The organism is Leptospira interrogans (assembly GCF_900156205.1).
GTDB classification, from domain to species: domain Bacteria; phylum Spirochaetota; class Leptospiria; order Leptospirales; family Leptospiraceae; genus Leptospira; species Leptospira interrogans.
Map to the genome: position 1 here is coordinate 1 of NZ_FTNA01000017.1, position 91,376 is coordinate 91,376.

Sequence of the window (91,376 nt, forward strand, 5' to 3'; positions counted from 1 at the left end):
CCTAAGGGTTTAGTTTTTCATTCGGATCGAGGATCCAATTATTGTTCGTACGAAACTCGAAGGTATCTGTTAAATAATAAACTCAGAAGGAGTAATAGTAGAAAGGGAAATTGTTGGGACAACGCAGTTGCTGAGTCCTTCTTTGGTTCTCTGAAAAGAGAAATGGAATATAATTACTTTTATAAAATTCAAGAAGCCGAAGAATTACTTTTTGATCATATAGAGGTTTATTATAATAGACACAGATCTCATTCGTCATTAGACTTTGTGAGTCCTGTGCAATTTGAAGTAAATGCTGCGTAAAAATGTGTCCAATAATTCGTCACTAGGTTAACCGCAATAACGAGCCGTTTGAAATAAATCACAACTTTCACGATCTCCCCAATAATTATGGTCGTTACTTTCTTTAATAATTATTCTTAATAATGAATTTAATTCATCATCAATTCCAATATTCATTTTTTACCAACTTACAATTATGATTTGGACCGTGAAAATGATACTATAATGAGTTTGTTTTAAAAGTTAAAATGTGGAATTTTTTCGAAAATAGAGATAGGTTTTTAATTATTAGAATTATTGAAAAATAAATTCTCTGTTTGTTTCTGTTCGATTGAAGTAGTTTTGTTAATCTTCACTATTGAATTTTATTGAGATTTTGAAATAAAGTCTAAACAAAACTCTATTCTTGAATATCTAGAAGAAGCCCTCTGATATCCGTCAGGGACTTTAAAAGTTTAAATGCGGAGTTTCCTTCATTCATAATCAGTTCCGCTAAGATCTGAATTTTTTCATCAATGATTTTAACAACGTGATAGATTTTTTTAGCTTCCCCTTTCATTTTTCTAGAAAGTGTTTCTACTCTCATATTCTGATCGATAACAGCCTTTGTAATTGCTTGGATGTGTTTTTGGTAGATTTCTAAATTTTCGATCGAAGCAAAATCTAAAAATCTTTTTTCTATGTCTGGAAGTTCTCTCCAAAGAGAATTCAGATCTTTTGTGGTTTCCGATTTTGAAGGAACAATTTCTTCTAAAATATCTAAAAAAGAAGAGGAAACGTTTTCAATTGCTTCAGGTTGGCTAAGAGAATTTAAGGAAGAAGTTCCTACTTTCTTATTTTTGGAAGCGCTTTTGGTTTCTGTTTCTTTTCGAGGGGGTTGATAAGTGAGTACTTTCAATGTGCAACTGGGTTGATCTTACAATTGCCTTCGAATTGTACTCCTTCTTCCATTACGATTCTAGGAGATACAATGTCTCCTTTCATTCTGCAGGAAGCAAGTAAAGTCACTCGTTCGCTCGCGTAAATATTCCCATTGATTTCACCGCCAGCGACTACAATTCGGGCTCTGATATCTGTATCGACGATTCCAGATTTGCCGATTAGGACTTTTCCTTCTGTTTTTATAGAGCCTCGAAAAATTCCGTCGATTCTTAAAAGCCCGGTGAGTTTAAATTCTCCGCTGAATTCTGCACCCTCACCTATGATACTGTTTACGATTAGATGTTCTTCTGTGGTTGCCATTAGTCCTGAATCTGATTGAGGAAAGCAAACGGATTGATCGCTCTTGTTCCAACATGAATTTCATAATGAAGCATATAATTCGGAGACGCTTCGGTTTTACCTACAAATCCGATTACTTCAGTTTTGGAAACTTGTTGTCCTTGTTTTACTTTCAGTCGGTCCATATTCGAATAGATTGTTTTCCATCCGTATTTGTGAGAAACTTTTACGAAATAACCTGTGTTTCTTGTATAACCGATTTCATATACAGTTCCGGGAGCGGTTGCAAAAACTTCAGAACCTGCAAATGAACCAATATCAACACCGTTATTGTATTCTCTTCTACCTGAAATCGGATTTAAGTAAGCGCCATATGGATAAAGGACATAACCTTTCACAGGCCAGATGGAAGGAGTTTGTTTAAGAATATTTTTTCTTTTTTTAAGAATAGAAATAATATCTTGCGTAAGTTCATTACTGATTTTTAAATTATGAACGTCTTCTTTCAATCTAAAAACTGCAGCACCTTCCGGAAGATCGTTTGTTTGAGGAGTTATCGACTTTGGTTCTATAATAGAAGGAGGTTGTGTAGAAAGTTGTTCCGCACCTCCAATTCCTTTAGAAACTTTTGCTGGATCTCCGCCGAGTCTTATATAAAGCCGAGCTAATCTTCCATAATAGTATTCAACATATTCATGAAGAGAATTGATTTCTTCCTTCATCTTAGCAGATTGCCGAATGAAGTCTTTGTTGGAAAGATTGAGTTCTGTAAGTTGATGAACGGAACCACTATGACTTAAGACATTGATCGAACTGATAATTAGAAGAATAAAAATCGTTCCAATAAAAATTGAAATCGCTCTATAAGAAATGTGAAAGTTGATCGTTTTTTGTTCTGAATGGGGAATTACCATTACAGTAAGTCTTTCTTTTCCCTTTCTATTTAGCTCTGAAAGTTTTAGGTCTAATTTGAGCTTATATTCTTGGTACTTATAACGAAGTCTATAATAGATGAGTGCAGAAGTTGCTTTAATATCCACGGTTTATGTCCCGAAACTTGGTTTTCAGCCGAGTCGTTTTACCTATCTGAAGAGATCTTAAAAAATCTCTTTTCAGTCAATCGAATTCACAAAAAGTGACTCACTAAAACCGGATTTCTAATGGTTTCTATAGTTGATACACATTGTCACCTTGATATTATACAATCTCAGGGTTTAGAAATTGCAGATTCTCTAAAAAATGCTGCGGAATCTGGAGTAAAAAAAATTGTTCAGATTGGAATTGATCTTGAGAGTTCCATAAGAGCTCGATCCATTGCGAATGAATATTCAAATGATTCTTTAGAAATTCGGTATTCGATTGGTTGTCATCCGACGGAAACACATGAATTTCCTAATAAGGAAGAAATCTTAAAATTCGTCTACGAGAACTTAGGTGATCCTAAACTTTCTGCAATCGGAGAAATCGGTTTAGATTATTATCATACCGCGGATACTAAAAAACAACAAAAGGATATTCTCGAATCATTTTTAGAATGTTCTTCTAAAAGTGGATTGCCTGTTGTAATTCATTCGAGGGATGCAAAAGAAGATACAATTTCCATTTTGAAAAATTTTCGTGATCAAGCTTTTGGTGTGATCCATTGTTTTACTTACGACTATCTTACTGCAAAAACGTTAGTCGATATAGGTTATTATATTTCTTTTTCTGGAATTGTGGCTTTTAAAAATGCGACAGAAATTCAAGAAGCAGCTCAAAAGCTTCCTTTAGAATGTATCTTAATTGAAACGGATGCTCCTTTTTTGGCCCCACCTCCTTTTCGAGGAAAAAGAAACGAACCTTCTTATATGAAATTTATTTTGGATAAAATGTTTTCTCTTAGAAAAGAATCTAACTCAGATGTGGAAAATAAACTTTTTGAAAACAGCATTAAATTTATGAATCGTAAGGCGTACCACTACAATGCTTGATTTGCGTTATATCACTGAAAATACAGAAGATCTCAAAAAAGTTTTAGAACTCAGAGGTTTTAAAGAAATTGGAATCATTGACGAACTCAAATCGATTATTCAAAGAAAACGTGAATTTCAAAAAGAAGCAGATATTCTTAGAGAGGAACGTAACAAAGCTAGTAAAGAAGTCGGGAAAATTAAACAGTCTGGCGGAGATATTACGAAAATTTCTGCTTCTGTGAAACTCGTTGGCGAAAAAATAAAAGAAATAGAATCCAAACTTGAACAAGAAGAAAACGCTCTTTTAAATATTAATTTAGGGCTTCCTAATATTCTGGATCCAAAGGTCCCGCCGGGAAAATCAGAACATGATAATATTGTTCAGTACGAAGTAGGAAAAATTCCTACTTTTCAGTTTGTTCCAAAAACTCATTTTGAAATCGGAGAGGCATTACACTGGATCGATTTTGAAAAAGGGGTAAAACTTTCCGGAGCAAGGGCTTATACTTATTGGAAAGACGGCGCGAGACTAGAAAGAGCTTTGATGAATTTTATGTTAGACGTTCATACTAAGGAACATGATTATACGGAAGTTTGGGTGCCTTCGATGGTTAACGACGAATCTATGATGGCGACCGGACAGTATCCTAAATTTAAGGATGAATTTTATAGAATCGATAAGGATGAACTCAATTTAATTCCTACCGCAGAAGTTCCCCTTACAAATTTGTATAGAGACGAGATCATCCCGGAAGATCAACTTCCGATTTCCGTAACGGCACATACGTCTTGTTTTAGAAGAGAAGCGGGATCTTACGGTAAAGATACGCGAGGACTGGTTCGGGTTCATCAGTTTCAGAAAGTTGAACTCGTAAAGTTTTGTAAACCTGAGGATTCAGAAGAAGAACATAAAAAAATGCTTTCTCATGCGGAGAATATTCTGAAAAAATTAGAACTTCCATATCGGGTTATTATTCTTTGTTCGGGAGATATTTCCGCAAATTCTTCGATCACTTATGATATTGAAGTCTGGATGCCCGGTTTGAATCGATATATGGAAATTTCGTCTGTATCCAATTTTCGTGATTTTCAGGCGAGAAGGGGAAAAATTCGTTATAAATCCAAAGATGGTAAGAATCAACTCGTACATACGATCAATGGTTCTGGTCTTGCACTGGGAAGAACTTACGCTGCGATTTTGGAAAATTTTCAAAATGAAGATGGAACACTTCGTATTCCAGAAGTTTTAAAATCTTATTTTTAATTTGATTCGGATTTCTGAAAAAATCTGTACTTATTAAACGATTTTATACATTTGTTTTAATGAGAAAGGCGGAGAAATTAATTTTTAAACAATTTTATTTGACTCTAAGCTTTAGAAAATAATAATATTTTTATGTATTTTAAACCAGTTTGTTTTTTATATAAGTTAAATTTTTTGCAGAAAAATAAAATGTAAAAACTACCACAAATCTAAATTTTACAATTAAACTTCAAAAAATATAGGAACTCTTACTTTGAGAAAATTTTTTTGTAATGACACTTATCAAATAGAGTACCATAAATTTTTATTACATACCCTGTTTTAGTTCAAAAACATCAGGTACTTTATTTACAGTTCTGAGTAACATATTAACAAATTTAAAATAACGTGAGTTTGGTCATGAGATTATTATCTTGTGTTTCATCGAACAGCCCAAAAGGTGATCCTAGAAAGCCATTTTGTTGCGTTTAAAAACAGAATTGAGTTTTTTATTCCCAAAAATTTTCTGCATAAATTCTCATTAAAATATAAAAGTCTGTCCTAAAATCTTAGAGCGAATTCTTTTTGAATCGTCAATCCAATGTAGCAGTTTCTACAGAAGTTATTGTATAATTTTTAGAAATTTGTTTGTTATTATAATTTTTGTATGAGTTCTCACAATTTTGTGAAACTCAATCTTACTTTCTAAAGTTCGTTGATAGGTTTTGGAAGAGATCTTAAATTTTAAACCAAAATTGTTTAAAAATCTAAAAAGAAAATATTTATAATTGTTTTGTAAACCTTCGTTGTAGATTAAATTTTCGTATGAGTTCCTACATTTTAATTTTTCTTACTTTTCAGACTCAGGTTTTTTTCAAAAAAGCGGATAATGACTAAGAGAGTTTGCTCTAAGACATTTCAATTTTTTTGATACGAACTTGTGAAAGATAAAAAGTTCTTTTTAAAGTAGTAGTTTTTATGCCGATTTGTTTTAAGAAAAAATTAAAATTTTGAAACAAGTTTTAAATATATTCTTCTGATAAAAGAATAGAACGGTAAGAAATTGAAGAATATAAATAGATTATAGTCTAACTTTATAATAAAATTTTCCGAAAGTATTATTATGAGCCTAAAAAATAAAAATTATGTTTTATCAAAAAAAACCATATTGATTCTATTTTTAGTATATTTTGTTTTTATAATTTCTTTTTTTTCTATTTACCCTCAGGATTTAAGTATAAATCAAAATCCTAAACCAGAAAAGTTAAAAGGTTCTATCAATACGAGTCTCAATGAGTTTGGAATCAGTCTTACTGATGACGGAAATATTTTATATTTCTATTCTAAAAGACAAAATTCAAATTATACAGACATTTATAAGTCAACTCGAACGAAAGATGAATGGACACAAGGAGAGGAAATTGAAGTTCTAAATTCAAACTTTGACGACCAAAGTCCTTTCATTTTAAACCGAGAAGAAGGAATTCTTTTTTCATCTAATAGAGATGGTGCGACTGAATTCCAATTTGCAAATGGAAAAATCGGAGTTTCTAGAGATATTTATTTTTCTAAAAAAATAAATTCTTCTTGGACAAAACCGGTTCTTCTTCCTAGAGCCGTGAATACGGAAGAAATCGAAGAAAATCCGTTTCTATTTAATAATAGATTGTATTTTACCCGTTATCCTTTTGGGCAAGTTTCAGAAGCGGACATTTTCGTTTCTGTTTATAAAAATAACACTTGGGAAAAAGCAATGAGCCTCCCTGATCCGATTAACACCGTTTATTCGGAAATTGCGGCTACAATTAGTAAAGATGGAAAGACGATTTATTTTTCTTCTAACCGTCCGGGGGGTTTTGGCGGTTATGATTTGTATAAGTCTACTTTACTTGAAAACGGAAATTATTCCGAACCGATTAATCTTGGACCCGAAATTAACACTACCGGAGATGAGGCTTTTTTTCTGGAAACAAACGATAGAAAGACATTCTATTTTTGTAGAAGGAAAGAACGCGATTATGATATTTATTCTATCGTTTCTAATCCGTTTCAAGAACTAGAAAAAGGAAAATCTATTTCTTTGGATAGTATCCATTTTTCTTTGGGCTCTTATGAAATTCTCGAAAATTCTTTTTCAATTTTAGATAATTTGAATTCTTATCTTAAGGAAAATTTAAATATAAAAATCAAAATCACCGGCCATACCGATCTTAATGGAGATTCCCAGGACAACCTTATTCTCAGCCGTAATCGTGCAAATGCAGTAAAGGATTATTTAGTTAAAAGGGGAATCGATTCTCAAAGAATTATCACGGATGGAAAAGGTAGTTCGGAGCCAATTGTTCCTATGAAAAATCCAGAGACGGATTATAAAAATAGAAGAACCGAATTTCAGATTATCAGTCGTTAGAAATTTATGATTCTAATTTAAAATGCTCTGGAAAAAAACAAGGATCGACCTATTCTTTGTTTCATGTTCGAGAAGAATTTTTTTTATCTACTTTTGATTTTTGTTTTTTCGAGCGGTTTATTTTCTCAGTCGGAATACTCCGGCTCCAGACTGGAAAAGATTCTTTCTAAAAAAGAACTTATAGTAGGAGTTAATAAACAATACGAACCGTTTTATATCGAAAATCCAAAAGATGGTTATCCAGGTATCGATGCGGAGTTAGCAAAACTCTATGCGGATTATCTCGGTGTTTCTTTAAAGCTAATTCCGATGAAAACGTTTAGGCAATTTTCGGAAGATATTCGAGTAGGCAAGATTGATCTTGCTTTGGCCGGGATTTCCACGGATTTAAATCGAGGTAAACAAGTTACTTTTTCGGATCCTTATCTTGTTACAACTCCGGCGGGACTCGTGAGTAAAAAAATTCTTCCTCCAGAGCCAGAAGGAAATATTGTTACTTCCAGAAGATTTATTAGTTTAAATGATCTTTTTACTCTAAGTGGATTGGTGAGTTTTTCTGTAAGATCTAATACTACGAATCACATTTATCTTCAAAAGAAATTTTCTAAACTTCCAATTTACAGTTATCTTTCGGATTCGATTGCGGTTGATAATCTTATCAGTAACAATGTAACTTGTTTTGTTGCGGATAGTTTTTTTATTCTTACTTTACTTCAAAAAAATCCGTCTTTGAGAGCAAATTATCTTCCTCTTTTAGGAACTGTTCAAGAGGAAAATATCAGCGCTGCTCTTCCACAGAACGATTTGATTTTTGCGGATAATTTAAATTTCTTTATTAAAGAATTGAAACGAACCGGTGTTTTAGACGATTTAAGAAACCGATATTTTAATCAGAACAACTGGGTAAAATGATCCGTGTCTGACAACCTTTTAAAAAAGGCTTATCTATTCTATTTCCTTGTGTTGATTTTATTTCCATCTTTGCTTTTTTCTCAAGAAATTGAGGAAAAAACAAAACTCGATTTTCAAGGAAATTACAGAGTGAGAGGATTTAATCTTGGAAGAGATATTTATACATCTCGTCAAACTGCGGCGACTCCTTATGATAAAAACACTTTTAAAACCGAAGAAGAACAAAGAAACCAAGCTGCCGTCGATACTGAGATTGCGGAAAGATTAAAAGGAAATCCAAGTACTTTATCTCCTCGCAAGGAAGACATTTCATATTTCGATACAAGAATGACGGTCAACATGAACTTTAATACTTCAAAATATTTTGAAGCTCTTTGGGGTGTTCAAGTTGGTGATATTACTTTCGGAGGAAAAGGTTTTGGTCAAAACTCTACAACTGGTCCGGGACAAGGAGGTGAAGCAGGTTTCACTTCTCCTGTAAATATACAAACTACATTTTTATATTTGAATTTTAAACTTCCGGAAGACGCTTTCAGTTTGAGGGTTGGTCAGCAACTTTTTTCTTCTCCGAGAGGAAGGGTTGTTTTTACTCCTGGAACGGGTGTTACAGTCAATAAGGACTTTCGTTTATGGAATACTACAATTGAAGCGGGTTGGTTTGTAGCGAGACAGAACGCTCAACTTGATTTAGATAAGAACACATACGCAGATAAAAATTATGTCGGCACTAATATTTATTTTTACGAAATCAAAACAAGTTTTTTAAACAATATAAAACACGAACTCTATTCTTATTTTTTAGATGATACGATCAAATCTATAGACAAGACGACTAACGTAAGGGGGGCTGTGATTGCTTTGGATAGTGAAGTTGGTCAATTGTTTTGGCATGGACTTATGAACGAAATTAATCTTTCTAATTTTGGATTTGTAATTCACGGGATTTACAATCATGGAACCGTGCAGACTTTGGATCCGTATCGAGATGGTATCGGAAATATTTTATATAATCGATACAACAAACATACTATATCCGGTGGAATGGTCGATCTTCAGTTTTCTTATCGTTATAGTGAAAATCTTACCTTTAACTTGGTGGGTGTAGGTAGTACAGGTCGTCCCGGTTTTGATAAAGACGGAAACAGAGCGAACCTAAAAGGTGGCGGTTATAAAACTTTAATGCCCGGTTATTCTATATCAAACATAGCAAACGACTTTACAGGTGGTTACGCGCTTTTTTCTGGAAAAGATTCAAGCGGTTTATATGAGTATGGAATCAACGGTGATTTTGTAGTTTATGGTCCGTTACTTTTGACTTTGGGTTATTATCGGTTGTATGGAACTAAGTCCCCTTTTATTGAAAACAATCGTTACTTCAATTATGAGAATGGATATAAAACGAGCGCTTTTTTCGGGCACGAAGTCAATGTAAACTTAAGATGGAATGCATTTCGAGATATGCAAATTTTAATGAGGTCCGGTTACTTTGTTGCCGGAGACGGTTTAAAGGCTTATTTAGATACAACTCAGGGAAAAATTCTCAGAGAATTTTTTGTAACCGCCGAACACAGATTTTAAATTTAATTGTTTGTTTTAAAGTTTTTAGTATATAATAAATTTAGAATATTTTTTATTAAATAACGTGAGTTCGGCGTAAGAAAAAATTCTAAAAATATAAGTCCCTACAATTTTATAATTTTTTCCTAAAATCGTGATTTGTGAGAATCCCACATTTAAATAATTGATCTGTAGAGTTCAGATTCTAACTTTCAAAATTGTGAATTCCTTACATCGAACTCACGTTAAATAAATGTTTCTAATTTATTTAAATTGAATCTTTATTACTCGTCCGTATAAAAATAGCATCAAAAATTAACGGCCGATTTTTACCAAAGATGTAAAAGTTTTCAAAAGTAAAAGCTCCTACATTTTTAAAATGAATGAGAAATTAAACTTTCAAATCCATTCTAAAGTTGAAGACGAGAACGAATTGCTCTTCCTAAAGTATATTGATCAGCAAGCTCGATCGAACCACCGACCGTAATCCCATAAGCGATTCTAGTTACATTAACCGAAATAGGTTTTAATTGATTTGCTAAATAATCGGCTGTTGCGTCTCCTTCTAAGGTCGGGTTAGTAGCGATCAAAACTTCTTTTACTTGTTCTGGTTCTATTCTTTCCAAAAGTTCTTTGATTCTAAGATCTCTGGGACCGATCCCTTCTAAGGGAGAAATGACTCCGTTTAACACGTGGTATTTGCCCTGAAATTCTCTTGTGTTTTCAATAAAAAAAATGTCTTCCGGTTGCTCTACTACGCAAAAAGTATGAGAATCTCTTTTTTCGGAAACACAGATCTCGCAAATTTCAGTTTCTGCATAAGAGCCGCAACGTTTGCAAAATTTGATTTTATTTTTTGTATCTGTAAGTTGATGAATGAATTGGTTAAAAAGACCTTGTTCTAATCTTAAAAGATGAAAACTAATTCTAAAAGCGCTTTTTCTTCCAATTCCTGGAAGAGAAGAAAGAGCTTCTATCATTTCATCAAGAAGATGATTAGCCAAATTTTCCGCCAAACATTTTGGAAATTTCTGAGAAATCCAAACCACCAGATGCTGATTGAAATTCGTATGCGGTAGCTTCTTTTGCTTTTTTGAGAGCGTCGTTTGTTGCAGCCATGACTAAATCTTCCAACATTTTATTATCATCAGCGTCAAAGAGCTGTTTGTTGATAAATACATTTGTGATTTGGCCTTCTCCGCTTGCCGTAACCGTTACCATTCCAGCGCCTGCGTCTCCAACAACTCGAATCGAAGCGATTCGTTTTTTTACTTCTTCCATTTTTTCACGGAAAGAGCCCATGTTGGATAGAATTTCTGAAAAATTTTTTATCTTATCAAACATAACATTAAGAATCCAATTTAGGAGTTTGGTTTGGGTCTACTTCTGTACCTAAAAACTTTTTTTTAATCTCAGTGCTTGTGTCAAACTTCCGAGAACTTAGTTCGGCAGGTTTTGTGTTTTCTAAATTAGAATCCTGTTGATTAGACTCAAACTGAGATTCTAAAATAACGTCTGAAGAAAGTTTATCTTTTTTTTTAGAAGTTTCCGGTTGCAACGTATCTTTAAGTGCAAAAGCGGTATTTTGATTCACATCTGATAAAACATTTTTAGAACCTTGAACCATAAGAATCAGGTGGTTGATTTTATCGATTAAACCCGCCAAACTTGGATAAGTAAGTTCTTCTACGAGTTTTTTGATTTGAATTTCAGTAAAAACTTTAATTTCAAAAGAGTTTCTCAAACGAATCGTTTTAATTCTTTCATAGATCTCAAAAAGTTTTCCGGAAAGAAAATTCAATTTGGAAGAATCTACATTCTCGAAATCCGATTTCATTTTTACGAGATCTTCTTTTGGAAAATTAACGGATTCGGGATCTGCAAGAGAATCTCGAATTAAATTGAGAGTGTGAGTAAATTCTATGGAATCCCATAAAAATTTATAGATGTCCTGGCCTTCTTGATAAAGAGATTCGATGATTTCCAGGGATTTAGAATGATTGTCTGGATCGACTAAACTTTTGATAAACGAAGTCAAAAATTCGATTCCATGATAACCTATCATTTTACGAATTGCAGCGCCTAACAGTTTTGAGTCGGTAAATACGATGGCCTGTTCCATAAATGAAAGCATGTCTCTTACGGAACCGTCTCCTTTTTTGGCGACCCAGAAAAGACCTTCCTGATCGTATTGAACATTTTCGATTTTACAAAGTTTTTCGGAATAATCTTGTAAAACGGACAAAGGGACTTTTTTAAAAATAAAGTCCTGACATCTAGAAAGAATTGTCTCTGGAATTTTATGAAACTCTGTAGTAGCTAAAACGAAAACAATATGAGCAGGAGGTTCTTCTAATGTTTTTAAAAGTGCGTTAAATGATTGGTCTGTAAGCATGTGGACTTCATCTATGATATAAACCTTATATTTCCCGCCCATCGGAGCGAACTTCACATTGTCTCTAAGTTCGCGGATGTTTTCAATTCCTCGGTTACTTGCTGCGTCTATTTCTAAAACGTCGCTGGAAATTCCTCGAGTAATTTCGCTGCAAGAATTGCATTCGTTACATGGCTCATTGTCGATAGGATTTTGACAGTTTAAACGTTTTGCGAGAATTCTTGCGATTGTGGTTTTACCAACTCCACGAGGGCCGAAGAATATATACGCATGACCAATCTTTCCAGATTTAAGAGCGTTTTGAAGAGCACCTATAGCAAGGTCTTGATGAATTACGTCCCGAAATTTTTGAGGACGATATTTTCGGGAAAGGACTTCGTGAGTTCCTGCCATAATATGAAATCGGAGAAGCCGGGATTCGAACCCGGGGTGCTTTTGGCACACATGCTTTCCAAGCATGCACAATAGACCACTCTGACACTTCTCCTGTAGCTTTCAGGAATTCCGTCGAAATGTTTTACGTCAATTGAATTTCTTTCTTCTGACTTTGAAAAACGATTTGAAAGCATTTTTAGAAATTTCAGTTGGAATACAAAATAGTTCCGGAAAAAAATTTCGGGAATAAATCATTTCGATACTCAGAGAAGAAATCCCTTCTCCTTGTTTTGCTGGTAAAAGATAAACCACTTTTGGAATTCTGGAAAGAAGAATAGTACCTGCACACATCAAACATGGTTCCAAAGATGTAATAAGCATACAATCTGCAAGATAACGAGTTTTTAATTTTTCTTTTGCGTTTCGAATACAAAGAATCTCGCTATGAAAAGATGAGTCTGATTTTTTTTCTACTTCGTTAAATGTCTCTGAAATTAATTTTTCTTTATGATAGATTCTAGTAAAACTTGGAATTTCTTCTCTGTATCGTGTTACTAAATTTTCCAACTTATTTAAGAAATCGGATAAAATCTTATTATCAGTTCTAATGACTGAATCTTCTTTTGTGGAAAGTTGGAAAGTTATAGAATCTGATTCTATGTTTTTACTAATCAAGAATTCAGTTTTGACTTTTTTTTGATCCGAATCTGATTTTTTTCCAGATAAATTCTGATCGCTTGGAGATTTGCTCATGTAATTCTAATTTTGTTATACGTGTAATTTATAGTAACTATTGTATTCTATTAAAAAATTTAAAATGATTTCTTTTAATATTTCGAGACAGATTTTTAAATAACGTAAGTTCAGCGTAATAAAATCTGCTGGCCTAAGCTTTCAGCTTTTATAACGAATAGAACTAAAAACAAAGTTCTTTTGATATTTTAATTTAGAACGCGATCTGTTGAGCGCCATAAACTTACCTACAAGTATTTGATCTCAATATAAATCTGTCGGAATTACACAAAAATTTAATAATATTAGAATTACTTGAAAGTTCGCAAATTACCAAATGCGACGGTTTTTGTAGGAACTATTGTGTTTTATTAAAAATTTCTAAAGAACTATCATGCAAATTCTTTAAGGTTTTGGGACAGGTTCTTAGTTTGTAGGATTTGGGTCTAAAAAGTTCCAAATCCTACTTGATTGCAACTTAATTTACTCCTTTAAAGATATAATTTTAGTATTTTATAAAATTATTAAGTATGGAGATTAGCTTTTAACTTCGTTCTCGGCTTCGATGACTGCTTCTTTAATTTCATCATAAAGTTCTGGTGGAATTGCAATTCCTTTTTGAGTAGGTTTTTTTTCTCCATCTTTATCCGTGTACCAAACTCTAAGATTAAGATATTTAGTTCCCTTATACTCAGATACTTCTACGCGAATTATTTCGCCTCGGCCTTTATCTACATCGCGAATCACACCCATTTATGTTTCTCCTATTTAGGTTTAAACCGTCTCAGAGTTTAAATTTTTCACTGAGAACAAACGGCACAATTTAAAAATTTAGACGTTAAGACAATTTTACTTAGAAATATTTAATAGGACATTTAAATTTTATATTTGAATAGTTTTACAGTAAAAATTTAAAACACTCTATTTGTAAGAATTAATAATAGGTTGTTGAAAAATGAATTCTCCATCTCTTTCTATTTTATGAAAACGGTCGATTGAAGCAGTTTTATTAATCGCCACTTTTAACAACTCTAATAACAATATAATTTTCATCTATTCGCTTTTTATGATGTTCTTTTGAAACTTTATTTTTGACCTCTAGAAAATTACATATCGTTAATTTTAATATAAATCTCTGGTTTTAAGTTCAGCGTTTTAAGCTATTCTTATAGTTTCAAGTAAACAATTTATAATAGAACTTCTGAACTTCTATATATAAATTTAGATTTTATTTCAAAGCTCATGTTGCTTTAGAATAAGTTTGTAGAGGAATCAATTTTTCCGTATTCACGTTAAAATAAAAAACCGAAGGTTATAAGTCTCCTTCGGTTTTTGGTGTATAAGGAAATTAATAAATTTCAATATGTTTCCACAAATAATTGATGGGCTCCTTCTAAATGATGTTTGAATTCTTCATAAGTTCCCGTGTTTCCTGAAATTTTTTGAATTTCTTCAATTACACCTTTCTCCATTCCCTTAGGTCCACCACAGATATAAAACCGTCCGCCTCCATTTAAAATCTTTTTTACTGCTTCGGCTTGTTCACGGACTCTGTGAGAAATGTACATTCTTCCGCCATCGAAAGAATTTTTTTCTTCTCTCGAGATTGCGGTTACTAATTTGAAATTTTTATGTTTAGATTCTAAACCTTTCAGATAGTCCATCATTACTAGTTCATCAGAATAAGGTGCTCCATAAACGAGAGTGATGTTCCCAGTAAATTTGATGAGTTTGTGTTCTAAAAGTTCTTCACTCATTCCGATAAAAGGAGCGATCCCAGTTCCAGTTGCAAGAAACATAATATCTCCACTGAAATCTGTATTAGGAAGAAGAAATTTTTTTCCAGAAGGCCCAGTCATGGTTACTTCATCACCTGGTTTCAGGTCGCACATATAATTGGAACAAACACCTTTGAATTGAATGTTTCCATTTTCATCATATATGTTGTCTCTTTTAATAATGAATTCTATATTGTCCTCTTTCATTCCGAAAGAATAACTTGGAGAAGCAATGGAATAAAGTCTTACGGTATATCCAACATCTGCTAAACCTTTTGCTTTTTTTTCGGGATCTTCTCCGGGAGGTATAACTCCTCCACTTTGTCCGATTACGTATGGATAAGCAGAGTGATCAATTGCAAGTACAATTCTATGAACGAGCGCTTCTCCTTCTTTTTTGGGTCTTTTTCCGGTTCCGGTTTCCGGAGTCAATAGAACATTGCTGATTACTTTTGCTTTGTAAGGGTTGGATTTTTTGAATAAATTGATTTGAGGTTCTCTAGTCGGTTTCATGAGCGAATGCAATTCCTAAAAATGAAAAATTTTCCAAATTTCCTACATAGTTTTCGAAGAGAGCATTTCGTCAAACGGGATATTTAGAGTGTATTTACGGTAAAGTTGTAGTTCTTATAACTTGATAACTTTTCAAAGAGATCATTATCTTTTTTTGAATGACGATCCAACTTGTTTGTTTCTCCGTGTATCCACAAAAATTAAACGAGGGAAATATGCCCCAAATTAAATTATCAGAGCTAGCAAAAAAAATTAATGAATCTAAAATTGTAAATACTCAAATTCCGGACGAGGTGGTAGTAAATAAAATTGCCACTCTGTCTCCGGGAGAGAAGAATTCTCTAAGTTTTCTTTCTCATAAGAAAATGTTAAGCGAAGCCAAAAAAACTCTTTCCAGTGTGATACTAACCACCGAAGAATTTGCAAAAGAATTATCCATCCCTTGTATAGTAGTTTCCAATCCGGAGCTCAGCCTTGCAGAAGTTTTAAATCTTCTTTATCCACCCTATGTTCCTGCGGGAAAAATATCTTCCTCAGCTATCATTCATCCTACTGCAAAGTTGGGCGTCGGAGTAACCATTGGAGAATTTGTAGTAGTTGGAGAAAATTCTGTAATTGGTTCAAATACTTATTTGGAAGACGGCGTTAAAATTTCTAGAAACGTAATCATCGGAGAAGATTCTCATATTGGTCCAAACTCTTCGATTCAACACGGAGTTATCATTGGAAAAAGGTTTATCTGTTCCGGAAATTGTTCGATTGGCGGAGACGGTTTTAAATTTGTTACCGAAAAAGGTAAACATCATAAGATTCCTCAAGTAGGTGGAGTAAGAATTGGAGACGATGTGGAAATCGGCTCCTTATGTACAATTGATCGTGGTGGTTTGGAAGATACGATCATTGGAGACGGTTGCAAATTTGATAATATGGTTCACGTTGCACACAACTGCATACTCGGAAAAAATATAATTATTGCAGGTCAAAGTGGTGTTGCAGGTAGTACTACCGTAGAAGACGATGTGATCATAGGCGGTGCATGTGCGGTTTCGGACCATCTTCATGTTCCTGCGGGAACAATTCTTGCCGGAGGAAGTTCCTTAAGAAATTCTCCTAAGAAAAAAGAAATTTTTGTAGGTTGGGATTACGGTTTAACATTTGCTGAATTTCAAAAGGTTCGTGTCAATATTCATAATTTAGTGAACTTTCAAAAGTGGGCCAAAAGAATCAAAGAATTGGAAAAACATGCTGGAATTAAAATTGAAGAAAAGGATTGAGCTTGACATTGCTTTAATTCGATAGACATTCTTTTCTTCACACACTTTTGGAGGATTCCCTTGTATTCCCGAGCAAACGAAGATAACCCGGAAAATAAACCGGATAAAATCTCCCGTAAGCCGGACTCTTCCCGAGATAAGAAAATAGGAAGGTTGTTGGAAACTCTCGCCGATAGCATTTTAGAAAACGAGTCTACCAATATTGTTTTCTTAAATGAGATTCAAAATAATCGATCGGAAAGTTCGATTCAAAAATAAAGTCCGATTCAAATCCATCTAAAATCGGTTCTGTTTTAAAGAACCGATTTTTTCTATCTCTTAAAGTTTGATGAATTGGAACTTATTGTTCAACGCATAGAATTCCAAAGTTTATTGTTACAGTAGTAGAAGTAAATGTATGGACATTATGCCAACAGGCATCAGTTGTATGGGAAATAGAGCGGCTTGTAATACTCTTTGCATTTCCAAGTCTTCCAGAATTACCATTACCTTCCCAACCGGATGTATCCGTTGTTAAGCCAAATCTGGGAACATCATGACACATTTCACCATAAGTAGCTACAGTTCTCCAATCACTATATAACCCTGTCCAAATGTATGCGTCGAATGATCCTTCAAATGAATTGGTTAGATTTCCTTTTGAAAAATCGAATAAACCTTTGGAATTGGTAGTCATTACTTTTGTAATCCCATCGGCTCTTCTATATTCCGTGTTTGGTTTAAAGACCCAATCGATTTGACCATCTCCTACATTCGGATTAGTTGTAGCTTGTCTTCTAGTAGGAGCTACTAACATCGCTTTGTAAGGTCCAGTTCCTGCAATGGATCTTGGAATATTTGCCTGACAATATGCGTCTGCGCCGCTAACTCCACCCCAGTCTCCGTTATGCGCCGTTGGAGTAACGAATAGGAATTTATAGTTTCTTTGCACTTTTTGACCTACGCATAGGATGCTTAAAGGAGCTGCAGGTCCTTGACTAGTAACTCCTGCGGTACTATCACAGGTGGCAAAATTGTCGAAGATCGCATGTGAGTTTATCATATTCGCAACTCCGAATGTACCTCCATAAACAATATTAGCGTCCTCACCAACACCCACATACCATCCGATACAATTTCCCTGGTCAGTTCTAACGTTAGCACCACGAGTAGTCCAGTCCGGATTGAGTCCTGTCCAAATATTAACAAAGGTGGAAGTAAATGAGTTTGTTAAATTTTCATTTGTAAAATCGAATAAACCAACCGAATTGGTAGTCATTACTTTTGTGACTCCATCTATTCTTCTATACTCTGTATTTGGTTTAAAAATCCAATCAACCTGTCCATCTCCTACATTTGGAGTAACGGTAGCTATTCTTTTATATAAATTCGTTCCTAAGTTATTTGCTAACAAGGCTTTATAAGGGGCACCTGCTGCTGCAAAAGAACCTGCAGGAATGTTTGCATTACAATATTTGTCTGCCGCACTGATTCCTTCGTAGGAAAATCCACCATTATGAAAACCAGGCGCTACAAATAAGGTTCCAAATTCTTCTAAAAGCGCAGAAGAACTGTGAGTATTAGGATTTAATAAGTTCAGAATTTCGTTTTTAGTTGAATCCGTCACAAAAGGCAGATTCGAATTTTCTGAATTACATTTTAAAAATGTATAAGAAAAAATTAAAATAAGATAAAATGAAACTTTTTTTAGTAAACTAGATATAAACTCTTGTTTCAAATTCAGAATTGAATTTTTATTTAGAGCGGTTTGATTGTACATGATTCTAACTCCTGTTTAGCGAAATTTTAATATTTGTTAGGATATAAAAAAGTATTACATAACTTTTGTAAAACTTAGATCTCTGGGTTTATTTTGCTAAGTTCTATATAAATGGTACCATGAATTTTAAAACAAATCCTCATTCTGAAGATAGACTTCTGTACTCTTTATTGTATAGTTTTAAGTAATAAAAAAAACCATTGCTGAAATTGATATTTATCAGCGTAGAGATTGCACTATTAGTTATTATAAAACGAATTCTAATATAAAAATACATAGATCGTATTTAAGAATGTCTAAATATTATTATATCAAAATCATCGCATTTAACTATAAATGTTTTATTTTTTACAAAAAATGACTTTATTTTTACAACCTTGCGACGAACTTATTTTTTGTGTATAAATCAACAATCATTAAATTAAGAATGTCATATGAGTTTTTTGAATTAAATATTTTATTTAACAGTTGTTAGGTTATATATTTATTACCTTTTAATATAAAAGTGAGCGATACTTGCCATAAATTTGTGAAGTAAATTGGAGAGGATAAAATACTTAATTTAACCTTTGTATGTTTGGTTTGTTTAGAAAGAAGATGAATGATAAAGTTATTGTACTTTTCTTATAAAAATGATTCAAAAAAACTATATTTAAAATTTATCATGTAATAAAAGGAAGTTTAAATCTTCTAAAGTGAGAGCTATTATTACTCGGACGCATGAAAATAATACCAAGTTATTAACGGCCTAATTTACGAAAAAATAGTGATACTTAAAAAATACTGCAAATTCGGGATTTACGGCATTTTAGAGAAAGGCCAAAATATTCAAATTTTTGAAACAATCTAACACAAGTATTCTATTCATGCGTCCGAGTAGTAAGTTTTCATTTTGGGATGAATTTTAAAAAATCAGTTTAAGTTTAGAATTTATCTTAAAAACTTAAAAGAAATCGATTCAATCATTTTAATAACTTCATTAGAATTGTTGAAAAATTAATTCTCTATCGGTTTTCGTTGTATGGAAATGGTCGATTGAAGCGTTTTGTTAATTGTTTCTATGAAATTTTTCAACAACTCTATTATAAAATGTAAGAGTTTGTACAGATGATGTCATAATGGCGATTTATGGACTTTCAAACAGTCTTGATTGTTCTTAAACAATTCCTACAATTTTGTGAATTTAGAGTTTTGTTTCTTACTCAGGACTGCATAATAAATAAAGTACACAATAGTTTATACTTCGATAATACGAATTCTGTGTAAGAAAATCTGGGTGAATCCGGTCTTGTTGGACCACGCTTTCAATTTCAGTCGATAAATTGCATGTAAGAAACGTTATACGATATTTCGTCTTTAGTTTCAACTTAGAACACGATCCATAGAAAGCCGTTCTGCTGAGTTGAGTATACGGAAACTCAACGAACACTTCTTTAAGAATCGGCATTCAGGAAGCGAGACGCTGAGTTTGAAAGAACATTCTACTCAGTTTTCCCTACGCTTCAATTGCTTTCGCATTGAATCACATCGAATTTATGTGAGATGGTATTTTGTGATAAATATTTAGATAATTAATTTTATAGGGATGAATAAGGGGCGCCATTTTGTCTAAGTAGTTCTTTCTTATTTAAGGTGAGTTCGACGTAAGGAATTTATGGCTTATTTTTCTAAAAAAATTGTGATCTCGATTCCTTGAATGTGGAAACTCCCGCAGATCACAATCTTACGAACAATTCTAAAATTATAAGAACTCATACTTTTAGAAAATTTTTTCTCGTTTTCTTATGCCGAACTTGCGTTCGGGTGGTAAATAGTAATTTTAAGGTTTTATTATATACGGAGGAGAATTTTGCGGGCAGAGGGACTCGCCCTCTCCGTAGTCTCGCATCCTTGCTCGACTAACTTCGAGGCACTTCGCTTTGTCCTCAGCACTTCGTGTGCTTCGGTCGCATTTGTGACGCTCCTATTGTCGCTACAAATGCTTTCCAAAGCTCCGCGTTCGAGTCATGGATCGTAATTTTAAGGTTTTATTATATACGGAGGAGAATTTTGCGGGCAGAGGGACTCGAACCCTCACTGGAAGCTTGGAAGGCTACAGTGCTAGCCATTACACCATGCCCGCGATTCGTGCAAAAATCATTTTTTTGTGGTTAGGGTACTTGTCAATCTAAAAGAAGAATTTTTACTATCCATTGAGATGGAAGAATATAAGAACCTTTTTTCAGATTCGATTCGAAACGAATTAAAATTTTTTACAGAATATAGGACTGCTTATCAAGAAATCTATACATTTAGAAACATACTGAGTGTACTTCAATGGGATTCTGAAATTACTCTACCAGAAGAAGGGAGAGCAGAACGAGGTTTACAGATCGGGCTTCTTTCCGGTTTAATTCATTCTAAATATACAGGTGAAAATTTTTATAAACTTGCTGCAAAAGCAAGAGAAGAAAACGAACAAAAAATTCTTCCCGGCCAAGAACAAAGAAAAATTGAGTTTGAAAGATTATTTCAAGATCTAAATCGTTCTCGTCTTCTTTCACAAGAACTTGTAGAGGAATTTTCCATCACTACAAGTAAAGCACATTCAATTTGGGCTAAGGCCAGAAAAGAAAATAGATTCGAAGATTTTGCACCGATTCTTTCTAAGATCGTTGAGTTAAGTAAAAAACAAGCAGAATGTTATGGTTATCAAACTGAATCTTATGACGCTTTATTAGAAAATTATGAACCAGGCGAAAGAGCTGCAAATTTAGAAAAATTATTTTTTAATTTAAAAAATAATTTAAAACCGTTAGTTGCAAGAGGAAAAAAATTTCCAAATCCTTTTCAAAAAGAAATTCCAATTTACCTTCAAAACAAATTGGGGGAAGCACTCCCAAGTATTTTAGGATTATCTTCTAAAATGTCTCGTTTGGATGCAAGCGAACATCCTTTTTCTACTTCTTTAGGAAGTAAGGACAAAAGGATCACTACACGTTACGATTTAAAAGACCCGCTTTCTTCTATATTCAGTATTTTGCATGAAACTGGACATTCCCTTTATGAAATTGGGATTTCGGAAATCGAAGGTGGCCCTTCTCCTTTACACGATTCTGTTTCGTTGGGAGTCCACGAATCCCAAAGTAGACTCTGGGAAAATCAAGTAGGTAGATCTTTGGAATTTTGGGAAATGTATTATCCTATACTATTAGAAAATTTGAATATAACAAAACAGGAACTTAGCTTTTCTGATCTTTTCTCATATATCAATCAATCTACCCCCTCTTTGATTCGTGTGGAAGCAGATCAGATTACTTATAATCTTCATATTATTCTTCGATTTGAAATCGAAAGAGAATTGATAAATGGTAAGATTCAAGTTTATGAACTTCCTGAGATTTGGAATTCCAAAATGAAGGAAATGTTTGGAATTGTAGTATCTTCCGATCGAGAAGGAGTTTTGCAAGACGTTCATTGGAGTGGGGGCGCCTTTGGTTATTTTCCTACTTACACTTTGGGAAATATTTATTCTGCACAACTTTTTCAAACTTTTTTAAAACAAAATCCAAATTTTCAAACAACAGTAAAAGAAAAAAAAGACTTTTCTTCCCTTCTAAATTGGCTTAGACAAAACGTTCATTGGAAAGGAAAGTTTTATTCGGTGGAAGAATTGATTCGTTTGGCCACTAACACAGATCCTGATTCTTCTTATTTGGTTCAGTATCTTGAAAAAAAAATTATTGAATTGGAATCTATATAACATGGGTGAAAATGAAGAACTTACGATAAAATCTTTTGAAGAAATTTCTTACTTTGATAATTTAGCACTTTATTATCTTTGCAACGAAACTCCTCCTCAAACTCTTGCGTTGGTTTTTTTGATAGGTGATAGTAAAGTTTGTGGTTCTATGTTGGGAGTTCTCGAAGGAGACAGAAGACAATATGTACATCAGTTAATGGCTGAACAAAAAGACGTAGAATTGTCTAAAAAGGAATCTGCCGTCCAGGGCCTTTTAATAATCGCAGAAGGTTTGATCACTCGAAAACTGATCGTAAAAAATGGAAAATTCTATTATGGAACTAAACGTTAGTCGCTTTTTGATCGAATTACTGAAAATCCTAAAAAAGCCCAAGCAATTAAGAATGAAATTCCACCAATTGGTGTAATTGCTCCTAAAATTTTGATTCCAGTAACAGATAATATATATAAAGACCCGGAAAATATTAAGATTCCTGCAAGAAATAGAATCGAAGAAATCCAAACAAGTCCATTGTTGTTTAGATGACCAGTCAAAGCTAAAATTAAAGGAGGAATGGTATGAATCAAGTGATACCGATTTCCGGTTTCGTAGATCGATAACATCTCTGGGCTTAAGATTGATTTTAGTCCGTGTGCTCCAAAGGCTCCTAAAGCCACTCCTAAAAATCCAAATAAAGACGTAAATACGAGAATTGTTTTTTGTTTTACTGTCATAAGTTCAATGAAATCGATTTAAAATTCTTGAATAGCATAACTTTTAAACCGAATACATCTTTTTTGAATCAACCAAAATAGATAAGCGGTTTGTTCTATATCTAATTTAGAATCAAAAAGGGCTTTGATCTTGTTCTTTTCCATTTCTTGTCTAAGCTCTTCGTAAAAACTAGTCTTACCGAAAACAAAAGAGATGGGAATTAAGGTTTCGCGTTCTCCTTGTCTTAGAGGTAAAACTAACGTTACTCCTCTTTGACATCCTTGACTTTCTCCTTCAAAACGAATGATTCTATGTTTAGACCAGTCCCAGTCATCTAAAGATCCGTGAAACATGTCTTTATGAGGCAACGAGGATGTGGAATGAATAAATCCATCGAATCCGAATAAACGTAATCGTGTGGATGCATTTCCGTAATGAATTGATGGATCTCTAAAGTAGGTTCCTGCAACGGAAACGTGATTTTCGGGTGACAAAATTCCATCTGTCGGATAAGGCATAGGATTTCGTTTAACTAGCGTTCTGCGATTTCCAATCGCTAAAATACAGTTTGAAAATAAAATAACTCCTAATACGGTTAAGGTGAATATTTTAATTTGGGATTTCATACTTGAATCTATTCTTTTTTTATCAATCGATGAGGAAGTTTAACACCAATTCCGGTTACACGAGTACATTTATAAAAATATAAATTGAAAAATATAGATTTAACGTAGTAATCCGTTTGTACGTCAAAAAGGAGATCTGCTTTGTCTTGAATTGCATTTTGAATTGCGGCCTCATAACTTTCATCCCCGGTATAAACAAGCCAAAACCAACCTTCCCCACAAGACTGACCGGAAAGTTTTCCGACTGGGTCCATCCCTCGAACATCCGTATAACTTTGAGAGTAAAACCAGCCTGGAGTTTTTACGTTTGTATAGATACAATTTGTAATCGTAATCAATACAATGAATAAAATAAAATAAGTTCTTTTAAATGACATTTTCATTTTTGTCCTGGAGCGTATTCAAACTTTTGAATAGCTTGGACTTAAAAAATGAAAAGTCAAGATAAAAGAGTTAAGAGTAAATTTCCTAAAAGAAAAAATCATATTTCAAAAAATAAATCGTTTCTTAATGTGAATTTAATCTTTTTAAAGATTGATTTGTAAAATATAATTCGATTGATTAAAATCAAAAGTTGTATGAAACTATTTGTTTCTCATAAAAAATAAAATCGAGTTTCGTAAAAATCTGAATCGATCAATTGGCAGATTTACAATATTATCGATTTAACCTTCGGTTTTGTCTTGACTCAGAAAAAGTTTAATTTATCCAAAGGAAGTGATGCAAACTGAAGATAAAAAATACATTCGTGTTTGGAAAAAGTTAAACGTCTCCGAAATTTCTTCCCAATTATTGCTGATAGATGATTTGTATGGAACTTGTGGAAATTGTAAACATCTTGGCCTAAATTATACGAAAGATAAAACTTGTCCCGAATGTAAGACTAAATTTCGTTATTTGGCAACGAATTCAAAATCCCAAACCGAAATTGCTAAAATTCTAATTCGTCTCGAAAAAGAAAATCTAGATTTAATATTAATTGATCGAGATGATTTTAATCAATCTAAAGCAAAAGACGCCATAAAAGATTTATTTAAACCGACAGAATAAAATATTCGAAATCGGATTTTAGATTTGGAAAGCCCTAAAAAATCTTTATTCAATCATATTTTACGTAAAATCGCCGTTATGCGACCATGCAAAAATACTATTTTATAAAGACTTTTCTTTCAATCCATTCCAAGACCGTCCGTTACGAAAACTCTGATTCAATTTATATTTATTAATAAAAACACATTCAAATATTTTATAAAATCTACATTAATATGAGTTCGATATAAAAAAACGAGAAAGAATTTTATAAAAGTATGAGTTCCTACAATTTAAGAATTGTTCGTAAAACCATGATTTGCGGTAGTTCCCACATTTTAGAAATCAATCTATAAAGTTCAGATCCCAATTTTTTCTGTAAGAAAAAGTTATGCCGAAAACCTTTTTCGCGTAACAAGCCCGGCCTGAGTTTAAAAAAAACTTTATTTTTTGGTACATTTAAAACAGAAAGGTCCAAACTTTTTTAAGTTGTTGTTTTAGGTTTTGAAACGGAATTTTATTTTCGTAATTTAATTACTGGGTATTAATAATCGTTAGGTAAAAATGTAATCATCGAAATAGCTCCAGATTATTTTTTTTCAGAATCAAGAAAATTCTTTAAACCTTGGATCGTTCTTTCTAATTCCGTAATTTGTTCTTTTAAAACATTCAAGTCCAAAGAAGATTTTCCATCTGTGGAGCGAAGTTCTTCATAACTTTTTGCCATTAGAGTATAAAATGATTTTTGAATGTTATTGAGCCCTGCTTCGAAATTTTTTGGATTGAGTTCATTTTTTCGTTTCTGAATTTTTTTTAAAAAATAAAATCCAAAACGTAATGAAGAAACAAAATAAGCCGGAGTCAAAAGAAAAATCGCTGTCAGGGAAACCGGTCCTAAATTCCAAGTCTGTGACAAAGTTTGATGAAAAAATGCTCGAAGCACAGAAATGATTAATACGCCTAAAGTATAGTTGAGGCGGGTCGTAGTGGGCGAGATCGTGTTGAACAAATACACAAGAACCAGAGAAAAAATTAAAACTAAAAAAAGATCTAAAGGAATAATGGAAAAAAGAATCTTTAAAAAAGAACGAATCGCTTCAATTGTATTCAGAAATGATTGGATAGACTGAGATAGGTTGTCAAAACTCGTTTTCAGCTCTGAAAAAAAACCGGTAATCTGACTCATGAAATGGCCCTCAAAAATTCCTGGATGGAAGAAACTCAAATCTTTACTTGTGAAAGTGCAACAACTTTCCTTTTTACGGAAACTTTATCTGGCGTATTCTGTGATTGGAATTTCTTTTCTTGTCTTACATGAAAATCATCTTCCGATTTTATTTATTCTTCTTTTGGTCTCGGGTGCGTTTATCGTTGCGAGCGGTTTTTTCTTTTTGATTTCTTTTGCATTTGGAAAGTTGCTCAAACAAGAATCTGTTAAAAAATATAAAATAGGCCCAGATTCTGCTACGACTTACGACACGATTCAAATTTTTCTAAATCCTTTTGCGGAGATAACTGTATTTATTTTTTGTATTATATCTCTTTTTTTTACTGATTTTTATTCTAATCGATCTGGCGTGATCTTCATCGTTGTTTATTGTTCAATAGGTTTTATACTTCGTTTTTTAGAAAGTACCGTCTTTTACAGAATTTCTTTACTTGGTCTAATGATTTTAACTGGAGGACTTTTGAGTTTTAAAATTCTTCAACAAGGAGAAATTTTAACTTCCTATCTTCTTTTTAAACCAACTTGGGAACAAAAGGAACTTACAAATTGGGAATACAATTTGGAATCTAGGATTTTAAGAAATTCTAATATTCAAATTCAACTTTCTCTTCCGGAAGATTTTTATTTTCATAATCCTAAAAATCTTACTTTAAAGGACCAGACCGGCACCGGTCAAATTGCGGGAATCATCTCTTCCAGCGAAACAGATCCTAATCGATATCCTTCAATTCGAATTTTTTACTTTCCGGAACCTTTTTTAGAAATTGATAAAATTAAACCTGAGTTTGTAAAGTTTTTAGATTTGTCTGTAAATCAAGGAGAAATGGTCGAAGTACACGAGTTAGGCGAAGAGAATTTCGAAAAAAGAATGGATGGAGTTTTTTGGACCTACTATGATAATCTACGTCCTCGATACGCTAAAACTGGTTTTTTTATTACTTCAGGTGATAAACTTCCCGATTCTTTTTTATTTCATATTTCGGAAAGTTTAGTGAAAGGAAGAAACCACGAAGAATCTGTAGAGAAAATTCTACAAAGTTTTAAAAGAGAATAAGGTCTAAAAAAATGAAATTTCAACATAAAATTTTTACCAGCTTATTCTTTGTTACGACGATTATCGTGCCAAAGAATTATTCGGGAAAACTGAAGTAAACAATTTCGAAATATAATGTAGATGATTTAGCACTCGCAAATATTTCATTATATAATCATGATATTGAATAAAATCATAATCTAAGTTTGCTCAAGTATCTAAAGATTAAAAATTATGGGACAATCGTCTGCTCAATATCATCAATTTTTTATAGAGATAAAAAAGAGCGAAAAGATTTGGACCTTACGGGATGAAGGTGGTTTTCCGAGCCCTATATCAGTTTCTGGAAATAGGGTCATGCCTTTTTGGTCTTCTAAAAGACGGGTTCAATCTATAATTAAGAATGTAAATACTTATTCTTTATTTAAGTCTTATGAAATTTCTTATCAAGATTTTATAGATCGATGGCTTCCTGGATTAAAAAATGATCATTTTTTAGTAGGTATTAATTGGACCGGATCCAAGGTGACCGGATATGATCTTGAACCGGAAGAAGTATTAAAACATTTAAATAATCTAATTTTTTAATATTTTTTTATTAGTTGTGTATATTTTTAGTTTTTATTTTGAAAACTCGTATAGAATGAATGTTTAATAGAGTTGTTGAAAAAATTCATATTTACAAACGATTTTCCCCATTCGTTTTAATAAAAAAATTAATTTTTCAACAACCTTAATGTAAAAAAACTATTAGACGTAGTTTATTTTTAAAATTTAAGAAAATTCAATCTGTAAAGGTATATAAATAAATTTGAATTCGATTACAATTCAATTTCAGGCAACGGTTTGGATTTATCCGGGTAAAGGTGGATGGCATTTTTTGACCTTACCTATTAAGACTTCTAAAGAAGTTCGAACTATATTGGATAAAATGCCTAGATCTTGGGGAATGGTTCCAGTTATAGCTCAAATTGGTGTTACAAATTGGAATACTTCTATCTTCCCCGAAAAAAATTCTATAAAGTATGTTCTACCTTTAAAAGCAGATATTCGTAAAAAAGAAAAAATTACAGTAAATCAGAAAATTCGCGTTTCAATTACAATTCAATTTTGATTTTATTCAGAATTATATAGTAGAAGCGCTTGGTATTTTGCGATAAAATTCGAATGCCTTTCTAAGGATCTAAATTGAGGAAAGTATTTTGTTAAAATTCCACTACGCTTTAATCATTTTCGTATCAAGTCCTATCGAATTTTCGTTAAACGACATTTTGTGATGAACATTTTAAGTATTTGTTTTTTATGAATGAATAGTAAAGAAATTTGTCTGAAAATTCCTGTTATTATATACTAGAATTGTTGAAAAATTAATTCTCCATCTGTTTCTATTTTATGTAAATCGGCAATTGAAACAGTTTTGTTAATCGTCACTATGGAATTTTTCAACAACTCTACTATATGAGATTAATTAGATAATTTTTATATAATAAATTTTTAACATATAATTTAGAAAATGTTTTAATTTTACAATGATGTAGTGATTACTATATTTGATTAAAGATTCAAAAATAATTGATTCTAAGATTTGATAGAAACTTTTTCGATTGAAGAATGTTTTAAGTTTTGTGTCTAATTGTGACTTTTCATTAAAATCTATTTTCAATTTGTTATATAATAATTATTTAAAAATTCTTATTCAAAAAATTTTTGACCAATAACGGAAAGAGGATTTACCATTGTTCCTTGAACTCTTAGACCCAAATGAAGATGTGGTCCGGTTGACATACCGGTAGAACCTACTTTGCCAATCAAATCTCCTTTTTTTATTTTATCGCCCACTTTCACGTTCAATTCGGATTGATGCATGTATAAAGAATAAACTTCCAAACCATGATCTATCACTGTAAAATTTCCTTCATAATACATAGATCTGGATAAAACTACTGTTCCATCGTTGATTGCATAAATGGGGGTTCCTTGTGCTCCTTTAAAATCAACTCCGCCGTGCGGTTTACCTTTGGTTTTGTTATAAATCCGTCTTTTATAAAACGGACTTGTAAATTGTACTTCTGTTACTGGATAAACAAAGTCAGATGCGATTTGTAAATCTGTTTTAGAACGAAATGCTTCTGCTTTTGCTTTAGAGCAGTCTGCGATAAAATCCAAGGTTTCTTGAGGAAGTTCTTGGGACGTATATTTTTTGTCCATAATAAGAGAAGAAACTTTTGTGACTGAAAAAGTGGTTTTATGGATGGGGATTTCGTATTCTTTATAATCGTTTTTTCTAAAAAGATTTTTATCATGTATTTCTAATATTCCACTTTTCTTATTAAATTCTGGTGAAATCGGAATCCAGGCATAAAAAACTAATTCTTTTTTTGTGTAGGGAATTTCTTTTTTTTCCCAAAAAATTTTGATTCTATCTAATTTAGAAAGAATTGTTTTTTCCGGAGTGAGTTTCAGGAATAACAATTCTCCTTGTGCAAATTTTCTGGTTTGGATCGAAAAAGAGAAAAGTGACTCTTTTTTTCGTATGACTTCGAATTCAAGATTTACTCGTTTTTTCTTTTTTTCTTTTAATTCTTTTTTAGAATCGGAATGAGTTTCTTTTTTGATTTTTGATTCTTCATTCTTTTTAAGAACTATATGAACCTCTTTCTTAGTTTTTGTTTCTTTGATTTTAACTTCTTCATCTTTAGGAAGTATAGTTTCAAAATTTAAGAATAGAATAGAAGTTATAAAATAAAAAATTTTAATGTGTTTTTCCATTGTTCTTTTGAGAATATTTATATGGTCCAAATTTAAAATTCTTTTAAAAATATTTATAAAATCTGAGAGTAAAAATTTTCCGATTGAATTTTTAACTTAACTGTTGTTTGGCGATGTTATCTGATTAAAAGTCGTTTTATAGGGTTTTTCTTAATAATTTTATAAAGTGTAATCAATTTGAGTTTAATTTATTATCGGTTCGGTTTTTAAAACGATTTATCATAAATTTTTATTAAAACCAAGACTAAATTTTAAAACGATTTCTTATATATAATAGAGTATTTTTAAATTTTTTCTTTTATCTGAAATCTCCTTAAAATTCAACACAAATCATCTTAGACATCTGATTTTCATATAGCTGGTTATTTGTTATAATGTGAATTCGGTATAACGCGAAAAGGATCGATACATTATGTTGCGACCGTAGGGGCAGCATTGAGTTCAATACTACGATGCAACATGCGATAAATGGAATATTCTATTTACGATATTACTCCATGTTGTTTGGCAGATTGAAGCTGAAAATCCAGTCCAGCTGCCTGTGGCAAGTCGGATTCGCCTAATTTTCTTACACCGAATTTACGTTATTGTAGAACAAAATTGGATACTCTGTTATAAATTCTGAGTAAAACTAAAGCGAAGTAGTTCCTACAAATTACGTCTCATTTTGTAGTTTAACGTAAGTTTGGTGTAGGAAGGAGATTCGTTTTATAAAAACCTGATTTTTCCATAAAAAGTAAATGTAGGAACTCCCTGACTCGAATCGCAAAAAATGAATGTCTAAAAATTTGTAATGCGACTTAATCTGTGGGAACTTACAAATCTATATTTTAATATGAGTTCGGCGTGAGTAAAAATTTTCTGAAAGTATAAGTTCCTACAATTTTAAAATTTGTTCGTAAAATCGTGATTTGCGATAGTTCCTACATCATTTTACAGATAAAGCTAAATTTTGTAATAGTTCCCACGCTTGAATACGATAAATTCAAGTGTTATAAACTTCTATTTTATAGTAGTTCCCACATTTTAAATCTACAATGAATTCTGCTTCTTTCAATTTATCTTTCTGCGTATGTGGCTTGAAAAATCTATTTGTAAGAGTTCCTACATTTAAAGATTTTCTTTGAAAATTACCTAAGCAAATTTCTAATTTTACCGATTCTTGTTAGCAGGATCGGATAAAACAAATGAAACAAGAGGAATGGCTGGAGCAGCTTACGAAACTTTTTCAAGACGAGATTAATCTTTATTCAAACGTTTTGGAGCTGGAAATTCAAAAGTCGACCGCAATTGTTCAAGCTGATGGTAAGTCTCTTGAATCGATTACGAAAAAAACATATGAGCTACTCGTGATGGCCTCTGAGATCGAAAGAGTTAGAATGAAGTCTATCGAAGAAGTGTATCGTTCTAAAAATTTTGATTTTCCCGAAACTGGTGCGCCAACGTTGTCCGATTTCTTAAACCGTCTCGACAGAGATTCTAACTATCGATTAAAAGAGTTTGGTTCTTCTTTAAAATCGATTTTGCATCGACTAAAAGAAAAAATCAAATCCAACGAAAAACTGATTTTAACTCGCCAAGAAATTCTTTCCAAAACAATCGAAGCGATGAAAGAAAAAGCCATGGAATCCGAAATAAATACTTATGGCTCCGGAAAAAATCCAGAACGTAAACAAACCAAAAGACAATCTTTGATGCTAAATGCGTCAGCGTAAATTAATCGAATCATTTGTTATAGGAGGCAGCCATGGGTTCTACATTTTCAGGTCTTGAAATCGGAAAGCGGGGTTTAACCGCTCATCAGCAAGCGCTTCAAACTACAGGTCATAATATTTCTAATGCAGATAACAAACATTATGCGAGACAAAGGGTTACGATGACGGCAATGGATCCATTATACGATCCTTCTTTGAATCGTGCCAACCTTCCAGGACAAATTGGTCAAGGAGTTGAAATTGCTTCTATCGAAAGAATCCGAGATAATTTTATTGACGATAGAATTATTGAAACTTCTGGAAATAAAGATTATTGGGCGGCTCGTAACGAGTATTTGTATCAATTGGAAACTGTTTTTAACGAGCCCAACGGTACTACTCTTAGAACTTTGATGGATAAATTTTGGTCTTCTTGGGAAGATTTGGCGAACTATCCCGAAGATAACGCACATCGTTCTGTTGTTTTAGAAAAAGCAAATGGGCTCGGAAGTAGAACTGAAGACGTTTATCGTAAACTCGCACAACTCAGAGATCAAGCGAACCGTGAAATTGAAACAAAAACGTATCATTTAAATACAATTGCGGAAAACATTCGTACTTTAAATGAAAGGATCGGAAAATCGGAAGCGTTAGGCGATAGACCAAACGATCTTTACGATAAACGAGACGCACTTTTACAAGAACTTTCTTCTTTGGTGGACGTTACAATTGGTCGTTCCGATGAGGATGAGCTGATGGTTTTTATCGGTCAGCAAATTCTAGTTCAAGGAAATAAAGCGAATAAAATTGATATTATAGGAAACCCTTCTAAAGATGGACTCTTGGATTTATTTTGGTCCGCGACTGGAGATCCTGTTCTTTTGAGAAAAGGAAGATTGCAAGGTTTGATCGAAGTAAGAGACAAGGTCATCCGAGAGAAAATCGATCAAGTAGACGCACTTTCCATAAATGTAATGGATGCGGTAAACGAAATTCACAAAGACGGTTTTGGAATTAACGGAAATACAAATCAATCTTTCTTTAATATTCGTTCTTTATCGATCAATACATTTGGAGAATATGATTCCAACGGAGATGGTCAAAACGACGTTACTGCAATTTTTAGAGTAACTGGAAGGAATACTGTAGATCCGGATCGCCCCATCGGAATAAACGGAACGATCACTTTTCATCAATCGGATGCAAAAGAATCTCCCATCTTAATTCCGTATTCTTCTAACGATACGTTAAACGGAATCATTAAGAAGATCAATGCTTCTCGTTCTGGTGTTGTGGCTTATATGAACCATGACAATCAACTAGCACTAAAAGCTACAGTTGCTGACGATCATCCAAATAAAAATTTTATTCTAAGACATATCGAAGATTCGGGAGATCTTCTTGTGGGAATGACCGGAATCCTAATGGCTTCAGGACCTTCCGGTGCATATGACTACAGACGTCTTGGAGAAATTAATAAGTTACAAGTTCGTTCGGAAGATGTTACGTTAACTCCTCATTTCCATCCTGCTTCTCACTTTAGAGTTGCTGACTCAATTGCGAATAACGTTTCAAATATAGCGGCCGCTCGAGGTAAGGACGTAGGAGGAACGGGAGATTATAATTCACCCGGAGGCCATAAGGACGGAAGAAACGCTCTCATGGTTGCGTCTGCTCTGAGAAACAGTCCGGTTATGGTGGATTATTCTAAAACGACCGACGACTTTTATAACACTTTGATTTCTAAATTGGGAACCGAAGCGAGGGAAGCAAAACAGGAATTTGGAATTCAAAACGATCTTATGACCGAACTAGAAAACATGAGACAATCTGTCATGGGAGTCAACCTGGACGAAGAAATGGCCAACATGGTTCAGTTTCAACATGCTTATAACGCGTCCGCAAAGATGATCAATACTATGAACGAAATTCTAGATACGATCATCAATCGATTAGGTGTTTGATCTTGCGGTGATACAGACGAGTAAGGAGAGAATTTTATGATGCGTATAACGAACATGATGCAGAACAATAGTCTGATCCATAATTTAAACAGACATCAGCTCAACATGGACGAAACTCAAAATCAACTTTCTACTGGACAAAGAATTCGTCTTCCGTCGGATGAGCCCGGTCGTGCCACAAATCAGATGTTTTTTCGTTCTAGACTGAATGAATTGGAAACGTTTCAAAGAAATATAGACGATGGAAATTCTCGTCTGCAACAAATTGACGGTGAATTGGATCGTATCGGCTCCTTGTTTCAAAGGGCAAGGGTATTAGCGGTTCAAGCGTCTAACGGTATCTACCAAGGTGATAAAGGTTTTGAACTTGAAGTGGCGGTCGGGAAAGAAATCGACGAAATTTTAAGAGCGTTAGTCGATATTGCAAATACAAGAGACGCTACGGGTCGCCCTTTGTTTGGAGGCCACGTTATTGAAAGACCTCCTTTTGAACCAATCGAATCCAAGATCAAAGGACTTCAAGGGATCGAACTAAAAAATCAATATATAGGTGTAGAATATAGAGGTGATATAGGAGAGCAACTCAGAGAGATCGAAAAAGGAGAATACGTTCCTGTAACGATACCTGGAAACAAAGTTTTTTGGGGAACCAATATGAGCATCACGAGTAAGGTAGATAACTCTGGTTATGTGGTGTCTTCGGACCAAAAATTTAAGATTGATGGAGTAGAAATACACGTATCCGCGGGAGATACGATAGACGACATCATCGATAAGATTAACAATTCTCCTTTAGAAGTAAAGGCAAACAAATTAGCGCAAGACAATATCAGTTTAAGTTCTACGGCTCCTCATCAAATTTGGATGGAAGACGTAGAGGGTGGGACGATTTTAAGAGACATTGGGCTCGTTGATTCTGCAACTTCCGAACCGCCTAACAACTATTCTAAGTCTGCAACCGTAACCGGTCTCTCCGTTTTTGACGTGATGATTCAGTTTAGAAACGATCTGATTCAAAAGGATCAAGAAAGAATTTCTGGACGTGATCTGCAGGATCTGGATTTGGCGATGGAAAATATTCTACGTTATCGTGCAATTGTAGGTGCGAGAATGAATCGAATGGAAGAACACGCTCAAAGAGTGGATTTTGATAAGTCTTATATGACTGAACTTCTATCCAAAAATGAAGGAATAGATTTTCCGGAAACTATTATGAATATGAAATGGTTGGAAACGGTACATCAATATGCGCTTAACGTAGGATCAAAAATTATTAAACCGACATTGATGGATTTTCTAAGATAAAACACAATCCGGGAAGTAAATTTCTAAGGTAAAAATTTAAAATGGGAATCGAGATTCAAACAAAACCGTTCGGTAAAATGCAAGTATCCGAAAGACAAATTTTATCCTTTCCGGAAGGGTTGCTTGGATTTGAAGAATATAAAAAGTTCGCATTAATCGAAGAAGAAGAGGAATCCGTTTTTAAATGGCTCCAATCAACCGAAGAAGTGGATCTTGCGTTTGTAGTAATTCCTCCTTCCCTTTTTAAAAAAGAATACAAACCTTTAATACCAGAACAAGAATTACTAGGGATTGGAATAAACGAGATTAAAGAGAGTCTAACGTTAGTAATTGTGACGGTTCCAGGAGAAGACCCTTCGATGATGACCGCGAATACCCAGGGTCCAATTCTAATTAATAAAGAAACACTTATAGGAAAACAGTTTATTTCTAGAAACGAATCTCATTCGGTTCGAGAAAAAATTTTCGAATCGGCAGCGGTGGAGATCGGTTAGTGCTGGTTTTAGCGAGAAGAACGAACGAATCGATTATGATCGGAGACGATATAGAAATCGTCATCGTTGATATAAAAGGTGATCAGGTTAAGATTGGAGTTAAGGCGCCTAGGGATGTTTCTGTACACAGAGCTGAAGTTTATAAAGACATTCAGGAAGAAAATAAAAAAGCCGCGGAAACCAAAATAAAACCAGCAGATCTAGGTAAAATTGGAAACATTTTGAAAAAGAAAGATTCTGGAAAAAAAGAATAACTGTTTCGTGAAAGTTATCTATATCTAAATATTGCATTCAAACATAAGAATGTGTTTCAAAACTGGAAGTTCTTGTAGTTTGATTTCTGATAAGTACAATTAAGATTTAAAACACGTTATAAAAATTGGAAAATTTTTTATAGAGGTTCTTAATAGTCATTCATTCTAAATGAACTGGTAAGTTTTAATTTAAAAATATTCTAATTTATTATTTAAGATTGTATTTTATGAACTTTCTAATAAATCAAGTAGTAGTTATATTATTTATTCTTTTTTCAATTTCTTGTTTTGCTGGAATTCGTAAAGAGTTAAATTATTCCTCTGACACAATTGCATTTTATTCATTTGAAAATGGTCCTGATCTTCCCACTTGGTTAGATCAAAGTGCAACTTATATAAACAACAAAAAGCGAAGTCATTTCAAAACTGCAATTGCGGAAGCGTTGAATCAAATGGGAAATCGAAATGATTCTCTGGTGAATGGGTCTGTATTGAGAATCTTTTCGAAAGAGTTGAGCGAAGAAATTGCAGAGCGTTCTTATCAAAACTTCGAAAGTTCTCCTAACCAAACTTATCAACTATGGATATTAAAAAAAGAAGACTATATCAATCCGGGTAGGAGAATTCGAAGAACTGTATTTTTACTTTACCCTACCATAGATTCAATTCACTTTATATTTTTAGAATTAAATCAATTCATAGATTTTCAAACTATTTATACGTTTCAAGATTGGTCGAATTATTCATTATCAGAATCAAATATCAAACCTTACTTGGAAGTTTTTATCCCAGATTCGGCAATTGGAATGTTATCTTATTATAAAGATCTTACGGGTGAATCTAAAAAGTTTCATATCGTTTATAAAACCCTCGTTTCTATATCTGAACAAGATAAAATTAAAGAAGTCGGAGCCAGTTCCAAAGAAATCGAAAAAAGATTGATAGAACTGAAAAGGTTATTTGATAAAAAATTAATTTCTGAAGAGGAATTTAGAAAAAAACGAGAAGAAATCCTAAGATCGCTTTAAAATTTTTAAGATCACATTTTGGGACTTAAAATAAATATAATATACTTTTCGAAAGGTTAATTCTCAATTTTGTTTCTCTTTTTTGAAACGGTCGATTGAAGCAGTTTTTTAATTGCCTCTATGAAATTTATCAACAACTAAAATGCGTTCATTTGCAAAGTATTACTTTTTGATTGTATCTTTGAGTGAAGTTCATATTATTTTTAAGCTATTTTTTGTTATTTTATTTTTATAGAAAACATAGTTTAAAAAATTTTATTGGATTAAAAATTTACTTTATAAAGGTTTTCTAAATTTTTTCTACATATGCTTTCCAAGCGTCGGGAAGATAATAAGCGTTTAGTGTTCCTTTGTATTCTTGTTTTCCATTTTTTTTAACCCACCGAATGATTTGGTTATACCATTTATCGAATTTCATTATATCGTATTGTAATGGATTTATCGCCGCAAAATTTTTACTCCAATATAATCTTCCGTAATTTTGTTTCTCGTTAAAATTATGACGGCTGTATTCGATACAAGGGGCTTCAAAGATATTTTCTATATAATAAAAATTTTGTTTCGTTCGATTTGTTTTAGTTTGAGAAAATTCAAAATTCCAAGGAAATGATTTGTTCCAAATATAGTAGATAAAGTCGTTTTCGTGATCCTTCGAAAAATCATCGATCATGAAAGCATCTTTTGAAGCTGACGAAGCGTCCGCTTTAAGAATTTGAATTTCAGAAATCGATTTTAAGAAATCTAAAAATGAACTTTCATCGATTTTGGTCATAATGACCGCAATTTGTTTACCCATAAGAAGATTTTATAAAAGTTGTTTTGTAGTTTTTGTGTAAATCTTTAATTTACGATTTTAGAGTAATCATGTATTTTATAAAATTGTAATTTTTTATAAAACAATTGACTGGAGGGATTACTGCGTTTTTTGAAATAATTTTTAAAAACCAATTGTAGTTTGATAACTTCTTTTTTCATTTGTAAGGTTTGTTACAAATCTAGATTTACAGTTAAATTTTACTACTCGGACATATAAAATATTACCAAGTCATTAACGGCCGAATTTGCGAAAGAATGCCGCAAATTCGATATTTACGGCATTTTAGATCAGGACCAAAACATTCAAATTTTTGAAACAGTCTAACTCAAGTATTCTATTTATGCGTTCGAGTAGTGAGAATTTGGTACGTATGTAGAATGTAAATATCAAGTCTATTAGATAATTACTCCATAATATTTTAGATCGTTTTAGGATAAATTATAAAGAATAGAGTTGTTGAAAAATTAATTTTTGATCTGTTTTCGTTGTATTGAAACGGACAATTGAAGCAATTTTACAAATCTTCACTATAGAATTTTTCAACAACCTTAATATATTTAAAAAATTCTTAATGGTTTTTTAAAAAATAAAATTTATATAGAATAAATTTTTATTAAATGAGAGCCAAGAATATCGATTTTATACAGGAATTTAATAAGACCATTACTATATTCTGAAAATATAAAGTATCTTTTGAACCTGGTAAATTTAAAAAATGGAGCGGCTTTGTCAAAAAGCCACTCCGAAGAGAATAGTGAAGAGAATTAGATTCTTTTGTTTTAAACTCAGTAGAAAGTTCAAAACGAAAAGTCTCCAATTGAACATGTTTATCAAAACTAATCTAAAATATAAAGAAAAACAAATTATAATTTTATATTTTTCGCCAAATCGCTGTTATAAATTTAAAATAATTTATTGAATAGCGTATACGGAATAAATATTTTTTTGTCAAATTGGAAATTTTAGAAACGAATTATCCAGCAATCTTTCCTTCTTTTTCCTGACGATCTGCTTCAAAAGCGTCTTCTAATTGACGCATTGAATTTTTTGAAAATTGAATAAACTCTTTCTCGTCTCCTCGAATTTGGAATTGGCCTTTCAAAGTCAATTCGTCGTGAGCCCTAAACTTTTTAACTTTCTTTTCTACTTCGGAATCTATAAAACCTAATTGACTCAAAGTTTCTCCGGCTAATTCCAACGCAGAAGCAAAAGTATCTCTACGAATAATTTGAATTCCCAGTTCCATTAGTTTGAAAACGTGTTCCCGATTTCTTGCTCTAGCTATGATGGTCAAATTCGGGAAATTTTTTTTAATCAATTCAGCAATTTTTACTGAAACATCAATATCTTGAATAGCTAATATAAATAAATCTGCATGTTCTGCACCTGCGGATCTTAAAAGACTTAACTTGCTCGCGTCTCCGTAGTAGATCTTATAGCCGAATTTTCTTGCTAAATTTACTTGGTCGGGATTGTGTTCCAATGCGGTAAAGCCGATCTTGTGAACGAAAAGCATTCTCGCAATAATTTGACCAAATCTTCCAAAACCGGCCACGATAACTCGGTTTTGCTCTTCAATAGTATCTTCTTTTATATTTTGATCTTCTTTGAGAATCCATTTAGATGTTTTGTCTTTGAGAATTCCAAGGATGGGGGTTAAACCCATGGAAAGAGTTACAACTGCAATTACTAAATCGGCTCTTTCTTTTGGAAGGATGGATAAAGAAACTCCAACTCCTAAAATTACAAATGCGAATTCGCCGCCTTGCGAGATAATTGTGGAAAGATTGAGAGAAACTTCCTTAGAATGTTTGGTAATTATACCGATAAAATAGAGAATAATCGTTTTGACCAATATTAAAATAAATGCAAGTAGTATTACAAGAATCGGATCTTTTAATACCTCTCCTAGATTAATCGACATTCCGACGGCTAAAAAGAATAATCCAAGGAATAATCCTTTAAATGGTTCTAGATTAGATTCTAATTCATGTCTGTACTCAGAGTCTGCAAGTATAACCCCGCCTAAAAAAGATCCAAGAGCCATTGATAATCCTACTTGATTCATTAGAATTGAAACTCCGATTACGATCAAAAGGGACAAGGCTGTGAAAATTTCATGATTTGCACTGGAAGCGACTAATTTAAATAAAGGTCTCGCTAAAAATCTTCCCGCTAAAATGACAGCGATAATCGTTCCGATAGGAAATAAGATTTCTTTTATACTTCCATGAGATCCGGGATTGGAGCTAGATTCGGTTAAAAAAGAAAGTGTAGCCATAATTGGAATTATCGCTAGATCTTGGAACAAAAGAATTGCAAAAGCACTTCTGCCATGTGTGGTGTTAAGTTCATTTTTTTCTCCTAAAACTTGAAGGGCAAATGCAGTAGAAGATAATGAAATACTAATGCTAATTACAATAGCTTGGCGTTTTTCCAAACCTAAAAGCGAAAATAATATAAAAAAAGTAAGAGAAGTTAAAATAACTTGAAGACCTCCTAAACCAAAAACGGGTCTTCTTAAAATCCAAAGTCTTTGAGGTTTTAACTCAAGTCCTATTAAAAATAAAAGTAAAACGACTCCGAATTCGGAAAGATGCAAAATACTATCGACGTCGGTAATCAAACCTATTCCCCAAGGCCCGATTATGGTTCCACCAACGAGATAACCTACTACGGAACCTAATCCGATTTTTTTGAAAAGAGGTACTGAAATTACCGCTGCAGAAAGAAATACGATAAGGTTTATAAGTAAATTATGGTCTAGCATTCTTTTTAATTTAACGATCTGAAAATAACTTCATAAAAGAAATTGTGAAAGAGTGTGCGTCTCCTGGCCAACGAGAAGAAACATAATTTCCGTCCGTAATTGCGTGACCTCTTTTTAATTTTTTATGATTATCTCTGAAGATTGGTTTTGGGCCAAAGTGAAAATCTTTTGGATCTTTTAAAGCCGATCTTACTTCTTCTTCAACGGTTTGAGGATAAGTTCTATAGTAACTTCCCAACCAAAGTCTAGTAAGATTCCAAGCCGCCATTTCTTGAGATTTTAAAAGAGCCGTAGTTTTTTTTCCGTAAAGAATGGAGCGGTCGGTTCCTGGTAATTTACTACGAGCCGCTAAAACGACACCGTGACAAATTGCTCCGACAGGTTTACCTGTAGCAAAAAATGAGCCTACAAATTTTTGTAATTCTTCTGATTCTAAGTATTCTTTCATTCCTGGAGCGTGCCCACCCGGAAGGATGAGTCCTGCAAAATTCTCCGCTTTTAAATCTTTATAAGAGATTGGACTTTGAAAGTTCGGATCCGAGATCATTTCGTTGTAAGCAGTTCTGGCTTTTTTATGAGCAATTAAAATTGGTTTCCAAATTCCAAGACCTTTCCCGGTAAGCATTCTAAAATCAGCAGATCCGGGTCTACCGTTTGGAGTTGCAAAAAATACTTCATAACCATTTTCCTTTAATATTTTCCAGGGGATTGAAGTTTCGGAAGGATCAAAATCGACCGAAGGTAAAGGAATTAAAACTTTATAAGTAGAGATCATGGTATCGATTCTAATTTTTGTTTTAAAAAATCAAGATCTTAAAAAAAAGAACTCAATATATACCAGTACAGTTTTTTTATAAAGGTTAAATCTTTTTAAGACGATTCGATTCCAGGTCTTCATTTAGGTCAAATTATTGGTAAAAATGATCGACTATGGAAATTAATTTTAAAAAAACACAACAACTTGATCTGGTTAGTATCATAAAAGCGAAGCGCTGAGTAATCCTTTGTGCAGAAACTTTACGATGTTGAAATTGTTTTGTAAAAACTCTAATAGGAATTTCTTAAATTAGAATCATAGAAAAGTTTTACTCAATCTAATACTAAAAACAGAGCCGCAAAAATTGTTGAGCGAATATTTACAGATAAATGTATACAAATATGTTTATATATCCTACATTAGAGTTTTTGAAAAGTTCCATAATAAAATTAGCAAAAGTGATTTAAGTCCGTTTCAATGTAAAAAAAATAGATGGGGAATTAATTTTTTAACAACCTCTAATTTTAATAAAAAGTAATTCTAAAATTTAAAAAATGCGAAAATTCATACATAATTTTAGAAATAAAACTGAAATTTAAAAGCAGTAAAAATTTTTATTGACTAAAATTTGAAATCTATATTTTATAAAATTAAATTGTGCACAATTAATTGAGGTTCGATATGAACGATACATTATATGATTTAACAGCAACTTTAAATAACGGAAAAGAGCAAAAATTAGAGAATTATAAAGGAAAAGTACTCTTAATCGTAAATACCGCTAGCGAATGCGCTTTTACACCACAATATGCAGGTTTACAAAATTTATATAGTAAGTATAAAACTGAGGGGTTGGAAATTTTAGGTTTTCCGTGTGATCAGTTCAAACATCAGGAGCCTGGTTCTGATGAAACGATCAAAAACTTTTGTCAAAAGAATTACGGAGTAGAATTTCCTATTTTTAAAAAAATAGAAGTAAATGGAGATAACGCTCATCCAGTATTTCGGTTTTTGAGAAACAAGGCTTCTGGTTTTTTTGGAAATTCGATCAAATGGAACTTTACTAAATTTTTAGTGGATAAACAAGGAAACGTAATAAAACGTTACTCCCCCATTACAACTCCAGAAAACATCGAGAAAGAAATCCAAAATCTTTTAAAACGGTAAAAATAAAACCAACTTCTTTAAAAATGGGAAAGACCGCAAAAGATCTTTTTTTAGAAAATCAGGTTTGTTTTCCACTCTATGCCTGTTCAAGAGCTCTGACCGCGATTTATCGTCCTATATTGGAAGAATTAGGTATTACTTATCCACAATATTTAGTTTTACTCATACTTTGGAAAGAAGATGGTTGTAGCGTAAAAGAAATTGGAAAAAAATTATATCTAGATTCTGGAACTTTGACACCTCTACTTAAACGTTTAGAAGATTCAGAATTTGTAATACGAAAACGTTCCATAGAAGATGAACGTTCCGTAGAAATTTACCTTTCTGCAAAAGGAAAAAAACTTAGAGATAAGGCTGTTTGTGTTCCTTCAAAACTGATTGAAAGTTTGGAAATAGATAAGAAAAGTCTTATCGATCTTAAAAAAGATTTGGATCGATTGCTCCTAACACTTTCTGAAAAAGTGGAATAAATTTTGTATCTGTTGCAAGTTTTATAGAAACGAATGGAGAATTAATTTTTCAACAACTCTATTTAACGTGAGCTTGGCGAAAGGAATTCATGATTTATTTCTCTGAAAAAGTTGGGATCTGAACTCTACAGATTAATTCCTAAAATGTGGGAACTACTGCAAATTACAATTTTACAAACGAATTCTTAAACTGTAGGAATTTACACTTTTAGAAAATTCTTTCTTGTTCTCTTATAACGAACTCACTTTATTTAGAACTTGTCCCAAAGCCTTAAGATGTGGGAACTCACACAAAAATTTAGCAATATTAGAATTACTTGAAAGTTCACAAATGTGACGGTTTTTGTAGGAACTATTGTGTTTTATTAAAAATTTCTAAAGAACTATCATATAAATTCTTTAAGATTTTGGGACAAGTTCTTAAGTACTCAAATTTTATAGAAGTTTGTAAAATTGAAAAAATTCATAGTTGAAACTTTAAAAAATTAATTTTCTTTTACTATTCAAAAATTATGTGATAGATTAAACGTTATGCACTATTAAATTTAGAAACGTTTTCTTCTTTACGGATTTTTAATTTTACAAATAAGTTTTCTCTCTCCGTTTCAGAATAACTGGACCAGTTACAGATTTCTTCTAATGTTCTAAAGCATCCTTTACATAAACCAGATTCAAAGTTCATGGAACAAATTTTATTACAAGGAGAACGAACCAATTTATTTACTTAACCTTAATTTTAGATGTGGAAGATACTTTTTTTTTCATCGTTTTTTTCTTCTTCACACTGCTGGTTTGGCTCTCCAACGATCGTTTAGAATGATCTACGATTGTTTTCATTTCTTTAAAAAGAGACATACCGCTGATTCTACCTGGAACAATGACATGTGCGGCTCCACTTTTTACAAGAATTTCGGCTTCTTGAACATCGTCCGTGGTAAGAATGATGGAAGGTTGGGTGCGATGGCAAATAACTTTAAGAGATTCTAATAATCTACGGCTGGTGGTTCCTTTAAGAATCATATCGGAAATTGTACAGATCACATATTTTGCTTCTTCGATTCCGAGATGATGTAACGTTTCTGGGTTTGCCAAATCGCCATAGGCCCAACGGATTCCTTTTGCTTCTAAAGATTGGCGAAAAACCGGATTAAAATCTACGATTAAAATTCGATTGAGCCATTCCGGTTTTTCGCGTTCGATTCCCTCTAAAAGACCTTGCGCGATTCTAAAATAACCTAAAATTACGATGTCTCTTTTAGATTGGCCAGTGATATAAGATTCGGTTTGATCTTCTTCATCTTCTTTTTCTTTTAGGCCAATCATATTCAATATTTTTAAAATAAATCTTGAAATCGGATCGTTAAATAGAATGATATAAGTCGAAACTACAGATGCTAAAATCATAGAAGTCAAAACGGTGGATTCTAACTCTTTACTAATATGGCCATAACCCATTCCCAAAGATAAAATCACGAGAGAAAATTCGCTGATCTGAGCTAAATTTAAACCGGTGACGATTCCAGCTCTTAAACCTTTTCCGGAAAGATAAACCGGGGTCGCAACCGTGATCACTCTGCTAAAAATGACGAACACAACTGCGATCAAAGAAATACTGAGGATTTGAATGGAAGGAATCGGAATTTTCATTCCGAGAGCGACAAAAAAAAGAGTGATGAAAAAATCTCTAATTCCTGAAAGTTTTGCAATTACGTCTGCGCCATACGGAAATGCTGCGATGCTTACTCCGGCGATTAAGGCTCCCATTTCTTTGGAAAGTCCTGCTTTTTCTGCAAAACCACAAAGTAAAAAACACCAAGCGATTGAAGTGATTAAAATCAATTCGGGTTTGGAAGCCGCAGCGTTAAACAATTTAGATAAAAAGAATCTACTAATCAAAAAAGAAACACATATTAAAACTAAGCCGATTCCTAACGAACCTGCAATTTTTAGAATTTGAGGGTTTTGTAAATTAGGTTGAACTCCCATAAAAATGATCGCCCAAATATCTTGAAGAACTAAAACTCCAATTGTAAGACGTCCCGCGATCGTACTCACTTCAAATTTATCGTGTAAAAGTTTGACTACGATCATGGTGGAACTAATGGCGAGTGCAATGGCAAAGTATAAAAGATCAAACCTACCTGTTGAATTGGCGAGAATCCATTTAAAAAAGAAAAATCCAAATAATACACAAAATACAAACTGAACAATTCCTAAAACGAACATGGACTTTCCCATACGCGCTAATTCTTTTAAATCGATTTCAAGACCGATGATGAATAAAAGAAGAATCAATCCGATTTCAGAAATCAATTCGATACTTTCTTCGTTGATCACAAGACTCAAACCCAAATTTGGTCCGAGTAAAAGCCCGCCCGCCACATAACCTAGAATTAATGGTTGTTTTGTAATTCTGGCGATATGCGAAAAGAATGTAGCGAAGATGATACTTAACGCAATATCATTTAGAAGGGAGAGTGAATGATGCTCCATTTATGATTGTCCTACAACGATTACAGTTTTTGGTTTTTCACAAGAAAGAACTCGGGTTTGTGGCGGACTGTAATCGCTTTGCATGCTAAGGTATGAAAGATTATTAAAGTAAAAAACATTTTTTTTATCAATCTTCTAAAAACTTAAATCGTGAAGATTTAGAATATTGAAAGAGTTAATCTAAGAAAAAAGTAAAAATAAATATTCTCAGATTTCCGTTTAATATAAAAGATCAGAAATTAATTCTGGATTGTGACAAATTATAGTTCTACTGCGCTTTATAATAAAAAATTAAACCGGAAATTGAGGTTCACCAGGTTCTAAAACGTGTATATCCGGTAAATTTCTATATCTCCCGTCAAAATCCAAACCGTAACCCACCAAGAATTCGTCAGGAATTCTCCAACCTATATATTTTACAGGAAATTCTAAAGTGTCTTTTCTTTCTTTTAAAAGGAGGGTTACAATTTCCAGACTTGCGGGATTACGAGTAAAAATGTGTCTTACTAAATATTGAAGAGTAAATCCGGTATCTAAAATGTCTTCTACTATAATTACGTGACGATCCGAAAGATCAATGTCTATGTCTTTTAACAGTTCGATTTTTCCTGTAGACACCGTTCCGGAATAAGATCTTGCTTGAACAAAATTAATCTCTACCGAAAAAGGAATTTCTCTGGTTAGGTCTGTAAAAAAATAGACGCCTCCTTTTAACACGCAAATAAAAATAGGATTTAGCTTTTTATAATCTTCTGATATTTGTAAAGCAAGAGATTTTACTTTTTGAGAAATGTCTTCTCTACTAAAACGAGGGTGTAAAATATCTGAATTGATTTTTTTCATTATGGTATCCAGAATCTAATTATTTTTCCCGGAAGTTTTCCAAGCTCTTCCCAAGACTCGGCTTTAACTTGTATACTAAGAAAACCGGATGTTGGAAACTTAAGGAACATAGATTCTGAAAATGAAGAATCTTCGCTTCCTCGAATGAGTCTGTTTGCGATTTCTTCGATGCTTGGGTTATGACCTAATAAAGTCACATCTTCAAATTTTCGATTCAAACTTCTGATGGTTATAAGAATGTCTTCACTGTCCGATTCGTATAGGTTTTCTGTAGTCTTCGTCTCGAGGGATAAATTTCGGTTTTTAGTTAAGATTTTAAAAGTATCTATAGTTCTTTTAGAATCCGAAACCAAAAGTAAATCTGTTTTAAATTCGATTTTTTCTAAATACTTTCGGAGAGACTGAGCGTTTTTTTTACCTCTTTCGGAAAGAGGTCTTTCGTGATCGGATTTAAATTCCGTTTCCCAGTCCGATTTAGAATGTCTGATGAGATGAATTCGTTTCAATGAACTTTGTCTCTCGTTTTCCGGCTCTCCGGTCAACTTTAAATTCATTGACAAGATGTAAAAGAAGACGTTAATAATGGGCTATGAAAAATGTTTTTGCGTTAGCAGGAACTGCTCTGCTTTTTTTAATACCAGGTCTGTTAAGTGGGCAACTGGCGGGTCCACCTGACGGAGAAAAGGCGAAAAAGGACATTCAAACCTACTGGTTAAAGAAAAATATCGGAGATAAAATTCAATCGATAGAAAGTAATGGAGAACCCGTTCTTATAGAAAATTCAAAATCTAATTCGGATATTCTATATAAATTCCCTTTTTTAGTCACGGTAAAACGTAAAGATGGTAGTGTAACGCGTACAGAAGTAGGGGTAAACTACGTTTTCATTCGTACAAAAGGCTGGTCATTTTCAGAATTGGGCTTTGGTAAAAATATAGTACTTTCCGATCCTGGAAAGGAAACTCCTGATAAAGAAGTCGCTCTTAAATTAATCGAAGAAAGTTTACTTCAAGATCGATGGAAGGGAAAAACGATCGAAAATCTAAAAATAGGTGAACCTACTTCAGGAATAGATTTAGAAACACATTGGTATCTTTATTCAGGGGAATACATAGTAGTAGACTTTAACGCCCGTTATATGTGTTCGAGTTTAGCAGTAAAGTTATTTAAAGAAGATTCTTCTTCGACGGATTGGAAATTGGACTGGAAGGAAAAAGGGATCTGCAGACAAATTTATGGAAATTCCAATGAAACTTCACCTTGAAAAATTCCATGGTGGCGATTAACAAAAACTGTTCAACTGATCATTTACATAAACCAGAAGGAAAATTAACTTTTCAATTTTAGATTAAAACATTCAGTTTTTCTAAAATGTTTATCAAAGAAATTTAAACAGCGTGAATTTTGTGTAAGAAAATCTTGGCGAATCACTCGCGACCACACTTGAACTCAATGTTGCTCCTTACTGTCGCGATACAATGTTCCAATTCCTTCGGAATTTTCGCTATAATCGCTTTCGCATGGTTATACCAAATTCACACTAAACAATAATTTCTAATAAGATACTATAATTTTCACAGATTACTGCGCTTTTAAGACGTTTGCGTGAATTCTTAAATTCTTCATCAAATCTTAGTAATTTTTAAAACCAAACAAGGTTTTCCGGAATCAAACACAATTCTATCCTAAATTACGATCAACAACTCGTTTTCATGTTATCGATCGTTTTAAGTTAATTGATTTTAATTAGATGGATCTGTTTTTTTTAAATTTTTATTTTGAATTCGATTTAAGTTTTCCTTTTTTAATCGTTCTGAAAATCGAATTGAATTTATTTTTCCAGTACGTAATCCTCTCAGTGTATTTCGAATAGAAACACCGATTTGGTCGTTTGCGGAATATCGATTTAAAAAATTTTCAGTACGAATTCTATCCGAGAAATAAAATGTTTTTCCATAGGAAAAAGCGGCGGAACTTCGGATCGAAGGATGTGCATTTTCGTTGGCGATGGTCGATTCTAAATAATTGATAGCCGAGTTTCCTCCAAAATCGGCTATCAATTCGTTGATCTGAGATAAAGCGTACACTCTTAAATCTGGGTCTTTGGTAAGCGCGATTAGATATTCTTGGGGGTTAGAATTGATCGCGTAAACTTCTCGAACTAAAGTTTCTTTTTCAATGTGGCCCGTTTGTGTAACAACCGCTTTGATCTTTTGATATTGGTTCTGATCCAAAGTTTGAGCTTGAATTACAGAAAAAATTCCAAATAAAAATACGGTGATTATTCCGTAAAAACTAATTTTTGAATATATCATAAAATTTTTAAATTCCATTTTTTTAATATACAAGAGGGTGAGAACGGAGCACCCAACCTTGTTCCCCTGTCAATTGAGTTTGATCGATTTTAGGATTTCCCGCCCAAAACATTAGATTTAATCCTCCGCTGTTGTAAAATCCTTCTCCTAAACATTCCGTTAAACCTACGATATTATTTCCATTTTGATCTTTACATTCCGGAGTTTCTGGTAAAGGGTCTAAGGAATAACGTCCTTTGATTACGTCTTTTTCGACTAGATGATAAAGACCCAAATAATGGCCGCCTTCATGAGCGATTGTTTTTGCGAGAAAAACTTGATCTGATGCACAGATCAAATCTTGTCCTTGTACTCCACATCCGGAAGCAGTTCTATGATTTTCTATAAATACGATCATACCAGATCTAGGTGTACCTGTAACTGGAATTCCAGGTATGCCGGAGGAAATCCCTAAAATTCCAGCGGGCGCATCGTTTGAAACCGTATAATCTCTTGTAATGTATATATTCAAAGAATTTGAATCTTGTGCGTTATTGGGATTTGTTTTATAAAGATTTCCTAATGAATTAGCAACGTCTCCATAGTCGTCCGTGATATTTTGAATTGTTAAATAAGGCGCACCTGCTGCTGCTATGGAAGCCGTCACGGTCACGTCGATTTTTACTGTGTTTTGAGCATAAATATCTTTTAATGTTTGAATCATCGTGGCCATACCTGCAACGGTAGGAGTGGCTACTGCCCCTGGAATAAAGATTAAGTTGATATTCAGTTTTTTTCTGGATTGCCAAACTTTACTTAAACCTGAAGAGGAACTTCCTAATAAACCGTTTTGTTCAGTGCGAAATTTATACTCTTCGCAAGTTTGAGGTGTGTTGTTCGTAACTTTTTTAGTTATAACTGGTGTACTTAAATTAGCTGGAACAACAAAAGTTGTTCCTAATAGATTACTGTTAAAGTTATTATAATCGGCACTAGGTGCATAGTAGCCAGGAGTTGAGCCTATGGGAAAAGCGGTTGTGGTAGATCTGTATCCGGGTGATTCGCTCTTTTGATCGTCTTGAATTAGATCTCCAGACTTATTTATCCATAAAGGATATATAAAACGATTTGAGTTGGATGCAAATTGATGATTTTGTTCGGCATAAACGATTCCTAACGGATTGTTTCTACCAATTCCGGGAAACTCTACCGTACCTACTAGATATGCCGTTCCACCATCCGCGTATACTCCGTTTTCTGTTAAAAGGACTTGACTGAGATTAGAAGTAGATATGCTAAAATTTGGTGCGCTTCCGCTTGTTCGAACGTTTTCTTCTGGGGCGCAATAGTAATTTGCTTCGTTGAGTAAATACAATCCTAAAAGAAGTTCTAAGTTTTTAGAATTATCGTCTTTGCCTTTATTGAAAGAACAACCCCATGCAAGAAAACAAAAAACTAAAATTAAAGCCGAGGATTTTTTTAACATAACCTTGAATTCCTAATTCATATTTAATAAAATTTTAATATTTTAAAGTAGATAATTTCGCTTATTTGTAAAATTAGATATATTTTTGAAAGACAATTTTAAACTATTTTTGATCTAATCTAATTTCCTTTTCTTTTCCTACTAGATCTGATACGGTTTTTAGATCTTGCTTTTCTAAGAACCGATCCAAAAACTTTAAAATTCTCATAGGTAAAAAAGGACCCTGATAGATATAACCGGTATAAATTTGGATTAAATCAGCTCCTGCAAGAATTTTTTCTAAAGCGGTTTTTTCAGAGTCAATTCCACCCACTCCTATGATCGGAATTCTTCGTTTTAAAATTCGATAGGCAATTCGAACAAATTCTGTAGAACGGTTTTTTAAAGGAGTCCCAGAAAGCCCTCCTTCTTTTTCTACGTTAGGGTAGTTTTTTAGACAAGATTTGTCAATAGTTGTATTGGTTAAAACGACTCCGTTGATTTTTAAACTCAAAGAAGTTTCGAGTAAGGCTTCGAGTTCTTTTGTTTCCATATCGGGGGCAAATTTTACGAATAAAGGAATTTTAAAATTTTTGCCTAAGTCTTTTCTAATTCCTTGAATCAAAGATACAAAGTTTTCTTGCTTTTGAAAATTTCTTAATCCAGGAGTATTTGGAGAGCTTATGTTGATGACCGCATAATCTGCATAAGGTGAAAGTTTTTTGAGAGTGTAAACGTAATCCTCGACCGCTTTTTCCTCTGGAACGATCTTCGTTTTTCCTGCGTTGATACCTCGGATCTTTGTTTTTTTTTGGGAGGAAATAATTTTTTTTGCGGAGTCTGCTCCTGGGTTATTAAAACCCATACGATTGACTAAAGCTTGATCTTGTGGATAACGAAATACTCTAGGTTTCGGATTTCCGGATTGTTTCTGTCCTGTGATTGTTCCTACTTCGATATGACCGAAACCCATTCTCGAAAGAAAGGGATATAGTTCTCCCGTTTTATCGAAACCCGCTCCCATTCCCAAAGGATTTTCAAACTCGATTCCAGCGATTTTTGTTTTTAAACGATCGCTTTGATAAGAAGTCATCGATTCCATTAATGTTAAAAATCCAGGAAATTTTTGACCGATACCAAGAAAATTCTTTGCAAGTTCGTGTGCCGTTTCGGGATCTAAGGAGAGAAAAAACGGCTTTAGAAAAACCGAATATGCACTTTGTCTTAAGTGAGGTAAAAACATCTCTAAAACTATTTTATTTCTATTGATCAAGACCAGCGAAAAATTTTATTTCCTATAAAAAGAAAGACAATTCCATATAAAAACAACGAAATCAAAGTAGGAATTACCGAACTTAACTCCACGCCTTCAATAAAAACAGCCCTTAAGGAATCTGCCATCATGGTCAAAGGAAGATTTCGAATAATTGGAAGTAATATTTCTGGAAAATTTTGATAGGAGAAAAAAACTCCCGAAAGCACCATCATTGGAAATGTTACTGCGTTGATCAGTCCATTTCCTACTTGAGAACTGGCTGCTCTTGAACCAATGAAAATTCCGATACAAACGAACGCAAAATTTCCAGAAAGATAAACCGCAAGTGCAACTCCGATGGAGCCCTCCATCGAGTTTTCAAACGTGTATTGGGTAAAACCAAGTAAAATTGCCGATTCTACCACGGTTACGATCAATCTGGTAAAAAAGAAGGATAGAAGAAAATATAACCGATTCATTGGTGTTGCGGACATTCTTCGTAAAAGTTTTTTCATTCTCATTTCGATCAGATTCCAACCAACTCCCCAAAGACAGGAGTTCATTACGCCCATCGCAAGCATTCCGGGAATCAAATAATCTATGTATCTTGTTCCCTTCGAATCCAAACGATCTACTACCGACTCAAAATCAGTTTTATGAGAACGCATTTTTGCCAAGATCAAAAGATAATCTCTTTGGCCGTTTGGATTGTCTGAATCAAAAGAGAAATGAATTTTTCGATCTTTTGTTCTTTCTATAATTACGTTAAGTTTTCCTTGTTTAAGATTTCGAATCGCTTCTTCTTTAGAAAGAATCAAAAAATTGAGAGATGGAAACGAAAAGGATTTGGAGTTTACTTTTTCTTCTTGATTTATCGTGTTTTCTAATGGATCCGAATTTAGAATTTTTTTGAATTCATCGAGTTGATAAGAATTTTCTAATATTGCAATTTTTACTTCTTCTGAACCTCGGTTTTTAAACGCAATCCCTAGAACTCCAGCCATTGCGATCGGAAATACGAAGGCCCAAAAAAGAATCGCAGGTTCTCTATAAAATTCTTTAAGTTGAATGTTTACGAGTTGAAATATCTGTTTCATTCTTCTAATCCTCTTCCTGTCATACTTAGAAAAATGTCGTTTAACGTTTTTCTATGACATTCTAAAGTATTTAATTTTTTTCCAGATGTGGAAATTGTCTGCATCAATTCGGGCAGATATTCTGTAATTGAAGAAACGTAAATCCTTGCTTCCAGTTTTGAGGAATCCCAAAAAAATTTACAAGGTGGAATCCAACTTTCGGGATTGGAACCATCTTGCATGGAAAGTCGAATGATTTCATCTCCCTCCGTTTTTCCGAGAAGTTCCATTAAAGATCCTTGGTCTAAAATTTTTCCATGATCCATAATAATGATTCTTTCACAGAGTGTTTCTGCTTCTTCCATATAATGGGTGGTGAGAATCATTGTAGTTTTATTTTGTCTAAGACCATCTAGAATTTTCCAAATATCTCTTCTTGCTCCTGGATCTAGCCCGGTTGTAGGCTCGTCTAAGAAAAGAATTTCAGGATAGTTTAATATAGAAACTCCGAGTGCCAATCTTTGTCTTTGACCACCGGAAAGATTACCTACGTATGTTTTTTGTTTTTCTTCCAGGTTGATCAATTCTAGAATCTCATTTAATCTTTCTTTTTTACTTTTATAAAAAGTTCCAAAAAGATTTAGAGTTTCTTGAACTGTAATCCGATCCATAAATCTAGTTTCCTGAAGAGCTAAACCTACTTTGGACCGGAGAAAGGTTTCATTTTTTTTCCAAGTACTTCCAAGAATGGATATGGATCCGGAGTCCGGTCTTTGTATTCCTTCCAACATTTCAATCAAGGTTGTTTTTCCGGCTCCGTTTGGTCCTAACAATGCAACAAATTCTCCTTTGTGGATTTGGAGGCTTAGATTATCGACTGCGATCGTATTTTTAAAACGTTTGGTTACATTTTGAACTTCTATTAAATTCTCTTCCGACTTGGGCGATTTTATATTTAGATTCAATGTGAGTCCTTTTATAATTTTATTTTAGAGTTGTTGAAAAATTCCATAGCAATAATTAACAAAACGCTTCAATCGACCGTTTCCATACAACGAAAACCGATAGAGAATTAATTTTTCAACAAGTCTATTATAGAATTTTTGTATTTTTAATTTTTTTAGATAAAACATTTTTAGAACTTCAAAAAAATCTAATTACAATTACTCTGCAAGTTCTTAATAAAATACAATCGTTCTTATAGAAACAGTCACACTTGGAAATTTGCAAATATCAAATCTTTATAATCTTTAGGTTTGCGACAATTCTAAATTAACTTTTACCGTAATAACGTAAGATTTGTCGAAGAGAAGATAGGTAGGAAGGGCCAAAAAGATTAATATGAACTAAAATCGGATACATCTGCCAAAATGGAATTCTATCTTTAAAATGTTCTGGGTTTTCGATTCCACTATGAGAAAGTATTCTTTGCATTTCTTCTAAATTTAAAGAACTACCAAATAAATTCAGCATGGCAAGATCTTGTTCCGGATGTGAAAAAGAGATGGAGGGATCAATCAAATAAGAATGTCCATTTTTACCGGTGAGTATATTACCCGACCAAAGATCTCCGTGTATTAATCTAGGATTACTTTGATTGAGAGACCATTCTTCTGTGAATTTTTGAAAAACTTCTTTTACGTTTTCTGTATCTTTGGTCGTAATCAATTTACGAGAAAGAGCCAGATTCAATTGAATTGATAAACGGCTTTCCCAAAAGAATTTTTCAAAGCTAGAATACCATTGGTTTTTTTGAGAGAGAGTTCCGATAAAATTATTTCGTTTCCATCCCCAAGAATTAGAATCTTTGCGATAGAGTAGTTTTAAACTTCGAATTAAATCTTCTCTTGCAGTTGGGACCGATCCGGGTTCAATATAGTCCATTACTAAGAGCCAAAGATTTCCGGTTTGTACAGTGCCATAACATTCAGGAACACGTACTCCAATTCTATAAAGTTGTTCTAAAGATTCTTTTTCAGTTTCTGCCATTTCTTTGTTAGAAATGACTTTTACTCCAAAAGAATGATCAGGAAGTTTAGCGAGATAGATTTCATTAAGGCTAGAAGAATGAAAAGTTACTTTGGGTCTGTAACCGGAATTTAAAATTCCGAGTTTGTCTAAACCTTCGCAGATTGCCTCTTCTAAATCCGCATGGATAACCACTAGTTCGTTTCCTCCCGGATATTCCGGTACTTTTTTGTTTGAATAAAAAATCGGTCTGAAAGGTTCCCAGATTGATTGAAAATTTATAAATCGATTTTTATAATTCGTAAGACGTGAACATCTTAAAAATTCTTACCGTATTCTCGTTGTTTGTCGGAAACTCTCTTTGGGGAACCAATTTACCTTTTTATTGGAATTACGTTTTAATTACATCCATTAAGAAACAATCATCATCTTATTGGTCTGATATTTTTTCAAAATCACACACAATCTGTTACACGGGAGCCGTCATTTTATCAAATGGTTATTTTAAGTTTTCATTACTTCCTAAGAATTTTATCAAATTAAGTAAAAATTATAAAATCAGACTAATTCCTTTGATTACTACCGTTTCTAAAAATGATTCTAGTTTTTTAAGTTCGGATGTTACGATGAAAATTGCGATTGAAAACTTAATCAATTTTTTAAAACAAAATCCTGAAATTGCAGGACTACATTTTGATATAGAATTTCTTCCTAAGTCTGAGATTGGGAATTATAAAAAATTTTTAAGAAAGTTAAAACAAGAACTTCCTAAAGAAAAAGTTCTTACTGTTGCTATATTTCCTCAATTAGAATTTCCTAATCAAAATTTCATCACTCATTCTGAGCTTATCGAAGAAAAATCTATTGATGAATTTGTTTTGATGAGTTATGATTTTCATTCTCCAAAAACTAATCCTGGGCCTGTTACTTCTATCCCATTGACAAAAAAGAATTTAGAGTTTTTATTAAAACGAACTTCTAATTCAAAACTTTGGCTTGGGCTTCCTCTCTACGGATATTTTTGGAATCGCAATGGTAGAGTTCAAATTCTGACACAAAAAGATCTGAAAAAATTTAGGGAAAGTTCGGAAATTATCTTAAATGAAGACGGTTTTTTCTTTGTTAAAAATAGTAAAGGGGAAGGTTATATTTCGGATTTAAATACTTTAGAAAAGTATAATGTACTTATTAATACGTTTCAACTCAAAGGAACTGCTTTTTGGAGAGTAGGATTTTAGACTTAAATGAAACTGGGTTTATTGTTTTAGATTTTATTTCAATCCAATTTAAAAATGGATGAGTTTGTCGGAACAATTGATTTCGTTTTCAGGGTTTTACCGTAAAACTTGAAGTGTAGTAGTTCCTACAAATTACGTCGTATTTTAGGGTCTAAATGTTTCTTTTTTATTTCAACTTGTGTGAGTTCCCACATTTTTTAAAAGAATGTAAGAATAACTTCGATTGAACAATTGATTTCGTTTTTAGAGTTTTACTGTGAAATCTGAAATTGTAGTTGTTCCTACAAATTACGTCTCTTTAAAAGAATGATCAATTCCAATCATTGACCGTGCCCAAAAAATTCTAAAATAGAGTTGTTGAAAAATTCTATAGCAATGGTTAACAAAACTGCTTCAATCGACTATTTCATAAACAGAAACAAGATGGAGAATTAATTTTTCAACAATTCTAATAAACTCCCGCGATTTATTTGTTTGGAAGCAATTTGATTTATCTTCTTTTTATAAAAGTTATCTCAAGAATAATTTAGGAAAAGTTGATAAAATCCAAAAATAACAACCAAATTTCAGTTTCATTGATATTTATGACGGCATCATAAATTTTAAGATATACCATTTAGATTCTAGATAATTGCTTATGAAGTGTTTAGTGGTAATTATAATCAAATTAAAAATAGATTCGTTGAAAAATTCCGCAATTTAAATAAACAAAACTGCTTTTAATCGTCTATTTCAATGAAATAGAAGCGGATGGGAAATTAATTTTTAAACAATCTTAATATATTATAAAAGATTCTTTGTAAGATTGAATGTTGAAAAATTTTTACAATTGAATCGGCGTTTTGGGAACTTTTTATAAAATCATTCAATAATAAATTACAATAAAGTAGAAAAGTTTATTATGAAATCTGAAATCGATGTAAAATAAATTTTACAATTATCTTTTAATCGTTATGATTGGACGCTAAATTCCGGTTCGATTAGAAAACGTTTTCCATTTACAATCAAAGTTTTTTCAACTTACTGAAAAAAAGAGGTAATCGTGCAAGAAGTTCATCGGTATCTAGATCGATATTTAGAAGAAAATATTCTTCAATCCGAAACCATCCATAGGATGAAACACGTTATCCACGAATTTAGCATTCGTGCTCCCAAGGTCCTTGTTACAAAATGTATCGATGGTAGAGTTCACGGAAGTAAATTGAAAGGTTATCCGGTTACTACGATTCGTTTTGGCAGGACCGATGGAAATATCGTTTCGACAAACCTAAATAATTTCTGGTTTTGGAATCGAATCGATCGATTGATCAACGATGCGACTTGTAACACTCCTAATACCCCCGCTTTGTTTATTGCATATATGCATAGATCTGACTTACACGGTTTAGGTTGTGCTGCTCACAATCACGACGAATTAGCAGCAAGAAAGGCGATTCAAGAGCAGACACAAGCCGTTCGTAAAATTTTTAAAAAAGACAGACTTTACGTTATGGAAGGAATTACAAATACCGATTCGATGGCGGAAACTTTAATTTTTGAGAACGGAACCGTTTTGGACACAACTGAATTTATTCAAGATTTCGATTTTAAACACTGTTCTGATATTTTTCATCGTTCCTTCTTAAAATATCCTCTTAAGGATTCTTCCACGGCAAGGTATGTGGGATTTAAAACTCCGGAAGAATTGCTTTCAGAACCGGAACTTCTTTTTTTTAACGATTTTCAAACTTCTCTCTGTATGAAAACATATTTGATTCGAGAAGTAACTGGTATTATCGTTTCAGACGATTTCGCTTCACAAAAATTGATACAACCGGACTTATTTAATGCTTTGACTCAAAAACTTTTTTCTGTCAAAGATCTTCCTCCTCTTTTGATCCCCGCATTATTGTATCAATCGGTTTGGAATATTGCTTATTCTCTTTATCATAAACGAAAGTTATCCAATCTAAACGAAGTCGAAAGGTGGAAAATTTTGGATCACGCAGAAGAGTTGATTTGTTATGGAGACGGTTTCGAATTACTCCAAAGAAACAAGGCCATTCTTGTCAAAACGGGAAGAGGAAACGATATAGACGCTCTAAATGTAGCTCGAAAAGTTTTAGAAAAAAATCGAACAAAACAATCCGATCAAAACCCTATTTTAGTACATCTTAATATTGAAATTTCCGGGGAACTTTCTGCTTGGGAAGATATTAACGAAAACATTTCTTCTAAAACGAATACATTACTCAGAAACTTGGAACAGGTTTTTCAGAATGTAGAAACGGTAGTTTTAACCACCTATTCGTATAGGGATCAAAAACGTTTTTATCCAATCCATACTAAAAGAGATAATCGAATTACTTATCCAGTAGATATTTTAAGTGGAATCAATTCGGAAATCTTATTTTCAAGTATGAGTTTGAAGTCAAGAGAAGCTCTTTATTCTACAGAAAGAATGGGTAAATTTATTTAAATATTCAAAAAATGGATTTTACTTATACGACATACATTCACTATATAATGGTATTCAATATTTTGTTTTGGAATTATACCGTAGGAGGAAATTTTAAAGTAGTTAGGGTTTATGAGGAATAAAAAATCAAATTTAATTCTAATATCTTCAAACCAGAAAATTATTATCGTAGATGATAATCAAAAATATGCACAACAATTAAGTTCTTTATTACTTTCAAAAAAAGAAACGATACAAATATCATGTGCTGAAAATATTCGTAGTGGATATAAAAAAATCTTAAAAGGAAACTTTGAAGTTTTTTTCTGTGATATTACAATAAGAAAAAGATTAGTTGGTTTTTATCTGGTTCATAGATTAAGAAAACGAAACGATAGAATTAAAATTATATTGATGTCTACTATCTTTGATTATCGTATTTTTTTCATCCTGTTTTATCGTATTATAAAATTCAGTTTTGCTTTAAATGGCATTTGTAGAAAATCAGACGTTATAAATGGAAAGTTGGTAATTTATTAATCGAACTATTTCATCAGGTAATAAATTTGAATTTTTGATTTTAATATATTTAATATTTTTTTCTTTTAGCTTTTTAGTAAGAATATTCTTATTTAATGAAAAAAGTATATAAGTAATAAACAAAAGCATAAACTTTTCAAATCTAGTTTTTCGATACGAAGGCCTATTTTTCATTCTTATCCATAGATCGAAAAAAGAAAAATCGAATAAAATAAACACTAAACTTTCGCTTTTTATAGTTTCTATAATTGTGTTGAATAAATATGGGAGAATTAAATGTGATCCTTCGTACACACAAAGATTGTTTTCATTTTTTATAATTTTATCTAGTACGGATTGGTGGATCGTTCTGAACTTTTTTTTTCCGATAAGTTTAATATTGAGTTTGTTTTTATATTCTTGATCAAAATTAAAAATTCTCGATTTTTTGCTATTATATTTATAAGAAGTTGTCGTTTTTCCGGAATTGGTTGGGCCTACCATGATTAATTTAGAATATTTTAATTTCACAATGTTTCTAATTTGAATTTTTGAAGTTTATTTTTCTTTTGAAGAAACATACTTTTGAGAAATATTCCGAAGACAGAAAAGTATGAATAATTTCTTAGTATGTTTTCACATTGAGAAGATTTTAATAATAAATTTACTTTCAAATTTTCCAAATAATTGCGCACTTTAGGATCGGAGAAATAAAATTCTTCGTATCTTTTAAACGAATAAATTTCTAAAGGGATATTAATGTAACCAATCTTATAATCCTTTTTATAATCGATTAAATTATCTACTTGAATATAAAATTTAGCCAATGTATCTAATTGTATTTGGTCATTTAAAATTTTTTTATCTTTAAAGATAGAAGCACAAATTTTTAGCGATAAGATTCCAAGTTTTATATTCCTATTTTCGAGGGAAACTCGATCTAATAGTTTAAACTTTCTTTTAAAATCGTTTTTTTGAATTTCTAAAAATGATTCATAGAGAGGTTTATAGTTCTCGCTATGTTTTGATAAGAATATTAGCTTCCCTAAATATTCAAATTCGTTATTTGGCTCTCGATTAAAAAATAATATTTCTTTTTGATTTTGTAAAAATTTTTCTACTTCTACTTCATCTGATAAATTATTATCTACGTTATTATCAATCCATTCTAAATAACTGTAAATTGTGTAATAAAGAGTAATTCTTTTTATTTTGAAAAAAGTGACAAGTATGATGATAAAGTAGGGAATTTTGTTTTTTGTATTTGAACTTATAAATCTTAAAATTCTATAGATATTTTTTCGTTTGTCCATCAACTGGAAATTCTTAAACTAATACAGGATAGGCATAAGAAATCAGCTGAATTTAATTTTCTGCAAGAAATAAAATCAATGAAAATCTCCCAGTATAAAACTGACACGATTTCGTGGAAATTCCCATCAATTTATTTAAAAGACGGTTTTTTCTGATTTTTACGCCAAATTGTTGTTAGACTATTTAGTATTCCTTAAATTTTGAACGTGTTTTGAAAGTTCTGCTCTAAAAGAAAATTCCCAGATTCCCATTAGATAACGAAACGCAGAAACGATTACATCAGGACGAGGAGGATCACCTCCAATAAATAAATCCGGTTGTTTTGGAAGTTTACCTAATTTAAAAAGACCACCCGAAACGGCTTCCGATCCGCAGGCTACAAGTGCTTTTGGAGAAGGCATAGTTTCCCAGGCTGTGTCTAAGGGACCTTCCATGTTTGGCCCTACCGGCCCTGAATATACCAGTGCGTCTGCGTGTTTTGGAGAAGCTACTACTCGGATCTTACTTGCCTCACTGTCAAAAAGAGCGTTGAAACTTGCATTAATTTCCGCTTCGGTCGTATTATTTCCACTAGCCGCTACTTCTCTAAATTGAAAGCCGGTTTTTTTAGTAACCTTTCTGAATTGTTTTATTTCTTCCGTTTCCACTTCCGGTTTTTCATCTGGCATTCCGTTTGTATATACTACTTGTAACGTTTCACGATCGGTCGAATATACATGAACAAAACCGGAATCTATAATCTTTCCGTTAGAACATACCTCGGAACATTTTCCACATTGAAGGCAAGCACCGTAATCAAAACTCATCTTATCTTTAGATATAATCTTGAGGGAATGAGTTGGACAGACCTGTTCGCAGGATTTGCAAGTTAGGCAAGATTCGTTTGAAGATAAAACCGGAATAGGAATTCCTCTCGCATTTGGATTTAGAGGGGATACTTTTTTATAGTTCATCGTCTTTGCGGGACGAATAATATTCAATATTTCGAATATACTTTTCATAAATCAACTCCTACGTAACTCAGATTGAAGGATTTGTTATTTAGTGGAAAGTCCCCTATATATTCCCCTCGTACCGCTAATTCTAATGCGTGCCAATTGGGAACGGAAACTTCTCGGATATAAGTGTTTTCGATCGTACCGTTTGAATCCAAATCCAAGGATACAAGTACAGGTCCTCTCCAACCTTCTACTGCGGAGTAATACATTCCTTTTTTGACTGGGTTTGATTTTCCAAACTTAAGATCGAGCGCTGCTTCCAATTTAGGAATCGCTTCTACAAGCCACTTGCTGCTATTTTTTAATTCTTCATAACGAAGATAGAATCTGGCCCACGCGTCTCCTCTCATTTGATCTCTGTTTAACTCTAGTGAAATTGGGGAACTAAATGCATAAGATTTTTCTAAATTACGTAAATCTCTATTTAGTCCGGTACATTTTTCCACCATACCTATAAATCCAAGATGTCTAACTTGTTTTTGTCGAATGACTCCGCAAGATTGTAGTCTTTCTCGATTTGTAGATCTTCCGGCGGCGCGTTCAAAATGTCCTACGACTTCTTCTGTCACAGAACGAATTCTTTCTGAAAGTTCTTTTAATTTATTTCGATCGAGTCCTTTTCTAAAAAAGATTTTACCTGGAGACAAAGCTCCTCTTCCAAATCGATTTCCAGTTAACGCTTCCATTACTCCAAGAGGAATTCCTCTTTGTAATGAACATACACCTTGTAGAGGGTAATAGCCTATATCTCCCGCAATAGCTCCCATGTCTCCTATATGAGTTGCGACTCTTTCCAGTTCTAAAAGTACTAATCTAGCAAAATCCAATTCTTGAGGAACTGCGATGTTTTGGGCTTCTTCAAAAATCCTGGAAAATGCAATCGCGTAGGAAATTGTACTATCTCCCGAAATCGCTTCGGCATAAGGTATAGAATCTTTGGGACCTTTTCCTTTGATTAAATCGATCAAACCTCTTTTTTGAAATCCGAGTCTAATATCCAAACTTCGAATCTCTTCACCTTTTACGATAAACCTGAAATGTCCCGGCTCAATTACACCCGCGTGTATCGGCCCGACAGCGTGGGAATAATGACTTGCTGGAATTGGTACTTTTAATCCCTTATATACTAAATCTTTAATACCTTTTTTAGTTACAAATTTTTCCAGATCTGTTTTGCGATCGGCGGTAATATATCTTTCAAAATCATAAGAAGAATAATCTTCTTCTCCCTGATCTACTCCTAAGGAATGTCTGAGAATCCAAATCGGATTTGCTGTATCTTCAAAAGCTTCCTTTTCGGAGTATTCTACGATTTCATGTTCTATTCCTTCGTTTGAAAGCCAGAAACGGTTGTAACCTTTTTTTCCTTTTCTAGGATAGAAACCAGTTACGCTGCGCATTCAAAATTCTCCTTGCAGTAGATGATAAAAACCCCATATACCGAGACCCAACACCATTATAAAAAGTAAAAGAGAGTTTGTCATACGGATCTGTAAAGTACTCGCAAACTCTTTTGCAAAAGGCCTGTCCTCTAAATTAAAAAGTGGAACTGTTTTGTAGAGTAACACACCAAAAAAGATCAATCCTAAAAATGGAACCGTGATCACGAACCATTGGCCTTGAGCCCAACCGACTTTCAAAAGTAAAAGATCATTTACGAAAATCGGAGAACCTGGAAGTACAAATGCGACGAACAAAGACGCAGTATAAAGTGAAAGTGCCTTCTTGTTGATTTTTTCAGAAAGAAAAATCTTACTCAATTCTCTTTTACCGGCGTCCATTCTTACGATTCCCATCGTTAAGAACAATACTGCTTTTAAAACTATGTTTCCGGCCATCACGAAGTTAAAAACTGGATCGGGTAAATCCATCCAAAGAAAAATTCCAATTGCACCGCTGTGAAATAAGGCAACCTTCGCAGTCATCATTCTGAGATCGTTTCTTTGATAGAGAGCAACGATACTTTGTAACATCGTTATAATTCCTAAAATCAACAATCCGTCTGAAGCACTGAAAGTTGTCGGATACAATTGGTGGTCCATGTGGATGAATGGACGTAGCGCATAACTTACCGCAACCGGAACGAATGCTGCGATTAAGGCGGAGATTTGACTTGGACTTTCTCCATAAGTATCCACGACCCACACATGATTTGGGAAAAGACCTAATTTTGCGGAATAACCAAAAATCGCTAACCAAAGCCCGATCTCAAGCCATAGGTTTTCTGGATGTTCGGATAATTTGCCTGCTAGAACTTCTACGGGATGATCGATTCCGTGTAACGTTGCCGTTAGAATAATGATTCCTAAAAATGCGATCCCGAGTCCAAAAGAGTTGATTAAAAGAAATTTCCATGCGATCGGAAACAATTTCGAAGTTCTACTAGAAGATACTAATAAAGCTCCCGTAAAAGTAGTCGCTTCGATTAAAACCCATTGAAGAGCAAATCCTTCTAAGTTCCAAGCCGCGAATGTAAGTCCAGTACAAAGGATCATTAGAAAAGACCACATTGCTATTTTTTTTTGACCCTTAGTAGGTGCTAAAATATACGCGAGTAAAATCAGAAATAAAACGACTACTCCGATTCCATTTAGTATGAAAAGATTCATACGGACACCTCTTCTTTTTCGTTTTCGGAGGAAACTTCCATACTGATTCTAAGAGTTGCAGCCGCTCCAATGATGAACACTGCATCTAAGAAAGAACCAAATTCGATTCCTAAAGGAAGTTCCGTTCTTAAAATTTGAGTCAAAAGAAAAGTTCCGTTTTCAAAAACGGCAAACGAAGCAATCACCCCAACCCAATGACGACGAACCACGAATCCTACCATTCCTACATACAATATAAGAAACGTATATAAAAAGGACATTTGATTTACTTGACCAAATCTAAATTTAGTAAAACCTAATATAAGAAAACCAACAATTGCTCCTATCAAAAGAAGAGCAAAAGTAGGAATATAACCCACTTTGGGAAAAGTAGATTCCACTGAGTTTGTTCTTCTAGCAGTCAAAAAAAGGATCCAGGGAGTTAAGATCACTTTGAAAAGTAAAATCATTCCTGCTAGAAATAAACTATGAGTGCCATATCCACCGTCTTCGAAAAGAGGGACTAAGAGAAATACACTCTGAAACGCAAGAAGAAGAACGAGTCTTTTCAAACGATTTTCAAGAAGAATCACAACTCCAATTAAAAGTAAAATTAGATAACTGAATTCTGTTCCCATATAACTTTTTCCTTAGGATCAACCTAATTTAAGAAGAATGCCCAAAAAGAGCATGAAGATGAAGTTTAAACCGAGTAACTCTGGAACCCAGAGCCACTTTCTTCGAGTACTATTTGCTTCTATGTAACCCACACAAATTGAAACAAAAACCGCTCCTAAAACCGCAACTATATCGAGCCAAAAAATGGGTACGGAACGATTTAAAAAGAATTCTCCGTGATAAACTCCCATCTTAGCTACAAATAGAAATAACGCGCATGTTTTAAATTGTTGTGCCAATTCAAAAAGGGCCCTTCTACTTCCGGACGCTTCGAGCAACATAGCCTCGTGAACCATAGTAAGTTCCAAATGAGTTCTAGGATCGTCAAACGGCGGTTTGGCGAGTTCCGCTAAAATTATCAAAGAAGTTCCTAAAAGAAATAAACCGCCGAACGCGAGACTTGCAAAGTTCGCATTAAATACCAGATGTGATTCAAACACTACTAGAACCAAAATCATAATTGGTTCACAGAACACATAGAGTATAACTTCTCTCGCTGCACCCATTCCTGCGAAAGATGTACCGTTTTCTACAGAATAAGCGAGTAACGCAAATCTCATAATTCCGATTAAAAATGGAATCAAAAGAAAAGATCCCCATTCGAAACTAGTCAAACTCCAAACAGCAAATCCAGATAAACAGGCTATGAGAGGGGAAGCCTCCGTAAAAAATCCTGAGAACGGTCCATCCACAGGTTTTTTACGGATCATTCTCCAAGTGTCGTAGAAAATTTGAAAAACGGGAGCGCCTACTCTTCCTTGAGAATAAGATCTTATTTTTTGAACCAGTCCTCCGCATAAAAACGGAAGAACGATAAAAGACAAAACCCGAATTATCGGGTCAAGGTATTTAAGAATAATTTCCATAAATCTCCCTCGGTCAACTTCAGGCCGATAATTACGAATAGAAGGATTACCACTGTCACGGAAGAAAAAGCGAGATTGATCGAAATCGATTCTTCGTTTGTTTCGTTCGGTTTGGTCTTAAACATATTTAAGAATTTTATAATTCCCTGAAGTATTCCTTCGTCCAAACGAGAATTACCTTCTACGTTTGTGAAGTATCTTCCCAAAGAAGGGAAAAGAGGATCTGAAATTCCGTCGGAAGGAATCGCTATGTCTGCGCCTCCATAATTCCCGCCGCAATCCCAAAGTTTTCTTTTAGAAATTTTAGTTCTCAACCCCATAATTCCAACCAGTATAATCATCCCGAGTCCGATAAAGTTCACGATCGCAAGACCTTTATACCACTCTTCATCTAACCATTCTTTGGTGGGTGAATGATAAAGAGCATAAGCTGAAATTCCAAAGGAAACGATTAAGATCAAAACACCGCTAAAAAAAATAGAATAGAATACTGAACGGGAAGGTTTGTGTTCCGGCCAGTTTGTTCTTGGTCTGGATAAAACCATTCCTAAGAAAATTCTTAAATGTCCTGCTGCACCTAAGACTAAACCAGAGGAAACCAAAATCAAAAGTGGGAGAATCAGAATTGCGCTTTGTCCTGGAATTTCCAAAACACCTGCGACTAACTTTACAAAGGTGGCTTCGGAAAGAAATCCGGTTGTTCCTGGAATTGCAAGAAAACTGATCGTTCCCAAACTTAACAAAGAAGTTGGAAGTCCTGAAATTCTACCTATTCCTGTATTCTGATCTACATTCGAAAAACCTGATATTTTAGTCAGGTATCCGATCGAAAGAAATTGAAACGTTTTGCTAATACTATGATGGATCAAAGATAAGATGAACAAAAACGAAAAAGATCTGCTCAACACTTTTAAACTTTCCACTTCGCTGTCTTTCCATAAGGCGGAAAGAAGAATGCAGAGAAATAAAAAATTCATATTCTCTACAGTACTATAAGCAATTGCCTTTTTTGCGTCTCTTGAAAATAAGGAAGAAAGACCCGCCCAGAGAACTCCAAAGCCCGCGAGGGGAATTAAGATTTTAATGTAGATCGTATTTCCGAACCAAGGTGCTACGAGTTGATGAAAAAGAATCAAGGGAAGATTTACAAGAATTCCGGAATAAGCAGCTGATGCATGAGCAGGAGAACCGGAATGTGCTTCTGGAAGCCAAAAATGAAAACCAAAAAAAGCAGCTTTGACTAAAAGCCCGGCTACCAAAAACATATTTCCAAATTCGCTTTTAGGCGAATAGATCCAATATGTAAAACAAAATGCTCCTACTCCACCCGCGACGACTAACGCAATAAAACTTTTGATGGAGTTCGGAGTCCATTTGCCTCCTTGATAAAGAAGAAAAGCGTTGACGGTTGACAATTCCCAAAATAGAATCAACCATAATGTCTTTCCAACTAAATAACAAAGACCTGTACTAAGAAAGAATACGGAGTATCCTAAGAGTACAGTAGTCCTTTTACGATGTTCATATCCATAGACATAAATGGAAGAAATGAATCCCAAAACGGCTTGAAGAGTAAGAGCAATAAATAAAACCGAGTCTTGCTCTAAAAAATTTTTACCGAGTACTTTTGCCGCTAAAAAAGGCGCAACAAGCGACATTAAGACTATCAGATAAGATAAAACAATCATCGACTTTTAAGTCTCCTCTTAAAGTGCAGCGTTCAACTGAAAGAAAAATACGCTCGCGTTGTTTGCTGAGGTATGTTGTTTCATAAACGCGGCGGAATTTAATTCAAATTCGTTTGTTGTTGTGTTGTATATCAAGGGACTGTTTCTATAATTTCGAATTGAATTACCAGCAATTAGGAAACCTGCACCTGTCCAAATAGATACATTGTCATTTATCTGAAACATCCAAGTTAGATCCAATTCGTTATAAATATTTCTACCTGTTGAATACGGTTGTGTAAAAGAATTTCCAGTATAATTTTCGGTCGAACCGGCGGCAGTGGTTCCACCAGTTGCGTTAGTCGACGTTGCTACAGGAGAAGAGAGTGCGGAACCTGCGATAGAATTTGCACCACCGTTGATCGCGTACCAAGCGTCATTTTTCTGAACCTTATCATTGATAATATAAGCGATTTGGAACATACCCCATTTTTCATTTTTATAAGTAATGTTCGCGTTCCAAGAACTTAGATTTTTAGTATCAATATTTTCGGAAAGACCCGCCACGTTATTCCAATAAGGAATCACTCCAAAACGAGGATTGACAAGAGTTTGGAAAGTAGAAATACTTCCATCGGCCCTATTGTTGTCTCCGGAAGCGTAGGTATATTGAGCGCCTATTCTTAACTTTTCCGCAAAGGTATAACCGGTTTGAACTACATGAAATTGTCCTGAGTACTTGACTCTTTCCGTTTTAGTATTAGCAAGAGGAATACCGTCTTCTGTTGTAGCCGGAAGATCATAACCAAAGAACTTTTGATGAATTCGTTGGCCATTATAACCGTTTTGCCAAGCACTTTCGATTGTCCAGTCCCAACCTCTTCCTTGAGGAAGGTTGTTCTTGTTGGTTCTGTTTGTAAGTCTAAAACCTGTCGTGTAAAGCATGTCGTTTTGCTTTTTACGGTTTTGAGCTAGGACGTCATCTGCAGTAGAAGAAGGAGTGGTTTGAGGAATCCATTTTTTAACCACATCTATATTATAAACGTCTAAAACAACTTCATTCAAAATTTTGAAAGTATTATAAGTACCAAAAAGAGTTGTGTCCGATTGAGACGCAGAAGGGTTTGTATTCGCTACGGTCTAATTTAACTTAGGGTCATTTGCTGAAACAACTCCGTTTACACCGCTTTGAGTCCAAAAGGGCCTTGCTACAAAAAAATGGGAACTGAAACTATCATAGTCGAACATAACTCTGGCGCCGTCATAGGAAAGGCCATTGATGGTCCAGTTCGCACCACCTAACATTCTCTGGTCTCCATAAGCCCAAATCTGTCTACCAACTTGTACTTTTGCGTCTAAAGGAAGTTTTTTAATCATCACAAAAGCTTCTCTAATGCTCGTATTGTTGGAAGCGATTGAATTACTAGGTTTACCAGGAACGTTTGGATCAGAACTCAGAGTAGGAGTGTTACTAAAAAAACCAGAACGAATGTCTCCTACGTTTGCTGGAGAAGCGCCGCCCCAAACTCTGGTATCTTGGACTGTGATTTTAAAAGTTACATACGGACTTGGATCGATTAGAAAATAAAATGCAGAAGTCTGCATGATACGATCGGTATAAGCGTGATTGGATTTATCGAAATTGAGATTGTTTCTGGATTCATATCTAGGTCTTAGATAGAATCCTAACTTAATCCAATCGTTGACCCAAAGTTTATTGGAATATTTGTTCACGGTTTTAGAAAGATCTGGGTCGATGAACATATGTCGATTGTATTCGGCGCTTACCCCTTCCTTTTTCATAGGAGAAACGTAATCCGCGTCTTCGGGTTTTGTATCGGTTACCTGCTTTGTAGCGGCAGGGGATTCAACGGAAGGTTTATTCTCCGTAACCTGAGCGGTTTGAGACAATAACGCTCCGCTTCCAAAAGAGAGGAGAAAGAAAAAAATGAAACCTATTTTTACAGAATGTTTTTTTTGGTTCGAAGTCATTTGATTAACCCTTCGTTTTTTATTTAAGAAATTCTAATAACAGACTATTAGGAAAAATACAAACCGGATTTTAATTCATTCAAAAAGTGTTAAACTTAAAAAACGAATATAAGATTTTATGAATTCTTTTAAAAAAGAATTCAAATAAAAATTCGATTTATAAGAAAATTCTACCAAAACCTGTAGGATTTTATTGTTTGATAGGCTCAATTTTTTATTTCCTACGGGTTCGGAATAATTCTAAATCCAACTTTCTCGACAATCTTTCAGGAAACTCAAATTTGATCCTAAAATAAAATTAGAGTTTTGAAATGAGTTGTAAAAACGATTGTCGAGAAAATGAAACCTTTTTCCTTAAGTTAAAGTCACGAGATAGTAATAGAGCGGAATTCCCGCGACTATGTTGATCGGAAAGACGATCGAAAGTGCAACCGTAAGATAGATACTCGGGTTTGCTTCCGGAATCATATCTTTCATAGCGGCAGGTACGGCTATATAAGAAGCAGAAGCGCATAGAACGACAAACATCAAAGCGTCTCCCGCTGGCATCTCGATTACTTTGGTAAGAATTAAACCTAGTGTTGCATTTACGATCATCAAAGCAATAGCCGCAATAATTAGGAACAATCCAACGTTAGCGAGTTCTTTAAATCTACGAGCAGCTGAAATACCCATATCCAAAAGAAAGAATGTAAGAATTCCCTTAAATAGATCATCCGCGAAAACTTTCTCTGCTTTCCAACCGGAATCTCCAGTAATATAACCTACGATCAGAGCCCCGACTAGAAGATAAATTGAAGAACCAAAAAGAGCTTCGTGTAACAAAGCCTTCCAGTTGATTGCCCCGCCTCCGTTCATTTTATTTTTATTTAAACGGTCTAAAACTACAGCGATTACGATCGCAGGAGATTCCATCAGAGCCATTCCAGCGACGATAAACCCTCCGTATTCTACCTTCAAATTGTGTAAAAAAGCGCCTGCCGTTACAAATGTGACGGCGCTGATGGAACCAAAGGAACCTGCTAAGGCGGCGGCGTTGTGTTTATCGAGTTTAATTTTCAAAACGAAATAGGCATAGATAGGAACTATAATTGCCATAATTGAACATGCAATCAGAGTAAAAAGGTGCTCTTGACTGAATGCGGTTTTGGATAACTCGTGTCCTCCTTTAAAGCCAATGGCGAAAGGTAGATACATTGAAAAGAATTTAGACAGGGATTCGGGAATAACCAAATCCGATTTAAAAAAGACTACTCCCATCCCAAGGAAGAAAAACAACACTGGCGGGTTTAGCACATTTTCTAAAATTGCGTGCGTGTCCATAATCAGCTAACTCCATGATTTAAGAATTTCAAATTTCGATCGAAATTTACAAATCGAGATTTGAAAAATCTGTAATTTTACAAAGGGAAGGAAAAGAAATTGAAACCTACTCTCTACAATCCCTACTGAAGGAATAGACTTTCCAAGATTATAAAATTGGACAATCACTTTTTCAAAAATCGATTTATTTGGAATTTCCAGAATATTTTTGTAAATTGTAGACCTAACGTAAAAACGTTAAAAAAAATCGTTTTTTAAGAATTAAAAAGGTAATAAATGTATCGATTATTGGTTAATATCCAATCTGTTACAGGTTCTTATGTAAAGTGCTGTGAATTTAAAACGAATCCTTGTTTAGAGGCAGAATTTTGGAATGTTTACTTATTAGGGAATTGCAGAAATTGAAATTTTTTTACAGAAAAAATAAAAACTAAATTTGCTTTGGAAATATTTTTTAAAACGATGATATTGTTAAATTCAAGGTTAATGAAACGGAATGTATAAAACCCCAACTTCTAATTTTAGAATTTTTGTACTAGTTTTTGGCGTTTTTATTTCTTTTTTTCCGGTTTTTGCTCATCCCGAATCGGTATTACTTACTCAAGAAACCTCTTCAAAAAACATAAGTTCCCTTATAGAATATAGATATAGGGGGCAACAATTTGCAGGTTGTTCTCCGGATCATATAGATGGTTTGGAAGATTTAGAATGGCATCAAATTCCGACCGAGGTTTTACGTGTAAAAAGAACACCTTTCGGGAATTGGCTGAGATTTAGTGTTAAAAATTCCGAATCTACGATCCAAAGTAGAATTCTTTTACTCGGATGGTTAAATGTTCCAGATACACAGCTTTGTTTTTTTGATAAAAGCGGAAAGTTCGTTTCTGCGCGATCTGGTTATTCAAATGATATAGAAGATGAAAAAATTCTCACGAACTTACCTCATTTTAGAATAGATTTAGAACCTAACGAAAATAGAATTTTCTATCTTTTTGTTTTATCGAACGAGGATATTAATTATCGAATTCAAATTATGGGTTTAGAGGAATTTGAACTTCGTAAAAGACTTAGATCGATCATTTCTTATTCAATTATAGGAATCGTAGCGATTGCGATTTTTTATTCTCTTTTTGGTTATTATCGATTTAGAAATTTTACTTTCGTTTCTTTTTTATTGTATATTATTTCTGTTCTTGTTACATTTTATTTTCTTCATGGACGCACTTTTGCAGAAATTGCGGGAAATACAAATAATCTATTTCGGCACAGTTATTTCTTATTTCTTGGAATTTCTTACGTGTTTTTATTTTTATATTTATTTTCGGTAGATAAAATTAACCAAAGGAAAGTTTATCGTTCAGTGTTTTTTTGGATCTCTGGAGCTTTAGGAGTTTTATATTTTCTAATTCCTCTTTTGCATTCTTGGTATGATCATAGGATTTTGCTTTTAGTAGTTACGGTAGGTCTTTCCTCTTTTTACTTTATTCGGGTACACTATCAATTTTTTGGTTCTAACTCTTCGATTGGATTTCTTTATACCGCATCTTGGACCGTGTTTCTAGTATTAAATATTTATAAGACTATTTTTCATTTTGATTTTTATCCATTTAACTATTTTTCAGTGTTTGGGGTTGTACTATTTTTACCTTTTCATTCTATTTTAATAAGTTTTTATTTGAATGAGTTTTTGAATCGGAAAAAGTCTCAGAAACTTGAAGAGAAAGATTCGATACAAACTAGAAAATCTACAACTAGTTCTTTAAATGTGGTAGAAATTGTTCAGGGTGTTAAGAATCTTTTGGAAAAGAAAAAAGTATTTCTTCAAAAATCTTTAAAAGAAGAAAACGTAGCTAAAGAACTTGGTTTAAGTCTTCATCAACTTTCCGAAATCATTAACGTAGAATTTGGTAATAATTTTCCTTCTTTAATCAATCAATATAGAATTGAAGAAGCTAAAAAACTTCTTCTGGATCATCCAGATAAGACAACTGCTGAAATCGGAAGCAGCGCGGGGTTTAGTTCTAAATCTGCGTTTTATATGGAATTTAAAAAGTTTACCGGAACCAATCCGAACGCATACCGTAGAAAAGAACTTAAAAACGAATCTACATTTCGTAAAAATTTTTAATTCTAATTTTTAGTATATTCATAAAATTTAATACTTTGAATGAATTTTCGTGTTTATCCTTTGTAATATTATATTACTTAGGGGGCTTGAATCGATTTCGGTCTTAAAATAGAATATTTTTCAAAGTGAAAAATGTGTTTTTAATTCATAATTGTGATCTCTCTTGAAAAATTATTTTTAGAAGAGGCATTGTATTGAATTTAAAACGTTATATGGGGAAATGCGATGCAAAAATTTTTTTTTTCGATCTTTTTCATTTGTATACTCGTCTTGAATTTGTTTTTCTCCTGCAATCTAATTGCGTATTTGTTCCTTTCAAAAGAAATTGTTCCTTCAAAAATGATTATAATTTTTCATACTGGCGAAATTGAAATCGTTAGATATGGAAAAATTTTACCTTCTTCCATAGGTTTAATTTTGCAAGAATGCGATTTGATTCGAACTTTTTCCGGATCGGTTGATATTCAATCTGGAAATGGAAATCTGATTCGAATAAAACCTTATACGGAAATCATCTTAAAAAACCTTCCTGACAAACAACACAAAGAAACAAATCTTTATTTTCAATCTGGAGAATTGTTAGTTAAAACGAACAAACTTAAAACGGATGAGTCTTTTTTTATATCTACTTCCACTACGGTTGCAGGTGTTCGAGGAAGTAGTTTCTCGTTAAAACTTGAGGAAGGTAGTCAATCTCCTGAAGTAAAAGTTTATGAAGGTGCAGTCGGAATGAGTTTCAAGATTCCAAATAAAATCTTGGAAGAAATCAAAACTATGAACGAGGAAATATATGATGAATTTATAATGTTTTTGAAAAAAAATGAAGTCGTTTTAGATAAAGGAGAAGTTTCTCTTATAAAGCCGAGTCTGGATCGAATGATTCAACTCATTTTGACAAAAGTGGAAAATAAAGAAGATATTTCTAGAGAGTTTGCTTCGATTCAGAAAATTGAAAATTTCAGTCTTCAAAAAACCACTTTTGTAGAAACTCCTCAAGAAATTGCAGAGATAGAAACTCTCGTTTATGCAGACCGGATTCTAGTCGACCAGGCCTTAGCCGAACAAGATTCTAACGAAGTTCAACCTTTTATTTCTTCGATTTCTTCAGAGATACAGCGTGATCAAAGTTTCAAGTTGGATCAAGCCTTGAACAAAATTCAAGCAAAGATAGAGAGAAACGTTTTGAAATACGAATCTGAAATTTATGAATATTATAATGTTCTTGAAACTGTAGTCAAAGAAGATGGCTCAAAACTTTCGGGCGCGATCGTTGCTCAAGTCGGCGATACATTAATTTTGCATACTCCTAAAGGAGCAATTCGTTTAAATAAAAACGAAATTGATTATATTGATTATCAAAATTCTAGAATGAAAGATAAATAAATTGTATATTGGATTTTTGGAATATATAAATTACTACAAAAATTTCTTCCAAAAATGTAAGAACAGCTATAATTTCAAGTTGGACAATAGAATTTTGTTGTTGGTTTTAATTTTCTCTTTGATCTTTCTGTTCATTCTTTCAATCTGTCCCAGACTATGAAAAAGAAAATCCTTCTCTTAGGTTCCGGTGAACTCGGTAAAGAATTTGTAATTGCGGCTCAGAGGTTGGGGCAATATGTTATTGCAGTTGATTCTTACGATGATGCCCCTGCTATGCAAGTCGCTCACGAAAAAGAAATCATCAATATGTTAGACGGAAACCTTTTGGATCAGATTATAGCGAAACATAAACCGGATTTGATTGTTCCAGAAATCGAAGCGATTAAAACAGAACGTTTTTACGAATATGAAAAACAGGGTTATCAAGTTGTTCCCTCGGCAAAAGCTGCCAATTTTACTATGAATCGTAAATCGATCCGAGATCTTGCTGCTAAGGATCTAAAACTTCTCACAGCTAAATATGCATATGCTTCTTCTATAGACGAACTGATAAAAGCAACGGAAATATTAGGTTTTCCTTGTGTTGTAAAGCCACTCATGTCTTCTTCTGGAAAAGGGCAATCGGTTATCCAGTCTCGAGAAGAAATTTCTAAAGCTTGGGAAGCGTCTCAAACAAAAGGTCGTGCCGGTGCCGCAGAAATTATCGTGGAAGAGTTTATTCCTTTTGAATCGGAAATTACTCTTTTAACGGTTACTCAGAAAAATGGTAAAACTTTATTTTGCCCACCGATCGGCCATCGACAAGAAAGAGGGGATTATCAAGAAAGTTGGCAACCGGCCGCAATCTCGGAAGTTCAACTTAAAGAAGCCCAGAGGATGGCAGACGCAGTGACAAAAGAACTGACTGGTTTTGGCATTTGGGGAGTGGAATTTTTTTTAACCGAGGATAAGGTTTATTTTTCGGAACTTTCTCCAAGGCCGCACGATACTGGAATGGTTACGTTAGCCGGAACACAAAATTTCAACGAGTTCGAACTTCACCTTAGAGCGATTTTAGGAATTCCAATTTTAGAAATTACTCTGGAAAGAAAAGGTGCAAGCGCTGTAATTCTTGCGAGTACTGAAAATAAAACCCCCGAAATTAGTGGGTTAGATATTGCATCTGGAATGTCTGAATCAGATTTTAGAATTTTTGGAAAACCTATTACAAGGCCGTATCGCAGAATGGGTGTTACTCTTTCTTATTCTACAAAAGGAGAGGAAATTTCTTCTCTTCGTAAACGTGCGGTTCTTTTAGCTTCTAAAATCAAAGTCGATTGAATGAATCTCTATAAAATTCAAGGTAACGATTTTCAATTTAGTTTTGCGTAAAATTTGTGTTTGGTGATTCGTGCTACAAAATTGTAATTTCGTGTCAAAGTTTAATTCTTTTTGGGTCTTATCGTGATAGCAATAAATACGGTAGTTCCTAGAAATTATGTCTATTTTAGGTGATATACTATTTCATTTGAATTTTATCGTAGTTTCTTAATTGTATGAGTTCCCACACTTTCAGAATTTATCTATAAAATCCAGATTTCTAGGAACTACTGCGGATTTTTTTCTCGTAATTATTTTGATTGGTGCGTATCGGCGATTTTAGACTTGTAATACTATTTTTGCGGTAGTTCCTAGAATTTTGTTTGTATAATATAAATTTAAAACTTGCCCAAAAGTTATCGAACGACCCGTGAGATTGAGTTTTACAAAAATGGGGAACTACCTACGAAAATTTAACGAGATTAGAATTTCTCGAAAGTTCGTAAATTGCCAATGCGACCTAATTTGTAGGAACTACTACATTTGATTAAAAACTTCTAAAGAATGATCACTCAAACCTTTTGAAACAAGCCTGAGTGTTTTTTATTTGAACCCGTTTTCACTACTGATCTCTACCAAATTAAGTACTTAAATAGAGTTGTTGAAAAACTAACTTTCCATCTGTTTCTATTTTATGGAAACGGTCGATTGAAGTAGTTTTGTTAATTGAACTATGAAATTTTTCAACAACTCTAATGTTTATCACAAAGTGCCGTTTAGCGATAGTTCGATATAATCCAATGCGAAAGTAATTGAAACGTAGATGAACTCAGCAAAACGCTCTTTCAAACTCAGCGTTTTATTCTCCATGAGTCGTTCGACGGATCGCATTCTATAATAAATTGAAATTAAAGACAAAATATTGTATTAAATTTCTTTTATGCGGTTTATTTACTGGAGCTAAGAGCGCGGTCCGGCGAAGCTGGATTTGCTCAAGTTTTTACTCTAAATTAATATTATAGAAGTATAAAATAATGGTTTAGTATTTTATGATATAATTATGAGTAAGAGGATTCGTCCGAACACATATTTGCATAGTACTGGATCAAATTCTTGTCTAATATCTTTAAGTTTCCATTCTCTAAAGATATTATTTTTTTTTGCTTTAATATTTTAAGTCCTCGTTTTAAAATTTCATTTGAATCCTGAATGAGATAGTTTCCTTTTTTAGTTAGTAGAGTTTCTTTGATTAAGTTTCTAAGTTCGTTCGTGTTTACTTCTCCTCCGCTTTCTACGATCATACGCGCTACAAGTTGATTCGGTAAAATTCGTCTATATTTTTTCCAACCTTGAGTGATTTCAAATCCTATTGATCCTGTGGGATCTTCTTCGTGTATATATCTTGAAACCGGTATTGGTTCGCAAAGATCCATATATACTTCTTTTCTTTTGTAAAAAAAATCTTTAAAACCAGATTTCTTATCTTTACCACAAAATTCTTCGTCTTCAGGAACATTTTCATAAGACAACACGATCGGAACTACGATTACTTCGGAACCAGTATGTTTGTAAGCTTCAACGGATGTGGATAAGATTCCTGTTTTGATCGGTAAAATTCCCCCGGTTCTAGAACGAGTTCCTTCCGGATATACCAATGTAGGAATTCCAGCTTCCAACATCATTGTTGAATATTGGGTTAAACATTCTAAATATAGAATATTCCGATTTCGTTTTCTATCTACCATATATGCACCTAAAGATTTTAGCACGCTGGCAAGTCCTGGTGTGGCCATTACTTTTTTATCCGCGGCGTATCTAGGTACCGGCAACCCCAACCATTTTAATCCAAAAGCTACTTCGATTGAATCTAAATGAGATCTATGTGTGGGAGTATAAAGTATATCATATCTAGAAGCGAGAGCCTTCACTTCTTTAACACAACCACCTATTTTGGGTAATCCCGCGCCGGATTTAAAACCGCTTAATACGTAGCGAGCTGGAGCGATCAGATGAATCAATGTGTCTCTTAAAAAAGGTTTATAGTCGTCTGCAATTTCAGTAACATAAAAGTCTAATATTTTCGTTAGATCTTTGTTCCCGGTTTCCTGAAACTTTTTTTCTACTTCGCTCCAAAATTGTATCTCTTTGGGAATTTGTAATAAATCTGTGACGTCGTTAGATTCTTTTGCTTCCTGGTATCTTTTTTCTAAAGATTTTATAAGAAGAGAAGATTGTTTGAGAATACGATCCGTCATTCCAGGTTGTCCGTTGATACGTCTCAGTACGTTTTTACTCAAGGCTTCTTGAAATTTTTTTCCCGAAGCCATTCCCAAACCGGAACGTTTTGTAGCGATTTTGGAAATATGATGAACTTCATCCGACGTGGACTTAGATACGAAACGAATGAGTTCCGTTGGAGAAACTCTTCTAGTAAGTATTTGAAAGAGTGTATCATAAAGTGGAATTTCCACTTTTTTTTCTTCCGCCAAAGAAATGATTGAAGCAAGTGCAAATGCTCCTTCTACGTGGCTTTCGCTCTGGCTTACTTCTTTTTGGATGAATTCTGCGGGATTAAAAAATAATTCGATCCTTTCTATCAGATTGGGACGATCTTCTCCCGAAATCAATTTATGTACAAATCGATGACCATACGCTTTATTTCGACTATAACGAGAAGTGCAGGAAGCGATTAGATCCGCAAGTCCATATTCTTGAACCGGTTGGATAGGAATTTCGAGCGCTTTCAAAAGAGTAATAATTTCGGAATAACCCAAGCTGATTAATTCTCCTTCGAAGTTGCTTCCACATTCTGGAATTCCGGAAGCAATTCCACAAGCGATCGCAATTGGATTTTTCATCGCCCCTGATACTTCCAAGCCAATTAGATCCTCATACGTTTTTGTATGATTGCGAGAGCCACAAAATAAAGTTTCAAAAATTTCGATGGATTGAGTTCCGGAAGAAGCCAAACAATAAAAACTATGATGTCCTCGTTTGAGTTCTCCTAATAAATTTGGTCCGTTAACTGCGGTATATTCTATGTTTTTAAACTTTCCGGCAACACATAACTTTTGTAAATATTCAGAATATGTAATACAGTTCGTTTTTTTTCTTGTAGATGAGGATAGAAGTCCTTTTGTAAACGTAAAGATAAAATGTGAAGAATTCTTATCTAAAACTTTAGATAATTCGTCCAAAATTCCTTCCATCAATCTAGAAGGCACTGCTATAATTAGTGCCCAAGAACCGTTCTTTAAAAAATCGAATTCACTTTGGATACGAACATTTTCAGGAATCGAGATTGAATCTTCAAGTATGGTGGCTATTCTTTCTTTTTCTATTTTTGCGGCTCTTTTACGATCGTCATACCAAAGATAAATTTCCTTTGCCTTAGGGGAAAGATATGTAGAAAGATAAATCCCCATCGGACCACCTCCCAGAACGGCGATATTTTCAGGGATGATTGTGGATGATTTTATTTCTTCCATTCTATCTCTATTGAGACCTTAAGAATTTGAGAAACAATCAGAAAACGAATTTTTCATTTTCTTTTTCCGGGTTGCCTAACTGATAAATCACAAGAGAGTGGGTCTGTGACTTTATCGAATTCCACAAAAAAATATAACGGATTTTTGCTTTTTTTCTTAATCTTAAATTACTTTCTGATCAGTTTTACCAATTGTGCCACGTATTTTCAAAATAGAAAAAACGATTTTAAGGACATCTTTACTATAGGAGTGGAAACCCCCGGTTATGGAGCGGGAGTTAGAATTGGTCCTTTAGCTGCGGGTTTTGTTTTTCAAGGTGGAGAATCCGCTCCTGGTAAAAGAGATTTAGGAAAAGGTTATGGACTTCGAGGAGGTTATTTTGGTTCGTATCGATCTCAACAATTGATCTTCGGAATTTTAGGTGGGGATACTTTTTTCCCTTTAGAAGCGGATAAACAAACTTCTGAAACTGAATCGACCGAAACAACTTCTTCGGAAACTACGGAGGAATTGAAAAATCTGGAGGACTCTAAGATTCCTGGTGATCAGGTTCCTGAGTTTTTAAATGAAAGGTATAATATCAAAAGTCAAAAGTTACGTTATCTTTCTTTTTACAATATTCCGGTTGCGGAAAGAAGAAGAAAAAAGAAGGAGGAATTTTACAAAAGGTTTATAGAAAAACAAAACTTAGACAGAAACGATCCCGCCGTACAAAACGCATTACAAAATTTTAATAAACGAAAGGATGGTTATCCTAGAAGTTTTCTTTATCAGATCGAGGTTTATTTAGGTATTTATGCGGGACTCAGAATCGGTTTTAATCCTATGGAACTTTTAGATTTTTTAGTAGGATTTACTGGATTGGATTTATTAGAAGATGACGTTGCGGATTAGAAAGAATTTACCTCAAAACTCTCAGATAATTTGTTCTATTGCTCATAACTATAATCGAGTACCCAATATTTGGCGCTGAAACAGGGCTTTACAATAAAAATTTACGGCACTCAATTTTATAGAAATCGACAAGAACATTCATTTGTGAAATTCTAAGAATCTATTCCAAAACCTTATAATCAATCATCTTTGAATCCCCAATAAAAAAGTAAACCATCACATTACGATTTGCGATTCTTTAACATTAAAGTTTCTGTATGAATTCTCACATTTTTGTGAAACTAAAACGTCTCTTTTCTATTTGCGTTTGAGAAACTCAGATCTCTTTTCCGGATTACTTGACGGTTTTGGGACAGACTCTGAATAAAAACTCTTAGATTAGAGTTTATATTCCATTTTTTTAATCACACCTTTTTTATCGATCATAAGTTTAATGAACTTAGTATCTTCGGTGACGGTTGCAGGTCTTTCGGCTAACGTCTTATAAGAATTTTTTTGATAATCAGTAGAAACCAAATACCATTCTAAAACAGCTCCGTCTTGCGTGTTAAGTTCTACTGAAGGTGTTCCTAAAACTGCTTCTGCCTTGATTCGTTTATCTCCTTCTTTAATCATTCCTACTTCAAAGGTTCTAATGTCTGAATTAGGTTGATATTCCTGCCTAGGAGGTTGTTTTTTCTCTTCGGAACTACAAAATGAAACTGTTAGGATACAAGTTAAAATTAAAATCGTTGAAAAAATATTTCTTATCATTGTTTTCTCTAAGTTTGGATTTTGAAGCACAACTATCGTTTTTGTTTTTACTCTGTCGAGAGTAAAAATCGAAACAACTTTTAAAAAATTCTTCTTTATACTTGTAAAAGTATCACGGTGGTCTCATGAACGAGAAAGTAAATTTCAAAAAAACAATTTTGGTAACCGGTGGTAGTGGTTCCTTGGGGTTGGTGCTTGTTCCTGAATTACTCAAAAGTTATAGAGTAATTTGTATTGGAAGAAAAATTTCTTCTTTTCCGGATACGATTCGATTTCATTCTAATTTTATTTTTTACGAAGTGGATCTTGAAGACGATTCCGATTTTTCGATCCGAGAAAAGCCGGAATTTATTATTCATCTTGCGGGAAAAGTCAGCGGCCAGGCTTTTACCTTGGAAGAATATAAAAAAGGGAATGAACTTTCAACTCGAAAGGTTCTTCAATTTGCTTCTAAAAATCGTACGACTAAAATTTTATTTTCTAGCTCTTCTTCGGTTTATGGTTTTTCGGATCGACCCGTTACAGAAACTTCTGCGTTAAACGGAAATACTTTTTATGCGATTTCAAAAATAGAATGTGAATTTCTCGTGAAGAAATCTAAAAATCCTTTTGTGATTTTAAGAATTGCTTCGGTTTACGGTCCTACTAATAAAAGTTTTCTAAATAAACTCTTAAAGTTGTTTCAATATGGGATTTTACTTTATTCTGGAAATCCTAATTTCAAAAAATCTGTTGTTCACTCTTGCGATGTTGTGGAGGCTATTTTAATCGTATTAAAAAAATGGAATCAAGCTTCCGGAAAAATATTTAACGTCGCTTATCCTAAGGCTTTGAGTTTGGAAGACATAGAATTTCTTTTTTCAAAATTAAATCCAAAGAAGTTTTTTCTTAAATTGAAACTTAAAGGTATAATATTATTTTTATTGAATATAGTAAATATATTATTATCTAAATTGACTAAAAAGAAAATCAATTTAGAATACATTCAGGAGTCTTCGGTTATAGATTCTGGTCGAATCCAAAAAGAACTGGGTTTTCGGTTCAAAACGGATTTCGAAAAAGGGATTGGATCTATTTTAAAGTAATCAATTTGAATCATTCACAAAAATTACTACATCTCATCTCAAAAATACTTTATTTTTGCTTAAAATGCCAATCATTCTAAGATTTTTTTGAAATAGCTTCACTTTTCTCAATAATACTAGGACAAGTTTGTTCAGAAGTTAGAATGTAGAATTTCTCTCAAAAATAAACAACGAATCGATACTTTCATGGTCGTAACAGACATTTTTACGACCTTTAGGCTTTCCATGAAATCAATCATAAAAAATGTATTCGGTTATATTTTTATCATATTCCTACTGGAAACTATAAATTGGAGTACTTAAAATTCTGCGTTTAAACGAAGATTTGTATTAAAATTGACGGTATTCAATTATCTATAGATTAGCGGTTCATCACCATTCTTTGAATAACAGAATTTTTATATTGTTTCTAACTTTGTTTGTATTTTAGTTCATTCGAGACTTTATAATGATACTTATTTTTCTCAGAGCGAGTTTTGATCTCAATATAAATCTGTCGTAATTCCGACAAATCCTCTGTAAAACTTAGTTCCCACCCCACAACGCGATTCATAAAGAGCGTTGTGCTGAGTTTTCCCTATTTTTGGGTGAGGGCGGTAAAGTTCGGAAAATTTTTCTCTATTAGAAAAACATACTTTTTGCAAGTAAAAAGACTCATTCTTGTCGGAACACTTGAAAAATGTGCCTTTTTGAGCCCAGAACGGCGATCCATAGAAAGCCCGTTCTGTTGAGTTCAATTTTGATTCTAAAATCCTATTCAACTTGTGGGGTTGGGTGATGTTAGAAATTTTCCCGTTGTCTTTGCGATAGTTCTTTTTTTGGGCTTATGCTTTAGTTACTTTTCTTTATCGTAATATGTTAATTCGCTTATTATTTGCAATCAGTTCTGAGCTATTTTTATCTATAGAAGTTCTAACACAAAAAGAAATACTCGTAGAATCACTTTATTCAGAAACACACAAAAGTTAGCTTATATTTCACCTGACAAACGATAATTAGAGTTGTTCAAAAATTCCATAGCTAGGCTTAGCAAAATTGCTTCAATCGATTATTTCATAAAACAGAAACAAGATGGAGAATTAATTTTTTAATAATTCTATTATCGATATTTCGTAAGGTTTGGACGCTTAGATCGCTTTTTTAGGAATTTTCATGTTAAAAATAGGCTAAATTTTTAAGAACATTAATTTAAGTATTGACTTAATTAAGTAAATGCTTTATTTTTTATATATGAATGCTTTTGCTGCTCTTGCAGATGATACAAGAAGGGAAATTGTGAGATTGGTGGCCAAAAACGGCAAACTTACCTCCACTGAGATAAGCCAAAATTTTAAAATGACTCCGCCCGCTATTTCACAACATTTAAAGGTATTAAAAGAAGCAAAGGTTCTTCATATGAAAAAGGAGGCACAAAGACGTATTTATAGTCTTAATAATTCAGGAATTGATGAAATGGAAGATTGGTTACTTGATATTAAAAATCTATGGAATAAACGCTTAGATAACTTGGATAAATATCTTTTAAAAATAAAGAAGGAAAAATCCCATGATAAGAAATTACGCTGAAACAATCGTTGAGAGCAACAAAGTCATTTATAAGAGATATCTAGATGTACCGGTAGATCTTGCCTTTGAGGTATGGTCATCTCAAGAGCATCTTTCACAGTGGTGGGGACCGGAGGGTTTTACATTGACGATTAAAAGTATGGATTTTTCAAATGGTGGGGTTTGGGATTTCATTATGCATGGTCCCGACGGTCATGACTATAAAAATAAGATTCAATTTATAGACATTAGCAAACCTAATTACATTTATTATAAACACTTAGGCGACGGTGAAGGTGCAAAAGATGTTGATTTTCAATCGAGAGTTATGTTTGAACAAGTTGGTGAAGGCACAAATCTAACAGTCGAACAAGTTTTTTCGAGTAAAGAAGAACTTGAAAGAATTAATAAAAAATATGGTGCAATTGAAGGTGCTAAACAACATATCGCTAAATTTAGTAAATATTTGGAGACACTCAATAGATCTTAATATGGAAAAATTACAGAGTTTTAAGAATCCAAAAACCGAATCAGTGAGGCTGAAAAACTCTGTCTAATTTTATATCTTCGAATAGATAAAGATTTAAAATTTGATCTAATTTCAAAAAAATATTATATAATAAATTAGAGTTGTTCAAAAATTCCATAGTTAGGCTTAGCAAAATTGCTTAATTTTCCATTTTAATGTAATAAAAACAGATGGAAAATTAAGAACTTGTCCCAAAACCTCAAGATGTGGGAGCTCACACAAAAATTTAATAATATTAGAATTACTTGAAGGTTTCCAAATTACCAAATGTGACGGTTTTTGTAGGAACTATTGTGTTTTATTAAAAATTTCTAAAGAACTATCATGCAAATTCTTTAAGATTTTGGGATAGGTTCTAATTTTTAAACAATTCTTTTATGTAAAAACCATTTGGATATAGTGATTATTCATTTTTGTCTGGAATTTATGAACTGCTTAAAGTCTGTCAAAATTTTTAAATACAAAAACTTATGTAAAAATTGTTATAAAAGATTTTTATAAACTTCTAAAGTTTCGAAAGTCGCTTTTTCCCAAGAAAATCTTGTAGAGTTTTTCTTACCTTTCGGGATCATTTTTTTTATGGAATTTCGATTTTTTAAAAAATCTTTTAGAAGATTTTCCAATTCAGCTGGGTTTTCAGGAGAAAAGTAAAACACGCTGTTTTGTAAAATTTCAGGCATTACGGTCGAGTTAGAAGAGATTACCGGACAACCGCAAGCTTGTGCTTCGAGAGGAGGAAATCCAAAACCTTCGTATTTTGAAGGAAAGATAAAAAGATCCGCACAAGAATAAAGACAACGAAGTTCTTCCAAAGGTAACTTTTTCATGGGGACTATTTGGTCTTCATAACCAGTTACAAATGATTGTAAATAATCTGGAATTTTTCCAGACGCACCACCTAATGTCCATTTGGTTTTTAAAATTTTGGAATTCCAAAGAGATTTTAAAACGTCTAAAACTAAGTTTAAATTTTTGTGACCTTTACCGATTCCGACACTCAATAAATAACCTTCTTTGAGATTATATTTTTTTAAAAAATTCTTTTTTTCAGTAGAAGTTGCCGGATAAAAAACGGAATGGTCTATACCATTATAAATCAGTTTCATTTTATCTTTAGAAAAACCGAATACAGATTTTAAATCCATTGTGGTGTGTTCGGAAACGGACACCACCTTTTTTGAAAACGATCGAATTAAACGAAATACAATTTGCATATAAATTCGTTTTACGAAATTTGAATGAAATTCCTTCATTCGAAAAGGAATAATATCATGAATTGTTACGATTGATTTATTCAGATAAGGAAGAGGCGCGTTAAAATGAGGAATGTCTAAAAGATCCATTCTTTCCATCCAAGGATGACCTAAAAATTCGGAAAGGGAATAAATCGGAGCGAGATATGAAATTACAGGATAGGAGAAATCTTTTGTTTTTCGAATAGATTTATTTTTGGTTGTAATGGGGTTTTGATCTTGTTCAAAACCAGAAAATTCATGACATGAAATTCCTTCGTTTTGAATCGTTTTTAGATCACCAAAAAGATAGATTTGAATTTTTTCCTTTTTAGCGATGGGACCTAGATATTTCAGAAGTCCTCTAATTCTCATTCCAATGCCGGAATGAGAGATCATACGGGCGTCTAATCCAATTCTAAAATCGCGGTTTGTTTTTTCTTTCTGATTTTGTATTCCCATGATCGGACATTACTTCTCTTTGCTGGAAATCTGCAAGAAAATGAAAATACGATGGAAGATTCGGAAGATACTTTTCAAAATGGGGATTCTTGAAAAAGGTTTCTAAAAATTACCGAAGGAATGGAGCATTATGCTGCGATCCATCGAGAACAAGACAGAATTGAGTTTGAGTGCGTTCATGAGCCATTTTGTTATAAAATTCGAGAGCGGATTCTTCTCAATTTTCTTACGCCAAATTCGTGTTAAATTAAGTCTCACTTTTGGTGTGATATCTAAAGGACTTGTGACAATTTTAGCCACTTGGATTTTGTGGATGTATTGAAGTATAAATCCCTATAAGTTTTTAGAAAAACTTAATGATTTTTAAAAGAAAATTGAACAAGAGAGTTTAAATTGGAAGAAGATGTAATTAATATTTTAAAATCGATTGGAGAAGATCCAACTAGAGAAGGCCTTCTCAATACTCCAAAACGAGTTAAAAAGGCGTACGAATTTTTGACATCCGGTTATCGCGCTGACATTACAAAAATTGTAAATGGAGCCATCTTTGAAGAACCAACAGAAGGAATGGTTTTAGTTAGAGATATAGAAATGTATTCCCTTTGTGAACATCACCTTCTTCCTTTTTATGGAAAGGCGCACGTGGCTTATCTCCCAAACAAAAAGATCATAGGGATTAGTAAAATTCCTAGAATTGTGGATGTTTTTGCCAGAAGGTTGCAAGTTCAAGAACGTCTCACAGAACAGATTGCTTACGCTATTCAAGAAGTTTTAGATCCTCAAGGTGTTGCCGTGGTAATCAAGGCAAAACATCTTTGTATGATGATGAGAGGGGTGGAAAAACAAAATTCTGAACTTTTCACCTCGTGTATGTTAGGCGCTTTTAAAGAAAACATGGTCACTCGTTCTGAATTTTTGGATCTGATTCGTACTGGATCCACTTAAAGGATAGTTCTTAATCATAAATTTTATAAAAAACTTCTTTCGCAATTTGGTAGACAGAGAGAAAAAAAGAAACATTCTTTGCCGAATTCGGAGGAAGTTATGGCAAAAGAACGAGTCGTTTCACCGTCCGCAGAATTTAAAAAGAATGCGAACATTAGTCTTAAGAATTATAAATCTCTTTATAAAGAATCCATAGAAAACCCGAACAAGTTTTGGGCAAGAGAAGCCAACCGCTTGATTTGGTTTAAAAAATGGACTAAAGTTTTAAGCCACGATTTTAAAAACGCAAAAGTAGAATGGTTTAAAGGTGGCAAACTCAATGTTTCTTACAACTGTTTAGATCGTCATATCAGCACTCCCTTAAAAAACAAAGCCGCTTTAATTTGGGAAGGTGATAATCCCACAGAATCTAGAGTGCTTACCTATTATGATGTTTACAGAGAAGTAAATCGTTTTGCGAACATTCTTAAAAAATTTGGAGTAAAAAAAGGGGATCGGGTTTTGGTTTATCTACCTATGATTCCAGAATTAGCTATTACAATTCTTGCATGTACTCGAATCGGTGCGATCCATTCTGTCGTGTTTGGCGGATTTTCCCCGGAAGCCCTTCAAAGTAGAATCGACGATTGTAAACCAAAGTTAGTTGTCACTGCGGACGGAGGTTTTAGAGGTGGAAAGCCAATCGAGTTGAAAAAAAACGTGGACCTTGCTCTCGAAAAGTCCAAAGAAAAAGTAAAAACCGTAATCGTAGTTCGTCGTACTGGAAACGAGTCCGGTCTTACTTGGAAAGACGGTCAAGACTACTGGTATCATTTTTTGATGAACGATCCGGAACTTTCTGCATATTGTAAGCCGGAAGAGATGGATGCTGAAGATCCTCTTTTTATCCTTTATACTTCCGGTTCGACTGGAAAACCAAAGGGAGTTTTACATACTACCGGAGGTTATCTTTTAGGAGCTAATTTAACATTTCATTATGTATTTGATATTAAACCCGAGGACACGTATTGGTGTACCGCTGATATTGGTTGGGTAACTGGTCATTCTTATTTAGTTTATGGCCCGTTGTCCAACGGAGCTTCTTCCGTAATGTTTGAAGGGGTTCCTTCTTATCCGGACGCTGGGAGATTTTGGGACGTTATCGATAAATACGGTGTAAATATATTTTATACGGCACCGACTGCAATTCGGGCTTTGATGAGAGAAGGATTAAATCATATTCAAAAAAGAGATTTAAGTTCTCTTCGTCTTTTGGGTTCTGTTGGAGAACCGATCAATCCAGAAGCTTGGGAATGGTATTTTAAAAATATAGGAAAAGGAAAATGTCCTATCGTGGATACTTGGTGGCAGACAGAAACAGGATCGATTATGATTACGGCTCTTCCGGGAGCGATTCCTCAGAAGCCAGGTTCTGCGACGTTGCCATTTTTTGGAGTACAGCCTGTTTTAGTGGATAACGATGGTAAGGAGATTACTGATAAGGGAGAAGTTTCTGGAAATCTATGTATCAAAGGTCCTTGGCCTTCAATGATGCGCGGAGTTTACGGAGATCCTAAACGATTTTTTGAAACTTACTTTTCTCAGTTTAAAGGATATTATTTTACAGGAGACGGAGCGCGTAGAGATAAAGACGGATATTTTTGGATCACTGGAAGAGTGGACGATGTGATTAACGTTTCCGGTCATAGGATCGGAAGCGCAGAAGTGGAAAGTGCACTCGTTGAAAATAAATCTGTTGCCGAAGCCGCTGTAGTAGGTTTTCCACACGACATCAAAGGTCAGGGAATTTACGCCTACGTTACGGTTAAAGAAGGTGTTACGACTAACGATGTTTTGAAAAAAGAGCTTATCTCAACTGTGGAAAAAATGATCGGTAAAATTGCAAGGCCGGACGTGATTCATTGGGCTCCAGGTCTTCCAAAAACGCGTTCTGGAAAAATTATGAGAAGGATTTTAAGAAAAATTGCTTCTGGAGAATTTGAAGGTTTAGGAGATACTTCTACTCTTGCAGATCCATCTGTGGTTCAAAAATTGATCGAAGATAAAAAGAAATTTCACAGTTAACATCCGTAAGGTGGTAAAAGTTTGATCGGACCGAAAAGAATCATCTGTCTTACAGAAGAAACAACCGAGTTATTTTACCTGCTTGGAATAGAAGAACGAATCGTAGGAATTTCCGCTTATACAGTTAGACCGCTCAGAGCTAAAAAAGAAAAACCTAAAATTTCTGCGTTTATCAACGGAAATATAAAACGAATTAAGGAACTAAAACCGGATCTAGTGATCGGATTTTCAGATATACAATCGGATCTTGCAAAAAATTTGATTGAGGAAGGATTGAACGTACTTGTTACAAATCAAAGAACGATTTTGGAAATTTTCGATACCCTATCTCTTTTAGGATCTATAGTAGGTAAAGGGAACGAAACTCAAAAATTGATTGAAGGTTGGAAAAGAAAGTTAGACGAAATTGAAAGAGTGTATTCTTCAAAAAGCCAACCATCTGTTTTTTTTCAAGAATGGGATGAACCGATCATAACTGGAATTTCCTGGGTTTCGGAACTCATTAAACTCGCTGGTGGAAAAGATTGTTTTGAACATCTCAAAACGAAGTCTTTGGCAAAGGATAGAATCATTTCTGCAATAGACGTTGCAAAGGCAAATCCGGAAGTTTATATAGGTTCTTGGTGTGGAAAACCTATGAACTTTGAATGGGTGCAAAAACATCCAGACTGGCAAAACGTAAGTGCAATTCTAAATCATAAAGTTTACGAGTTAGATCCTTCTATTATTCTTCAGCCCGGCCCAGCATTGTTTGAAGAAGGAATCGATCAACTTGTGAAATTAATTCATTCTTAGTTTGTTTTAGTTCCTTAAAATTGGGGATAAATTTTAAATACTTTCGTAAGTTTATCCTCTAAAAATTTGAGTGTAAATAAAAACTATTATTACAGAAAAATTGATTTAGAACTTACAAAATATTATAAAAATAGCAAGGATCGGGTTTCCAAAAATCCAGACTTCGAATAAGATTTAAATATGAGCCACTATCAAAAAATTGCGGAAGCAATTCAATTCATACAAAAAAATGCGATTTCTCAACCCGAGTTGGACGAGGTTGCAAAATCAGTAAACTTAAGTCCGTTTCATTTTCAAAGACTGTTTACGGAATGGGCAGGAGTGAGTCCGAAACAATTTCTACAGTATATTACTTTACAAAATGCTAAATCGATTCTCTCTAAACCTCAAACCACTTTATTTGATGCTGCTTTTGAAACTGGATTGTCTGGAACGAGTAGGTTACATGATTTGTTTGTAAAGATTGAAGGGATGACTCCGGGAGAATTTAAAAACGGAGGTGAAAATATTAAAATTCGATACAGTTTTCAAAGAAGTGTTTTTGGTAATTATTTAATTGCTTCTACAGAAAAAGGAATTTGTAATTTATTTTTTTATGATATTCCGGAAGAACAAATTGTTTCCGAGTTAAAAGAACAATGGAATAGGGCGGATATAATTGAGCAAATGGATGAGAATCAAAATCGAGTCATTCGTTTTTTCGATAAAACGTTAAACGGGCATGAAAAAATCAAACTTCATTTGAAGGGAACCGAATTTCAAATCAAAGTTTGGGAAGCTCTTCTCAAAATTCCGGAAGGACAACTATCTTCTTATTCAGATATTGCAGATTTGATTGGGCAAGAAAATGCTTCTAGAGCGGTTGGAACTGCTATCGGTAAAAATCCAATAGGATATTTGATTCCTTGCCATAGAGTGATTAAAAGTACAGGTGGAATTGGAGAATATCGATGGGGTTCTGAAAGAAAGATGGCTATGATCGGTTGGGAGGCGAGTAAAGTTAAAATTTGACACTTAGTTTAAACCATACAAAAAATATTTTTGAGTTTGTTCTAAAATTTTAGAGTAGAGTTGTTGAAAAATTCCATAGCGGTGATTAACAAAACTGCTTCAATTGATAGTTTCCATGAAATAGAAACAAATGGAGAATTAATTTTTCAACAATTCTAATGAAACTATTTTTAAATCTTCAATCAAACATGGTAGTTCCTACAAATCGTTACATCGTCTGATTTATAATCTTTAATATTCCTTTGTTAGATTCTGTATAAGATCTGTACGATTTCTCAAAACTGTAAAACTTCTTTTTTATGCCTTGTATCGAATTTTTTCGAAAAGGTAGTGTTCCTACACTTTAAGTTTCAAAACATCCTAATTCTAGAGTTTTAGTTTTTAATACTGAACAGTAGTTTAAAAGTTTTTTCATTTACCATTTTCAACTTCAAATCTCAGATTTTAAACAAAGATTTTGATCAAAATACTTCATTCTAAAATTGAAATCTGTCGTTTTATAATACGGATACTGGATTTCCAAATAGGTTTTCACTTTTCATTTACTGAAATTAAATTATAAAAACGTTTGGCTTATGTCCAAACAATCTATAGAATCCATTCGCAAGAAGGGAGAGGCGCTTACATATTATTCTAGAATGACAATTATGGTTATGGTGCTGATTTCTTTAGCCGCGAGTTTTAAAACACTTCAAATTCAGATTAAAATCATTCATTCTTCCGCTGCGTTTTTTATGTTTGTTTACACGCTTTTCGGTTTTATTCTCTATAAAAAATATGAAATTAAACAATGGGTTCATAATCTATTTATTATATTTGATTCTCTTATATTGAGTGTGACGATTTTTTTGGATAGTATGGTTTCTCCGGAACTGATTTCCCCCGTTCTCAAAAACGCGATTCTTTATTCAGTATATTATTTTATTATTGCTTATTCCGGTCTTTTAGGTAGGCCAAAGTTTGTACTAATTACAGGTATGTTTTGTTATTTTGGTTATTCGATTGCATTGACTAATGCAGCCTTTCACGGTCTTAGATTTTCGGAAGACAATACGATTAATATGAAGCCTGGTTATGTTAAACTTAGCGCAGAGATCACGAAAATCTTCTTTATGGCAGGTGTAAGTTTAATCCTTTATCGATTAATGAATTTATTTGACGAGTTATATCAAGAAGCTTCCTCTTATTTTCAAGAGAATAAGGATTTTTTAAATAAGTTGGAAAATAATAGAAAGATAATTCATTCTTCGGCGGAAACTTTGGAGCTTTCGGTAACGAACTTTTCGGAATTTACAAGTTTAACTAGCGAAAAGATGGAATCGCAGGCCGCTTCTTTAGAAGAGGTAAACGCAGTAATAACTTCTTTATCTAAATCGTCCGAAAAAAACGCAGACTCGATTCGAATTCAAAACGAAAATTTAATCGAACTCAATCAAAAAGCCCAAACCCTTTTAGAAGTGATCGCTGAAATCTCAGATCATTCTAAAGGTTTGGACGTTAATGCGAAAGAAAGTAAAACCGAAATGAAAGTCGTAAAGGAATCTGTGGAAAAAACTGGCGAGTTCTTAAAAAACATTTCGAATTCATTTCAACGTGTGGATGAGATCAATCGTATTTTAGGAGAAATTGCAGATAAAACTAATCTTCTTTCTTTGAACGCTTCTATCGAAGCGGCTCGTGCTGGTTCTGCAGGTCGTGGATTTGCTGTAGTTGCTCAAGAGGTTAGTAAACTTGCAGAATTTACGGCTACAAATGCAAAGATGATTGCAAAAGTGGTTCAAGAATCTCTCGAATTTATTGAAGAAGCAAATACCGCTTCTCAAGGTACAGGGCACTTGACTGAGAATCAAAGTATTAAAGTCAATCTTACCGTTTCAAAAATAGAAGAGATGAGTCGTTTGTATGAACGTGGAACTACGATCGTTAATGATTTTGTTAAAAATTTAGAAAGAGTTAAAAAGTTATCGGACAACTTATTTCATTCTACAGAAGAACAGATGACTGCTCAAAAAGAAATGATGAAGGCTATGTTTGAACTTGAAAAAGAAGTCAATGAGATTACTCAGGAATCTGGAAGAATTCAAGACGGGGTTTTACAGATTAAAACCCAATCTAGAGATTTAAAAGCTTTGAGTATAGTTTAATTCTTTTTTTACGGATACAACATTTTTTACCAAAACACGTACGTAGATAACAATATGTTATGGGTTTGTTTCAAAAGCAATTGATTCTGAAAATGTACAATTTCTAAGAGTTTCTGTATTTTCGCAAAAGTCAATCGCGAAGCTATGATTGTGTTTTTTAAGATTTTGAGCTATAATCGAAAATAAAACGAGTTTTTAGATTGGGCTTATATTTAATTATTATTTAGTGGTTCTCTTTATGGAATCAAATTTTTATTTTAAAATAAAATAATATATTTATATATTTTTTAACGATTAAGTCGGAAAGGATTACCGCGCGGTGGGTAACTCAGCAACACTGCTCTCTACGGATCGCAGCGTG

General features: G+C 33.5%; 79 protein-coding genes, 2 tRNA genes and 1 pseudogene. 38 read left to right on the plus strand and 44 right to left on the minus strand.

The genetic code is table 11. The annotated features are described in order from the left end of the window. The coding region (locus BW942_RS13750) for an integrase core domain-containing protein (protein WP_017858673.1) at nucleotides 1–303 on the plus strand (303 nt) is incomplete at its 5' end. Nucleotides 304–682: 379 nt separating this feature from the next. Here BW942_RS13750 and BW942_RS13755 read toward each other — a convergent pair. From BW942_RS13755 to BW942_RS13765, 3 genes are read right to left on the minus strand one after another with little or no spacing between them, the layout of a single operon-like run. Further along, nucleotides 683–1,180: a YaaR family protein gene (locus BW942_RS13755; RefSeq protein WP_000866695.1), complete on the minus strand. Its 498-nt coding sequence runs from the start codon at nucleotides 1,178–1,180 to the stop codon at nucleotides 683–685. Then, a complete protein-coding gene (locus BW942_RS13760; protein ID WP_000246073.1) occupies nucleotides 1,177–1,524 on the minus strand; it encodes a bactofilin family protein in 348 nt (115 codons plus the stop codon). The genes BW942_RS13755 and BW942_RS13760 overlap by 4 nt, the downstream gene beginning before the upstream one ends. Continuing rightward, entirely contained in the window at nucleotides 1,524–2,543 is a 1,020-nt protein-coding gene (locus BW942_RS13765; protein WP_000351651.1) for a M23 family metallopeptidase, read from the minus strand. Before BW942_RS13765 ends, BW942_RS13760 begins: the two co-directional genes overlap by 1 nt. A gap of 120 nt (nucleotides 2,544–2,663) precedes the next feature. On the opposite strand from BW942_RS13765, the gene BW942_RS13770 reads away from it, so the two are divergent. The 5 genes from BW942_RS13770 to BW942_RS13790 all read left to right on the plus strand — a co-directional run bounded on the left by BW942_RS13770 (nucleotide 2,664) and on the right by BW942_RS13790 (nucleotide 9,598). Further along, a complete protein-coding gene (locus BW942_RS13770) occupies nucleotides 2,664–3,473 on the plus strand; it encodes a TatD family hydrolase (protein ID WP_000253693.1) in 810 nt (269 codons plus the stop codon). After that, on the plus strand, nucleotides 3,466–4,719 hold the full coding sequence (gene serS, locus BW942_RS13775) for a serine--tRNA ligase (protein WP_000886261.1): 1,254 nt from the start codon (nucleotides 3,466–3,468) through the stop codon (nucleotides 4,717–4,719). The genes BW942_RS13770 and serS overlap by 8 nt, the downstream gene beginning before the upstream one ends. A gap of 1,102 nt (nucleotides 4,720–5,821) precedes the next feature. Beyond that, on the plus strand, nucleotides 5,822–7,108 hold the full coding sequence (locus BW942_RS13780) for an OmpA family protein (protein ID WP_000053885.1): 1,287 nt from the start codon (nucleotides 5,822–5,824) through the stop codon (nucleotides 7,106–7,108). Between the two features lie 63 nt (nucleotides 7,109–7,171). After that, nucleotides 7,172–8,020, plus strand: a complete 849-nt coding sequence (locus tag BW942_RS13785; protein ID WP_000462055.1) for a transporter substrate-binding domain-containing protein — start codon at nucleotides 7,172–7,174, stop codon at nucleotides 8,018–8,020. Nucleotides 8,021–8,023: 3 nt separating this feature from the next. Then, nucleotides 8,024–9,598 (plus strand): hypothetical protein, encoded by a 1,575-nt coding sequence (locus BW942_RS13790; protein WP_001282643.1) that lies wholly within the window; start codon nucleotides 8,024–8,026, stop codon nucleotides 9,596–9,598. A 389-nt stretch (nucleotides 9,599–9,987) separates the two neighbouring features. On the opposite strand, the gene recR is transcribed toward BW942_RS13790, so the two are convergent. From recR to BW942_RS13830, 7 genes are all read right to left on the minus strand, one after another. Next, a complete protein-coding gene (gene recR / locus BW942_RS13795) occupies nucleotides 9,988–10,593 on the minus strand; it encodes a recombination mediator RecR (RefSeq protein ID WP_000829688.1) in 606 nt (201 codons plus the stop codon). Further along, nucleotides 10,574–10,921, minus strand: coding sequence for a YbaB/EbfC family nucleoid-associated protein (locus BW942_RS13800; RefSeq protein ID WP_000459763.1), 348 nt, complete (start codon nucleotides 10,919–10,921; stop codon nucleotides 10,574–10,576). Before BW942_RS13800 ends, recR begins: the two co-directional genes overlap by 20 nt. Before the next feature lie 4 nt (nucleotides 10,922–10,925). Further along, nucleotides 10,926–12,365 (minus strand): DNA polymerase III subunit gamma/tau, encoded by a 1,440-nt coding sequence (dnaX, locus tag BW942_RS13805; protein ID WP_000929205.1) that lies wholly within the window; start codon nucleotides 12,363–12,365, stop codon nucleotides 10,926–10,928. A gap of 10 nt (nucleotides 12,366–12,375) precedes the next feature. Beyond that, nucleotides 12,376–12,459 (minus strand) — tRNA-Ser (locus tag BW942_RS13810). 35 nt (nucleotides 12,460–12,494) lie between these two features. Next, nucleotides 12,495–13,100 (minus strand): nucleoside deaminase, encoded by a 606-nt coding sequence (locus BW942_RS13815; protein ID WP_000047041.1) that lies wholly within the window; start codon nucleotides 13,098–13,100, stop codon nucleotides 12,495–12,497. A 516-nt stretch (nucleotides 13,101–13,616) separates the two neighbouring features. Continuing rightward, nucleotides 13,617–13,832, minus strand: coding sequence for a transcriptional coactivator p15/PC4 family protein (locus BW942_RS13825; RefSeq protein ID WP_000538229.1), 216 nt, complete (start codon nucleotides 13,830–13,832; stop codon nucleotides 13,617–13,619). Nucleotides 13,833–14,437: 605 nt separating this feature from the next. After that, nucleotides 14,438–15,370 (minus strand): ferredoxin reductase domain-containing protein, encoded by a 933-nt coding sequence (locus tag BW942_RS13830; RefSeq protein ID WP_000805391.1) that lies wholly within the window; start codon nucleotides 15,368–15,370, stop codon nucleotides 14,438–14,440. Nucleotides 15,371–15,528: 158 nt separating this feature from the next. On the opposite strand from BW942_RS13830, the gene lpxD reads away from it, so the two are divergent. Together lpxD and BW942_RS13840 are read left to right on the plus strand one after the other, a co-directional pair. Further along, a complete protein-coding gene (gene lpxD, locus BW942_RS13835) occupies nucleotides 15,529–16,644 on the plus strand; it encodes a UDP-3-O-(3-hydroxymyristoyl)glucosamine N-acyltransferase (RefSeq protein WP_000155196.1) in 1,116 nt (371 codons plus the stop codon). A gap of 60 nt (nucleotides 16,645–16,704) precedes the next feature. After that, nucleotides 16,705–16,902, plus strand: coding sequence for a hypothetical protein (locus BW942_RS13840; protein WP_000287294.1), 198 nt, complete (start codon nucleotides 16,705–16,707; stop codon nucleotides 16,900–16,902). An 82-nt stretch (nucleotides 16,903–16,984) separates the two neighbouring features. Here BW942_RS13840 and lenE read toward each other — a convergent pair whose 3' ends face one another. Then, complete coding sequence (lenE, locus tag BW942_RS13845) at nucleotides 16,985–18,403, minus strand: endostatin-like outer membrane protein LenE (protein WP_000282726.1); 1,419 nt, start codon at nucleotides 18,401–18,403, stop codon at nucleotides 16,985–16,987. 2,050 nt (nucleotides 18,404–20,453) lie between these two features. Beyond that, nucleotides 20,454–20,525, minus strand: a tRNA-Gly gene (locus BW942_RS13860). A 75-nt stretch (nucleotides 20,526–20,600) separates the two neighbouring features. Here BW942_RS13860 and BW942_RS13865 point away from each other — a divergent pair. Beyond that, a complete protein-coding gene (locus BW942_RS13865) occupies nucleotides 20,601–22,145 on the plus strand; it encodes a carboxypeptidase M32 (protein ID WP_000393451.1) in 1,545 nt (514 codons plus the stop codon). A gap of 1 nt (nucleotide 22,146) precedes the next feature. Beyond that, a complete protein-coding gene (locus BW942_RS13870; RefSeq protein WP_001983891.1) occupies nucleotides 22,147–22,476 on the plus strand; it encodes a hypothetical protein in 330 nt (109 codons plus the stop codon). On the opposite strand, the gene BW942_RS13875 is transcribed toward BW942_RS13870, so the two are convergent. The 3 genes from BW942_RS13875 to BW942_RS13885 are packed head-to-tail and all read right to left on the minus strand — an operon-like array spanning nucleotide 22,473 to nucleotide 23,842. Next, nucleotides 22,473–22,859, minus strand: coding sequence for a DUF423 domain-containing protein (locus tag BW942_RS13875; RefSeq protein ID WP_000216767.1), 387 nt, complete (start codon nucleotides 22,857–22,859; stop codon nucleotides 22,473–22,475). The two genes, BW942_RS13870 and BW942_RS13875, sit on opposite strands and share 4 nt — an antisense overlap. A gap of 18 nt (nucleotides 22,860–22,877) precedes the next feature. After that, nucleotides 22,878–23,465, minus strand: a complete 588-nt coding sequence (locus tag BW942_RS13880; protein WP_000842017.1) for a hypothetical protein — start codon at nucleotides 23,463–23,465, stop codon at nucleotides 22,878–22,880. An 8-nt stretch (nucleotides 23,466–23,473) separates the two neighbouring features. Then, a complete protein-coding gene (locus tag BW942_RS13885; protein WP_000008717.1) occupies nucleotides 23,474–23,842 on the minus strand; it encodes a TRL-like family protein in 369 nt (122 codons plus the stop codon). A gap of 343 nt (nucleotides 23,843–24,185) precedes the next feature. Between BW942_RS13885 and BW942_RS13890 the strand changes: the two genes are divergently transcribed. Further along, nucleotides 24,186–24,515: a hypothetical protein gene (locus BW942_RS13890; protein ID WP_001192756.1), complete on the plus strand. Its 330-nt coding sequence runs from the start codon at nucleotides 24,186–24,188 to the stop codon at nucleotides 24,513–24,515. Between the two features lie 568 nt (nucleotides 24,516–25,083). On the opposite strand, the gene BW942_RS13895 is transcribed toward BW942_RS13890, so the two are convergent. Then, nucleotides 25,084–25,680 (minus strand): hypothetical protein, encoded by a 597-nt coding sequence (locus tag BW942_RS13895; protein ID WP_000078418.1) that lies wholly within the window; start codon nucleotides 25,678–25,680, stop codon nucleotides 25,084–25,086. Between BW942_RS13895 and BW942_RS13900 the strand changes: the two genes are divergently transcribed. The 3 genes from BW942_RS13900 to BW942_RS13910 all read left to right on the plus strand — a co-directional run bounded on the left by BW942_RS13900 (nucleotide 25,679) and on the right by BW942_RS13910 (nucleotide 27,869). Then, nucleotides 25,679–26,776: a hypothetical protein gene (locus tag BW942_RS13900; RefSeq protein WP_000871904.1), complete on the plus strand. Its 1,098-nt coding sequence runs from the start codon at nucleotides 25,679–25,681 to the stop codon at nucleotides 26,774–26,776. The two genes, BW942_RS13895 and BW942_RS13900, sit on opposite strands and share 2 nt — an antisense overlap. A gap of 213 nt (nucleotides 26,777–26,989) precedes the next feature. Further along, nucleotides 26,990–27,343, plus strand: a complete 354-nt coding sequence (locus tag BW942_RS13905; protein ID WP_000531664.1) for a DUF2750 domain-containing protein — start codon at nucleotides 26,990–26,992, stop codon at nucleotides 27,341–27,343. A 223-nt stretch (nucleotides 27,344–27,566) separates the two neighbouring features. After that, nucleotides 27,567–27,869, plus strand: a complete 303-nt coding sequence (locus BW942_RS13910; RefSeq protein WP_001084855.1) for a DUF1905 domain-containing protein — start codon at nucleotides 27,567–27,569, stop codon at nucleotides 27,867–27,869. A gap of 578 nt (nucleotides 27,870–28,447) precedes the next feature. Here BW942_RS13910 and BW942_RS13920 read toward each other — a convergent pair. Then, nucleotides 28,448–29,524, minus strand: a complete 1,077-nt coding sequence (locus tag BW942_RS13920; RefSeq protein ID WP_000410868.1) for a M23 family metallopeptidase — start codon at nucleotides 29,522–29,524, stop codon at nucleotides 28,448–28,450. A 1,187-nt stretch (nucleotides 29,525–30,711) separates the two neighbouring features. On the opposite strand from BW942_RS13920, the gene BW942_RS13925 reads away from it, so the two are divergent. From BW942_RS13925 to BW942_RS13950, 6 genes are all read left to right on the plus strand, one after another. Continuing rightward, a complete protein-coding gene (locus BW942_RS13925) occupies nucleotides 30,712–31,239 on the plus strand; it encodes a flagellar protein FlgN (RefSeq protein ID WP_000806831.1) in 528 nt (175 codons plus the stop codon). 32 nt (nucleotides 31,240–31,271) lie between these two features. Further along, nucleotides 31,272–33,182, plus strand: a complete 1,911-nt coding sequence (gene flgK, locus BW942_RS13930; RefSeq protein WP_000535887.1) for a flagellar hook-associated protein FlgK — start codon at nucleotides 31,272–31,274, stop codon at nucleotides 33,180–33,182. A 39-nt stretch (nucleotides 33,183–33,221) separates the two neighbouring features. Next, nucleotides 33,222–34,487: a flagellar hook-associated protein 3 gene (locus BW942_RS13935; RefSeq protein ID WP_001223330.1), complete on the plus strand. Its 1,266-nt coding sequence runs from the start codon at nucleotides 33,222–33,224 to the stop codon at nucleotides 34,485–34,487. A gap of 41 nt (nucleotides 34,488–34,528) precedes the next feature. Then, nucleotides 34,529–34,981, plus strand: coding sequence for a flagellar assembly protein FliW (fliW, locus tag BW942_RS13940; RefSeq protein WP_000510649.1), 453 nt, complete (start codon nucleotides 34,529–34,531; stop codon nucleotides 34,979–34,981). Continuing rightward, nucleotides 34,981–35,235 (plus strand): carbon storage regulator CsrA, encoded by a 255-nt coding sequence (gene csrA, locus BW942_RS13945; RefSeq protein WP_000960595.1) that lies wholly within the window; start codon nucleotides 34,981–34,983, stop codon nucleotides 35,233–35,235. Before fliW ends, csrA begins: the two co-directional genes overlap by 1 nt. Nucleotides 35,236–35,462: 227 nt before the next feature. Beyond that, nucleotides 35,463–36,263, plus strand: a complete 801-nt coding sequence (locus tag BW942_RS13950) for an LA_1326/LA_4305 family lipoprotein (RefSeq protein ID WP_001010056.1) — start codon at nucleotides 35,463–35,465, stop codon at nucleotides 36,261–36,263. Nucleotides 36,264–36,552: 289 nt separating this feature from the next. Here the strand turns inward: BW942_RS13950 and BW942_RS13955 are convergent, their stop codons facing one another. From BW942_RS13955 to BW942_RS13965, 4 genes are all read right to left on the minus strand, one after another. Then, the gene (locus tag BW942_RS13955) at nucleotides 36,553–37,059 is read right to left on the minus strand and encodes a hypothetical protein (protein ID WP_000517944.1); all 507 of its coding nucleotides are present in this window, start codon (nucleotides 37,057–37,059) and stop codon (nucleotides 36,553–36,555) included. A 634-nt stretch (nucleotides 37,060–37,693) separates the two neighbouring features. Continuing rightward, nucleotides 37,694–37,897 (minus strand): hypothetical protein, encoded by a 204-nt coding sequence (locus BW942_RS21820; protein ID WP_002085993.1) that lies wholly within the window; start codon nucleotides 37,895–37,897, stop codon nucleotides 37,694–37,696. 156 nt (nucleotides 37,898–38,053) lie between these two features. Further along, nucleotides 38,054–39,850, minus strand: a complete 1,797-nt coding sequence (locus BW942_RS13960; protein ID WP_000884037.1) for a monovalent cation:proton antiporter-2 (CPA2) family protein — start codon at nucleotides 39,848–39,850, stop codon at nucleotides 38,054–38,056. Nucleotides 39,851–39,860: 10 nt separating this feature from the next. Next, on the minus strand, nucleotides 39,861–40,625 hold the full coding sequence (locus tag BW942_RS13965) for a type 1 glutamine amidotransferase domain-containing protein (protein WP_000626203.1): 765 nt from the start codon (nucleotides 40,623–40,625) through the stop codon (nucleotides 39,861–39,863). 663 nt (nucleotides 40,626–41,288) lie between these two features. On the opposite strand from BW942_RS13965, the gene BW942_RS13970 reads away from it, so the two are divergent. Both BW942_RS13970 and BW942_RS13975 read left to right on the plus strand, forming a co-directional pair. Continuing rightward, on the plus strand, nucleotides 41,289–41,774 hold the full coding sequence (locus BW942_RS13970) for a glutathione peroxidase (RefSeq protein ID WP_001983897.1): 486 nt from the start codon (nucleotides 41,289–41,291) through the stop codon (nucleotides 41,772–41,774). A gap of 23 nt (nucleotides 41,775–41,797) precedes the next feature. Then, complete coding sequence (locus tag BW942_RS13975; RefSeq protein WP_000520538.1) at nucleotides 41,798–42,244, plus strand: MarR family winged helix-turn-helix transcriptional regulator; 447 nt, start codon at nucleotides 41,798–41,800, stop codon at nucleotides 42,242–42,244. Between the two features lie 529 nt (nucleotides 42,245–42,773). On the opposite strand, the gene BW942_RS13985 is transcribed toward BW942_RS13975, so the two are convergent. The 4 genes from BW942_RS13985 to BW942_RS14000 form a co-directional block, all read right to left on the minus strand. Next, complete coding sequence (locus BW942_RS13985; RefSeq protein WP_000252467.1) at nucleotides 42,774–42,959, minus strand: DUF1289 domain-containing protein; 186 nt, start codon at nucleotides 42,957–42,959, stop codon at nucleotides 42,774–42,776. Between the two features lie 5 nt (nucleotides 42,960–42,964). Beyond that, nucleotides 42,965–44,737: a cation:proton antiporter gene (locus BW942_RS13990; RefSeq protein ID WP_000399950.1), complete on the minus strand. Its 1,773-nt coding sequence runs from the start codon at nucleotides 44,735–44,737 to the stop codon at nucleotides 42,965–42,967. Nucleotides 44,738–45,028: 291 nt separating this feature from the next. Continuing rightward, a complete protein-coding gene (gene hpt, locus BW942_RS13995; protein WP_000723581.1) occupies nucleotides 45,029–45,580 on the minus strand; it encodes a hypoxanthine phosphoribosyltransferase in 552 nt (183 codons plus the stop codon). After that, nucleotides 45,580–46,122: a SixA phosphatase family protein gene (locus BW942_RS14000; RefSeq protein WP_000145482.1), complete on the minus strand. Its 543-nt coding sequence runs from the start codon at nucleotides 46,120–46,122 to the stop codon at nucleotides 45,580–45,582. Before BW942_RS14000 ends, hpt begins: the two co-directional genes overlap by 1 nt. Before the next feature lie 47 nt (nucleotides 46,123–46,169). Here BW942_RS14000 and BW942_RS14005 point away from each other — a divergent pair, with 47 nt between their 5' ends. Continuing rightward, nucleotides 46,170–46,844: a hypothetical protein gene (locus BW942_RS14005; RefSeq protein ID WP_000799870.1), complete on the plus strand. Its 675-nt coding sequence runs from the start codon at nucleotides 46,170–46,172 to the stop codon at nucleotides 46,842–46,844. Between the two features lie 478 nt (nucleotides 46,845–47,322). On the opposite strand, the gene BW942_RS14010 is transcribed toward BW942_RS14005, so the two are convergent. The 6 genes from BW942_RS14010 to BW942_RS14035 form a co-directional block, all read right to left on the minus strand. Continuing rightward, a complete protein-coding gene (locus BW942_RS14010) occupies nucleotides 47,323–47,895 on the minus strand; it encodes a hypothetical protein (protein ID WP_001972941.1) in 573 nt (190 codons plus the stop codon). 22 nt (nucleotides 47,896–47,917) lie between these two features. Then, nucleotides 47,918–49,360: a M43 family metalopeptidase leptolysin gene (locus BW942_RS14015; RefSeq protein ID WP_000914951.1), complete on the minus strand. Its 1,443-nt coding sequence runs from the start codon at nucleotides 49,358–49,360 to the stop codon at nucleotides 47,918–47,920. A gap of 103 nt (nucleotides 49,361–49,463) precedes the next feature. Next, nucleotides 49,464–50,582, minus strand: a complete 1,119-nt coding sequence (locus BW942_RS14020; protein ID WP_002145910.1) for a quinone-dependent dihydroorotate dehydrogenase — start codon at nucleotides 50,580–50,582, stop codon at nucleotides 49,464–49,466. 26 nt (nucleotides 50,583–50,608) lie between these two features. Further along, complete coding sequence (locus tag BW942_RS14025) at nucleotides 50,609–51,691, minus strand: ABC transporter permease (protein ID WP_000809382.1); 1,083 nt, start codon at nucleotides 51,689–51,691, stop codon at nucleotides 50,609–50,611. Continuing rightward, a complete protein-coding gene (locus BW942_RS14030) occupies nucleotides 51,688–52,635 on the minus strand; it encodes an ABC transporter ATP-binding protein (RefSeq protein WP_001052498.1) in 948 nt (315 codons plus the stop codon). The genes BW942_RS14025 and BW942_RS14030 overlap by 4 nt, the downstream gene beginning before the upstream one ends. Before the next feature lie 307 nt (nucleotides 52,636–52,942). Further along, complete coding sequence (locus BW942_RS14035; RefSeq protein ID WP_000234636.1) at nucleotides 52,943–53,833, minus strand: fructosamine kinase family protein; 891 nt, start codon at nucleotides 53,831–53,833, stop codon at nucleotides 52,943–52,945. A gap of 113 nt (nucleotides 53,834–53,946) precedes the next feature. Between BW942_RS14035 and BW942_RS14040 the strand changes: the two genes are divergently transcribed. The 3 genes from BW942_RS14040 to BW942_RS14050 all read left to right on the plus strand — a co-directional run bounded on the left by BW942_RS14040 (nucleotide 53,947) and on the right by BW942_RS14050 (nucleotide 57,853). Next, entirely contained in the window at nucleotides 53,947–54,876 is a 930-nt protein-coding gene (locus tag BW942_RS14040; RefSeq protein ID WP_017861796.1) for a glycosyl hydrolase family 18 protein, read from the plus strand. A 1,042-nt stretch (nucleotides 54,877–55,918) separates the two neighbouring features. Next, complete coding sequence (locus BW942_RS14045; protein ID WP_001158622.1) at nucleotides 55,919–57,334, plus strand: hypothetical protein; 1,416 nt, start codon at nucleotides 55,919–55,921, stop codon at nucleotides 57,332–57,334. A gap of 111 nt (nucleotides 57,335–57,445) precedes the next feature. Beyond that, nucleotides 57,446–57,853 (plus strand): response regulator, encoded by a 408-nt coding sequence (locus BW942_RS14050; RefSeq protein ID WP_001244702.1) that lies wholly within the window; start codon nucleotides 57,446–57,448, stop codon nucleotides 57,851–57,853. Here BW942_RS14050 and BW942_RS14055 read toward each other — a convergent pair. The 10 genes and pseudogenes from BW942_RS14055 to BW942_RS14100 form a co-directional block, all read right to left on the minus strand. Further along, nucleotides 57,818–58,363 carry a hypothetical protein gene (locus BW942_RS14055; RefSeq protein ID WP_000770187.1) on the minus strand — a complete coding sequence of 182 codons (546 nt, stop codon included), beginning with the start codon at nucleotides 58,361–58,363 and terminating at the stop codon, nucleotides 57,818–57,820. The genes BW942_RS14050 and BW942_RS14055 overlap by 36 nt on opposite strands. Beyond that, nucleotides 58,360–59,145, minus strand: coding sequence for a hypothetical protein (locus BW942_RS14060; RefSeq protein ID WP_000361312.1), 786 nt, complete (start codon nucleotides 59,143–59,145; stop codon nucleotides 58,360–58,362). Before BW942_RS14060 ends, BW942_RS14055 begins: the two co-directional genes overlap by 4 nt. Nucleotides 59,146–59,325: 180 nt before the next feature. Further along, complete coding sequence (locus BW942_RS14065) at nucleotides 59,326–60,147, minus strand: NADH-quinone oxidoreductase subunit B family protein (RefSeq protein ID WP_000835444.1); 822 nt, start codon at nucleotides 60,145–60,147, stop codon at nucleotides 59,326–59,328. Next, on the minus strand, nucleotides 60,144–61,544 hold the full coding sequence (locus BW942_RS14070) for a hydrogenase large subunit (RefSeq protein WP_001258166.1): 1,401 nt from the start codon (nucleotides 61,542–61,544) through the stop codon (nucleotides 60,144–60,146). Before BW942_RS14070 ends, BW942_RS14065 begins: the two co-directional genes overlap by 4 nt. Beyond that, the gene (locus BW942_RS14075) at nucleotides 61,545–62,753 is read right to left on the minus strand and encodes a proton-conducting transporter transmembrane domain-containing protein (RefSeq protein WP_001048144.1); all 1,209 of its coding nucleotides are present in this window, start codon (nucleotides 62,751–62,753) and stop codon (nucleotides 61,545–61,547) included. Then, nucleotides 62,750–63,370 (minus strand): formate hydrogenase, encoded by a 621-nt coding sequence (locus tag BW942_RS14080; protein ID WP_000536350.1) that lies wholly within the window; start codon nucleotides 63,368–63,370, stop codon nucleotides 62,750–62,752. The genes BW942_RS14075 and BW942_RS14080 overlap by 4 nt, the downstream gene beginning before the upstream one ends. An 18-nt stretch (nucleotides 63,371–63,388) precedes the next feature. After that, complete coding sequence (locus BW942_RS14085) at nucleotides 63,389–64,276, minus strand: NADH-quinone oxidoreductase subunit H (protein WP_000402670.1); 888 nt, start codon at nucleotides 64,274–64,276, stop codon at nucleotides 63,389–63,391. Then, complete coding sequence (locus tag BW942_RS14090; RefSeq protein WP_000636540.1) at nucleotides 64,243–65,964, minus strand: proton-conducting transporter transmembrane domain-containing protein; 1,722 nt, start codon at nucleotides 65,962–65,964, stop codon at nucleotides 64,243–64,245. Before BW942_RS14090 ends, BW942_RS14085 begins: the two co-directional genes overlap by 34 nt. 18 nt (nucleotides 65,965–65,982) lie before the next feature. After that, a pseudogene (locus BW942_RS14095) lies at nucleotides 65,983–67,935 on the minus strand (alginate export family protein). 354 nt (nucleotides 67,936–68,289) lie between these two features. Beyond that, nucleotides 68,290–69,258 (minus strand): sodium-dependent bicarbonate transport family permease, encoded by a 969-nt coding sequence (locus tag BW942_RS14100; protein ID WP_002970824.1) that lies wholly within the window; start codon nucleotides 69,256–69,258, stop codon nucleotides 68,290–68,292. 496 nt (nucleotides 69,259–69,754) lie between these two features. Between BW942_RS14100 and BW942_RS14105 the strand changes: the two genes are divergently transcribed. The 3 genes from BW942_RS14105 to purT all read left to right on the plus strand — a co-directional run bounded on the left by BW942_RS14105 (nucleotide 69,755) and on the right by purT (nucleotide 74,089). After that, nucleotides 69,755–71,386 carry a helix-turn-helix domain-containing protein gene (locus tag BW942_RS14105; protein ID WP_000278605.1) on the plus strand — a complete coding sequence of 544 codons (1,632 nt, stop codon included), beginning with the start codon at nucleotides 69,755–69,757 and terminating at the stop codon, nucleotides 71,384–71,386. Nucleotides 71,387–71,611: 225 nt separating this feature from the next. Further along, nucleotides 71,612–72,769, plus strand: a complete 1,158-nt coding sequence (locus BW942_RS14110) for a FecR domain-containing protein (protein WP_001168703.1) — start codon at nucleotides 71,612–71,614, stop codon at nucleotides 72,767–72,769. Between the two features lie 156 nt (nucleotides 72,770–72,925). Beyond that, a complete protein-coding gene (purT, locus tag BW942_RS14115) occupies nucleotides 72,926–74,089 on the plus strand; it encodes a formate-dependent phosphoribosylglycinamide formyltransferase (protein WP_000727141.1) in 1,164 nt (387 codons plus the stop codon). Between the two features lie 1,037 nt (nucleotides 74,090–75,126). Here purT and BW942_RS14120 read toward each other — a convergent pair. Then, nucleotides 75,127–77,556 carry a 1-acyl-sn-glycerol-3-phosphate acyltransferase gene (locus BW942_RS14120; protein WP_000391163.1) on the minus strand — a complete coding sequence of 810 codons (2,430 nt, stop codon included), beginning with the start codon at nucleotides 77,554–77,556 and terminating at the stop codon, nucleotides 75,127–75,129. A 105-nt stretch (nucleotides 77,557–77,661) separates the two neighbouring features. Between BW942_RS14120 and BW942_RS14125 the strand changes: the two genes are divergently transcribed. Next, the gene (locus BW942_RS14125) at nucleotides 77,662–78,450 is read left to right on the plus strand and encodes an LIC13411 family adhesin (protein ID WP_000175921.1); all 789 of its coding nucleotides are present in this window, start codon (nucleotides 77,662–77,664) and stop codon (nucleotides 78,448–78,450) included. Nucleotides 78,451–78,828: 378 nt separating this feature from the next. On the opposite strand, the gene BW942_RS14130 is transcribed toward BW942_RS14125, so the two are convergent. Further along, nucleotides 78,829–79,233 (minus strand): LIC13410 family lipoprotein, encoded by a 405-nt coding sequence (locus BW942_RS14130; RefSeq protein WP_000941137.1) that lies wholly within the window; start codon nucleotides 79,231–79,233, stop codon nucleotides 78,829–78,831. Nucleotides 79,234–79,328: 95 nt separating this feature from the next. Between BW942_RS14130 and BW942_RS14135 the strand changes: the two genes are divergently transcribed. The 3 genes from BW942_RS14135 (at nucleotide 79,329) to BW942_RS14145 (ending at nucleotide 82,323) form a co-directional block, all read left to right on the plus strand. Beyond that, entirely contained in the window at nucleotides 79,329–80,288 is a 960-nt protein-coding gene (locus BW942_RS14135; protein WP_001003555.1) for an NAD-dependent epimerase/dehydratase family protein, read from the plus strand. Between the two features lie 1,212 nt (nucleotides 80,289–81,500). Then, nucleotides 81,501–81,854 (plus strand): metalloregulator ArsR/SmtB family transcription factor, encoded by a 354-nt coding sequence (locus tag BW942_RS14140; RefSeq protein WP_000965471.1) that lies wholly within the window; start codon nucleotides 81,501–81,503, stop codon nucleotides 81,852–81,854. Further along, nucleotides 81,835–82,323 (plus strand): SRPBCC family protein, encoded by a 489-nt coding sequence (locus BW942_RS14145; RefSeq protein WP_000620895.1) that lies wholly within the window; start codon nucleotides 81,835–81,837, stop codon nucleotides 82,321–82,323. The genes BW942_RS14140 and BW942_RS14145 overlap by 20 nt, the downstream gene beginning before the upstream one ends. Nucleotides 82,324–82,844: 521 nt before the next feature. Here the strand turns inward: BW942_RS14145 and BW942_RS14155 are convergent. Then, on the minus strand, nucleotides 82,845–84,056 hold the full coding sequence (locus BW942_RS14155; protein ID WP_000512778.1) for a glycosyltransferase family 4 protein: 1,212 nt from the start codon (nucleotides 84,054–84,056) through the stop codon (nucleotides 82,845–82,847). Between the two features lie 393 nt (nucleotides 84,057–84,449). On the opposite strand from BW942_RS14155, the gene folE reads away from it, so the two are divergent. The 5 genes from folE to BW942_RS14180 all read left to right on the plus strand — a co-directional run bounded on the left by folE (nucleotide 84,450) and on the right by BW942_RS14180 (nucleotide 91,015). Beyond that, the gene (folE, locus tag BW942_RS14160; RefSeq protein WP_000390685.1) at nucleotides 84,450–85,001 is read left to right on the plus strand and encodes a GTP cyclohydrolase I FolE; all 552 of its coding nucleotides are present in this window, start codon (nucleotides 84,450–84,452) and stop codon (nucleotides 84,999–85,001) included. Nucleotides 85,002–85,100: 99 nt separating this feature from the next. Further along, the gene (gene acs, locus BW942_RS14165) at nucleotides 85,101–87,065 is read left to right on the plus strand and encodes an acetate--CoA ligase (RefSeq protein WP_001983589.1); all 1,965 of its coding nucleotides are present in this window, start codon (nucleotides 85,101–85,103) and stop codon (nucleotides 87,063–87,065) included. A gap of 21 nt (nucleotides 87,066–87,086) precedes the next feature. Continuing rightward, on the plus strand, nucleotides 87,087–87,860 hold the full coding sequence (locus BW942_RS14170; protein ID WP_000580062.1) for a cobalamin-binding protein: 774 nt from the start codon (nucleotides 87,087–87,089) through the stop codon (nucleotides 87,858–87,860). Nucleotides 87,861–88,040: 180 nt separating this feature from the next. Beyond that, entirely contained in the window at nucleotides 88,041–88,871 is an 831-nt protein-coding gene (locus tag BW942_RS14175) for a bifunctional helix-turn-helix domain-containing protein/methylated-DNA--[protein]-cysteine S-methyltransferase (RefSeq protein WP_000020273.1), read from the plus strand. 575 nt (nucleotides 88,872–89,446) lie between these two features. Then, nucleotides 89,447–91,015, plus strand: coding sequence for a methyl-accepting chemotaxis protein (locus tag BW942_RS14180; protein ID WP_000043664.1), 1,569 nt, complete (start codon nucleotides 89,447–89,449; stop codon nucleotides 91,013–91,015). Nucleotides 91,016–91,376: the final 361 nt, after the last annotated feature.

What these genes read in the sequence shown, in the direction of transcription:
- BW942_RS13760 (WP_000246073.1), bottom strand. Translation starts at nt 1,524, where the DNA reads ATGGCAACCACAGAAGAACATCTAATCGTAAACAGTATCATAGGTGAG.
- BW942_RS13770 (WP_000253693.1), top strand. Translation starts at nt 2,664, where the DNA reads ATGGTTTCTATAGTTGATACACATTGTCACCTTGATATTATACAATCT.
- serS (WP_000886261.1), top strand. Translation starts at nt 3,466, where the DNA reads ATGCTTGATTTGCGTTATATCACTGAAAATACAGAAGATCTCAAAAAA.
- BW942_RS13780 (WP_000053885.1), top strand. Translation starts at nt 5,822, where the DNA reads ATGAGCCTAAAAAATAAAAATTATGTTTTATCAAAAAAAACCATATTG.
- BW942_RS13785 (WP_000462055.1), top strand. Translation starts at nt 7,172, where the DNA reads ATGTTCGAGAAGAATTTTTTTTATCTACTTTTGATTTTTGTTTTTTCG.
- BW942_RS13800 (WP_000459763.1), bottom strand. Translation starts at nt 10,921, where the DNA reads ATGTTTGATAAGATAAAAAATTTTTCAGAAATTCTATCCAACATGGGC.
- dnaX (WP_000929205.1), bottom strand. Translation starts at nt 12,365, where the DNA reads ATGGCAGGAACTCACGAAGTCCTTTCCCGAAAATATCGTCCTCAAAAA.
- BW942_RS13815 (WP_000047041.1), bottom strand. Translation starts at nt 13,100, where the DNA reads ATGAGCAAATCTCCAAGCGATCAGAATTTATCTGGAAAAAAATCAGAT.
- BW942_RS13825 (WP_000538229.1), bottom strand. Translation starts at nt 13,832, where the DNA reads ATGGGTGTGATTCGCGATGTAGATAAAGGCCGAGGCGAAATAATTCGC.
- BW942_RS13830 (WP_000805391.1), bottom strand. Translation starts at nt 15,370, where the DNA reads ATGAAACCGACTAGAGAACCTCAAATCAATTTATTCAAAAAATCCAAC.
- lpxD (WP_000155196.1), top strand. Translation starts at nt 15,529, where the DNA reads ATGACGATCCAACTTGTTTGTTTCTCCGTGTATCCACAAAAATTAAAC.
- lenE (WP_000282726.1), bottom strand. Translation starts at nt 18,403, where the DNA reads ATGTACAATCAAACCGCTCTAAATAAAAATTCAATTCTGAATTTGAAA.
- BW942_RS13865 (WP_000393451.1), top strand. Translation starts at nt 20,601, where the DNA reads ATGGAAGAATATAAGAACCTTTTTTCAGATTCGATTCGAAACGAATTA.
- BW942_RS13870 (WP_001983891.1), top strand. Translation starts at nt 22,147, where the DNA reads ATGGGTGAAAATGAAGAACTTACGATAAAATCTTTTGAAGAAATTTCT.
- BW942_RS13875 (WP_000216767.1), bottom strand. Translation starts at nt 22,859, where the DNA reads ATGACAGTAAAACAAAAAACAATTCTCGTATTTACGTCTTTATTTGGA.
- BW942_RS13880 (WP_000842017.1), bottom strand. Translation starts at nt 23,465, where the DNA reads ATGAAATCCCAAATTAAAATATTCACCTTAACCGTATTAGGAGTTATT.
- BW942_RS13885 (WP_000008717.1), bottom strand. Translation starts at nt 23,842, where the DNA reads ATGTCATTTAAAAGAACTTATTTTATTTTATTCATTGTATTGATTACG.
- BW942_RS13890 (WP_001192756.1), top strand. Translation starts at nt 24,186, where the DNA reads ATGCAAACTGAAGATAAAAAATACATTCGTGTTTGGAAAAAGTTAAAC.
- BW942_RS13900 (WP_000871904.1), top strand. Translation starts at nt 25,679, where the DNA reads ATGAAATGGCCCTCAAAAATTCCTGGATGGAAGAAACTCAAATCTTTA.
- BW942_RS13895 (WP_000078418.1), bottom strand. Translation starts at nt 25,680, where the DNA reads ATGAGTCAGATTACCGGTTTTTTTTCAGAGCTGAAAACGAGTTTTGAC.
- BW942_RS13905 (WP_000531664.1), top strand. Translation starts at nt 26,990, where the DNA reads ATGGGACAATCGTCTGCTCAATATCATCAATTTTTTATAGAGATAAAA.
- BW942_RS13920 (WP_000410868.1), bottom strand. Translation starts at nt 29,524, where the DNA reads ATGGAAAAACACATTAAAATTTTTTATTTTATAACTTCTATTCTATTC.
- BW942_RS13925 (WP_000806831.1), top strand. Translation starts at nt 30,712, where the DNA reads ATGAAACAAGAGGAATGGCTGGAGCAGCTTACGAAACTTTTTCAAGAC.
- flgK (WP_000535887.1), top strand. Translation starts at nt 31,272, where the DNA reads ATGGGTTCTACATTTTCAGGTCTTGAAATCGGAAAGCGGGGTTTAACC.
- BW942_RS13935 (WP_001223330.1), top strand. Translation starts at nt 33,222, where the DNA reads ATGCGTATAACGAACATGATGCAGAACAATAGTCTGATCCATAATTTA.
- fliW (WP_000510649.1), top strand. Translation starts at nt 34,529, where the DNA reads ATGGGAATCGAGATTCAAACAAAACCGTTCGGTAAAATGCAAGTATCC.
- BW942_RS13950 (WP_001010056.1), top strand. Translation starts at nt 35,463, where the DNA reads ATGAACTTTCTAATAAATCAAGTAGTAGTTATATTATTTATTCTTTTT.
- BW942_RS13955 (WP_000517944.1), bottom strand. Translation starts at nt 37,059, where the DNA reads ATGGGTAAACAAATTGCGGTCATTATGACCAAAATCGATGAAAGTTCA.
- BW942_RS13960 (WP_000884037.1), bottom strand. Translation starts at nt 39,850, where the DNA reads ATGCTAGACCATAATTTACTTATAAACCTTATCGTATTTCTTTCTGCA.
- BW942_RS13965 (WP_000626203.1), bottom strand. Translation starts at nt 40,625, where the DNA reads ATGATCTCTACTTATAAAGTTTTAATTCCTTTACCTTCGGTCGATTTT.
- BW942_RS13970 (WP_001983897.1), top strand. Translation starts at nt 41,289, where the DNA reads ATGAACGATACATTATATGATTTAACAGCAACTTTAAATAACGGAAAA.
- BW942_RS13975 (WP_000520538.1), top strand. Translation starts at nt 41,798, where the DNA reads ATGGGAAAGACCGCAAAAGATCTTTTTTTAGAAAATCAGGTTTGTTTT.
- BW942_RS13990 (WP_000399950.1), bottom strand. Translation starts at nt 44,737, where the DNA reads ATGGAGCATCATTCACTCTCCCTTCTAAATGATATTGCGTTAAGTATC.
- hpt (WP_000723581.1), bottom strand. Translation starts at nt 45,580, where the DNA reads ATGAAAAAAATCAATTCAGATATTTTACACCCTCGTTTTAGTAGAGAA.
- BW942_RS14005 (WP_000799870.1), top strand. Translation starts at nt 46,170, where the DNA reads ATGAAAAATGTTTTTGCGTTAGCAGGAACTGCTCTGCTTTTTTTAATA.
- BW942_RS14010 (WP_001972941.1), bottom strand. Translation starts at nt 47,895, where the DNA reads ATGATATATTCAAAAATTAGTTTTTACGGAATAATCACCGTATTTTTA.
- BW942_RS14015 (WP_000914951.1), bottom strand. Translation starts at nt 49,360, where the DNA reads ATGTTAAAAAAATCCTCGGCTTTAATTTTAGTTTTTTGTTTTCTTGCA.
- BW942_RS14020 (WP_002145910.1), bottom strand. Translation starts at nt 50,582, where the DNA reads ATGTTTTTACCTCACTTAAGACAAAGTGCATATTCGGTTTTTCTAAAG.
- BW942_RS14025 (WP_000809382.1), bottom strand. Translation starts at nt 51,691, where the DNA reads ATGAAACAGATATTTCAACTCGTAAACATTCAACTTAAAGAATTTTAT.
- BW942_RS14050 (WP_001244702.1), top strand. Translation starts at nt 57,446, where the DNA reads ATGAGGAATAAAAAATCAAATTTAATTCTAATATCTTCAAACCAGAAA.
- BW942_RS14060 (WP_000361312.1), bottom strand. Translation starts at nt 59,145, where the DNA reads ATGGACAAACGAAAAAATATCTATAGAATTTTAAGATTTATAAGTTCA.
- BW942_RS14065 (WP_000835444.1), bottom strand. Translation starts at nt 60,147, where the DNA reads ATGAAAAGTATATTCGAAATATTGAATATTATTCGTCCCGCAAAGACG.
- BW942_RS14070 (WP_001258166.1), bottom strand. Translation starts at nt 61,544, where the DNA reads ATGCGCAGCGTAACTGGTTTCTATCCTAGAAAAGGAAAAAAAGGTTAC.
- BW942_RS14075 (WP_001048144.1), bottom strand. Translation starts at nt 62,753, where the DNA reads ATGAATCTTTTCATACTAAATGGAATCGGAGTAGTCGTTTTATTTCTG.
- BW942_RS14080 (WP_000536350.1), bottom strand. Translation starts at nt 63,370, where the DNA reads ATGGGAACAGAATTCAGTTATCTAATTTTACTTTTAATTGGAGTTGTG.
- BW942_RS14085 (WP_000402670.1), bottom strand. Translation starts at nt 64,276, where the DNA reads ATGGAAATTATTCTTAAATACCTTGACCCGATAATTCGGGTTTTGTCT.
- BW942_RS14090 (WP_000636540.1), bottom strand. Translation starts at nt 65,964, where the DNA reads ATGATTGTTTTATCTTATCTGATAGTCTTAATGTCGCTTGTTGCGCCT.
- BW942_RS14100 (WP_002970824.1), bottom strand. Translation starts at nt 69,258, where the DNA reads ATGGACACGCACGCAATTTTAGAAAATGTGCTAAACCCGCCAGTGTTG.
- BW942_RS14105 (WP_000278605.1), top strand. Translation starts at nt 69,755, where the DNA reads ATGTATAAAACCCCAACTTCTAATTTTAGAATTTTTGTACTAGTTTTT.
- BW942_RS14110 (WP_001168703.1), top strand. Translation starts at nt 71,612, where the DNA reads ATGCAAAAATTTTTTTTTTCGATCTTTTTCATTTGTATACTCGTCTTG.
- purT (WP_000727141.1), top strand. Translation starts at nt 72,926, where the DNA reads ATGAAAAAGAAAATCCTTCTCTTAGGTTCCGGTGAACTCGGTAAAGAA.
- BW942_RS14120 (WP_000391163.1), bottom strand. Translation starts at nt 77,556, where the DNA reads ATGGAAGAAATAAAATCATCCACAATCATCCCTGAAAATATCGCCGTT.
- BW942_RS14135 (WP_001003555.1), top strand. Translation starts at nt 79,329, where the DNA reads ATGAACGAGAAAGTAAATTTCAAAAAAACAATTTTGGTAACCGGTGGT.
- BW942_RS14140 (WP_000965471.1), top strand. Translation starts at nt 81,501, where the DNA reads ATGCTTTATTTTTTATATATGAATGCTTTTGCTGCTCTTGCAGATGAT.
- BW942_RS14145 (WP_000620895.1), top strand. Translation starts at nt 81,835, where the DNA reads ATGATAAGAAATTACGCTGAAACAATCGTTGAGAGCAACAAAGTCATT.
- BW942_RS14155 (WP_000512778.1), bottom strand. Translation starts at nt 84,056, where the DNA reads ATGGGAATACAAAATCAGAAAGAAAAAACAAACCGCGATTTTAGAATT.
- acs (WP_001983589.1), top strand. Translation starts at nt 85,101, where the DNA reads ATGGCAAAAGAACGAGTCGTTTCACCGTCCGCAGAATTTAAAAAGAAT.
- BW942_RS14175 (WP_000020273.1), top strand. Translation starts at nt 88,041, where the DNA reads ATGAGCCACTATCAAAAAATTGCGGAAGCAATTCAATTCATACAAAAA.
- BW942_RS14180 (WP_000043664.1), top strand. Translation starts at nt 89,447, where the DNA reads ATGTCCAAACAATCTATAGAATCCATTCGCAAGAAGGGAGAGGCGCTT.